The organism is Nostoc sp. DedQUE05, from assembly GCF_034530955.1.
Taxonomy (GTDB): domain Bacteria; phylum Cyanobacteriota; class Cyanobacteriia; order Cyanobacteriales; family Nostocaceae; genus Nostoc.
In genome coordinates this window covers 94,253-209,595 of the sequence record NZ_JAVRCB010000001.1, presented here as the reverse complement: position 1 = coordinate 209,595, position 115,343 = coordinate 94,253, and the positions used below count along the sequence as shown (strand labels likewise).

Here is a 115,343-nt window from a genome sequence, read left to right as displayed (position 1 = left end):
GAAAATTTTTGTTATGCTTGTCCTTAGTCATTTGTCATTACAAAGGACAAATGACCAAGGACAAATGACTAATAACTGAACTTGATATGAGATAATTAAACCAAATTATTAAATATCGAAAAATGTCATTAACTATATCTTCTACACCTCAAGGTTTTAGTGCATTCATCACGAATTTGGGAATACGAGATACAACTGATGATTTTGTATTTATTAAATCATCAGTCCCTTGTGTTGCAGATGGAGTTTTCACTCAAAGTCTTTTTGCTGGGCCAAGTGTTACTATTAGCCGCGATAATTTAAAAGATTCACAAGCACAAGCAATTGTCGTTATATCTAAGAATGCAAATGTAGCTAATGGTTCGGTTGGCATCGCTGATGCTCAAGAAGTTCTGCAATTAGTTGCAACTGAAACTGGAATTGCTGCACATAATATCGCGATCGCTTCTACAGGTGTAATTGGCAGACGTTACCCGATTGAAAAAATCCGGGCTGGTTTATTAGGATTGGGCAAAAAATTGACTGATGCTGATTTTCATGCCGCCGCTCGTGGTATTATGACCACCGATACAGTAGCGAAACTAGCTACACGACAAATAGGAAATGCCAAGTTAGTAGGAATTGCCAAAGGCGTTGGCATGATTGAGCCGAATATGGCTACTCTTCTAACTTTCTTTTTTACTGACGCTGCAATTTCTGCAAATAGCCTTCGTTCTATTTTTCGCTCTACTATAGATAAAACTTTTAATTGCTTGAGTGTAGACACTGACACTTCTACTAGTGACTCTGCTGTGATTTTAGCTAATGGAATAGCTGGTGAAGTTTCAGAACCAGATTTTGCTAGGGCATTGCAAGAAGTTGCACAGGAATTAGTGTTGAAAATTGCACGAGATGCAGAAGGTGCTACTAAAATAATTGAGGTAACTGTAGATTCAGCGATTAACTATACACAAGCTAAAACAGTAGCGAAAGCAATTGTAAATTCCCCATTAGTAAAAACTGCTGTTTATGGAGCAGATCCGAATTGGGGAAGAGTTGCTATGGCGATAGGCAAATGTGAAAACGAACAGCAAATAAATCAAGATAAAGTTGTTATTAGTTTTGATAATGTGAAAGTTTATCCTAGTAGCTTAACTAATGAAAATCTAGAACAGTTACGGCAAATTATGTCTCAAGATAAAGTAGATATTCATGTTAGCCTTAATATTGGTGATGCCTCTGCAACTGTATGGGGTTGCGATCTTTCAGAGGGTTATATAGAAATTAATGGTAAATACTCAACTTGATTAGACTTGTTGCACAAATGCAAAATTTGCCCTCATCCCCCAACCCCTTCTCCCAATTTTGAGAGAAGGGGAGCGAATTTAAAAGTCACTCTTGAGTTGAGGAGTAGGTTGCCACTGGTTCATCAAATTTTTCCTTTGAATCTGTAGTATTTTAAACGAGATACTGTATGTAAAAAATTATTATAAAACGGTGGTTAAACAAAAATATTTTTTATAAACCTAATATTAATAATAATAAATATTGGAATGTTCATCAGAAACATTGCGACATTCCTGACAAACATTGCAATATTCATGGCAAACATCACGATATTAATACGAAATATTGCAACATAACTAATTAGGCGGACATTATGTAATATAATTTCCGCCTAATTACCCATAATAAAAGAACCCCACCCCCAACCCCTCCCCGCCTGCGGGGAGGGGAGACAAAGCACAGCTTTGGCGGGGTGGGGTTCTTCGGGTTTAATAAGCAATCAAGCGGACATGATATTACAGCTATTTTCAGCTAAATAGACCGCGTGGTAGGGGCGCAAGGGCTTGCGTCCCTACAACAGATGTGGTTCAAATAGATGATTTCTGCTGTAATTACAAACCGATTCGCTCACAACAACTTATCTGGTGTAATTGGCAGATCGCGAATCCGCTTACCTGTGGCATGATAAACTGCATTAGAGATGGCAGCCGCTACCCCCACAATCGGCAGTTCCCCTAAGCTTTTGGTTCCTAGTGCATTCACATAAGGATCGGGTTCTTCAATGAATTGCACTTCCATATTGGGGATATCTGCATGAACGGGAATTAGGTAATCGGAAAGGTTAGCACCAACTATTCTGCCTTGATTAGGATCTATGACAGTTTTCTCCATCAGCGCCATACCAATTCCCCAGGTAATTCCGCCGATAACTTGACTCCGCGCTGTCTTGAAGTTGAGAATTCGCCCAGCATCATAAACGCCTACGCAACGTCTAACTTTGATTTCTCCTAACAACTCATCAACTGCAACTTCGACAAATATCGCACCAAAAGAATGTTTGGCATATTGTTGGCTCTCTGGATTGAGTGAGGATTCTTCTGTAACTTCTAAACTTTCTAATCCATGACGGCGCAGAATATCGGTGTAGCTGTCTCGCTTTGATGAGTCTTGTTTTAAAAATATTTGCCCTGACTCAACGGCAATATCTTCTGCTTGCAAGCCGTAAAGCAAAGAATTAGAATCTTCGATCGCCATTTTAATTATCTTATCCCGTGCGGCGATCGCAGTTTGATGCACCGCCGGCGAAACACTCCCAACGGTAATTGAGTTCCCTGTAATCGGGGCTTTGGGAAGATTAGTATCACCTAATTCAAACTGCACTGGTAATCCCAATACTTCAGCAGCTACCTGCGTCATCACTGTATAAGTACCTGTACCGATATCTTGAGTACCGCTTTGTACTTTCACTTCTCCAGTGGCAAAAATTTCTACCTTGACTGATGCAGTTCTGGCATTGGTAGGAAATGTCGCACTTGCCATTCCCCAGCCAATCAGGAAATGATTGTCTCGCATGGAACGGGGAACTGGATTGCGTTGTGTCCATCCAAAAATTTCTGCCCCTTTTTGATAACATTCTTTCAGGGATTTACTTGACCAAGGTAATCCTTTGTGCGGATCGATATCTGCATGATTTCTTAATCTTAGTTCAATTGGATCGATATTTAAGGTGTATGCCAATTCATCCATTGCCGATTCTAAGGCAAACATTCCCGGCGCTTCTCCTGGCCCCCGCATAAAGGTTGGTGTGCCGGCGTTGATCCGTCCCAAACGGTATTTAATTTCCAAATTGGCACAGGCGTACATCATGATTGTTGCTGCACCCACTGGTTCGGCAAAGTCATCAAATACGGAAGTTAAAGATGTCCCAATTTGCTCAATGATAGTTAGTTTACCTTCTTTGGTTGCACCTAGTGTTAGCTGCTGCTGAGTTTCAGAACGGTGGCCGCAAGCAGTGTACATTTGCGATCGCGTTAGCACTACTTTTACAGGGCGTTTTACCTGACGAGATGCGATCGCTGCTAAAATCGTATGCGATCGCAGCAGTGCTTTACAACCAAATCCACCGCCTAAGTATTTGGAGATGACGCGGACATTTTCTTCGGGAATATTCAGAATAGATGCAATTCGGCTTTGGGTTGCAAAAACGCCTTGAGTGGTTTCATAGAGCGTCAAGTTATCTCCCTCCCACATAGCGATGGTTGCAGAAGGCTCTAGGGGATTATGATGTTCTACTGGCGTGCTATAAACTTGCTCTACCAAGACATCTGCCTGTACTTTCCCCGATTCAACATCCCCTCTAGTGATTTTAACTGGCATCATCCCAAAAAATATTGATTCGGGTTCAAATAGCTCTGTATGTGCCATTGTGACTGTCGGAATGGCTTCTTCGTAGATAATTTTTATCTTACAGGCGGCAGTTTCGGCTTCTTCTAAAGTTTGGGCAATTACAACCCCCAGATGTTGACCATCGTAGTAGATATTATGGTCTTTTTCAGTTGACTGAGGTTGTGGAGGCCCAAAGAAAGGTATTTTTACCAGAGATGGGGTTTGCTGGTAAGTAACGACATCTAGCACACCAGGGGAGACTGCGGCTGCGGATGCGTCTATTTGGATAACTTTACCGCAGGCGATCGCGCTTTGAAAAATCACTCCATAAGTTAAATTCTCGATTGGCACATCGGCTGTGTAAGGTGCTTCTCCCGTTACTTTCAGCTTACCATCAACGCGATCGAGTGGTTTCCCAATAATTTTATTCATATCAATTAATTATTACTCCTCTTCCTTGTCCCCTTGTCCCCTTATCCCCTTGTCCCCTTGTCCCCTTCTGCCACAACTGAGAGTGCGCGTACCAAAGCGCGTTTGACTAACTCAATTTTGAATTCATTATGCGTTTGCGGTTTTGCTTCTTTGACGGCTGCTGCTGCTGCGGCTGTAAAGATATCTTCGTTAATTTCTTTCCCTTTAAGAAATTCCTCAGCATCCCTTGCACGCCAAGGTTTGGGTGCTACTCCCCCAAAAGCGATACGTGCTGATTTTATCGTGTCTTGTTCTATATCTAAAGCAACAGCTACGGAAACGAGAGCAAATTCGTAAGAAGCTCGATCCCTTACTTTTAAATAATGTGATTTATATGCAAAATCTGCAACTTCAATAGCAACAATTAATTCTCCAGGCTGTAATAGAGTTTCTTTTGCTGGTGTCTCACCTGGTAAGAGATAAAAATCATCAATTGAAATTCGCCGTGATTGTTCTATTCCTTGGATGCAAAGCACTGCATCTAATGCCGTCAAAGCTACAGCTAAATCGGAAGGATGAACGGCAATGCAATGTTCGCTAGCTCCGAAAATGGAATGCATTCGATTGTTACCTGTAATTGCCGAACAACCTATACCGGGAGTGCGTTTATTACAAGGAAAAACCGGATCGCGAAAGTAACCACAGCGGACTCGTTGCAGTAAATTTCCGCCCACTGTTGCCATATTTCGCAGTTGCGGTGAAGCGCTTTGTAATAAAGCTTGGCTAATTACCGGATAACATTCCTGAATTTTGGGATGAAAAGCTACATCGCTCATTCGAGAAATCGCACCAATGCGGATTCCTTGAGGTTGAAATTCAATATTTGCTAAGGGCAAACTATTAATATCAATTAATATATTCGCTGTTTGGACTCCATCTTTCATTAATCCCAGTAAATCTGTGCCCCCAGCAATAAATACAGCAGTTTTCTCTTGCTCAACTATTGCGATCGCCACTTCTTCTGAGGTAACTTTAGCATAACTAAATGGCTGCATCTTGCTTTTCCTCTAGCACATCTCGAATCGCCGCAATAATATTTGGATATGCTCCACAACGGCAAAGGTTTCCACTCATGTTTTCTCGAATTTCTGCTTCAGATTTTGGTAATTCTTCTAATATCATCCCTACGGCTGAGATAATTTGACCTGATGTACAGTAGCCACATTGAAAAGCATCATGGGTAATAAAGGCTGTTTGCATAGGATGGAGTTTCCCATCTTGTGCTAATCCCTCAATTGTGGTAATTTCAGCACCGATGTGCATGATTGCTAGAGTCATACAAGAGTTAATTCGCCGATTATTAACTAATACAGTACATGCACCACATTCACCGCGATCGCAAGCTTTTTTAGTCCCCATCAAACCCAGCTTTTCTCGCAGTGCATCTAGTAATGTCACACGAGGTTCTATCTTCAAGGAGTAAGATGTATTATTAACATTCAGCGATAATTCTACTTCTTCTGAAGCGAATATTTTCACTTCCTGAGTCAGTGAGTCTGAAGTTCTTGAAGCTAAGGAATTTTCTGCCATGTCTCATGTAGATAATAATTACATCATTTACTATACTAGCGATAAAAGTCTGCGGTTGTTATAGCGTTACTTCCTGACATTTAGAATCGAAGGTAACGGCAATAACGGATGGTAAAAGGCATAAATAGCTAACCTCTCAAGCAATCACTTGTGGGTAATTTACAATCAGCGGCAATGAACTCACTTAAACCAATACATACAGAAGCTGCTTTAAATTTCATCCAAACTCTTTTTCACAATTTTTTTGAATATGAAAATAATACAGTAAGCTTAGTGACCTTACAGGAAGTTTATGAAAATTAAAAGTCAAATTTAATGAATTTATCGCTCAAATAGGCGTAACGGTATTTATTTGCGTTTGTCGAATTAGGAAAAAATGCTGAAGCGTGCAGTTTTTGTTACTCCCAGCAACCGCAAAACAAATTCAGGGTTGATTCTTAAGGAAGATTGACTAAAAAACTATTTAGGAGTCAAAGTAATAACTGTGGATCTAGCTAAAAGATAAAGTTGCCTTCAGACATGGAATAAGTGTATATATTCATGGGAATATTCGGCATTCTGACTTAATAATATGAACACAAACACTCAGAAATTCTCTCAACCCATAGTAGAGAAAGTTGCTATTGTCGGTGCTGGCCCAGGCGGTTTGGCTGCTGCGATCGCACTGAGAAGCCAAGGGATAGAGGTGCAAGTATACGAAAAAGCCCAAGAATTTCGTCCGGCGGGAACTGGACTAGGGCTAGCCCCTAATGGCTTGAATTCTCTAGATGCGATCGCGCCGGGAATTGTCGAAACCCTCAAAAGTTCGGGATGCGAGGTTCACCACACGGTTTTAAAGAGTATTCAGGGAGAAACAATCCGAACTAACGCCACTAAATATTTAGAGCAATACGGACAACCGTTATTAACTATTTGGTGGTATCGTCTACAACAAGTCTTAGCATCGAGATTGCCGTCTGATATTATTCACCTCAATCATCGCTGCATCGGCTTTGAGCAAGATGCAAAGGGTGTGAAAATTCATTTTGATGGCAAAAAATCGGTAGATGCAGATTTGCTGATTGGGGCTGATGGCGTTAACTCTGTCATTAGAGAAACTTTATTTGGCGAGGGTAAGCCTAATTATATCGGTAGTATGTGTTGGCGTGCCGTCATTGAGTATCGCCACGAGCTATTTAATGACTATGACCTAGTTTTTGCCAAAGGCAATCAACAGTTTATGTACCTTTTGAATGTGGGTGGCGGCTATACCAGTTGGATTAGTCGCAAGTTCTCGCCTGAGTACTCCCTTTCGCACAGCGCTAATGAAGTGAAGTCTCGTATTCTCAATGAATTAGCCGACTGGGATAAATCCTTTCGGGAGGTGGTAGAAGCGACACCAGCCGAAGAAATTTGGGAAGGGCCGATTTGCGATCGCCCACCGTTAACTCAATGGAGTCAAGGCAGAGTCACTCTCTTAGGCGATGCCGCTCATCCAATGGCGCCTGCAATGGGACAAGGAGCCAATACCACTTTTGAAGATGCATACCAACTACGAGAGTGTTTTTCTGATTCAGCTAATCTGCAAGAAGCTCTGACTAGCTACGAACAGTGTCGCATCGAGCGGACAAAACTCATTCAAGCTCGTAGTGCCTTGGGTGAAATGCGGTACTACGACATTAACACCGTGGCATCTACTGGGCAGACGCAAGAGCGGCAAATGAGTATGAATGATGATTTTCACAAATGGGTGTACGACTTTAAGCCATCTGTAAAAAGTTAAATTCTAGTCTGGTATTAGTAAAGTTACTGCGATCGCAACTACTGCATAAACTTAGAGCAAGCGCTAATCTTATCGAGTAATTTGAGACTAGCAGAAGTAACTGTTTTTAGTCAAGCCCTCAAACACAATAAATTCGTTGAATAATTGAGAATTCGTCGCACAAAATCAATATAACTTAATCAAAGTGTTAATTTTTATGAAAAGCTAATAGCTATCCAATACAGTTCAGAATGAGCAACAAAATCCAGATGTAGAGACGCGATTTATCGCGTCTTGAAAAACCATTATCTACACGAATGACCTTTAACTCAAGCGTATTGGATCGCTATTAGCTTTTTGGGATAAATTGAAGTATTAAATCTCGCTTTGGAGTTGCTAATTTACCCCTATTTCCGGTCGAGATGAAGCGCAAGTAATCAGTTTAACGTCTAGTTTTCACTTCCTGAAAATTCTCGATTGTCAAAAAGATTTCTTCATCAGCTATTTGACTATTGTAATCGATATTAATTTTAGTTGGATAGCCAAGTTTAGCATTGTATTCTACATCCAGGTTGAATGCCTTACGGTTGATAGCATCTTGAATCACATTAAAGAGTTCGGGAATTGTGTCATATTTTTGAAAGAATTCTGGATTAACTGGTTGACCTGTAGCTACAGAAGTGACTGAAATTGGTTGACCATTACGTACTTGAATAACTACTGGCCCTCTAGCATCTGGTATGCAGAAGCAACTGTTGCTAACCGTAATGCGATAGTTAGAAATATTTGCCTGCTCCCACAAACGCTTATTAAATTTCAATCGTCTTGAATTCAAGCTATTATTCGTTTGCGTTTGATATTGTGCTTTCTCTGCACTAGTTTCGGATATAGCTGGTAGGTTCATACTTAGAGAAAGCAATAGTGTTGCACTGATAATGATAGGTAAACGCATATTAATCGATTTATTAGGTTACAAAATCTTTCTATTATTAGAGTACAACAAAATTTAAGTCATTTACAATATTGTGTTTAAATATATTTTATTTTTCATTAAAGTTCATCCATAATCTGACTTTCAAGACATAAATTAGGAACTTTTTCGGAATATTTTTGATCGCCTAAAATTGCCTCTTTTTCCAAAGCAATGTCTACGGCTGACTACGCCTTTGCAGCCTCGTACTTCATGCAAAAGAAAACTGCTGTATAATCCTCCCCATATTTAAAGTATGAGGAGGATTCAATTATCTTTAATTAGCAACATTGATGATTGCTAATTAGAATTTCACTGTCAGCTTGCAGACATGCCTTAGCTTCTATGGATTTTGAGAGATGTTTACGCAACGATCTCAAAGTTTGTCGCTGATAATAATGGTGGGGCTGTGAATTGATTGTTATCGTTATCAATGTTGGCAAACAAACTACCTGTCCCATAGCCTGGTGATGTCAAGTTTTGGTTGAAGAACAAGTTGCCAGTTCCAAGACTGTAAGTAATGAGTCCAGAGCTAGTTGCAGCGGCTGCATCATTAGCTACTATCTTAATTTGGGACAGATTATTGAGTCCGGCAAAAGTTGTCTTATCGAGGACAATTTTATCGCTGAAGTAGCTGAAGTCAGTAATTTTATCTACACCGAGATCGGCACCATTGTACCCAGCACCGGAGTTGAATACAAAGCGATCGCCACCAGCACCACCAGTCAGAATGTCATTACCTTTACCACCTCGTAAAATATCGTTACCAGCATCTCCATAGAGTAAGTCATTGCCAGCACCACCATAGAGAACGTCATTACCCTCACCACCGAAGGCTCTCAACGTTGTCGCTGTGCCACTACCATCCAGGAAGTCATTGCCAGCCCCGCCTGTGAACCATACCGCATTTACAGAAGTTCCTGACAGGTTGTTGACATCAAGGGTGTCATCACCGCCACCACCATTGATTTCAAACCTTTCTGCACTGTCTACAGTCAGAGTAAAGGGAACCAAGTTCAGGCGATCGAAGATTGCCCTGCCTTGAGCATCTTGTTGCAGGCGGAAGTTGTCTCCTACACCCGCGCCGTTGACCTCAACCACGTCATAGCCTGCATTACCACTGATTCTGTCGCTACCATCACCATTGTTCCAAATCAGGCGATCGTTGCCGTATCCACCAGTGAAGGTGTCATTGCCGCGATTTCCAACTATGGTATCGTTCCCGTCCCCACCAGATAGAAAGTCGATACCATCGCCACCTCGTAACAGGTCATTATCGGCATCACCATAAAGGTTATCATTGCCAGTACCACCTGTGAGACTGTCATTACCCTCACCACCGAAGGCTCTCAACGGTGTTGTTGTGCCACTACCATCCAGCACATCATTGCCAGCCCCGCCTGTGAACCAGACTGCATTTACAGAAGTTCCTGACAGGTTGTTGACAGCGAGGGTGTCATCACCACCACCACCATTGATTTCAAACCTTTCTGCACTGTCTACAGTCAGAGTAAAGGGAACCAAGTTCAGGCGATCGAAGATTGCCCTGCCTTGAGCATCTTGTTGCAGGCGGAAGTTGTCTCCTACACCCGCGCCGTTGACCTCAACCACGTCATAGCCAGCGTTACCGCTCATTCTATCGCTACCGTCACCATTGTTCCAGATCAGGCGATCGTTGCCGTTTCCGCCGATGAAAGTGTCGTTACCACGATCTCCGATTAGGGTATCCTGTCCGTTCCCACCGGATAGAAAGTCGATACCATCGCCACCTCGTAACAGGTCATTACCAGCATTTCCAAAAAGGCTGTCATTTCCATCCAAACCATTGAAGTTATCAGAAGCGGCATTACTAATACCTACATCTGCTCCATTAGTCGGGCCTGGGCCTGGAATCCAAGTTACTGCCATGATTAATACTCCTAATTCTTAATTTATCTCAGCGAACAATGAGTTACTAATACTTCATTTTTAAGAAATGTTTGGAAGTACTAGTTTCTCTCTATGAACTAGAAAACTTATAGTTTTTAGCTGCTAAGTATTAATCAGAGATATTTTCTTGTTTTATGCAAAAGATTGGTTTTGTAAACTTTCTTCACTAGGAATTTTAGAGACATACCTGACTGTATCCTGACTTTTCACGTCATTTGAAAAAGAAAGAGTAACTCGTGAATGCCTTTAGCAGAGTAGCTTTCAACTGATTGAACGATTTTCGCTAAAGTTCAAACAAATGTAAGTAACGTTGAAGAAATGACGACATTAAATACTAATCCGTATTCGTATTGTGACTTTGCTGACAACTGCTTAATTCGTTGAATAGCATTAATAAGTGGGTGTTAATATGTAAAATATGGTAAGTTTTTGTTCAAATATTTATAAGTAGCAGTGATTTCAAAGCACTTAATAAAAATCGATTTATTCAATCATTAACCTAGAATTTTGTTTAAGTTTGAGCATTTGTTATTACATTTACTCTCAAACAACTATTTATCCAATGAGTAAAATGTAATACTTTAATCTGATTCAATATTTTGGTTCTAGAGTTACGTATAGCAAGGGACTGGGGACTGGTGACACTTCGACAAGCTCAGTGCATCGCTGGGGATTGGGTGAAAAGTCTTGTTGTGTCTAAGTTTTATCATCTGTTAATGTCCTAACCACCAAGGCTTGTGCTATAAATTCGGCGGCTTATATCGTGTCCGCTGAATTGCCCATAATAAAAGAACCTCACCCTGGTTTTGCTAGGTAAAGCCAGGGTGAGGTTTAGAAGGACTTTTGGGTAATCAGATTACTTGTGTATACACCGTAAGCCTAGTAGGGGAGAGTCCACGCAATACGATTTGGTTAAAGACCGACCATTATTGTAGAGACGGCGATTCATCGCGTCTCCTGGCTTAACCGAACAGTATTTAAAGACCACGAAGGAATTACAAGTAATTTACCGAAGATGATATCATTCCCTGGCTGTCAGGCAGGGAATGAGAGAATACTAACTCGCGGCTAAATTGCTCCAACCGACGTAAGGTAATTTTGTCGCTGTTGCCCGAACTTGGTCAGCATTCGCCACCAACTGACCGCAAGCATCCCAAGTTCCAGAAATAAATGTGCTTCTTGTACCTTCACCGATCGCAACTGAAGCAATATAATCACCAATTTGCACTTGCAAACTTTCCAAATCCACTGTCACGGCGGCTTGGGGATTAGCAGTGACTAAATCTTGCAGTTGTTTAACAGTTACAGCATCGGCTGTCAAACAAGGTATACCCATTGCCACACAGTTACCGAAAAAGATTTCGGCGAAGCTTTCACCAATTAAAGCTTGGATTCCCCATTTTGCGATCGCTTGAGGTGCATGTTCCCGTGATGAACCACAGCCAAAGTTACGGTTGACTATTAAAATATTCGCGCCTTTGTATTGGGGTTGGTCAAAGGGATGTTCGCCTTTAAGTGCTGTTCGGTCATCGATAAATGCGCCTTCACCTAAGCCATCAAAGGTAACGGCTTTCAAATATCGCGCCGGAATGATGCGATCGGTATCTATATCATTACCCACTAAAGGTATACCGCGCCCTGAAACTGTTTTAACTTCACTCACCATATAACTTGACAAAGGGATTGGGGACTGGGGACTGGGGACTGGGGACTGGGGACTGGGGCAAAGGAGAATAATTCATAACCAATGCCCCATGCCCAATGCCCCATGCCCAAAATTACAGCAACTCACGTACATCAGAAACTTCGCCTTTAATCGCAGCCGTGGCGACCATCGCCGGACTCATTAATAATGTCCGACCAGAGGAGGAACCCTGTCTTCCTTTAAAGTTGCGGTTGGAGGAAGAAGCGCTGATTTGTCTTCCTTGCAGCTTATCGGGGTTCATGGCCAGACACATGGAACATCCTGGTTCGCGCCACTCAAATCCGGCTTCCTGAAAGATTTTATCTAGTCCTTCAGCTTCCGCCTCTTCCTTCACCCGTTCCGAACCGGGGACAACAAAAGCTTTGATTCCTTCGGCAACGTGGCGACCTTTGGCGATTTTTGCCGCTTCTCGCAAATCGCTAATTCTACCGTTGGTGCAACTACCAATGAAGCAGACATCTATTTTAGTCCCCTTGATCGGTTGACCGGGATATAAATCCATGTAGCGGTAAGCTTCTTCGGCAATGAATCGGTCTTCTTCTAGCAGTTCTTCTGGTTGAGGTACTGACTGGTTGACACCGATACCTTGACCGGGAGTAATCCCCCAGGTCACGGTAGGAGGAATTTTTGCAGCGTCGAATATCACTACATCATCATATTGGGCATCTGCATCGCTCTTGATTGAGTCCCACCAAGCTACTGCTTTATCCCAATCTGCATCAATGGGTGCAAAATCTCTGCCTTTGAGGTAATCGTAAGTGACTCGATCGGGATTGACATAGCCGCATCTAGCACCGCCTTCGATCGCCATATTGCAGACAGTCATCCTCTCTTCCATATTCATTTGCTCAAATGTCGTACCGGCAAATTCGTAGGCATAACCCACGCCACCTTTAACACCAAGTGAACGGATGATATGTAAAATTACATCTTTGGCGTAAACACCAGGGTTGAGAGTGCCGTAAACTGCGATTTTGCGGACTTTCAGTTTGGATAAGGCGAGGGTTTGAGAAGCGAGAACATCCCGGACTTGGCTAGTACCAATACCAAATGCGATCGCACCAAATGCTCCATGACTGGAAGTGTGACTATCTCCACAAGCGATCGTCATTCCTGGCTGAGTCAGTCCGAGTTCGGGAGCGATGACGTGAACTATACCCTGGCTACCAGAACCAATATTGTAAAAAGTTATGTTATTTTCTTGACAGTTATTTTCCAGCGCCTGAATCATTTCCTCTGCCAAGTTATCGGCAAAGGGACGCACCTGGTTTTCTGTGGGCACAATATGATCGACTGTGGCGACGGTACGCTGTGGAAAGAGTACTTTTAGACCTCTTTCGCGTAACATAGCAAAAGCCTGGGGACTGGTTACTTCATGAATTAGGTGAAGCCCGATAAATAGTTGCGTCAGCCCTGAGGGAAGTGTACCAACGGTGTGTAAGTCCCAAACTTTATCAAACAGGGTACCTTTGCTCATACGTCAATCAATATTTAAAGAGTCCGGTCTTAAATAGTATCAAAAAAAAGTCTTGGTTTTTACAGATTGCTTCATATTACTTACAGCTTTGGGTAAGGTCGTGGGGAATTGAGGGGTGAAGTTTAAACGCAGAGGCACGCTGAGGTAAGCGCAGAGGTACGCAGAGAATTCGCGATGTCATTCGATCGCCTTTGAGGCAGAAAAAGCGAAAATTCTCCGAAATATTCAGATGCCAAGATGTAAATAACTTTATCCTTTTCCACAAGGATATGTTAAGACAATACCAGATTATTGCACTACCAGGTTATGTCCATAGATTTACGGGAATTTTATCAGGCTAGCGATCCCAGCAGAACTCTGTTTGTCAACAATAGCTCTGATGGCAAGTATTATATAGATTTTTCCTCGGTACGAGGTGGTGATATTCTGGGCAAGCTGAAGCAGAAAATCACTTTTTTTAAGCCGAATGAACCCACTTGCACTTTATTTACTGGGCATATTGGTTGTGGGAAATCTACGGAACTATTACGGTTACAGGCAGAACTGGAAAAGTTAGGTTTTCATGTGGTCTATTTTGAATCCAGTGACGATTTGGAAATGACCGATGTCGATATTGCTGATGTGCTGCTAGCGATCGCTCGGCGGGTGAGTCAAAGTCTGGATAAAATTACTTTGGAGTCACCTAACAAGTTTAATGAGTTGCTGCAAGGTGCTTGGAAAGTTTTAAACTCCGAGGTGACGGCGGGAAAAGTTAAGCTTCCGGTGGTGGGGGATGTCGGTTTATCCGCAGATAAAGATAAGTTTTCTCTGTCTGTGGGCATTGGGGAAATCACCGCGAAGATGAAAAATGACCCAGCGCTGCGAGAAAAACTCAATCAGTATTTAGCACCGCAGAAAACTAAACTGCTGGAAGCGATTAATCAAGAATTATTGGAACCTGCGATCGCAAAACTCAAACAGCAGGGTAAAAATGGTCTGGTGGTAATTGTCGATAATCTTGACCGCATAGATAATCGTGCCAAACCTTGGGGTCGTCCGCAGCAAGAATATTTATTTGTCGATCAGGGTGAGTTTTTGACGAAGCTGAATTGTCATCTCATCTACACCATGCCCTTATCTTTGAAGTTTTCCAATGATTACGGAATGCTGACTCAGCGTTTCCCAGAAGACCCCAAGGTGTTACCAATGGTTCCTATACAATGGGCTGATGGCAACGTTCATACACAGGGAATGTCACTCATGCAGCAGATGGTGCTTGCTAGAGCTTTTCCTGACATGAAACCAGAGGAGCGTTTAAGTAAAGTTACCGAGATTTTTGATAGTGCTGCTAGCTTAGAGCGTTTATGTCAAATGAGCGGTGGTCATGTGCGAGATGTGTTGAGGCTGCTGAATACCTGGATTATGGAAGAGATGAGTCTTCCTCTAACCCGTGAAACCCTAGAGCAAGTTATTCGTTCTCGGCGGAATGAAATCATGTTGCCGATTTCTGAGGATGAGTGGCAATTGTTACGCCATGTCAAGGAAAGGAAAAAGGTAAGTGATGACCACGGATATCAAAAACTGATTCGCAGTCGATTTGTGTTTGAATATCGCGATGGTGGCGAGTCTTGGTTTGATGTTAATCCGGTTTTGGCTGAGGCAAGAGAGTTGAACGTTTCTTAAGGGTAGGGTGTGTTAAGGCTTCCGTAAAGCACCATCTTCGGTTTCGGCTGCGTTATGCTTCGCGGTACACACCCGATATCTGCTATTCGCCCTAGCTATTTAATCCAAAATCCAAAATTCCAAATTGGTATGACAGATTTACAGCAACCTGAAAATGAAAAGGGACTGCAACAATTAGCTTGGGCGATCGAATCCTCCGTGGGACAGTTTAAGCTGATATTGGCCCGGTGTAATTATGCCAGCTTGCGCGATCGCTTAATTTCCAGACTGCAAGAAATTTGTCAAGTCGAAATTCGTGTCTTGACGGTGCAGCAATCGAACAAGACTCTTTATACTGCGATTCAAGAAGAATTCGGCGCAGAAATGCCAGCCTGTGTGATGGTTGTCGGTTTGGAATCCGTGCAGAATTTGCCTGTGATGTTAACTTCTGCAAATCAGGTGCGGGAGGAGTTTCGCAAGAATTTTGCTTTTCCCTTAGTGTTGTGGATTGACGATGAAATCTACAAGCATCTAATACAGCTGGCGCCAGATTTGGAAAGTTGGGCAACTACGAGAAATTTTGCCATATCAACACAGCAATTAGTAGATTTTATCATCGAAACGGCTAATCAATGGTTTAATAATAACTTAAAATTTAGCTTCGATGTATATCTTAAGCTGGAAAATGAGTTAGAAGCAGCGCAAAGAGATTTAATTAAAAAGCCAGATATTTATAATTTAGATATTCAAGCTAATTTAGAATCTCTATTAGGTTTTGTTAAACAGATAAATAATCAAAAAGATTCGGCGTTAGAGCATTATCACAAAGCTTATAAGCTTTGGCAGCAAAGTCATAATTTAGAAAGGCAGGCAAAAGTCATCGGTGAGATTAGCTTTTGCTATTATCTCAAAGCTTTGAAGCATCAAGATATCAATTGTCAAGATGGGCAGACAACTTGGCATTATCTTCAAGAGTATATACATTTTATTAGCCAATTTAAAAGTCCAGATTTAATTGCTGACGCTGTAGTGAAGTTCGGTGATATTTTGCGAGACCTGAAAAAGTGGGAAATATTGCAGAGTCTTTCGGAACAAGCTTTAGTAATCCATCAAAATAACAAGCAGCCAAGGGAATTAGCCAAAGATTACGGTTTTTTAGCTGAGGTGGCTTTGGCTCAAAAAAACTGGATGAAAGCAAATCAGTTAGTCAAGCAAGCATTAGAAGTTTTTACAGCGATTCCAAATCAGGAATCAGCTAATATCTCAGGGATTTTATCTGATATTCCTGAAAAGATTTTAAAATCAAAAGACTTGAGTTTATATCAATTTATTTTAGGTCGTTCTCAATACCATTTAAGTCAAATTAAAGAGGCAACACTCAGCTTAGAAACTGCTAGGGATGTGGGTAATCCCTTAGAAGATGTCAGGCTTTACTTGGATATTATCAGGTTTTTGCAGCAGCTTTATTTTGAGCAGAAAGAATATCTCAAAGCATACAAAATCAAACAGCAACGGCGTTCCGTTGAACAGCAATTTGGCTTGCGGGCTTTTATTGGTGCGGGTAAGTTAGAAGCTACAAAACAGGCATTTGTCGAGACATTGCGCTTAAATTATCCCCAAGGAAATATTGCCCCAGAAATTGCTGCATCTGGTCGTCTGTTGGATATAGAACGTTTAATCGAACGCATGGGTCGCCCTGATTATAAGTTGATAGTAATTCATGGGCAATCGGGTGTAGGCAAAAGTTCCCTGGTGAATGCGGGACTGGTGCCGGCTTTAAAGAATAAAGCGATCGGTACTCAAGATTATTTGCCGGTGGTAATGCGCGTTTACACCAACTGGGTGGAAGAGTTGGGGAGGCTTTTGGGGAATGAGGGGGATGAGGGGGACAAGGGGACAAGGGGACAAGGGGACAAGGGGGATGGGGGAGAGTTAAAACTTCAAGTTTCGACCTCTGAACTCGGAACTTCGACCTCAGAAGGTCAACTTTCACCCTCAGAAGGTCAACTTTCACCCTCAGAAGGTCAACGTCGAGCCTCAGAAGGTCAACGTTCACCCTCAGAAGGTCAACGTTCACCCTCAGAAGGTCAACTTCCACCCTCAGAAGGTCAACTTCCACCCTCAGAAGGTCAACTTCCACCCTCAGAACTCAGAACTCCGCAATATTTGATATCCAGACTCAAAGAAAACGAACAGCGTAACCTCCGCACAGTGTTAATTTTCGATCAATTTGAGGAATTTTTCTTTGTTTACACCGAACCTGCACAAAGGAAGCAATTCTTTGAGTTTCTGGGAGAGTGTCTGAATGTTCTATCGGTGAAAATTATCTTATCGCTGCGGGTAGATTACATCCATTACTTGCTAGAGTGCAATGATTTGTCGAGTCTCAAGATTATTGGCAATGACATTCTCAGTAATAATGTACTTTACAAGTTGGGGAATTTCTCACTTGCTGATGCCAAGTCAATTATTCAGCGTTTAACTGAAAATACTAGTTTTCACTTAGAACCTGCTTTAGTTGAACAACTGGTACAAGATTTAGCCGGAGAATTGGGTGAAGTTCGTCCCATTGAGTTGCAGGTTGTGGGGGCGCAACTGCAAACAGAGAATATTACAACTCTGGCAGAATATCGGCAACGCGGCACAAAAGACGAATTGGTTAAGCGTTATTTGCATGAGGTTGTTAATGATTGCGGTGAAGAAAATCAGCAAGCAGCAGACATATTACTGTATTTGCTGACGGATGAAAAAGGAACTCGCCCCCTGAAGACTCGCGCTGAGTTGGAACGCGATTTGTTCGCATACTTCTCGGAGATTTCCCCAATTTCCCTTAAAAAGAGGGGCTTCATTCTTTCTACCCCCTTTTTAAGGCGATCGCCACAGGCGGGGGGATCGAAAACTAGGGCAAAACAAGCTTCTGAAATCAGCAAATTAGATTTAGTGTTAGAGATTTTTGTTCAATCCGGCTTAGTGGTTTTGCTACCAGAAAACCCCGCCGATCGTTATCAACTGGTACATGACTACATCGCTACCTTTATCCGCCAGCAACAAGAACCGAAGTTAAAGCAGGTGATGGCGGAACTGGAAAAGGAACGAAAAGAAAGAAAACTGAGTGAGGCGAAACTAAATAACTTTCTCAAACGCACCCTTTTTAGTTCCATCGCCGCAGGTTTAGGATTTACTGGATTGGTAGCGACAACATTTCAGTGGGCAGTAGAGGCAAATGTTAATCAAATTAGCGCCATCAATAATTCTTCTCAAGCTTTTTTTGCCTCTGGACAATATTCAGATGCTTTAATAACAGCCTTAAGGGCAGGTAGCAAACTCAAGCATACAATTTGGGCACAGCACAGAAGCGATCTCTTAATGCAAATCGTGTTAACTTTACAGCAAGCGGTTTACTTACAGCCAAATGAGCCAAAAGAAAATCGTGCGATCGAGGTAAATACTTTAGAAGGGCATAGCAGTGCGGTCAATAGCATTGCCTACAGCCCTAATGGACAACAGTTAGCCTCTGCTAGTGATGACAAGACGATCAAAATCTGGGATGTCAGTAGTGGTAAACTCCTCAAATCCCTTACTGGTCATAGCGATGTGGTGAATAGCATCGCTTACAATCCCAATAAACAACAATTAGCTTCTGCTAGTGCTGACAAGACAATCAAAATCTGGGATGTCAGCAGTGGTAAACTCCTCAAAACCCTTACTGGTCATAGCGATGTGGTGAATAGCATCGCCTACAGCCCGAATGGACAACAATTAGCTTCTGCTAGTCGGGATAAGACGATCAAAATCTGGGATGTCAGCAGTGGCCAACTTCTCAAAACCCTTACTGGTCATAGCAAAGAAGTCATTAGCATCGCCTACAATCCCAATAAACAACAATTAGCTTCTGCTAGTGCTGACAAGACAATCAAAATCTGGGATGTCAGCAGTGGTAAACTCCTCAAATCCCTTACTGGTCATAGCGATGTGGTGAATAGCATCGCTTACAATCCCAATAAACAACAATTAGCTTCTGCTAGTGCTGACAAGACAATCAAAATCTGGGATGTCAGCAGTGGTAAACTCCTCAAATCCCTTACTGGTCATATCAGTGGAGTCTTTGGCGTGGACTACAGCCGTAATGGGAAACAGTTAGCTTCTGCTAGTGGTGATAACACCATCAAAATCTGGGATATCAACAGTGGTAAACCCACTAAAACCCTTACTGGACATAGCGGTCTGGTCTATAGCGTTGCCTACAGCCCCAATAAACAACAGTTAGTTTCTGCTAGTTGGGACAAGACCATCAAAATCTGGGATGTCAGTAGTGGTAAACCCCCTAAAACCCTAACTGGTCATAGTAAAGAGGTCAATAGCATCGCCTACAGTCCCAATGGACAGCAGTTAGCCTCTGCTAGTGATGACAAGACCATCAAAATCTGGGATGTCAGTAGTGGTCAACTCCTGAAATCCCTGGCTGGTCATAGCGATAGGATCATTGGCATCGCCTATAGCCCCAATGGACAACAGTTAGCTTCTGCTAGTGATGACAACACCATCAAAATCTGGGATGTCAGTAGTGGTCAACTCCTGAAATCCCTGGCTGGTCATAGCAGTTCGGTCTTTAGTGTGGCTTACAGCCCCAATGGACAACAGTTAGCTTCTGCTAGTCGGGATAAGACCATCAAAATTTGGGATGTCAGCAGTGGTCAACTCCTCAAAACCCTTTCTGATCATAGCCATTGGGTCATTAGCGTCGCCTACAGTCCCAATGGACAACAGTTAGCTTCCGCTAGTGCTGACAACACAATCAAAATCTGGAATGTTAGCAGTGGTCAACTCCTCAAAACCCTTTCTGGTCATGGCAGTTGGGTCATTAGTGTCGCCTACAGCCTTGATGGACAACAGTTAGCTTCTGCTAGTGCTGACAACACCATCAAAATTTGGGATGTCAGCAGTGGTCAACTCCTCAAAACTTTTACTGGTCATACTGATGCGGTCAGAAGTGTTGCCTACAGCCTTGATGGACAACAGTTAGCTTCTGCTAGTCGGGATAAGACTATCAAAATCTGGGATATCAACAGTGGTCAACTCCTCAAATCCCTGACTGGTCATACTGATAGGGTCAATAGCATCGCTTTCAGCCCCAATGGACAACAGTTAGCTTCTTCTAGTGATGACAACACAATAATTTTATGGGATTTGGATTTTGATAATTTATTAGACAGTGGTTGCAATTTGCTGAATAATTACCTCATTGCCCATCCAGAAGTGTTAGAAGAGTTGCAATCATGCCAAACGCGATCGCGGTTGGCGCAAGGCGCTACAGTATTAGTTATCCAAGGTGAGAAGTTAGCGCGAAATGATGATATTAGTGGCGCTGTGGAAAAGTTTCGCAAAGCGCAACAGTGGGATAATAAATTAAAGTTTGATTCCCAGGCGAGAGCGAAAGAGTTGGCGCAAGGCAAGACAGACCTAACCCCCAGCCCCTTCCCTCGCAGGGAAGGGGAGTAAGAAGGGGAGTATAGCCTCAAAGCCTCTCTCCTAAGAGGAGAGAGGTTTGGAGAGAGGTCAAAGGTGCTATAAATAATCACAAGGTGGAAGGATGGCATACAGCGATTTCAGTCTTGCCAAGGTGAAAAAGTGTTTTGATTTAACACTCGATGAAACTCGGAATTTATTTGTTAATACAAAACCTGTCACACCATCAGAAACTCTCAGAACGATTTTAATAGATTACATCCCTTTAGCAACTGCAATTTCAACCGAAAAAGCCAGGTCAGAGTTTTTAATTGCACCAATCCTCGCAGAGGTCAGACGATTATTAAATAATAAAATCTCGCTGTTCTCTGGAAATGAATTTAATGTTGATGCAACTCAAGGCTTACAAGGTTTTTGCGATTACATCATCAGCAATTCCCAGGAGCAATTATTTATTTCTGCTCCGGTAATGTTTATTTTTGAAGCGAAAAAGGAAGATATTATCGGCGGTCTGGGTCAATGTGTAGCGGCAATGATTGCAGCACAACTGTTCAATCAAAATCAAGGCAATGAAGTTGGGCGGATTTATGGATCGGTTACTAGTGGAACTAACTGGAAGTTCTTATTTTTAGAAGATACGACTGTTTATATAGATTTGACTGAGTACTATATTAAAGAAGTTGATAAAATTTTGGCTATTTTATTGCAACCTTTTCAGCCTGTTTTAACTCCTGTTTGAATATATAGTAGGTACTGATGTAACTTACCTGGTTAAGATTAAAAATTTGCTAAAAAATAAGAGAAGTTAAACAACTCATCCACCATTATCATTATTCAATTGATATGAGTCTATATTGTTTAGTTCACGGTGCTTTCCAAGCCACCTGGTGTTGGGATTTGCTAATTCCCTACTTAGAAACACAGGGTCACAAAACTGTAGCAATGGATTTGCCAATTGAAAATGCATCTACTACTTTGTCCCAACTTGCGGATGCAGTAATTCAAGCACTGCCAAAAACTGATGATGATATTGTGTTAGTCGGTCACTCAATGGCTGGTACTATAATTCCCTTGGTTGCAGAAGCGGTAAAAGTGCGTCAACTAGTGTTTGTGGCGGCGCTACTTCCATATCCTGGAGTTAGTACACTCGACCAATTTTCTCATCGTCTTGATTCTGATACGCTCAAATCATTCAATTACCAGCCAAAAGAGCCAAGTAAACTCCAACAGTTCTACGATGAGCCTGATATGTATGAACCAGCTTCCGTAGGCAAAGATTATTCAGACGAAGCAGTATTAAAGGAGTTTTTCTTTCATGATTGTCAACCAGATGTAACACAGTGGGCAATCTCGAAAAGTCGTTCGCAACAATCTATGGCATATATATTTGAAACGAATCCTCTAAAAGCTTTGCCGCATGTTGAACGTAAATATATTGTTTGTACCAATGACCGGATAATATCTCCTACATGGTCGCGCTACGCTGCACGAAAGCGCTTAGGAGTCGATGCCATTGAGCTTGCTTCTGGACATTGCCCACATCTGTCTCGCCCTGAACTTCTCGCCTCAATATTAACTAGTGATTAATTTTTTGAGCAATCCAAAATCTTTTGTCCAAGTGGACTATCTTAATGGTGCGTTGGCGCAGCTCAACCTAGGCATCGCTCATAATAAATAAAGCCCCATAGATATAAGAGAGGTTAAAGATGCTAAATGCAGTTGAGTTTAAAGCAAAGATTCAAAATGGTTTAATTCAGATTCCTGATGAGTACAAACAAGAACTTGGTGAAGGAGATGATATTAAAGTAATCGTTTTGGTGACGAAAAAATCATCTAAAAAAAGAGACATAATTGATGAATTAACAGAAAATCCTGTTCAAGTGGATGGTGTATTCAGCCGTGAGGAAATTTATAACCGATAATGATGAGTTCTGGTACATCTTTTATTGATACAAATGTTTGGCTTTATCGTTTATTTGACGATAACAAGATGGAAGTTACAGAAAGAACAAGAAAGCGTAATATTGCTATTGCAATTACAGAAGCTGAAGGAATCATCATTAGTACACAGGTTGTGAATGAGGTTGCTGCCAATTTGCTCAAAAAAGCAGCCTTTAACGAAGGGCAAATTAAAGCTGTGATTCAGTCGCTTTATAGTCGTTGCACTGTAGTAGAGTTCAATCTGACTATTTTTGAATCTGCATCAGATATCCGCAGTCGATATAATTTTTATTTTTGGGATAGTCTAATTATTTCTTGTGCGCGATCGCAAGAGCAAGTATTCTCTATTCTGAAGATATGCAAGATGGGTTAGTAGTCGCTGGTCAATTAGAGATTGTGAATCCATTTAAAAAAGGCTAAAAACCGCATCTAAGCTGTCTCTAGCCTTTTTTTACTTAATGGGCAGTACCAGACTCGAACTGATGACATCCTGCTTGTAAGGCAGGCGCTCTACCAACTGAGCTAACCGCCCGTTTGACTAATCCTTAACTAATATAGCAAAACATTTCGCATTGCGCTAGTAGTTTCAAGAAAATCTTTTTTTCTCTTATACTGACTCAGTATTCAGTCACTCAGGATTTAGGATGCCCTCTGGTCGGACGCACGATCGCATTACTATGTATGCTCTGCCGTTGGTGGCGAGCGTTACTTTCTGGCAGACTCGCAGTAGCAATGCAACTTTGTTGGTTGCAGGCGGGTTTCTCTTTGGCGGACTGATGTTTGGCCCCGATTTGGATATTTACTCTGTGCAATTCCAACGCTGGGGTTTCTTGCGCTGGATTTGGCTACCTTATCAAAAAAGTCTCCGACATCGTTCTTTTTTATCCCACGGGCCGATTATTGGCACGATTCTACGGATACTTTATCTGGGATGTTTGCTGGCAATTTTGGCAATTTTCGTTTTGGCGATCGCTCAAAGGTTATGGAATCTCAGTTTTAGTTGGCAGGATTTGGGACAAACTGTGGGGCGATCGCTCGTGCAATACAATACTGAATATATCGCTTTGTTTTTGGGGTTGGAACTCGGTGCGATGAGTCATTCTCTCAGCGATTGGGGGGGATCGGCTTATAAACGGTTTAAAAAGCAGGGGGTTCGGGGGCTGCTTCCTAGTGGCAAAATTAAGAAGCGGAAAGTGAGGGGTGGTAGTCATCGGGCGAGAGTGAAGAAATAATTTTTTTAAACGCAAAGGAACGCTAAGGGAAGCGCAGAGGTACGCAGAGGTATGGAAAAGCAAGAAGAGATTTTGGGGGCGTTGCAGGAGTTGATTGAGGTGGTGGCGAAGTTGCGTGAGCCTGATGGTGGTTGTCCTTGGGATTTGGCTCAAACTGCGGAAACGCTCACGCCTTATGTGATTGAGGAGGCTTATGAGGTGGTGGATGCGATTAAGAGTGGGGATAAGGGTGCGATCGCAGAGGAGTTAGGCGATTTATTATTACAGGTGGTATTGCAAGCCCAAATCGCTAGTGAATCTGGGCAATTTTCTCTCAAGGAAATCGCTCAGGGGATTTCCCAAAAGTTGATTCGCCGTCATCCTCATGTGTTTGGTGATGTGTCGGTGGCCAGTGTGGATGAGGTGCGGCAAAATTGGGAACAAATCAAAGCTGCGGAAAAGGGCGAAGCATCTCCAGACGCGCAAAAATTTAGTGCTAAACTCGCTCGTTATGGACGTACTCTTCCCCCACTGACGGCGGCGATGAAAATTTCTCAAAAGGCTGCTGCGATCGGGTTTGAATGGGAAAATATTCAGGGTGTTTGGGATAAGTTTCATGAGGAGTTGGGAGAGTTTCAACAAGCTTTAGCTGAGGAAACACCCGAACGACAAGAAGCAGAATTAGGCGATTTACTATTTGCCGTGATTCAGTTAGCGCGTTGGCATAATCTTGACCCAAGCACCGCTTTGCAAGGCACAAATCAGCGCTTTGTCCAGCGATTAGAAAAAATGGAGGCGGTTGTTGACCGTCCCCTTTCTGATTACAGTTTGAATGAATTAGAAAACTTGTGGCAACAGGCAAAAGCTCAACTGGCGAAAGAAGGGAATAGGGAATAGGGGATTGGGGATTGGGGATTGGGGATTGGGGATTGGGGATTGGGGATTGGGGATTGGGGATTGGGCATGGGGCACTTGTACTGAGCGAAGTCGAAGTATTGGGTATTGGGCATTGGGTATGCAGAAGAGATAAAGGTAGACAAGGAAGAGGGAGAAGACTTGGGAGAGACTTGTTCAATAATTCCTCCTTGTCCCCCTGCTCCAACTCCTAACTCCTAACTCCTAACTCCTAACTCCTAACTCCTAACTCCCCTGCTCCCCACTTCAAGATTTTTCAGCATCAAACCACTTATCATATAGCGATTGATAAGTGCCATTTTCTTTGAGACTTAGCAAAGCCTGATTAATTGGTTTGCGGTAGGGACTGTTGTTGGGCAGAATGATACCGTAGCTTTCTTCACGCAAGATACTGCCAACAATTTGTACCTTTCCTTTGCCTTCATTGGCAGCATAGAAGAGGAGTACAGGCGCATCAAACACTACGGCATCAGCTTTTTTTGTTTGCAGAGCATTGTAAGCTTGCTCAATCTTGGTAACTTCTAAAACTGAAATCTTATGTTCTCGTAGGTATGTAGCGGCTGTGCTACCCGCAGTTGTAGCCACTACCTTGCCGGGTAAATCGTCTATGCTCCTGATATCACCCTGAAGCTGTTGCACTGTCAAGGAGGTAGTAGCACTGGCTGTAAAGTAGGCAGCAAAAAGTACTCCGATGAACATCCAGATAATACCTACTAGGCGTCCCAGTACTCCCTTGGGCATTTCATCAGCTTGGGTTGCTAGGGTGGCAGCTGACCACCAACAGGCTTTGAAAATGCCAGGAAAGTATGATTTGGGAATCATCCCATCTTTGTGATGACGCTCAGATAACCAAATAATGTGGGCTGCTACGATAATTAACACCAAGGCAACGCCTATTACTTGCAAAAGGCTACCGGAGAAAAACAATTGCAAAATATTTGGGAAGGCACTGTTGTTGCTTTCTGGGTTTCTCACCATAATTTGCAGCCCCCCAGCAAAAATAGGTAATGAAAAATCAAAGTTCTGCTCGCGTTCGGCTGTAATCGAGATGGCTGAAATTCCCAAGTTGGCTTTGCTTTCCTTAATAGCCGAAAGCAGTTGCGGCACTGTGGAATATTCTATAAATTTAGACTCTACACCTATTTGGTTAGCGATTTTGCGCCAGAGGTCGATACTGAATCCTGATAGCTCACCTTTGTTTGATAGCACAAAGGGCGGTATAACTCGTGTCGCTACTAATAACGGTTGTTGGAGTTGTGGTTTTTGGGCCACTCCTGAGGACGCCATTAATAACAATGCCAGGATTCCACCTATTAATCCTATGCAGGTATACAGTGCTAAGGAACGCTTGATTTTGTTTTTCGGGTCATATCTGCCAATTAGGCGGTTTTTCCCAGCCATAAATTGGCGAAATCTACTAGCGATCGCATTTATCATCAAAATTCTCTCGGGGTTGTGTGCATAATCTATTTATCATGCCCACCCTATATCAAAGATCGCGTTCATCATCTCCCTAATACCAATTTTTTTCAGATTTACGGCTGGTAATGTTGCTGTAAGCATCAGTCCCCCTTAAGCTATAAAAACATTTGCTGAAATCTACCTAATATGTTTCTTGCTGTACAACACTGTAGGTAGATTTCTTGATGAATTGTTTATTTTAGAATTGCAGGTGGAGGTTGTAGACAACTTTGTGTCTAACTCAATTTGTAGAACTCGCGTTGTCAAGACAAACCTCTATCTTTTGAGTAATAGTTTTGAGATCGGCTTTTAGCGTACATTTGGGTTTATAATTGCCAGATATTTTATCTAACATGCGCTTCTTAGTCTTTGCAAAGTGAGCAATTATGGATGTGGACGATTTTAGTCAACAATTAGAGACATTGCGCTCACGGGTAATCGGATTAGTGCAAAGGACTGGTAGTGAGCCATATTCACAGCAAGAGCTAACACTAGAAGCTTTTGAGGAACTGCAAATCACTTTGGAAGAACTAAAAATCGCTTCCGAGGAACTACAAGTAACACGAATCGTAATAGAGAAAGAGCGTCAGCGCTACCAAGAATTATTTGATTTTGCGCCTGATGGTTACTTGGTAACTGATACATTCGGCACTATCCTGGAAGCTAATCGTGCTGCTAGCATACACCTCAATGTTTTACAGCGATTTTTGATTGGCAAACCGCTACTTACTTTCATCGCCCAGCCAGATCATCAAGCTTTTTTTAATTACCTGACTCAGTTGCAGCAGCTCGACCGAGGTGGAGAATGGGAAGTGTGTTTACAACCACGAGAAAAAATCTGTTTTGATGTAGCTTTGACAGTAGTTACCGTTCGCAACGAAAAAGGTCAGGCAGTTGCTCTGCGCTGGCTAATGCGTGACATTAGCCAGCGTAAGCATTTAGAGTTGCAGCGCCAGCAATTATTTGCTAATGAGCAAGCCGCCCGAATTGCAGCCCAAGCCGCAGAAAAACGCTCTAATTTTTTAGCTGAAGCAAGTAGTGTATTGGCATCTTCCTTGGATTATCGCATTACCCTAACCAGCGTCGCGCAATTAGCAGTGCCTACTCTTGCCGATTGGTGTATTGTGGATGTCATCGAAGATAATTTGCCAGTCTTCACTAACCCAGTCATCGTTGCATCAGAACCAGCCAAGGAAGGATTGATCCGAGAACTTCAACAACGCTATCCAATTTCTATTGACGCTGATTACGGCCCACCGAAAGTTTTACGGACTGGTAAGCCGGAACTGGTTACAAAGATTCTTGAGTCTTCATTACAGAGAAAGTCCTCGAACGAAGAACATTTCAGTTTGCTGTGCCAACTCCAACTTAAGTCTCAGATGGTAGTACCATTGTTAGTACGCGATCGCAAGCTGGGGACAATTCTATTTGCGTCTGCACAACCAGGACGCCATTACACTACTGTAGACCTAGAAATGGCTGAAGAACTTGCTCAACGAGCAGCATTCGCCATTGAAAATGCCCAGCTTTATCAGCAAGCCCAAGAAGCTAACCGCATTAAGGAAGAGTTTTTAGCGATCGTTTCCCATGAACTTCGTACACCCCTCAATTCTATGCTGGGTTGGGTTCAACTAATACGTACTCGCAAATGGGATGAAGCAACTACCTCTAAGGCATTGGAGATAATTGAGCGGAATGCCAAACTTCAAAGAAAACTGATTGAAGATATCCTGGATATCTCACGCATTGTACAAGGACAAATTCGCCTAAATATCCGTAAAATTGACCTTGTGCCGATAATTCAAGCGGCAATTGAAGCTGTACTTCCCACATCTGAAATTAAGGATATTCAAGTTGAATTTAATCTTGATTCTTCAGTTGGTCAAGTTATGGGCGATGCCGAACGCCTGCAACAAGTTGTCTGGAATTTGCTCTCTAATGCCGTCAAGTTTACACCTAACGGGGGGCAAGTTGAAGTACATCTGGAACAGGTAAACTCAAATGTCCAGATAACTGTCTCTGACACAGGTAAGGGAATTAGTACTGACTTTCTACCTTATATCTTTGAGCGTTTCCGTCAAGCTGATAGCACAACTACTAGAGCAGACAATGGTTTGGGGTTGGGGCTAGCAATTGTACACCATTTAGTAGAAATGCACTCAGGCAGAGTCTGCGCAGTTAGTGAAGGGGAAGGAAGGGGAGCAAAATTTACAGTGTTCTTGCCTCTGGTAGAACCGCAACCAGAACAGTTAATTAAAGAAAGTCAAGAAAATGTCGAGAATCTCTCAATACTCAACGGCTTGCAAATACTTGTTGTCGATGACAATGCCGATACGCAAGAGTTAATTGCCTTCATTCTTGAAAAGTCTGGAGGGCAGGTGACGGCAGTTAGCTCAGTAGGTGAAGCTCTAGAAGCACTAGAACGATTAAAACCAGATGTTCTAGTCAGTGATATCGGAATGCCAGATGAGGATGGTTATTCCCTGATTCGGAAAGTGCGGGCGCAGGAAACAGAGCAAGGGGAGAAGATTCTAGCTGTAGCACTAACGGCATTTGCTAGAGAAGAAGAACACAGGCTAGCTCTGGAAGCCGGATTCCAGGTTCATGTATCCAAGCCAATTGAGCCAGAAGAGTTGGTGAAAGTGGTAGCGAACCTGACCAAAAATAGCAAACAAGTTTAATGCACAATTAAGCTTTTGGTAACAAATGAGTACGCCGAAATAACAAATGGGTACGCCGAAATAACAAATGAGTACGCCGAAATAACAAATGAGTACTCCGAAATAACAAATGAGTACGCCGAAATAATAAATGAGTACGCCGAAATAATAAATGAGTACTCCGAAATAACAAATGAGTACTCCGAAATAACAAATGAGTACTCCGAAATAGCAAATGCGATCGCATCTGTAGTAGAAGTAGATGCAGACAGGCTTGCTCAAATGCTTCCACCTTTTGACGTAGAAATGCAGCATGAGCCAATTCGCCTATGTGGGGCTTGCTATGGTAAAGCACCTCGTCACCGAAAATGAAACACCACATGAAATTGGAGTGTAAAGCTATTAAACTTAAAAGGGTAGAGTAAGTTGGCTTCTTTCTCTACACCTGCAAAATTAGAAGCATAAGCTTGCCATAGCGGCAAACTTTTGAGTAAAGTCACAGACGACAAATAATTAGTCAGTGTACAAATAATGGACGTAACTGGATTCGAACCAGTGACCTCTACGATGTCAACGTAGCGCTCTAACCAACTGAGCTATACGTCCTTAACCACTTTGGACTGTCCCAAGTATACCATCTGAGACGTATTTGGGACAATGCGAAATATTAAACCAATAAATCATAGTGGCTCCATACAGCTTAAGTTTTCCTTTGGCGGTAAAAGGTACACTTTCAACCCTATACCCGGTGGGCAATATGGCGATAAAAGGGATATGGCCACTTCTCAGGCGATCGCCACCAGGATACAGAATGATATTCTGGCGGGACATTTTGACTTAACCCTAGACCGCTACAGGTTAGCGCCTAAGAACACCAAAGAAACCCCTAAACCAAATAAGCTACTGGAGTTATGGGATCTTTGGGTGGCTACTTTAGAGTTATCAGAGGCAACTAAGGCTAATCATTATCGCTGGATACGCACAATGATCGCCAAGGCTAACCCAGGATTAACCGACATTGATTGGTTAACTAAGTCTAAGTTATCACCCAGGACTTATAAGGATCGCCTGAGTTTTGTTAGGTCTTGTTGTAAGTGGGGATTAGCTAAAGGGCTGATAGAGATTAACCCCTATGAGAACCTAAAACTACGGAAAGCCGCGTCTAGGGAGATTAAGCCCTTTAGCTCCCTAGAGATTAGACAAATAATCCAAGGGTTTAACGACTTATTTCCTCATTACACAACCTTTGTAATATTCTTACTGGCTACAGGGGTACGGACTTCAGAGGCGATCGGTTTACGCTGGTGTCATTTGGATTTCTCAAAGGGAGAAATAATCATCAAAGAGTCACTACCTAAAGACCTGTGCGGTAATGGGTATACCAGAATCAGAAAAGAAACTAAGACAGGAAACATAAGATACTTATCAATGCCTGATGATCTTCAGTATCTACTTAGCTCTCTTAAACCACAAAAAGTAGATCCCGACAGCTTGGTTTTTAAAACCCCTGAAGGTTGCATTATCGATGCTGATAACTTCCGATCGCGGCATTGGAAGGCAGTACTTAAACACTGCCAGATACCATATAGGAAACCCTACACCACTAGGCATACAATGGGTAGCCACGCAATCGAGCAAGGCATCCCTGTAACAGGTGTGGCGTACCTTTTAGGGCATAAGAATAGTCGTATGGTAATAGAAACCTACGGACACATGGTTAACCGTCCCGACCTACCTAATATTCCTATTAAGTAAATACAACCATCGATGGCTTAATCTCTCAGGAATCCTGGGAGATTTTTCTATGACTACCAAAATACTACTTAGATTGTTTAGTGTTTAAGACATATCTAAAATACAGTGATATTACTGGTGTAGTCATAAACTAGATAGACTACTATGAATGTATAGAGTTCAGGAAGGGAAATGAAACACATAACGGTACGGCTGACAGATGAGGAGTATCAAAAGTTACTAGAAGCCCAATTAGCATATAGTAATACTCAGGGGCAAACTATATCACTTAATGCATATATCAAAGCAAAGATTCTCCCACCTGCCGATTTGACCTAACTGTTACTTTCCCAAAGCAAATACCAGAGAAAGTTAACGGCTTCCTCTGGCAATCAAACAATATTTGAATCTTAGGAACATAATATCATGTCTACTTCAGTATTACAAGCTCCCTCAGCATCCATCCCAGCTACTTGTAAGGCCCATATCCCTGTAGTTGAAAAAGTTCTCGATAGAATCTTAGAAGCTATGGAAGCGGCTGGCTGGGACTGGGACGGTACGATCAACAAGGTGGATGATTTCTACAGGTCAAACCCCAATGAGATTGGGGGTGATTGGGGTAACTTGACCCCTAAGAAGAGGTCTAGAGTAATCTACGTTATGTACATTTATGCCATCTAGCCGCCCACGGTAGCCCTTAGTCCTGAGCGATCGCATTATGCTCAGGACTTATAAGTATGATGGTTTGTCAACTTGACTATGTTTGTATATCACTGTGACATACAAACAATGACAAAAGCTAAGACCAAGGCTTCGCCTTCTAACCCTACAGACCTAGATACCAACCTTACAGATACAGAAGGCGCTAACCTTGACCCCAGGTTAACCCAAATCATCCATCTGTATACCTTGGGGCAACACGAATATGATGGTATCCGCGATTATCCTAAGCTGGATAAGTTGGACTTTGCAAGTGAACTGGAGTACTGGATCTATCTGCAAGGATTTGAGGGTGCTATTTATGACCAATCCTTCAAGCCAGAACTAGATGACCCTGAACTATTGGAGTACTCCGAGGGTAGCTATTATCGCGGCTGGAAACTCAGAGGTAAAGAGTACATTCAAGAGGGCTACTGGATCATCAGATGGACTAATAGCCTCGGTCAGACCGGAAGAACCAAAGTAAACGCATAAGGCGATCGCAGCTATGAAAACCAAAAGATTGCTTATCACCCTGAATGATGAACTCTACCAGCAACTACAGAACTTGGCTAACCACAATGGACTCTCTATGGCCGCCCAAGTTCGGTACTTTATCAGCCAAAGTAGACTTCCAGAAGTCACTAGTGCTGACTCAAATATTTTAGGTCAGCATTAGTACCAGAATAACTGTAAAAGGGTTAACCCTACGTGCCATTTATGTAATAAATGTGCCAGTTACTAATGACATCAGGATACTAACTATGGTATCATTAATACATTACCAGCTAAGAAATACGACATACATCACGATGGCTAATATGACCCTGAGATTGCCTGATGACCTAGATTCACAGCTTAAGGCGCAGTTACAGGAAAAGGGCATTAGTAAGCATCAGTTAATACTGAATATACTTAGGGAAAGTTCAGGGATGTCCTTGGAAGACACCGAGCTAACCCAGAATGCGATAAAAGAGCTTCAGGATCAAGTCTACCAGTTACAGAAACAGGTAAAGGTATTAGCTGAACACGCTGGATATCCGTTCGGGACTTTCTAAGTTAACCCAGCTAGACTTTTTAATCCAACTATCCCGCCTATCTCTGCAAAAGTAGTTATAGGCGAACTTGGCTATTATTAGCCACCCATAGACTCATACGGATGTTTCATTATCTTTAGATTTTCTTAAGGTTTCACAGGGTAACTCAGGACTACCCAGAGGCTAGAACCCTGATTCTGCTGTTAATATCCAGACCTGACAGTTTTATTAGTAGTAAGGTCAATGGGGATTACAGAAATGACTAGGACACTAAAGGTTAACTTCCGTGCTAATGAGCAGGAAGTGGTAAGGATTAAACAGCTTGCGGCGATCGCTGGATACTCGCAGTCAGAATATATCAGGTTAGTGGCTTTAGGGTTCCCAGTACAACCCATAGAAACCAAATAGGGCAACCAGTTCGCAGCTAGTTGCCCAAAGTTCGATATTCACAATAAACAAAACCGGGCTAAGTGCCCAAGGATTAAAATAATGGGATTCCGTAAAGCATCTTTAGGTGGATACTCTAGTTCCTCTAATGAGGATTATAGCTCAGACACGTATACTCAGTCAAGCTTTGATGATGATAGCGCCAATGGTGATGAGCTATTAGCTCGGTTGAGTCCCATAGACTTTTTTGCACATACTCAAAGCTTAGGGGGGGACAAATCCCACTGGGTTGATCCTAAAGATCGTAATGTTGGTGAAAGAGTTAGAAAAGAAGCCAGAGCATTTATATTGAAAGCTGATGATAGAGCCTATGCTTTCTGGCAAGTATTTAAGGCAGTTTATGCAGATGATTTAGAACAAGATGCCTGGGCGGGTACTGTTTACTATGATGGGGAATCTACCACAGTTGGAATGCTGGTAGCCAAACTAGAGCAAGCATTGGAGATGGCTAGACCCAGAACATCTGAGGGTTTTTATGATCGCCAACTAGATTTATTACTGGAATACAAAAAGTTCCAGCCAGTTAAGAAATATTTGGATCGGGTTTATAAAGAGTTTTCTGAAAAACAAGTTTACTTTAGACATCTTAGCTTTGAAGAACAGGATCGGATTGTCGAAGAAAGGCGCTTACACAGAGCCGCACAACACTACACAGAGAAACAGATTAGACTTTTGCCAGAATGGGATAACTTAGGCGAGATTTTGTTTGGGACTAAAGACCCACTGACTCAAGAAATGATCACTACTTGGCTCTGTGGTGCGGTCAAGAGAGCATTAAACCCCGGTTGTTATATGAAAAGGGCCTTGATTATCAAAGGTGATCAAGACGCGGGTAAGTCAGCCTTTGTTAGTAGGTTGGCTAAGTTCTGGGGCACTGAGTTACCCTCTGGCACTTCTGATATGGATTTCGTTAGATTCTGTACCCGAACATGGATCATGGAGTTGGCAGAGTGCGATCGCCTATTCAAAGGTAAAGAAGCCAGCATCCTTAAGCAGCAGTTATCAACCACTGTAGATAAGTACACTCCAAAGTACAAAGAAGCTGATGAAATGTCAGTTACCCCAAGGGTTACAGTATTCATTGGCACAACTAATAAATCTCAGTTCCTAGTCGATGACACGGGTAACAAAAGGTACTGGGTTATAGATATGGCTGATAACTGGAAGTTACCCTTAGCTTGGTTAGATAAAAATGTAGACCAACTGTGGGCTACTGCTTACCATAAGTTACTCAATGGGCATCCTACAGACTTGTCAGAGGATAGCCAAGTTGCCTCCGAGGTCAGGAACCGTGAGTATATGGTTGAGGGTAGCTGGAATGAACAGCTAGAAACTACTTTAGCTAAGGCTACCTTTGAGGGTAAACAACATATTGCTTTCAAAGCAGTAGATATCATGTATGCTATGGGGCTTAAAGGGGAGGCCCATAGTAAGAATAAGACCGCAGTAGTAAACAGCCTTAAACAGCTAGGTTATGAACAGAAGCCCATTAAGGTGCTAGGCAAAACTGAGAAGCTTTGGAAGTTAACTAAAGTATCTAACTCTGATGTCAGCCCCGCCAGAATAGACATAGAGCGCGGTGTGTGGACATATCTTGATAAGGATAACCCAGACAAAGGTTACAGATAAATACTAGTAGTTAACTAACCCTAGCAATGCCCCTACCATTAGGGGTATTTATTTATCCTATCCGCATCAAAGCGCTTAAACAGGAGTGCTTTTACTCTATTGACCTCCTAGTTAACCCTCCAGTTACCTCTGGTTACTCCAAAGTTACCTTACTAGTAACCGCTAGGATTGATATAGGGTAAGCATCACAGCCTATGAGTTACCTAGTTACCTCTATTTCTCTAAAACAGGGTGTACAGATTACTATAGGGATTTTTGTTCACTAATATGAGGTAACTAGGTAACTCATAGGCTACAACCTAAGCTAAATAAAGGTTCTAGCGGTTACTAGGAGAGGTAACTGGGGGTAACTAGGGAGGTAACTGAGAAACATCAAGGGATTCAACCAGTAACCACCCAGCGATCGCCTAATAATCCTTAGCCCCCTCTGGTATCCCTTAGATAACCACTGGGGTATTTTATGCTGACTTACGGCACACTAGAGGTAACTAGTAACTAATATGGCTGTCTTAAGTAACAGTGTTATCATAATAACTGCAAGTACTTAAAACTATTTATGATAACCAAGATAATCTCTGGGCTGCTAGGGGTGTCCATAGTGCTGTCCAGCAACCTAGCGGATGCTAGAACTATTTGGCTACCCGGAAAGACTAATGGAGGCTCTAGACTAGCTATTGAGACATCACCACAGCCTACTTATAACCCTTCCACAGGTTTAACCTATTTCTCATATAGTATTCAGAATGGTCGAAGGTATAAGACACATCAGGCTAGTACTTGGTATTGCTACAAGGGGATTGTACAAAAGAACCCTAACTTTAGATATACAAATGGGATTGAGTCTAAAAACCCAGAATGGTCTGTGGATAGTTTAGAGGTTGGCGGTGAAGCTCCAATAGTTACTGCTGACTCAGAGGCATCCCTAAACCTGCTTAAGGCTATCTGTGCTGTGGTCTACCCATGACTGTAGCCGCATACTAAAACCCGGAGGTTTTTTTTGTATTATCTCCGGTTTAACCAAGCAGTAAGGCTTTTTTGATTTGGTGGTTATACTACCTGGAAAGTCGGGTATTTAGCGCTATTCAATCACTCGATATCCCTTGGGCACTTAGAGATAACTTGACTTATTTATCTGTAGAACTTATTTCTACAACTAATATGTCTAATCTGATTCAAATGGCCAGAGACGTTGGCAGTCGCACCAAGGGTAAATGTAGACCCGCAACTAACATCATCAGTATCATCAATGACCAACCAAGGTTACAGAAGGACAAGCGCCTAATGGTTCCTATTAGCCATGAGGAACTAGAAGCCGCCCATAGCTTTGCCAGTTCCCTCGGTGTCTCTACCAGCTATCTGGTTAGACAGTTACTCAAGACCGCGATCGAGTCTCAGATGTAAGCTTTGATTATTCTAAAAAAACCACAACTATTTACCTAAAACTTTAATATTTTTATGGCAGAAAATCGTATTCAAGTCACTCTAACAGCCCGTGATTTACTATCACCTCAGCTAGGCCAGATCAGAAGCAACATAGAAGCCCTGGGGGCCAGGGCTAACATACGTGTAGGTATTAGTGACATCCGTAACCTCGGTCAGTCTGACCTGGCGCGACTTAGGTCACAAATGGACTCCTTCAGAGACATAGGGGCTAATCTAGGTCAGCTAGGAGGATCTCAGGGGTTCCTTGGGGCTGCACTGTTTGGTCAACTAGGGGCATCTGCGATCGCCCAAGGTGTCCAGATGGTTGGTAGTGGTATCCGGGCAGCGATCGGAAGTATCCAGACTGCTGCTAGAACCCAGATAAACGACTTAGCGCTAGCAGGTAACTTGGCTACTCAACTTGGCGTTAACTTTGGGAAAGCCAAGGGGTTAGTTGCTGATACCTCTATTGAGATATCCAAAATGGCTGAGGCATTACCAGGGGAAAATGCTGATTACAATGCTATCTTTTCTCAGATATCTGCTACGGTCGCAGGAAACGCTAGGGGTGATTTAGGTAAGTTCAAAGAAGATGCTATGGAGCTAACCAAACGCTTTGGGGTTCTATCATCCATCCGTGGGCTTGATGCTAACCAATCGGGGTCAGCAGTCAATAGGGCGTTAGCCGGAACTATGGGGTTATCCGAGGTATTTCAGATCGATATTTTCCAGAAATACCCAATGCTTCAAAGTAGCGTCAGAGATCAGCTTAAAGCCATTGGTAAAAGTACTGAAGACTGGAAAAGTTTGTCTAATGATATGAGATCCAAGATATTACTAAAGGGCGCTAGGGGTGCGGTTTCTGATGATACAGTAGCATCATTTAGTGGCACTGTGGACTCAATGATTGCCGAGGCCAAGTCAAGTCTTTTTGATGAGCGTAGAGGGCTTTTTGGGTTCCTAAGAGGTCTGGAGTCTATGGGCGGTCGGTCAGCGATGGATAGTGTTCAAGGTTCCATGATGTCCTTTAAAGGTTTACTGGAGTCCTTGGGAGCGATCGCCAAGTCCCAAGGGCTAACCTTCGATCCTATGGAAGGTATCATCCGCGTAGTGGATTGGTTCAGCGACCTATCGGGGACTGTTAACGGTGTCCTAAACGGTGAAAATAGTAGTACCTTAACTTCATTTTTAACTAATACGACTACAGGTTTTTTTGAGGGTTTCAACAACTTAATAAACCTCGGACTTAAAGGCATTTCTAATATCAACTGGGGTAGCTTGGGTAAACTAGTAGGGGTTTATATAGGCGATGGGTTCACTAAGATTTTCACCAGAACTGATTGGGGCGCTATATCCCAGATACTTATCCGAAGTTTACAAGGACTAGGGGATTTTACCCTAAACTTTATTATGGGAGCCGTCGAAGGTAACTTCCGAGAACTAGGTAATGCTTTCAACAGGGTTAAAGAGTCCATTATGGCTTGGGGTGATGGCATCTTAAACGCAGTTAAGAAACCAGGGGATTCTGTTAACAGCTTTGTCCAACAAGTACAAAAAGATCCTCTAAGCGCTACTACTAACGCTTTAGGGGGTCTTGCAGGTCGTTTAAATCCCTTGGGAGACAATGGGGTTTTAGGAGCATTAAAAAATGGTGGTGGTGTAATCGGCGGCATATTAAATAAGCCATCGGAGACTACAGCAACCCCTTTTAGTACCCCTGTGACCCCCGGAATACCTAGTAATACCCTTGGGGTTCCTCTGAATATTCCCAAGACTTCTGATGCTAATAAACAAGCATTTGTAGCACCCAACGTAATCATAAATGGCACACAGATGCAAAGTCCCCAAGAAATCGCTAATGCTGTCATGGGAGCGATCAACGAGGCTTACGGGAAGTTTAAGGAGGGAAGTTTAGCCTAACCAAGATACCCCCAATATTGCTGTTTGACTTTGGTTGACTTAATAAGTCAAAAGACAGAGGCATTACCAATGGAAAGGATTAAGAAAACCAAGCAAACAGCAGTTAGATTTGACCAGTCTACCTGGGAATGGTTAGAGCAAGAATCCCTAATAACTGGTAAGACACCCTCGGCGTTACTTAGAGAAGGTGTTGAGTTACTCAAGGCTGAGGTAAGGTTACTGTCTGACCTGAAGGCACAGTTTGAAGCTTCGGGGGTTGCCTACCCCTCTATGAAGACCCAGACAGCCACAGGGGTTAGACAAATCCCACTTAGGGGTATTGAAGTTAACCAGACAGCCAACAGATGAAGCTAGGGGCACATGGGTAATACATCCTAAAAGTCAACTAATGTTTGACTGAATCTAGGAAACTCAATGTTTCCCTAGATGGCTAAGATTATCAAATCAGGTCGAGTTAAAAGCTTCAGTCCCTATAAGCATCCAAGGGGGTCTAAGGGGCGATTTGTAGAAACCCCAGACGCACCCAAGGCTACCCGTGGGGATGCTCGGAGGCAATCAAGGGTACTCAAGTCATCTAAAAAGGCTGTTGAAGTTCATCAAGAACGCCTTAAGGTTCATCAGGGCTTATCAGATGAACAAAGGAAGCGATTAGCGCTTTACCGAGGTCTTAATCCTGAGCAACGGGAAAGGCTTCTAGAAGTTTTAAGGGCTAGGAAAGCACAGTCAGAGTCCACTGTAACCCCCGAAGCACCTCCAAGAAAGCCTAAGAAATCCCTGACGCAGACTGAGATCATTAAGCAGTCTAGGGTACTTCAGTCGTCCAGAAAAGCCTCAGAGGTTTATAGAGCCAGACTAGAACTTTATCAAGGACTTAACTTAGACCAACGTAGGCGACTACAAGAGGTCTTACAGGCACGGAAGGAAGCTAAGGGACTCCAGCGATCGCACACTAATACTGCTGGGAAGTATTTAGCAGCTAGTCCCGATCACTTAAGCGTCAAAGGTAATAGATTAACCATTTGGGATGGTAAGCCAGAGCTAGCCAAAGCCCAAGGCGGGTTTAAGACTAAGAAAGTTAAGGGCTATGAGTACTCAGTAGAGGTAGATGGTAAACAGGTAGTTCTCAACCGAAACACCAATATGCATGAGTACATGGGCGATCGCATCTACGGAATGCCGTCATTAACCCCTAGACTCGCTGCCATGACTCCTGTACAGCTAGCTGACGGATTAGCTAAATACATGACCAAAGTAGAGACTAATGATAGTACTGTACCGGACTGGCTACCCACGTATCACGGTAAGGTGGACAAGGCCCTGGTGACTAAGGGTTATGGTAAAATGCAGCAGCACCATATTCATCAGTGGGCTAAAGTGCCTTTGGATACCATTGTTAAAGACTACGAGTCAGGTAAGATAACCCTGGATGAGGCTAAGGCGCGGACACAGGCTATTCTCAGCCGGGAAACCATTAAGAAGAAATCAGGTAAAGAAAAGGTGGATTGGGTGTTAACCCCGGCTGATAAGGATCATAGGGCGTTTGTGGTATTGCCAGGTGGATTACACGATGTCACTAATAAACCCATGTATTTGGCTAATCACCCTATGGGTATTGATCTTGATGCCTCAGACTACAAGTTAAGACCGTACAGACTACCGAAGTATGGGGACTCCGGTAGAGACTGGCATTCTGATACATTCAGACCTGGTTCATGGGTGGAAATATACCGAAGAGAATCCTATGTACTTTTAGGTGAACTAAACCGCAGAGTAGCCAAGGGAGAAGTGACCCATCAGGAAGCCCAAAAGCTATTCAGGGACGGATTAGACAAGGTGGACAAGGCTAATCAGTTCAGGATACAATATAGTAAGCAGCAAGGGGGCCAAGGTTAATATTATGACTACGACTAACGACTATATACTGAACTTGGTACTGACCAATGGAGATGAGGTCAAAGTCCCCTTAAATGATTTATTAGAAGTACGCCCAGTTGATGATGAGGATCATTGGATAGCCGAGATATTTGAAGTCACCACTAAATCGGGTGAGACTTATGAAGTTGATATGTCAGCCGTAAATGGTGGTACTGAGACAATATTATTCCAAGCTATTGATCCAGACTAGACGCTATCACCTATGAGCGGTTGTTAGATATCATCCAGCCAACCTAAGCACCCTGGCAATATCAACTACTCAAAGACCTTAGATAAAATCTTGGGTCTTTTGTCTTGTAAGTGCCAAAACCAAATATTGAAGTAGAGTATAAAACTTGGTATTACTAAATACAGTTGAATACTGTAGTATTTGCCCTGTCTCATCAGATATTCTTGGGACAAAACTGGGACAGTCAAGACAAGTTCTGGGCAGATTAGTAAGGTAAAGGGGTACGGAGTGGGTTAATGGTGACTATAGTCACACGATGTCAACGTAGCGCTCTAACCAACTGAGCTATACGTCCTTAACCACACAATTATCAATAGTAGCATATACTTCTTTGATAATGCAAGATAAAAGACCAAATCAGGCGAACTCTATCACTCCCTAAGTAATCAAGTGCAGATGATGTGAAGTACTTATTTGATTTGTAAAAAAGGTTGCACCACTTGCTACTAATCAAACAAATAAGTCTAATATCAAGTCGGGGTAATTAGTTATGATACCCACAGTCATTGCACCCCACCCCCACCCCCTCCCCGCTCTTCGGGCTACGGTGTATACACAAGTCTTAAAAACCTAGCCTTAATAAGACTTTCCTCGTTCCCAGTCTCCGACTGGGAATGCATTCATTGAGTCTCTGACTCAATGTCTGGCTGGAGGCAGAGCCTCTAATAAGCCATTCCCAGTCGGAGACTGGGAACGAGAAGTGAGAGAACAATGGGAAAATCGAGCTTTTTCCGACTTGTGTATACACCGTAGGCTCTTCGGGAGGGGAGACAAAGCTACGCTTTGGCGGGGTGGGGTTCTTGGGGTTTAGTAAGTAATCAAGCGGACATGATATAAGTCAAATTCTCTTTCCTTTTGCTTCCAGCAAGACAGCCTGATTTCCTGCAAAGGTCTTTAAGTTTATCGAATCCAAAACGCCAATCCTCCCCCACGACCGCGAGCTGCAATGAAATCTTCTGTTACCAAAAAGAAGCCAAAGAACGGTAGTTTACCTATCGGTTGGTTGTAGAAATCTTCTGTTTGAACTTTACCACCACGGATTGCTCTGTTGTAAATAACACGACCAAACAAACTGAGAATCATCTGGTTAAAGTCAAAGGCCAATAAATTTTTCTTCCCGAAATATTGCACTGGCCCCGTGAGTTTCAGTGAAACTGGGTTAAGCTCAACCTGATTAGTAATTTCGCCTCTGTCTGAATTTTGTTCCAAAGTGGCATTAAAGGAAACATGGATTGCCATGAACTTGGGTACATAGAAACCGTTGCCTAATACAATTCCCCCGCTACCTCTGTTTTTTTTAGTGCCAGTGACAAAGCAAAGTTGCCATTTACCGAGCAGAAACTCAAACGGATAAGTCAACTTTTGTTGCTTGGCAGTTTTTTCTGCTTGTAGCAACGCCTTTACTAATATTTCAGCACTAGGGCGTATACTTTTTGGTTCTCTATACTTAGCCGCAGCCTGGGATAGCACGTTAATAAAGTCAAATGTCGCTTTAGGTGTTAAATTAGGCGTCATGAAGCCACTCTGGATTTAACTACTTCTTGATTTTCTGATAGATTGTAGCGTTCATCTTCAAGAAGACATATCTTTCAACCGTAGTATTCGCTAGAAGAACGTCGCTCGATTTATGACCGAGAAGGGTGTGGGGTGTGGGGTGTAGGTATTAGATAAAGAACGTTCTCTCGCACCCAACGGGTACAAGCCCCTGTTTTTAAATATGGAAAAAATCAAAAGATGTATGTAGTGACACGTATGTGCAAGATATACAGCGTCCGTTTTGAAACTCCTGCTTTTAAGTATGGGGTTCCCCACACCCCACACCCTATCCCCTATACCCTTTTCATTATTCCCTACCTTCACCAAGGATTACCAACCATTGTGAATCCAGCCCAATAATAAGGATGCATAAGTGATTCATCAGCACTGTCAGCAGGTAAAGGCAAATTCCCAACTCCTCCTAAACCTTGCACTTGTCCATCCTTGACATAAATTTGCCCTTTGAGCATAGCTACCTGAGCCTGTCTGAGAGCTTCTGCCTTAATTGGAGTTGTCTTTAAATTCTCATAAAATTTTGTCATCAACGCCGCTGTGCCAGCATCATTAACCGACCAAAGACTAGCAACACTAGTTTTCACACCTGCCAGCACTGCTAAACCCGCAAATCCCAGTTCGGATTCTTTATCCCCTAAAGCTGTTCTACAAGCACTCAGCACGAGCATTTCAACTTCAGGTTCATTCAAGCGCAACTGTCGTAATTGATTCAAGCGTAACTTGTCTTCCCACAGTTGAATATAGGAATTATTCAAAGCACCCGTAGCAAAATTGGCATGGGTTGCCATGTGAATAATTCCAAAAGGTTGTTGGCGGCGGATCGTTTTAAGATTTTCTAAAGTGGCTTGCTTATCTAACAATAATTTGCCCTGCCAGAGTTTAGATACTAGTGTTGATAACTCCAGGGGGACTGCTGGTAAAGGCTCTTGTCCCTGAGTACTCTGAGAAACCCCCAGCGCTAAAATTTGAGATTTTTTGATGTCTTTATAGAGGGTATTAGTCAAACTAAGACTAGGCATTAAGCCAATACTATATTTTTCTGCTAGAAATCCCTTACCATCGTGAAGTGCTGCCATTGGGGTTGAACGTAACCCAATATCTGGTAAAAAGACCAGATTGTTGATTTCTCTCGCCTGTAAATCTGCCTCTAGTGGTGCAACCATCCAGCGATAAAGTTGTTGAGATGAACGCAAATAACCGGTGCGACGACGGTTTTGTGGACTAACGATTTGGTCACGAAATTCTTGAGCTACTTGGAGAACTTTGGCTTTAGTTGTTTCTGGGATGCGCTTGCGGATCGGATCGCCTTTTCCGGTTACTACTACAACTTCTAGTTGGTCGCTATCTTTTTCTGCTACGGTATTTAACTGTTTCGTAAATTTTTGAGCTTTGCCTAAATTCCCCTCTGGTAAAATTTCCACAGGGACAAAACTGATGTAGATAAATGCAGGTTTAATACCAGTAGCTTCTTCAATTTTACGAGCAATTTTTTTGGCATCATCTAGGGTTTTGATTTTAGGGCTAGGTATGCCTAAATGGTCGGCAAAATCATCTGTGAAATTGTCTTCGGGAGTAGGGTCGGGATTAAGAACGGGGTTATCAATCTGAGGATTATTGAGGACAGGGTTATTCGGTTTACTTGGTAGATTGCATTGGAATGTGCAGGGGTTAGTATTTGGAGTTTCAGGATTTGGAGTTTCAGGATTCGGAGTTTCAGGATTGGGTGTTTCAGGATTGGGTGTTTCAGGATTTGGTGTTTCAGGATTGGGAGTTTCAGGATTAGGTGTCTCAGGATTTGGTGTTTCAGGATTGGGAGTAGGAGTTTGACTGACGTTGATTCCTATCTGTACAGGTGCAGAAGAGGAAACGCCGTCATTTGCACTAATTACAAAAGCATTTAGCGACCCATTTGTATCTGCTGGAGGTGTGTATACCAAAGTATCGCCGCTAGATAAGGTTGTAACACCAGGGATGACGGGAACGCCATTGACAGTGATGTTTCCCGTATTCACGACATCGATCTTGATGGAGGTGATGTCATTATTAACATCGCTGACCAGTGGAGCCAAACTAGAGAACGTTAAGGTAACAGGTTGATTGGTCTGGGTATCGGGTAGCGATGAGTTTGCTGTTAATGTCGGCGGTGTGTTGACAGATGTAATGGTGATGCCGATTGGTGTACCGCTAGCATCTCCACCATTTGGCAAAACTGGAAAGCTATTAGCGATGATTGAATTGTCACCTGTATTAATTGACCCTGCTGTACCATTGACACTTGCATCACCGACAATAAAATCTACATTGTTTGGGCCACCATCATGGCGAATGTTAACAGTACCTCCTGCTAAAGGTTGAACGTTAGTACCTCCTTCGCCAGTAAAAAATCCACCAGTTGCGATCGCTTCACCGGTTCCGATTCCTTGAATAAGTCCATTGGTTAGCACTTGCACATTGCCACCTTGAACTGTGTTTCCATCAACAAAATCGTCTGCGATCGCCTGGGTGTTGATGTTGGTAAAACGAATATTGCTACCAGATGTATTGGTAGTCTGTAAAGTAACGTTGCCACTTGTAAGATTTCCTGTTCCATCGACTCCGATCGCACTTGCTGAGGCGTTAATGGCATCATTTACAGTGATATTATCTCTGCTAGTTAAACTAATCGCGCCAGCTGTGCCGATAAAATCGCCACCTCCTTCCTTAACTACAGACGAGTTAATTGCCTCTGTGGTAATACTGCCGCCTGTGGTTGTTGCTACTACATCGCCAGCCTGACCTGAGCCATCAGCATTATTTGAAAAAGCATCAATCCTACCTGTGAGAATATTGCTTGTGGCACTCAAACTGACTGTTCCAGCAGTATTAATAGTATTAAACCCTTCAGTGTTGCTAGTATCGAGATTATTTAGAGTAATCCCACCACTGCTGCTTGTGACTGTAATATTACCTGCCAAGTAGCCTTGGCCGCTGGCGATAATGTTGCCCGCAACGATGTCGCCAGTCGCAGACAAGTTAACATTGCCACTATTGTCAGAAAAATCAGTAGTTGTATCGAGATTGCCCAGTGATAAACTAGCTCCAGAAATGTTAATCGCTCCCCCAGTTGTCTGGATTGTGTTGGTGGGATTGACAAAGTTTACAGAACCAGTTTGTGAGGAGAGGCTGAAGCTACCGCCAGCACCCAAGTTTAATGTTGCGACACCAGGAGTAGTCACCAAGGGCGTAGCTCCGGTGATGTCATCGATGGTAATGTTGCCTGTAGCTTGTAAGTTGATATTTGCACCTGAAGCTGCGATCGCACCCCAAGAAACAGTGTTAGCCCCAATATCTGCATCGCCAAAGGCAATATTGCCTGCTGTAGCATCAAAATCACCTGTGCCTGCTGCACCATCGATAATTGTCAATGTGCTGGGGTCTAGTAATAAAGTGCCAAAGTTGCCATTGACGGCTGAAGTATCTACCAAACCGTTGAAGGTCAAGAAATTTTTGCCTGATACTTCTACAAAACCACCATTCCCCGCATTTGCTCCTCCACGAGCCGAAATTTTTCCAAAAAACTGGGTTGTGTCGTTACCCCAAATAATTACCCGTCCGCCATTTCCATTCAAGTTACTATCTGCATTAATGACGGATTTTGAGTCTACATAAGTCCGATCTGCGTTGGGTAAAGTCCCCTTACCTTGATAATCGCCACCAATTAGCACAGTACCGCCGCCATTATTTCCAGAGGCGTTAATATTGGCATCAATCACCGCGACTTTTTGACCCAAAGCAGTTACAGTACCGCCTGTTTGACTCGCTGTATTCACTTTCCCAGAAACAATCGTTGTACCTGGAGTTGTGGGAATTGTCACATTGGAATTTGTCAATTTTACAGTTCCATCAGGATTGGCAGTTAAGCCTGTGTTACCAACTGTCAGCAGTTCGGGTATTGAGGCAATGGGAATTGTCCAGTTGTTGGGTTGAGTGCTACTAGAGGCGAGGGGCTGAATTTCTAGACTTAGCAGATTTCCTGGCTGACTGAGACGCACCCAATTTTGTCCTGGTACTGATGTAACGTTAATTTGCCCTCCCGGTGCTGAAAGTTGCCCGGTGTTGACTATAGTACCGCCGAATAAATTCAAATTTTGCCCAGCACCTACTACCAAATTTCCAGCATTGGCGATCGCTCCTGGCTGGTTCATACTAAAGGCAAATCCGTTGGGGTTTCCAACTAAATTTATGTAGTCATTAACACCGATAGCGTTAAACCAACTGCTGCCAAAACCAATACCATTGGCTGTTGTCACCGTAAAAGCACCAGGCACATTTAAACTAGCGTTTGCTCCAAAAATAAATCCGGCTGGATTCATCAAGAAAAGGTTAGCATTGCCACCTGTCACCTGAATTAAACCATTGATAACCGAGGCATTCCCGCCTGTAATTCGACCAAGGATATTTTGCAGCGCCGGACTAGCTTGAAAGTTGGCAATTTGTTCTGGTGAAATCCCAAACTGTTGAAAGCTGTGAAAGAGGTTTGCACCATCTCTTGAAGTTGTGCCGCCAGTGATATCAAGTCGATTGCCGTTGGGAGTCACAATTGTGTTTGTGCCATCGGCAGCAGGAACTATTTGTTGTGCTTGGGCTAATCTCGGACTTACCAGCGAGGCAATAACTAAGCCTGAAGCGGCGATATTAGACAATAGACCTCTTGCACAAGTCCCTAACACCCCACCCCCAACCCCTCCCCGCAAGCAGGGAGGGGAGACAAAGCGTAGCTTTGGCGGGGTGGGGTTCTTTCTTATTTTTGATTTATGCAAGAGGTCTAATAAAGATTTTTTGCAGCGTAATATGAAGCGACTTGTGGGCAATTCTACATCGATTTGTAACTTGTCTGCTAATCCGCGCCGCCAAAGTGCTTGAGCGATCGCCTTCTGCGACCAGAGTATTTGTTCTTTTTTTCTGGTAACAGAGATGCTTTGAGAATGATTTCGGTAGAAATAAAGTGGCTCTTGGACTCGGCGCACTTGGGCTACTTCTGAAAGTCGCAGACATAGATCATAATCATAGGCACAGCAAGAGAACAATTCGTTAACACCTCCCACTTGGTCATAAACCGATCGCCGCATCAAGCGGAAGTGGAAAGTCATGAAATCTACCAACAAACCCGATCGAGAGTAAGGAATGTCACAGCGATCGCCATAACCGATAACTTTGCCGTTTGGATCGATATTTAAGTAGTCAGTGTAAACAAATCCCGTTTCTGGGTAGCGATTGAGGACTGTAGCGGTTTGAGCAAGAGCTGTGGGGGCAAGGATATCATCATTGTCTAATATACCGATGTAAGTGCCGCTAGTTTGGGCGATCGCTGCCTTACAAGCCGCAGCAACTCCTTGATTGTCTGCCTCCACCACCCGCACTCGCCCATCTTGTTGAGCATAAGCGCGAGCGATCGCCACCGATCCATCTGTAGAGCCATTATCCCAAATTAGTAACTCAAAGTTTTGCCATGTCTGCGCTAAGACGCTAGCGATCGCTTCTTGAAGGTAAGACTCCCGATTGTAATTGACGATGACAATGGAAATCAGTGGTGACATCGAAGTTTTCCCAAGTTTTCTACCTATTACCACAATATAATGCTAGGGACTATCACTTAGAAGAAATCGCTGTTAATTATAGTTTTAGTTACAAATCTTTTGAAATTTGAATATCAAAAATATGATATTGAAATACTCATACAGCCATACCATACTCCAAAATCAAAATCAGCCCAGTCGTTAAATAAGGCACTCCACTGAAGAGAAATGAGAAAAGAAACAGAAACTGGTGTTCAGCCTAGAGCAACGACTCAGCAAAGAATTGTCTATTTATCTCATCAGTTAGACAACTGGCAAAGTTTGGCAATTACTAAATGCAGTAAGCACAGTTTCAGCTTTCGGTGCGGCTTGCTAATTCTGCCTGCGGTCTGGATTGTAACTGCAAATGGACTGAGAGCTAGAGCTAATATTTTTACACCGGACTCGGTTCAAAATAGCAGTCAGTCAGAGTTACAAATAGTACAGTCAACAGAACCTACTCCAGTAACTAACCCACAACCAGAAACACCACAACGCATTCGGGTTCGGAAAATTCAGGTTGTAGGTAGCACAGTTTTTCAGGAAAATGATTTTAATCCAGTAGTGAAACCGTTTGAAGGACGGGACTTGACTTTAGAAGAAATCAGACAAGCCGCCGATGCCGTTACCCAGCTTTACCTAAATAAAGGGTATATAAATTCCAGAGCAATTCCAGATACTCAACAATCTAGTACCGCAGATGGTGTTGTGGTAATTCAGGTATTGGAAGGGCGTTTGACAGAGATTGACATCCAAGGGACGCGGCGATTAAACCCATCTTATATTCGTAGTCGCATCCAACTAGGTGCTGGTATCCCTCTGAATACTGGTAAGCTCGAAGAACAACTAAGGCTACTGCGGCTAGATCCTCTGTTCAAAAATGTGGAAGCGAGTTTGCGTCCAACGGGTAAGGTTGGTCAAAGTATTCTCGTTGTCAGAGTTGAAGAGGCAAAAACTATAATTGGTAGTTTGGGTGTAGATAATTATTCGCCTCCCAGTATTGGCGCCCAAAGATTGGGTGTTGAATTGCGATCGCGCAATTTAACCGGTATGGGAGATGAGTTAGCTGGCTCCTATTACCATACACTCTCTGGTGGTTCCGATGTTTTTGATTTTAGTTATCAGGTTCCCGTGAACGCCATGAATGGGAAAGTGCAGATTCGAGCGGCATTTAATCGCAACGAAATTACTGAGCCACCCTTTGACGCCTTTGGGATTCGGGCCAACCAGGATCTTTATGAAATCAATTATCGTCAACCATTGATCCGATCGCCTAGAGAAGAATTTGCCTTATCTTTAGGATTTACCTATCAAGATGGTCAAACTTTTATTTTTAATAACCGTGCACAACCCTTTGGCATTGGGCCTGATGCCAATGGCGTTAGTCGTACAAGTGTAATTAAATTTGCTCAAGATTATATCAAGCGCGAACCTCAAGGAGCTTGGTTTTTGCGATCGCAATTTAATTTTGGCGTTGATGTATTAGATGCAACTATCAACAATGACCCCATACCCGATGGTCGCTTTTTCAGTTGGCTAGGTCAAATACAGCGCGTGCAGCAACTCAGTAACGATCATTTATTGCTCATCCAAGCAGACTTGCAGCTTACACCAGATAGCCTTTTACCTTCCCAGCAATTTGTGATTGGTGGCGGACAATCTGTAAGGGGATATCGCCAAAATAGCCGTTCTGGGGATAATGGATTTCGGGTAGCGATCGAAGATCGGTTTACAGTACAGCGCAATGAATCTGGATTATCCACAATTCAACTTGCGCCATTTGTGGACATGGGAGCCGTCTGGAATCAGTCTAATAATCCGAATCTGCTACCTAGTCAAACTTTTTTAGTGGGCGCGGGCTTAGGATTAATATGGAATCAGGCAATGGGAATTGATAATCTCTTTTTGCGCCTAGATTATGGATTTCCATTTATCGATCTGAGCGATCGTGGTAATAACGCTCAAGATGATGGCTTTTACTTTAGCCTTCGCTATCAACCCTAGCTAAAGGCTATGGTAATCATAACTAATTCTGCGGGCATGATATTATTTGAGCCGTATTTGAGGAAGTCGAGTTTAATTAGCAAAATGCTATTTCACTTACTCATTTTGGTAGAGGAGGTACTGATTTCAGTATTTTCCACAGTTAATTACCTGTTCTTCTGCTTTATCCTAATATTGAACTAAAAAATTAACTTCTTTCTTCAGGAATTTGAATTTTATCCTGTGTATATACACAAAGGGGAAAGTTTTAGTTTATAAATTTAAGAAGGAAAGAATTATAAAAGAGAAGTTATGGCACAATCTAACTCGCAAGACAAAAACAGCTTTCTTTACCCTCGTAGCCGGTATTATGGTAAATTTCAGCCAGAGAATTTGGTGTTTAATGCCAACCTCCAAGAATTCTCTCAAAGAATTAGTTACATCACTTCCCTAGAAACAGGGGGTAAATTGTCTCAGGAAGAGGCTTATCAGCAAATTAAGTCACTTTGGAAAGAGTTGAAACATAGTAAAAAGCAATTGTCTATTGGCGGAAATCAAGAAATTTAAACTAAGAAGGAGGTATTAGTAATTTTTTTTAAATTTAGTGCAAAAATACTATTGCAAAAATCCTTGAGCCGCCCATAAATTGATTTTAGGGCGGTTTTTTGGCTTTTGCAAGAAGTATCTTTTTCGTTATGTTAATTCTACTTGTTACAGGTAATACCAATTCTGTTATGTCATATTAATTTTAGTTGTTACAAAGTATCTCTTAAAGAATCCGAAAAGCAACAACTTTATTTTGTAGCTTATGATGTACCTACAAAAGTGAGATTTAGCGATCGCCATAAAGTTTTTCAACAGGAGTTAAGCTATGACGCGGCGACTGACTCAAGAGCAATTATCACAAATAGTTACAGAAGTAGAAGGTCTGCAATTGCGTCGGGAAGCGGAACTAGACCAACAGCAGGTTAAAGAAATTTTACAGGAGTTGAATTTACCGCCAGAGTTACTAGATGAAGCGCTGATTCAGCTAAATCGCCGCCAAGCACTGGAAGTACAGCAACGCCGGAATCGATGGATTACCTCTGGAGTGGTGGCAATTGTAGTAATTGTCATTGCATCGACAATATTTTTCATGCAGCAGCAAAGTTCTACACTTTCTCGTGTTTCTGCTCAACAAGACCGCATTACTTTGATACAAGATAATGGCGGCGACTTAAAGACAATTTCTCGCCAAACCAATCCAGAAGTGTTGTATCGTGTCACCTTAAAGGATGCACCTTTGGGTAAAAAGCTGGCTCTCTCTTGTAATTGGATTGACCCAAGCGGTCAAATTGTCAAGCAAAACAACTATCAAACCCGCGAAATTAATACATCTGTCTGGGATACCCAGTGTCGCTACACTATTAACCCAGCTGCAACTGTTGGCAATTGGAAAGTGCAGATGTTCCTAAAAGGTCGGCAGATTAGCGATGAAACCTTTGAAGTTAAATAGTCCAGATGGTTATCCCGCATCACTTTCTTGGCTATTGGGGTTACGGCGCTCAACAGGAGTTGGAAGCGCTGTTAACTAGTGTGGTGGAAAACCTCTCTCCAAACCTCTCCCCTTGTAGGGGAGAGGCTTTGAATTTTCCCCCTTCCCTAGTAGGGAAGGGGGTTAGGGGGTTAGGTCAGAAAAGTCAGTTTTCTACACAAGAAAATAATCCTCTTCCCATCTGGAATGTTGTTTACATAGGAATTGATGGCAATCCCCCACTGCAACAAAATCAAATTGCTGCCATCTTTGCATCAGGATTATTTAATTCACCCGATGCTTGGGTAATCCAGGAAAATAACTGCTTAGTTTTGGGAAGGGAAGCTTTCGGAAGAGTTCCTTTGTATTGGACTGTGCAAGGACAAGTTATTTGGTTTGCATCTCAACTGCAATTACTTTTACCGATTTTGCCACAGTCAGAAGTTAGTATTGCTGGGTTATATGGCTATAGCTGTTTTTCTTACGTTCCCACACCCTTAACTCCTATTAATCAGGTGTTTGCAGTGACGGCGGGGACAGAATTAGTTTGGCAGAGCGATCGCCAATCAGGTAAGCTGCAAACACCTGAATCTAGAAACATCCACTCGTGGCGGGAAGCGTCAGAACAGTTAACAGATGAAGCTACAGCAATTACCCAATTGCAAACTCTCCTTAAAAACTCCATTGAGCGACAAATTGCAGATTTAAAGGATGAGCCTGTCGGGGTATTTCTCTCTGGCGGACTCGATTCTTCAGTGGTGGCGGCGCTGCTAGTACAAGCAGGGGTGAAAGTCCGCGCTTACACTTTAGATTTTGGGAACGCAGGTATTCCAGAATATCTCTATGCTGAACAAGTCGCTCAATTTCTCAAAATTCCGCTTGTTAAAGTTGCAGTAACTCCAAGTTCGATTGAGAATGCCTTAATTCCGACTGTGCAAGCATTAGATTTGCCTTTTGGAGATGGCGTGTGTGTGCCGTTGTATCTATTATCTGAGAGAGCAAGTCAAGAAACTCAGGTAATTTTTAACGGCGAAGGTGGAGATCAATTGTTTGCTGGTTGGACGAACAAACCTTTAATTGCCGCAGGTGTTTATCAAGCAGAAAATCCCGCCGGACAGGAAAGTTTTATCCAGCAATATTTCCGCACCTTTCACCGTCTTGGGGGATACGAATCTCAAGTTTATCAACCAGATATCTATGCACAGATCCAAAATTTGCATCCTGAAGATTGGCTATTGGCAGCTTTAGATTGCAATGAGTGTCCATCTTTGCTGCATCGCCTCCGCCGTGCCAATTTGATGCTCAAAGGAGCGCAGAATATCCATCCCCGTGCGACTGCATTGGGATTTGCTCATGGGTTGTGGGTGCGATCGCCTTTTTGTGATTTACCTTTAGCTGAGTGGACATTCCGTTTATCTGGAGAACTCTGTTTGCAGGGTGCTTGTGAAAAATATATCCTCAAACGGGCTGTAGAAAACTGGCTTCCGCCCGAAATTGTCTGGCGACAAAAACGGGGTATGGGGGTTCCTTTAACTTCTTGGTGTTTAAATGATTTTTGGCATCAACTCGGTATTTGGCTCAATCCAGAAAGACTTCGCGCCAACAACCATTTTTATCCTCACATCGCAGCACAAATCGTTGAAGGCAAACTAGGAGCAGCTATTCAAGGCCGTCGAATTGGTGAAACACTCTGGTTACTAATTATGTGGCAACTTTGGCGATCGCACGTTTTAAATGAAGAAATAACTAAACACTCTTGGGATCATCCCTTTTGGTTACATCGTTGGCTATGGAGAAATTACAAAATAATTCGTAATTCGTAATTCGTAATTTACTTTATTAGTATTTTTGGTAAATGGTATCAAATAATTTAACTCATAATCGTCTTAATCTCCCTTTCTCTAAAGAATTTGCTCAGGAGTTACTGAGTACTTATGGTTCTCCGCTTTATGTTTATAATGGCGATCGCTTGCGCGAAACTATTGAGCGGATTAGCAAAGCAGTCAGTTATCCGCGCACGCAATTTCGGTTTGCAAGTGTTACTAATGGCAACGTTGCGCTGTTAAAAATTTTTCGTTCCTTTGGATGGGGACTTCACGCCAATACGCCAGGAGATATTTATTTAGGATTGCAAGCTGGTTTCGATCCTAGCGAGATTGTTTATAGCGGCAGTAATTTGAATCAGGCTGAGATGCTACAAGTCCTGAATTGGGGAGTTACAACACTCAATCTCGATAGCCTTGCTCAGTTGCAATTGTGCTGTGAAGTTTTGCCCAAACACAGAGAGAAATCTATTCGCCTTGGTTTACGTCTCAATTTGCCAGAAATTACCGGAGATAGCCGTATTGGTGTACGTCCAGAAGAATTTGGTGATGCGATCGCTTTAACTGCTGAGGTGGGATTAAAGCTGAGTGGTTTACACTTCTATCGAGGAACGGGAACTAATGCCACAGCCGCTTTTACCCAAGTAATTGATACGGTAATCGCCACAGCACAAAAGTTACCTGATTGGGAATATTTAGATTTTGGTGGTGGTTTTGGCTATCCTTATCACCACAACAAAACAGCCTTTGACTGGGAAATATTTGGGGCTGAGTTAACCGAGAGAATTACTCGTTTAGGGCGGAAAATTGATTTGGTGATTGAACCGGGACGAAGTGCGATCGCTGGATGTGCAACATTGCTTGCTCAAGTTGTTTCTGTAAAATGGCAAGGAGAAAAACAGATTGTTGGAGTTGATACCACCGTTGCTAATCTTTCAGTACCCTCAGTACACGGCGGCTACCGAGAAATAATCACCTGGAAGCAAGCAAACAAATCCTCAATTCCCCACTCTTGTACAGACGCGATTAATCGCGTCTCCCTATTTACAACTGATATATGTGGTAACACTACATATTCACGAGATTATCTAGGGAAAAATTGCCAACTTCCAGTTTTAGAAATTGGCGATATCGTTGCCATTCTAGATGTAGGTGCTTATGGTTATGCAATGTCGTCTCACTTTTTACACCGTCCCAAGCCGGCGGAAGTCTTGCTAGAAAATGACACACATCGCTTGATTCGTCGGCGCGAAGATTACAGTGTTTTATTAACAAATCAGGTATTAGATAACTAATATCAAATAACCATTATGAAGTGTATTAACTGCGGAACTGACAATAAACTAAAAGACCGGACAGCTAATCAAGGTCGGTGTGTAAAATGCAATCATTTCTTTGCATTTGAACCGACTAGTATGAGTAATATTCAGATTACCGATCCTTTTTTTGCAAAGGCGATCGCTGACATTTCTGTAAACAACACCTTATTTTTTACACCCAAGCAATTGTTGTACTTGTTAGATAATCGTCTTAGGGCTAAATCATTTTCAGGATTTATCTGGTTAGTTGAATTTTTAATAATTAGCTTTTTTACAGCCATTTATAGTTATTTGATAGTTACATTACTTTTAAGTCTTTTTATTATTATAAGACTTTTAAAATCTAGTACGTCTAGTAAACTCAATAATCAAGCTCGTCAGGCAAATGCCAAGGCTTTAAAAATTATAGGGGGAATCATTATTGTTGGAGGAATTTTATTTAGTATCAAGATGAATTCATTTGCTATATTTGTTATTTTCGTTAGTATGGGAATGCTGTCGATATACTTAGGAACTCGACAGTTAAGTAGAATCGGATTAGTAACACAGGAATTGTTGTTTTCTCAATCTCAGGTTAAAGATTGGCTAGATCGCTGGCAGCAAATAAATGGTTCGATTCTCAAAATTCTTCCCTCGCCAAAGCAGGAAAATACACCAGCCACGATTAATCCTGACGTAACAGCTTACAGTTTTGATAGATTAGTCGTTTGTGACACTGCTAGTATTGCTCAACTATTAATCGCTAATAATTTCCACTTTGAAAACAACTGTGCAATTCTTAGTATTACTGGATATCCCCAAAGCATTTTTGACACCACAATGCAAATGCTGCGGCGCAATCCCGATTTAAAAGTCTATGCACTGCATGATTGCAATCCACAAGGAATTGCTTTAGTTCATAATTTGAGAACCAACGCTAATTGGTTTCTCAATAGCGAGATTGCAATTATTGATATCGGATTAACGCCACGTCAAATTATCGCTACGAAGCGCGGAATGTTCATTCAAACCTCTCCAGAGTCGGCGCAAGCAGCTAAACAATTGCCTGAAGAAATACGTCAAAGTTTATCTGCTGAAGAATTAGCATGGTTAGAATCGGGAAAGTTTGTAGAATTGGAATCTTTCACTCCCCAAAGAATAATTAAAGTTCTACAAAAGGGTATTGCTGGCAGCCAAAATTTAGAAAGCGATGACAGTAGCTTGCTTTTAGTCGGTGATACAGGAAATGATATGTACGTTGTTCAAAGTTTTGGTTAGTATTCTCCTTTCAATTGTAGGGGCAATTCATGACTTGCTCCTACATGAATAAAGTGCAGTCTCACATAAAATTTGTTTAATTGATTTACAGATGATATTTATTCAATTTGTTGGTTTAACCAAGCTTCTAAATCAGAAATAGCTGAAAAATCTAACAAAGCCTCTCCTAACGCCTCCAATTGTTCAATAGATAATCCTTGAACTCGCTCAATAGTAGATGAATCAATCTCACCAAAACGGCGATTTAGTAGACGTATAATTAAACGTTGTTCGCCTTGTTTATTTCCTTCTTGTACAGCTTGTTCCCGATCTTGTTGATAAAGTGGTTTTAATCGCATAATTAACTCCCAATCGTCTTCTTCTGAATTTTGATTAACTTGCAAGTTTTGCCGCAAGTTATAAAGTAATTCTAGCGTTGCTCTGCGAAATGGATGATTTGATGATAGTGCTTCTAATTCATCTATTGCTTGTTTTTGTACTGTTCCTCGACCGAGAATTCTTAACCACAGAGTTTCTTGGGTGCGCGGTAACTGGTGAATCGCAACGATCGCAGTCCGCAAATACTCTGCGATAAAATGTACTCCAGGTAGCCAATCTAACTTTTGAGTAGCACCGAATCCTGACAACAGCGTTGTAGATGCTGTTGGGGTGAGTATCCATAATTTGGGAAGTTCTAATTCTGAAATGGAAGTTTTATTGCGATTTGCTTGACGTTGTAATCCACCCCTTACTTCTAATAATTTTAACAGACAATCACAAATTTCTTCTTTTGATGCAGGGTTACGGAAGGGTTCAATAATGGCTGTTGTAGCGGCAAATCTTCCTAATAATTCTAGTGTTTCTAAATTCGTGCTTTGTTTTGTTAAAGGAGAAAATAAAACATCGATTTCTCGAACTTCTCCCGCCACACGGCTAGAACCTTGCACTTCTCCATAAGGTTTTAGTAATTCTTCCAAATAATCTTTTGCAAATTGGTCATGGATAAATCTAGTCATTCAACCAAAAAAGTTTATTTAGTTAACGAATTGACGATCGCTCCAGTTACTTTTACCACAGGTCTAATTTGTAATTTATCTCAAACCCCTTTCCATAAGCATTTGAGGTTCAACATTCTCAACATTAGCGATCGCTTCTAACTGAGAAATTCCAGCGATCGCATCAACAATCCTACCTGATTTGGCACGCAACCAAGCGGTATGAGGCGCATAAGAAAGGCTTTGTGCAACTTCATAACCCGCTTGATTAATTACCTCGTGCTGCGATTCCACATCAACGCTTTCAGCAAAGCGGATAAAAACCAGTCCAGTTGGTACTGCTAAAGAACCATTAGATTCTAGTGTATAAATCGGACTCAATATACCCTGTTCTGATTGATTGGGTTCGCCTGAAAAAACTGCGATTGCACCGTCGTTAAGTCGTAAAATTGCTCCTGTTGCCACAGTGCTGGGTTGATTGTAATGTACTGCATAGTACCCAGGTTTACGACTGTAAGATACAGTTGTGCGTAGGCGTAACCCGTCGTAGCCATCGCTACCAACGCGAATTTGTTCAGGATACTCAGAAAAGTAGTCTTTTTGAAATCTCACTTCACCAATCAGGGGTAGAGAGTACACCTGTAGAAAATACTCAACCGGAAAATAAAACATCTTTCTCAAGTTCTAATGATCTTATAGCGTTTTTCAGTGGCATGAAATACATTATTTTCATCGTGATTCACAGTTATACGCCCTTACTGATAGTGAAGATTCTTAAAACAACCGATTTTGAATCCTCTCTTTTCTGGAAAGACTAATCGAAGATTTGTATGAACTGAGATAGATTAAATTCTGTATTGTAATACACATATAGCACATGAAATCAGAAGCATCCATAAACTAAACGTAAGCCTACGATGGGTGTAGCAAGCTTTAAAAGTAAGGCATAATACGGACTTCCCAATTGCCAATTTTCAATTTTCAAAACATTTAGGAGATTAAACAATGGTTCAGGTTCGCTATGGTGGACAGAACGGACAACAGTATGAATTTGCTATCAGTAACGAACACGTTGTAGTGCGTACCGAAAGCCGCAGCACTCTTGTCGGTGCAAGATCCTTTGAAGTCGCACCTGTGTCACCTACAGCTCGTAGTATCCTCAATCAATTTGAGTTAACAACACGGTTTCGGCAAGCGGGTGTAGAAATTTTACAAGCGAAAGTTCCGAATCAGGGTGCTGCTTTGCGCGATCGCGCCCGTAAAATTCTCAACAATGAGTCCGAAGTCCAATTTGCCGGACGTGTCCTAATCGATCCACTATCCCAACAACCTGTAGTTTACACTGAAAACATTTTTGTTAAATTTGATAGCGAAGAAGAGCCAAGGGTGTGCCAAGAGGTTTTAAGACGTTACAACTTAACAATTAAACGCCAACTTGAATACGCGCGAAATGCTTATTTTGTCAGTGCCCCTACAAATACTGGTATAGCCGTCTTTGACATCGCCGAGAGACTTCTAAATGAGAAATCAGTTGAACTGTGTCATCCCGAACTAGCGCGTGAGTCACGCCAACGTCAGGTTTTCCCGCAGCAGTGGCACTTAAAGCAAACAACAATTAACGGTAAGACAATTAACGCTCATGCCAACGTTGAAGCCGCTTGGAAGTTGAGTAATGGCACTGGGACAATTATTGCAATTATCGACGATGGAGTGGATCTCGATCATGAAGAGTTCCGTTCCTCTGGCAAGATTGTTGCCCCGCGTGATGTCACACGTAAAACGAACAATCCCAGACCGGGAAACGATAATAATCACGGTACATCTTGTGCGGGAGTCGCTTGTGCAAACGGTAACTTTGGAGCATCTGGTGTAGCACCGGGTGCAAAACTCATGCCGATTCGTTTAGCTTCAGCATTGGGGTCGCAAGATGAAGCAGATGCTTTTGTTTGGGCGGCTCAAAATGGTGCTGATGTTATTTCTTGCAGCTGGGGCCCAGCAGACGGGACTTGGTTTGAGCCAGACGATCCCGCACACAACCAAAAAGTACCTTTGCCTGATTCCACACGACTTGCTATAGATTTTGCAACCAATAAAGGACGCAATGGCAAGGGCTGTGTAATTTTATTTGCAGCTGGCAATGGTAACGAAAGCGTTGATAACGACGGCTACGCCAGCTACCAAAAGATAATTGCAGTGGCAGCTTGTAACGACTACGGCACGAGAAGCGCTTACAGTGATTTTGGTCAGGCGGTTTGGTGTGCCTTCCCCAGCAACAATGGTGATATTTCTCAAACCACTGGAATTTGGACAACCGATCGCTCTGGTGTACTTGGCTATAATTCCGGTAATCGAAATCTGGGTGAGGCCGCAGGCAACTATACGAACGAATTTGGCGGAACTTCTAGTTCCTGTCCAGGTGCAGCAGGTGTAGCAGCCTTAATTCTTGCCAGAAACCCAAATCTGCGTTGGGATGAAGTGCGAGACATTATAAAACGCTCCTGCGATCGCATCGATTCAGCTGGAGGTAAATATGATGCCAATGGCCGCAGCCCCTTTTACGGTTACGGTCGAATCAATGCTCTCAAAGCTGTAGAATTGGCCAAGCCACCGCAAACATCACCCATCAGCAGATTCCAAGCAGTGCAAGATATCCCAATTAACGATCTACAAACATCAACATTATCGGTGGCGATCGCTAATACTACCCTCCTAAAATCCATCAAAGTTAATATAGATATCGAGCATACTTATATTGGGGATCTTATAGTTACTCTTCTTCCCCCAGTGCAAACAGGCATACTTCCCATAAATCTGCACGATCGCCAGGGCGGAGCTACAGATAATATTAAAACAACTTATGACGAAGTAAATACCCCAAAACTTGCTGCCTTTAAAGGTAAAAGTCCCCAAGGAACCTGGACTCTGGAAGTTGCAGATAAATCTGAAGGAGATACAGGAAAAATTCGTAGCTTGACCATTGAAATGGGATTTTAAATAGGGGGCGCACAGCTAGCTGTGTATTGGTGTTAACTTAAGGTAAAAGTTATACCAAATTGAAAAAAGAATGCGACAAATAGACCATTTGTAGAGACGCGATTCATCGCGTCTTTACCGAAGGATGTGTTGCAATCATTAATTGAATTGGTATTAGGTTAGAAAAAGCGTTCTAGAGTTGCCCTCATCCCGCGGGGTATTTATTAATGTTCTGTTAAATAACCACATATTACTGAGCAAAAATCAAAATATTCTTCGCTGTAGGAACTTCTGCCTTCACGTTTGGGTGTTACGCGCAGTCTGTAGCAGCTTCTGCCTTCTCTGTAGGAACTTCCGCCTTGACGTTTGGGTGTTACGCGCAGTCTGTAGCAGCTTTTGCCTTCACGTTATCAGAAACAAGTAAGTAGGCGCGATTAAACGCGATCGCATAGATTACCAACCAGAATTACTGATTTAGCTTTAATTGGGGAGCGATAGCAATTAGATTACTCTTGTAGGAAGTAAAAGTGCGATCGCAAAACCTAACCTTATATTTTGAGAGAAGCAAAACCATTTTGTCTCATTCCCAGTTTCCGACTGGGAACGAGGTTTTGAAAGAGTTTGAACTTATAGTTGATACCAGTTACAGAGGTTTTTCGACTTTTGCAAGAGGTCTAATCTGTTAACTTTGAGTCACAGCCTCTTTCGCCAGGAACTTCTCTAATTCTGTCAGCGCATCAGCATCAACCTTAGTTTGCATTGGGCAGAACTTAGGCCCACACATCGAACAAAACTCAGCAGTTTTATAAATATCTGCTGGCAGAGTTTCATCGTGATATTCCTTAGCTCTTTCTGGATCGAGTGATAATTCAAACTGACGGTTCCAATCGAAGTTGTAACGCGCCTTGGAAAGTTCATCATCTCTATCCCTTGCACCAGGGCGATGTCTAGCAATATCAGCCGCATGAGCTGCTATTTTATAAGCAATCAACCCATTCCGCACATCTTCGGCATTTGGTAGACCTAAATGTTCTTTAGGTGTTACATAACACAGCATTGCCGTACCGTACCATCCAGCCATTGCCGCTCCAATAGCTGAAGTGATATGATCATAGCCGGGAGCAATGTCTGTCACCAATGGCCCCAAAACATAGAAAGGTGCTTCCGAACACTCTTCCATTTGCTTACGGACGTTGAACTCAATTTGATCCATTGGCACGTGTCCAGGCCCTTCCACCATCACCTGTACATCATCTTTCCAGGCTTTGCGAGTTAGCTGTCCGAGGGTTTTTAATTCAGCTAATTGTGCTTCATCTGAGGCATCATGGGTGCAGCCGGGACGCAGGGAATCTCCCAAACTGAAGGAGACATCGTACCTTTTGAAAATCTCAATAATATCTTGGAAGTGGGTATAAAGCGGGTTTTGTTTGTGGTGATGTAGCATCCACCGCGCCAAAATCCCGCCGCCGCGAGAGACAATACCAGTGAGCCGATTTCTCACCAAAGGCAAATGCTCAAGCAAAATCCCAGCATGGATAGTTTGATAGTCTACTCCTTGCTGGGCGTGCTTTTCAATGATATGGAGGAAATCATCAGCAGTCAGATTCTCAATTGTGCCGTGGACGCTTTCTAAAGCTTGGTAAACTGGCACTGTACCAATGGGAACAGGTGAAGCCTTGATGATTGCGGTGCGAATTTCATCTAAGTTACCGCCACCTGTGGACAAATCCATCACGGTATCAGCGCCGTACTTCACAGACAGATTTAGCTTATCAACTTCTTCCTGAAGATTAGAAGAGTTGGGGGAAGCGCCGATATTAGCATTTACCTTACATCTAGAGGCGATGCCAATAGCCATCGGCTCTAGATTCGTGTGATTAATATTAGCGGGGATAATCATTCGTCCCCGCGCTACTTCCTCACGAATGAGATCCGCCGGGAGATTTTCCCGTTTGGCGACGTAGTGCATTTCTTCGGTGATAACACCTTGGCGGGCGTAGTGCATTTGAGATACATTACTTTGCCCACGTCGTTTAGCAACCCATTCAGTCCGCATATTGTGATTCCTCAATAAACAGCTTCCCTCCGCTGGTATTACCCAGACTCAGGTGTTAAGGGTGTGATCTCAGCCTGGTTATATAGGCACCCCTAGCATGGATGTAGTGTAGCACCTTGGTTATATCTGGGAACAAAGATGTTAATAATTTATAAGGTAAGCTAATACGCCTTATATATCCTTGGACTCCATAAACCTGTCAGTTCACAGATAAGGGCACTCTACTGCCGAGGCAAGGTCGGATCAAGTTATCCGGAAACTTCTCAACGTCTCCCCTCTATCAGGTTTCTGCGATGCGATCTGCTTTGCAGCAACGCTTCGTGATCGCTTTCAGCCCCGAATCATCCCTACTCAATCTTCCAATTAGGCGTATAACCAGAAGTAACTTGGCTATACATTTGCAAGACCGATGCAGAAATACGTCCTAAGAGTTTTGCGATCGCCCATAGCGCTCTTGTAAAATCATTTTCAATTGTTAAGAATTCGCAAGAGAAAAAAGTTTATGGCAGATAAGTCCGGTCAAGACCCCTCGGAAATCACAGTGGCAACGGTTGATGAAGAACGAAAAGGCACAACTTTCAGCGGTACGGTCATCCTTGGTATAGATCCTGAGGGTGGGGCAGTCGTTTTCTTTAGAGACTTTTTAATTGAAGATTATAAAGGAGAACTTACCGCAAATCTTGCAACAGATGGCAATATAACGAAAAGCATTGATTTAGGCGAACTCGATCATAAAAGCCCCAGTTTTAAGCTGCCAATTCCGCTGGGAACGGATACATTACCCTACAATACAGTCGTGTTGAGCGACAAAAAAAGCAAGAAAAAAATCCTGACGATCAATTTATAAAATTTGTAACTTAGCTCGTAGTTCAGCCAAATTCGATTGCCCTCCTGTATAGATATCAAATGGGTTCTATATATTGCACAAACTCCGTATAGACCGTGATTAGTCATTAGTCATTAGTCATTTGTGTTTCTAAGGACAAATGACTAATGACAACCCTTACTAGTTGATGTGCAATTTTAATGCGTGACAGCTTAACACAATTTGGGATTTGAGATTGCTAAAGATTTAGGCGCGAATTTCATTCGCACAAGGACGACCCTGTTCAACATCGGTAATATTAGCAAAAGTTGTTTCGGCAATATTGTAGAGAGCTTCTGCTGTAAAAAAAGCTTGATGTCCGGTAATTAGTACATTGGGGAACGTTGTTAGACGCTGGAAAATATCATCTTGAATAATTTCCCCAGACAAATCCTCAAAGAACAACTCCGATTCTTGTTCGTAGACATCTACAGCCAGATAACCAATTTTACCAGACTTCAATCCCTCAATCACTGCTTGGGTATCAATCAGCGCTCCTCGGCTAGTATTAATTAGCATCACACCTGGCTTAATCTTTTTTATAGCCTCAGTGTTAATTAAGTGATGGGTTTCAATAGTCAAGGGGCAATGCAGGGAAATAATATCGGAATTGGCAAATAGCTCAGGTAGTTCTACATACTTTCCACCCAGCGCCTCCAATTCGGGATTGCGATAAACGTCATAGGCGAGTATGTGACAGCCAAACCCTTTCATAATCTGTCCTAAAATCAGACCGATTTTGCCAGTGCCGACAATTCCTACTGTGCGCTGATGCAAATTAAATCCCAACAGTCCATCTAAAGAAAAGTTGCCTTCTCGGACACGGTTATAGGCACGATGAATTTTGCGATTTAAGCTCAAAATCAATCCGACGGCGTGTTCTGCAACCCCATAAGGTGAATAAGCGGGAACACGCACAACGGTAATTCCTAAATCTGCTGCGGCTTGTAAGTCTACATTGTTAAACCCTGCACAGCGAAGGACAACCAGACGAGTTCCCCCTGAGGCGAGAAGTTCTAAAGTTGGGGCATCAACCTGATCGTGAACAAATACACAAACCGCCGGAAATCCAGCAGCCAGAATAGCCGTATCTCGATTTAAACGGGGTTCAAAAAACACTAACTCGTGTTGAATGGGAGAATTTGCAGCTGACAAGAACTGGCGATCGTAGGCTTTTGTACTGAAAACTGCTACTTTCATGCAAAACCTCAGACTTTATGTATGCTGCACGGTGTTCGAGTAGATAATACCTCGATCTTTAGAAAAGCGATGTCTACAACGAGCGTAGTTGCGGCATTTTTAAATATTTTTTAATCGTTTACTCTGGCAGGATAAGTTATACCAATTCAAAATTCACGCATTCAAAATTCAAAATTAGGAAACCTAGACAAAACAAAGGTATGTCCGTATGTATCAGTCGCATTATTTTTTAAAATTGGTATTAAATAAGCGATGTCTACGACGGGCTACGCCTACGCACTTCGGTTGAATGGAACTGCTCAAAATTACGATATTTGCCGAATTATTGCAAATATGCAATATATTTCCATCACATTTATTTCTCATAGTTTTGCCGATCGGCTAATAGTCAATTTTGACAGAAACAAAATGATAGCAACATCTGAAAAAATTATCCAGCTAGGTGAATGATACAATCTACCGATATCGAAGGTGTAATTTATTTGAGGACATCAGTTAACTTGTGCTGTAGTTGTGTGAGGTTTTTACAATTTTCAAGCTTGGAGTTTATCCCATTCTGTATTAAGATGCACATAACAAGACTGCCCTCTAGTCCGCCCAAGTAACGGTAGGACTACAGGGGTTAAATACAACAGGTTTCAAGAAAGGGAAAGTACACAACGGTTCGTCTCAAAACCTGATATGAAGCGTGTTCTACTCCTGAATTCTGCTGTATATGCAGCTTCACAAAGAAAAAGTATAAGTCAGGAATATATTTATGAGTAGCTTAGTCTTATTATTAATTGGTTTGGGAACATTATTCTTGGTTTTCAATACTAGAGATGAAATTAATCGCATTACTGCTATGATTAGCGGGACAATTCTTTTGATTTGGGGTTTGGCTCTAGCTCCCTTGTCATTTCAATTACTAATTGAGATTGTTTCAGTTTTAGCAGCTTTCTCTGTTTGTATGCGTTGTTTAGGTTGTGGTTTTAACCGCGATTGATTTTTCACTTGATAACTTATAAGTTTAAAGTAAGATTTATAAATTCTGCTTCTAAGTAGAACAGGCGGGAAAAATCAAACTATGTTAATAAAAGTAAAGTGGACTAAAACCCTCTTTCCTTCTCCCTTCTGCCTCCTGCCTCCTACCTGAACCTGATGATAAATATTCACAGCGACTTACTTATTTTTAAAAGAGAATTCAGAAGTCAAGTGTCCCATGCCCAATCATTACCGATATATTATTTTTTACAAACCATACGGCGTTCTCAGCCAGTTTACAAAAGATACTCCCACACATAGCACCCTAAAAGATTATATTGATGTGTCTGATGTGTATCCTGTGGGCCGCTTAGATTGGGATAGTGAAGGATTGCTGCTGTTAACAAACGATGGACAATTGCAACATCGCCTTGCCCATCCGCGTTTTGGTCATAAACGTACTTACTGGGTACAGGTAGAGCGAATTCCAGATGCAGATGCTATCAAAAGGTTGCAAACAGGTGTGGAAATTCAAGATTACCGCACTCAACCAGCAGAAGTTAAGCTTCTATCAGAAGAACCACAGCTACCTGAACGCACCCCACCAATTAGATTTCGTAAAAATGTACCGACAGCTTGGCTGGAAATGACTTTGACAGAGGGAAAAAACCGTCAAGTTCGGCGCATGACTGCGGCTGTTGGCTTTCCGACTTTGCGACTGGTCAGGGTCAGCATTGCTCACCTACAATTAGATGACCTACAATTGGGTCAATGGCGCGACCTCACCGCTTCTGAACTCCAATTTCTGCATAATTTTAATAAATTGAAAAGTTTTCCCTCAAAAACCGTCTCATAATATTAAATCTATCGCGTTCAATTTCTTTATACCGCAAATTAGCAGCCAAGCTCCTCCAGAGGAGATTAACAACAACGGTGTTAACCAATCACCCCAACGCACATATAAAGTCTTTGTCTGTCGCCGATAAATTGTTTCAGCATGAGTTTCGTAGGTATTATATCCAGACATCCACAAAGTTCTGCCATGAGGATCTATAAAGGCTGAATATCCGGTATTAGTTGCTCGTGCTGACCAGCGATCGCTTTCAATTGCCCGCATGATATCCTGTGCATGATGCTGGAATGGCATGGATGCAGTGTAATGGGCATCGTTAGAAGAACTGACAATAAATTGTCCACCCGCCGCCGCTTGACGGCGAAATTGTTCGGGAAAAGCAGATTCATAACATATACTAGCGATCGCCCGCCCAAAAGGAGTGTCAAATATCTGATTTGCTGAACCGGGAACTTGGTGTGCCTCCAAAGGCGATAAGCGTTGAATTAACCCGCCTAAAATTCCTTCAAAGGGAATATATTCTCCCAAGGGTACTAGCTTGGACTTCTCGTAGCGGCTGACAATTTCACCCTTACTGTTGAAAGTAAACAAGCTAATTGTATAACTGTCTCCCCGTTCGCCAAAAGCTCCAATCCAAGCAACTACGCCTTTTTCCTTCACGGCTGCGACTAAGGCCGTTTCCAGCAAGTTACGCTGGAAAATAGGTAAGGCTCCTTCTGGAGTGAGGACTGCATCTACACCTTGGTCTGCTAAAGTTAGATATCCATTGGTATAGTTTTCTTGGGCGCGACGAAACCCTTCAGAACTTCGTAAAAGTCGGTTTGGAATATTACCCTGAACAATCCCCACTTTCAAGGCTGCTTCTGGGGGTTGGGCAATGGGACGGCTATATAAGATAAAACCAATAAGGTGTAGGGTAATTAATAGTCCTGTGGCGATCGCCAAATATTTATTAACGAACTGCAGAGGCGCAAAGGACATCTTGGTATCTTGTCGGTTTATATACGCTTCAGCAATTAAGCCATTAACAGCAACGATCGCAGCTGTCACAGTATTAGGCCCAGACAGTTGCCCTAGATGTACAATTACGAGATTGTGCGGGCTTTGTGTGTAAGCAAGAGAACTCCACCATAAAGGGCCTGCACTCCACAGACTCTCTAAGCCGCACCAGACGGCTGTACCAATCAGTAACCGTAACCACGGTTTTTGTCCGGCTAGGCGAACCATAACAGCTGCCCAAATAGCAAGAAATACCCCTCCCAAGACACTGATAAATCCCCAACAAAAAAGGGTGATTGCCAGACTTGGCAACCACGGAACGCCCAACCAAGTCATGGGATGAATTCCGGTAATCCAAGATAGGGCGACACCGTGATAACCGATACCCCAGAGGAAAGCAGGGGGGAATTTGTTTTTACCTTTGGCTGAAGTGACAACTAGCACCCATAAGGGAACTATGGCAATCCAAGCCAACAACCATGCACCTACTGGGGCTACAGTTAGCCCCATTAAAATGCCGCTAGCTAAGGCGATTAAATAAGGGAGTAAGGCGGTTAACCTCTCCCCCTGCTTTTTACTCTGCTTCTTCTGCATCGGCAGCATCAGGTGGAATTATTGCTACTCCGGTAATAGCATCGTCTTCATCTAAACGCTGCACTCTGACTCCAGTTGCCGATCGCGATTGGATAGAAATTGCATTCACCGCTTGACGGATGATAATACCGCGATTTGTCACCATCATGATTTCATCATCATCGTTGTTAACAATGCGTAGGGTTGCTAGCTTGTCTTTAGTTTTGCGGTTTTTGAACTTGGTTGCCATTAAACCCTGACCAGCACGATTTTGCAGCCGGAATTGGGCAACTGGGACGCGCTTACCATATCCACCCATTGTAATTACCAACACCCAAGGGCCAACAATGCCACTGCTAGACACTTCTGCGGACTCTTCAGTAATTTCGGTAATTTCGATATCTTCTGTTTCGATTGTTTCGATATCTTCAATTTCTGCTTCTGCAACATCCAAACTTTCCAGAATTGCTGCGGGGAGAATATCCATACCCACAAGTTCATCTTTATTTTTGAGTTTCATGGCTTTCACTCCACGAGTCGCCCTACTTAAAGGACGCAGTTGTTCGTGGTTGCATCGGAAGTGAATCGCCATCCCGTTACGAGAACCAATGATTACACTATCCTCGACTCTAGCGCGTCTCACCCAGCGGAGTTGGTCGCCTTCTTCTAAGGAAATGGCTATCAAACCATTGGCGCGAATGTGACTAAAGGCTGCCAATTCGGTTTTTTTGATATTGCCACCTTTGGTGAGCATAACCAGATATTCTTCGCTGCTAAACTCGTCAACCGGTACAATCGAGGTGATTTTTTCCTCTTTGGGAATCGGTAACATCTGGACGATTGGTGTCCCACGACTGGTACGCGAACTCGCTGGAATTTGATAAGCTCTCAGGCAATAAACAACACCACGCTCGCTAAAGAATAAAATACTGTCGTGATCGCAACAAGTTAAGAAATGCTCAATGGTATCATCATCTTTCACCTTGGCTGCGGCTTTGCCTCTGGTAGCACGGCTTTGGGCTTCAAAGGTGTTAACTGGCATCCGTTTGATGTACCCTTGCTCTGTCACCAGAATTATCGCTTTTTCATTGGCAATGAGGTCGCGATCGTCTAATTCCCCTTCCCCTGGTAAAATCACCGTGCGGCGGGGTGTGGCGAAGCTAGTTTTCAGTTGTGTGACTTCGGTTTCAATGATTTCTAGCACTCTCTCCCGGCGTGCCAAAATATCTTGTAAATCAGTGATTTTCGCTTGTAATTCTTCGTGTTCCAGACGAATTTTGTCTGCTTCTAAGGCAGTCAACCGCCGCAATTGCATTTGCAAAATTGCATCTGCTTGCACTTCTGAGAGTCCGTAAGTTGTGATTAATTCGCCTTTAGCTGTGGGTGCATCGGGAGCATGACGAATTAAGACAATAATTGGATCTAAATGAGACAGGGCTATTAATAACCCTTGTAGAAGATGGTCGCGTTCCTCGGCTTTCCGCAGTTCGTAGCGGGTGCGTCTGGCAATGGATTCGATGCGGAAATCCAAGAAGACGGTTAAGAACTGCTTGAGGGTGAGTACTTGCGGTTCGCTATTTACCAACGCTAGCATATTCGCGCCGAAGTTGGCTTGCAGTGGTGTTTGCTTGTAGAGATTGTTCAACACAACGCGGGGATAAGCATCACGCTTGAGTTCGATGACAACTCGCATCCCATCGCGATCGCTTTCATCCCGGATATCTGCAATGCCCTCTAGACGCTTCTCGTTGACCATTTCGGCGATTTTTTCAATCAGCGCCGCTTTGTTGGTTTGATAGGGCAATTCGGTGATGATAATTGCTTCTCTATCTGGTCGCCCCCGTTGTTCAACGGTTTCAATGTTAGCTACACCACGCATGGTAATAGAACCACGCCCGGTAGTGTAAGCTTCACGAATGGCAGATGTTCCCAAAATTTGCGCCCCAGTCGGAAAGTCTGGGCCGTGGACATACTGCATTAATTCGATGTCGGTGATTTCGGGATTGTGGATGACAGCCACCAAAGCATCAATCAATTCGCCCAAGTTGTGGGGCGGAATATTGGTGGCCATGCCTACGGCAATCCCAGAGGAACCATTGAGCAATAACTGCGGAATTCGTGCTGGTAAAACTGTCGGTTCTTGTTGGGAACCGTCGAAGTTATCGGCGAAATCTACGGTTTCATACTCGATGTCGTGGAGTAAACCAGCACTAGTTAAAGCTTGCAAGCGGCATTCTGTGTACCGCATGGCGGCTGGCGGATCGTTGTCTACCGAACCAAAGTTACCATGTCCGTTAACTAGGGGCGATCGCATGGAAAAATCCTGCGCCATCCGCACCAAAGCATCATACACAGCTGTGTCACCGTGGGGGTGATATTTACCCAATACTTCACCCACTACACGGGCGCATTTCTTAAAGGGGCGATCGTGGAGCAGACCTAGCTCGTGCATTGCGTAAAGAATGCGACGATGCACAGGTTTTAGACCATCCCTGGCATCTGGCAGCGCCCGACCCACTATCACGCTCATGGCGTATTCCAGATAAGACTGCGACATTTCGTTTCGCAAGTCTGTCGGGATAATCCTCTCCTGTGAGGTTGTCATAACCTAAAAATCTCCAAAAATCGTAGATTTTAGCTCTTTTACTCAACAAAGCGCAAAATTATTCTAAATTGCTCTTGAATAATTGCTATAATTTGATACAATCTTAACATATATTGCTTTTTATTGCCTGGGCAGCTAACTCAGCCGCTTATTTGATCCGTAGCTTCTCTCTGGGATTTGAGTTGAGATGCGATCAGGGGAACTTTCGGGGCAAGAAAAAATCCCATCAAACTGGCAAAAAGGATCGGCGTCAAAGGACTCAAGTTAGTCAGTTTTGATAGTAGCAAAGTCGTACTTATAGGTGTGCGGGTTACGGCTGCGTTGACAGCCGCCATTGTACAAATCATCGCCAGGGCAGGATCGAGTCCTGGAATTAAGACTGCTACTGCTTTACCAATGCAAGCACCAGTGAAAAATAGGGGAATGATGAATCCACCGCGCCACCCACCTGTTACTGTAATGCTAATGGCAGCCATTTTCCCAAGAGCTAGAGTTAAGAGAAAAACAGCACCAAAGTTAGCTCTCAGGACTGAATCTAACTCTTCATGTCCAAAATAACGGGTAAGGGGTAATAAAACTGCTAAAATGCCAAGTCCCACTCCTGCTAGTGTTGTGCGTACATAAATGGGAACAGGAGTTGATGCAGAGACGCCCAGACGTGAAACAGCTTGCCAAAAAGCATCGCAGCCGCGAAAAATACCTATAAAAATCCATCCCGCCACTGCCCCGATAATTCCAAACACGATCGCGATCGCAAAATCATCAATCCTTTCTAAGTGATACTGAGGAAAATGCCAAGTAGGGGCTATACCCATATGTGTAATTGCTGCAAACACCAGATAGCTAGCGCAACTCGAAACAATGGCTGGCATTAAAGCTTCGTAATATTCCACAATATGCTCGTGGTGCAAAATCTCTAAAGCGAACATCGCACCACCAAGAGGTGAGCCAAACAAGGCAGTAAAGCCAGCCGCCATTGCTGCTAAACTCATGGTTCTGAGGTCTTCACCTTGGAGTTTTAAGCGATCGGCAATCCAAGTACCAAAAGAACCTGTTACCTGTACGAGTGGTGCTTCTGGGCCAGCACTACCACCTGCTGAGATGCTGACTAGAGAAGCAAGAATCATTGAAGGATTTTTGCGAACATCTAGGCGGCCGCCACGAAAATGAATATTATCAACAATCACAGCGATTTCACCGGGATTTCCCAAATAATGAATCACCAGACCGATAATTAAGCCGCTAAGTGGCATCACTATCAGCAGGCTAAAACCCTCAAATCGCTGGAGTCTGTGAGTTAAAAACTCTAGAATATTCCAGTACAACGCCGCAAATAGACCACCAGCAGTCCCCACGGCTATCCAGCGGATAACCCACTGCGAAATCATTAGGGGATTACGCTTTACCAGTCCAAAAAGTTGAGCAAATGTCCAGCGTTGAGTTTGATTACTAGCGGGGGGCTTGTTTGGTAACACTGCTTATTTCCTATTTGTGAAACCTAGAGTACTGAATATTTACGCTTTTTATGGTAAGGGGTATTTAGTTTAGTAAATCATTTTTGGTCTACAAATAGCGATATTTTTGACGGACTATAAAAAAGGGCGTACATCTGTACGCCCTTAAAATATTTATCTGCGTAGGCATAGCCCAACCTAGACATTGCACCCTCTTTAACGAGAATAAGGATTATTGAAGGTTTCCCAAGCAGCAATGGCCGCCTTTTGCACGCGAAAGCTGAAGCCTACTAAGTCTTTCATCAATAAGTGCCAGTTTCTCTCAGCTTCATCCTGAATTACCGCCCAAGAGTTTTCTAAGCGATCGCGTTGTATCAGTTTCCTTCCTTCAATTAATTCCCGTGCTTGACGCACAACTTTCAAATAGGTTTCACGGGTGAGAGTACCTGCGGAATCAGCCTCAGCTTGAGCGCGTCTTTTTAGCGCCTCAATTAACGCTTTGGTTTCGCGTTTTACCTCATCAGTTTCACCAGCCATTTCGGTTTCCACTAATTTGTCGGTTTCAGAACTTATTTTTACAATTACTATGGATTCAGTAGATTCGATATTGTTAGAATTCATACTTAAAACATCCTTAATTGCAAAGTTTACTCTCCAATAAAAATTGCACTCTATCTTAATAGTCATTAGCCATTTTTTTATTTGACAAAGGACAAATGACTAATGACAAATTAATAAGCTTTTGTTGGCAGTTGTTGCTCTAGTTTCAGCAATGCTGCAACTCGCATTTCTGTAGCTGGATGACTAGAGAACAAGTTACCTAAAAACTGTCCAGAAATGGAATTGATAATTAATAACGGCTCATAAGCTGGATTAGCATTTAAAGGCATTTGCTTTGCTGAAGCTTCTAAGCGTTGCAATGCCCTAGCTAAAGCGCGGGGATTACCAGTTAATCTCGCAGAACCGGCATCAGCAGAAAATTCTCGCGTGCGCGAAATTGCTAGCTGAATAATTGTCGCAGCCAGTGGAGCAAGCATGACTGTTAATAAAACTCCTATTGGATTTCCACCTCTGTTGTCATCTCGCGAACCACCGCCAAACCATAAGCTGTAACTAACCATTTGGGCTAAGAATGAAATCGCACCAGCTACAGTAGCAGCAACAGCTTGAGTGAGAGTGTCACGATTAATAATATGGGTTAGCTCGTGGGCGATAACGCCTTCGAGTTCATCCTCTGGCAATATATTTAAAATACCTTCAGTGACAGCTACAGCAGCATGTTCTGGATCGCGCCCTGTAGCGAAGGCATTAGCACCCTGGCTTGGAACGATATAAACTTTAGGCATAGGAATGTTAGCGCGATCGCTCAATTTCTGCACCATCCGATAAAGTCCTGGTGCTTCCCTTTCACTTACAGGTTGCGCTTGGTATACTGCTAGGGCAATTTTATCTGATTGATACCAAGAAAACAGGTTGGTTGCTGCTGCCAAGCCAATCCCGATAATCAAACCACTAGAACCGCCAATTACCCAGTAACTAATTGCAATCAAAAGAGCACTTAGTGCAGCAAGCAAAGTAGCCGTTTTCAATTGATTTGTCATGTTTTTGCTCTCCTGCTAATGCTGTGTAAATTTTTTCGAGAACAGCATTACTTCAGCTATATTTTGATTTTATCCAGCTAAACTTAAAAATATGGTATAGAAAACCTATCAGATAAGTACGGTTTTCCTACTTAAGTTTTAATAATACTAATTTAATTATAGAATCAACATTAATAAATAGTAAAAACAACATCTATCTATAGGCAGAAATTACAATGGTGATGCTTAAATTAGGCTATGTATACACCATTAGTTAAGATCGATTTACTTATAAAGATTCTGAGTCTATTCCTTCTGCTTGATATATTTGTTGGGAAAATAGCTGAAAATCTAATTCGCACGCCTTCAAAGCTTCAGTGGCTTGTGAGTATTTTGGGGCATCAAACAAATCGCGATCGCGGATTTTAGGCAACCAAGAACGCAGTTTATTTAATTCCGCCTCGTTCTCTTCTAATTCTGCAAAGGTGAGATTACCTATTTTCCGTTCCTCGCTCAATTCGCGATGCAAATCCCGACATTGCCCCAAAAACTCTTGATATTCTCGATCTGCCTGCTGTTGAAAACGATTTACCAACATAGCATTTTGATCGGGTTCATCAATCCAAATAGTCAATAAATCTGCTTCACCACCACCTGCTGTAATGTCTGCTTTCAATTCTGCTAAATATTGTTGCAAGTCTTCTCTATGCGGTAGCACGCACACCGACTGCTGTAGATAAAGTGCGCCCCAACCCTTGAGTTTACGCCAAACATACACCCGTTGCGTTGAAGGCTGTGCGGGTACTTTGTACACCAATAAGTTCCAACACTTTCTGTCCATAGATAGATTGTAACAGGTGTTGCATTAAATCGATTTTATTGTTAGTCTACTTATGAAACACCTGTTGCATTATAGAAAAATTATGAGTCTGAATCATAAAGTCAGAAGCTCACTTATTGGTTCTCAAGAATTACAGAGTTGATGTAGTAAAAGCCAGTCAGGTAAACAGGAAATATGCAACTACAAAATAAATTTTTCCAGACAATTCCCCGCACTGTTTGGGTATTGGGATTTGTCAGTTTGCTGACAGATATTAGCTCTGAGATGATTAATTCTGTATTGCCCTTATTTTTGGTATCAGTTTTAGGGGCGAATGTTTTGACTGTGGGCATCATCGAAGGCATTGCAGAAGCAACAGCTTCAGTTTTAAAAATCTTTTCGGGAGCGTTGAGTGATTATCTAGGACATCGTAAAGGATTAGCGGTGTTTGGGTACGGCTTATCCACCTTTGTTAAACCACTATTTGCTGTAGCTAGCAGTCCAACTGGGGTGTTAATAGCTCGATTTGGCGATCGCATTGGTAAAGGTATTCGGGTAGCGCCCCGCGATGCCTTAGTCGCCGATTCCACCGATCCAGAGGTACGCGGTGCAGCTTATGGATTGCGTCAATCCCTTGATACTATCGGAGCATTTTTGGGGCCTTTGGCAGCATTCACCCTGATGACTGCTTCCAAAAACAACTTCCGCCTGGTTTTTTGGCTAGCACTCATCCCTGGATTTTTCGCAGTCGCTTTATTAACAGTAGGAGTACGCGAACCACAAACAAGTGAAACTCAAGGAAACCGAAGCAATCCTCTGCAATGGCAAGCTTTACGCAGCTTGAGTCAAGGATACTGGGTACTTGTAGCAGTGGCATTGTTATTCAATTTAGGCAACTCCAGCAATGCTTTTTTGTTGCTGCGAGCAGAACAAACAGGCATTTCTGCCTCACTTATACCATTGACATTAATGGTGATGAACATTGCCTACTCATTCAGCGCCTACCCATTAGGAATACTTTCCGATCGCGTGGGTAAATTTGGGTTACTGGTAGGCGGATTTCTCCTATACGCTTTAGTCTATCTGGGTTTCGCTTTTGTGCAGACACCTTGGCAAGCGTGGGGATTGTTTGCCCTTTATGGTCTACATCTGGGCATGAGTAAAGGATTGCTATTGGCGCTAGTGGCAAATAGTATACCTGCAAATCTGCGTGGCACTGCTTTTGGATTCCTCAACTTAGCTGTGGGATTAGCGCTTTTACCTGCCAGTTTGCTAGCTGGTGGGTTATGGCAAACACTGGGAGCAGAGGCGACATTTATTACTGGAAGCTTGTTTGCGTTGGCAGCTGTATTATTGTTAGTTTCTCAAAAAAACAAATATTGAAAAGCAAAAATGGTATCCTTGATTTGAAATCAAATCAATGGCGATGGAGCTCGCCGAAACCGCCTTTCCAGTCCGAAAATTCATCACTGGAAGGCTGATGGCTCCTACTTTCCTTGCTAACTGCGGGAGAGTAGGGCTTGGCTAAATGCATTACCTGACTCCCCTGTAGAAAGTATCTCTCTACAAATCGCACCTCAAGGAGTCATGGTATGAAACACTTTCGTCAGTTTGAACCATTTATTGCCTTACCTCATTTAATCAAGTGGTTGCCTATCTCCTTTGTGGTTGGCATTGTTGCTGGAACAGCTTCTGCGGCTCTTTTAGCATCATTAGAATGGGCAACTGATTGGCGAGAATCACATCGCTGGATTATCGCTTTGCTTCCCTTTGGCGGCTTCTTGAGTGGTTGGATTTATCATCAATTTGGTCGGACTGTAGAAGCTGGAAATAACCTTTTACTCGAAGAAATTCATAACCCCAAAAAGATTATTCCCTTCCGTATGGCTCCTCTTGTTTTATTAGGAACAGACCTTACCCATTTTTTTGGTGGTTCAGCCGGTCGTGAAGGTACAGCATTACAAATGGGTGCTTCTTTGGCAGACCAGTTAACTAAAATATTGCATTTTCAAGGGGCTAATCGGCGAATTTTGTTAACAGCAGGTATCAGTGGGGGATTCGCTTCAGTTTTCGGTACTCCCTTAGCTGGAACCGTATTTGGTCTAGAAGTTTTAGCAATTGGTAAAATTCATTACGACGCTCTTTTTCCTTCTTTAATTGCTGCGATCGTCGGAAATCAAGTAACTTTACTATTAGGTTTACATCATACAGCATACCGACACGCTCCCTCTATACCGCCGCTCACAATTTGGAGATTGATTGCTGCGATTATTGCAGGTGCAATTTTTGGAATTGTCGCGAGATTCTTTGCTAAAGTAACTCACCAAATTAGCCACTTATTTAAAGCAAAAATATCTTATCCTCCACTGCGTCCTTTGATAGGCGGTGCGATGATAGCAGTAATTGTTGGGTTAAGTGGTACAACTAAATACATTGGGCTTGGTATCCCTACTATTGTTGATTCCTTTTTCACTCAGCTACCTCCTTGGGATTTTGCAGCAAAATTGGGTTTGACTGCTCTAACTTTAGGAGCAGGTTTTAAAGGAGGAGAAGTGACACCTTTGTTTTTTATTGGTGCAACTTTAGGTAATGCTTTGTCGTTGCTTTTAGCATTACCTGCACCACTGCTAGCAGGAATGGGATTTGTGGGTGTATTTGCGGGTGCAGCAAATACACCTTTGGCATCCACCTTAATGGGAATTGAATTATTTGGTCTGGAATCGGGGGTATTTATTGGTATTGGTTGTGTAGTTAGCTACTTATTTTCAGGTCATTCTGGAATTTACTCAGCACAGCGTATTGGGTTGAGTAAATACTCTGCTGTATATTTAGAAGAAGGGGTGACTTTGGCTAATTATGGACGAGAAAAAGTTGAGCCAAAAATTGGTTTACCTGATGATGGCAAAGAAGGAGGAAATAATTCTTAAGAATAATTTTTTGATGCAATGAATGAATAATTGGGAAAGTGCGTATTTTACTACCGTAGGCATCGCATAGTCAGAAATCGCTATTGTATAAAGGAAATTAGCCACTCAATCAAAAAGAGAGGGGAAAATCGCACATAAATTTACTGGGCAAAAGGTGTCTGAAATCCTGAAATACAAGAAGGGTAGTATAAGACAAGCTCCACTCCCGGAAGAATCGCCCAGTTGGGATGAGTTTTGTGAAATGTTATGGGAAGAGATTGAAGCGGGTGCTGAGGTAAATCAACCGGGTTTTAAAGTTGTTCGCAAGTTATTAAGTGATAAGAGGTTTGACAAATGAAGAATCATGGATTTGGCAAACTAGTTACTTTTCTAAATCAATTGGAACAAGAGAGAATTAGTTACACCTTAGCCCATCATCGAAATGAAACTATTATGGTGAATGTGGCTGTGCCTGGTGAACGATGGGAAGTGGAATTTTTTGAGGATGGTTCGGTTGAGGTAGAACGATTTGTTAGTAGTGGAGAGATTAATGGGGAAGAAGTTTTTAGTGAGTTATTTACTATGTATTCAGAGCCAGAAAGTCATTCTGCAAAACTTGCTCAAAACCCTAACTTAGCAAGCACAACATGAAGGCGATCGCACTTTATCTACCAGTGTTTCTGAATTTTTCTTCGTTTCGGATGTTGAAGTTATCTTCAGCCGATTCAATCAGTTCGACTGCATCATTAATAATCTGCATTGCCTGAGTGAGTTTTTTTAAAGCTTCAGCATATTCTGGATAAATCCGGATCAGTTGCGCCGCAGGGATAGATAGCCTGGTGATAGTTTTACCAAGAGGGTTCTGAATCTTGCTGAGGTTCGATACGCATAAACTAGCTAATTGTTTCATGTTGTCAAATCTATCTGTATCGCAGAAGAAATTCTCGATTGCTTCCAACTCATCAAGGAATAGCTGGTTTTCATCGTTTATACGTTGATAGCGTTGGAATAATTCAAACGACGTTTCGTCTTTGGGGTAGTCACTCATCTTTTATGGTAGCTTTGAGATATTTTTCCTTAGTTTATCAAATTAAGGGAAATATCAGGCTTCAATTGCTTAAACTCTCTTCAGACATTGCAGTATATAGCACAATACGCTTGGGTTAAGGCTAAAACTCTTTGTCAAAATCATAATTAAACAAAATGAGCGATGCTTGTTTGATCATTTCCTAAATAATCGTTTCCAATTCTTCCAAAGCTTGAAAACTTCCTACTTGCCAGCTACGTTCCACAGCAGCAGGGATAATCTCAGTAATAGCTATATCTTCAAAATTAGGACTGGTGTCAGATTTTATGTATTTCCCCTCTTTCAACAAATAAATAGAAAGGCTCCCGCTATCGTAAACCCATAGTTCTGGAACTCCAATGGCTTCATAAGCATCAAGAGTAGTTTTTGATGTGACATCAGTTTCAATCGCTAAATCAGGCGGCGAGTCATCAGGCTGCAAGCGGCGACGACCAATCATTTGTTGATAATTCTGAATATAAAAGCAAGCATCAGGTTCAACTCCTGCTAAACCTTGCTTTTTAAAGGTAGTGGAACCAAAAGGTTGATATCTGATATCTTTAGCCTTCAGCAATATTTTGACAATATCAGAAATTAAATCTTTGGGTATTTCATGTTCTGGTAAAGGAGCCATAATTTCTAAAGTACCCTGGCTGTAGGCAATTCGGGTAGTTCTTTTTTCTCCTAATTCTTGTAAAATAGATTCAAATTCTTCCCAGCTAACATCTGGAATTGTCACTGTGCTACCAGGCGCTAACTGCATCTGGCTAACAGGTTTGAAAACGGGGATGGCAGGAGTCACGTCGCTTCGCTCCAATTCAAGATTCAAAATTCAATATCTGTCAGGTTGCGGTGGATAATACAGCCCACCGTAACCTTTAGATTAATAAAATGAGTTTAACAAAAGCGACTAAAAGCGATCGCTCTACACTTTAAACTTCTCAGCAATCCGCTTCATCGCCTCTTCGACATTCTCCCGGCTGTTAAACGCCGATATGCGGAAGTAACCTTCACCCGCAGCACCAAAGCCTGAACCGGGTGTCCCCACAACGTTGACAGTTTGCAGCAACTTATCAAAGAATTCCCAACTGGATAAACCATTAGGCGTTTTTACCCAAACGTAAGGTGCATTCACCCCGCCATACACCGCCAATCCGGCGGCTGTGAGTTTCTCACGGATAATTTTAGCGTTCTCTAGATAGAAACTCACCAATCCCTTGATTTGTGCTTGTCCTTCTTCGGAGTAAACCGCTTCCGCTCCCCGTTGGACAATGTAAGAAACGCCGTTGAATTTGGTAGATTGGCGACGATTCCACAGTTTCCACAGTTCGACATCGGAACCATCGGCGGCTTTTGCTGTGAGTGTCTTCGGTACTACAGTTAACGCGCAACGAGTTCCTGTAAAACCTGCATTTTTGGAGAAAGACCGAAATTCGATCGCAACTTCTCTTGCACCTGCAATTTCATAAATTGAGTGAGGAAGCGACGGATCGGTAATATAAGCTTCGTAGGCTGCATCAAAGAAAATAATCGAGTTATTAGCTTTGGCATAGTCTACCCATGTTTTGAGATATTCCTTAGTAGCAGTTGCGCCAGTGGGGTTATTGGGAAAGCAGAGATAAATTAAATCGACTTTCTTTGAGGGAATCTCGGCAGTGAAGTTGTTATCAGCTGTAATTGGTAGATAAACTAAACCCTCAAATTCGCCTTTATCGTTAGCATCCCCAGTATTTCCCACCATAACGTTAGTGTCTACATACACAGGGTAAACTGGGTCAGTCACGGCAATTAGATTGTCATGACCAAAGATTTCTAGAATATTGCCGGTGTCGCACTTGGAACCGTCAGAGATAAAGATTTCCGAAGCATCTATATTGGCTCCCCGTGCTTGGAAATCTTGAGTAGCAATTTTCTCCCGCAACCATGCGTAGCCTTGCTCTGGCCCGTAGCCTTTAAAAGTATTGCGATCGCCCATTTCTTCCACAGCTTTAATCATCGCTGTGCGGCAAGCCTCCGGTAGAGGTTCGGTAACATCGCCAATCCCCAGCCGAATAATTTTAGTATTACTGTTTGCTTCGGCAAAGGCATTCACCCGCCGAGCAATTTCTGGAAACAGATAACCCGCTTTCAGCTTCAGGTAGTTGTCGTTAATAGTTGCCATTATGTAGATTATGAAAAACGCCCTCAAATAGCTTACTGCTAATTTATGAGGGCGATAACTTTGTTATGGGGAGTGGGAAGTGAGGAGTGGGGAGTGGGGGGACAAGGGGACAAGGGGACAAGGGGACAAGGGGGACAAGGGGGAATTATTGAACAAGTCTCCCCCCTCTTCCTTGTCTACCTTGTCTCTTCTCCATGCCCAATGCCCAATGCCCCATGCCCAATTAGACATTTACTGGTTGTTTATTATCGGCTGAATAACTGTTGCGATCGCCAATTTTGAACTGCGTGATTGATTCTTGTCCTGTAATCAATCTTGCTCCACGATTACGGGTGAAATAGCTCCATGCCCACTGAATCATTACTACTAATTTGTTGTTAAATTCAATTAAGAAGTAGATGTGAATAAATAGCCAAAACAGCCATGCAACGAAACCTTTCAGCTTGGTAAAGCCCAAATCGACTACAGCAGAATTATGCCCAATCATTGCTAAACTACCATAATCGGTATAAGCAAAGGGTGGCAAATTGTTTCCTACAAGCCGCTTTTGGACTAGTGCTGCTACATATTCACCTTCTTGCTTCGCTACAGGTGCAACACCAGGTAGCGGTTTACCATTTTGATGAGAAAAATTTGCTAAGTCGCCAATTACAAAAATATTGGGATGTCCCTTAATACTCAAGTCAGGTTCAACGATAATCCGTCCAGCGCGATCGCATTCGGCATCTGTGCGTTCTGCTAGCACTTTTCCCATTGCGGAAGCTTTTACACCTGCTGCCCATAATACCGTTTTTGAGGCAATTTCTTTAACTTCATCGCCTTGTTTGAGGGTAACAATATCATTTTCAATATTTGTTACCAATGTTTTTGTCTGCACAACCACCCCCAACCGCGTTAGAGATGCTTCTGCTTCTTGTGATAACTCTGGTGCAAAGGGTGGCAAAATCCGATCCAAACCTTCTAATAGCAAAATCTTGGCTTCTGAAGTGTCGATGCTGCGGAAATCTTCTTTGAGAGTTTGATTTGCTAATTCTGCGATCGCACCAGCTAACTCTACACCTGTTGGGCCACCACCCACAATTACAAAAGTTAACCAAGCACGGCGTTTTTCTGGATCGGTTTCTTTTTCTGCGGCTTCAAAGGCTGAAAAGATCCGGCTACGCATTTCTATCGCATCTTCTACAGTTTTCAAGCCTGGGGCGAATTCTTCCCAGTTATCTTTGCCAAAATAGGAATGCTTCGCACCTGTGGCGACAATTAAAGTGTCGTAAGGTACTGCTTCGTCGCCTACCATCACTTGTTTTGATTCTGGATCGATATTATTCACCTCTCCCAGCAGCACTTTCGTATTCTTGCTCTTGCTGAGAACAGAACGCAACGGTGAAGAAATATCAGCCGGAGATAGCGCACCTGTGGCGACTTGATATAAAAGGGGTTGAAATAGATGAAAGTTACGTTTATCAATCAGAGTAACGTTTACTGCCGCTTTGGCAAGTGTTTTTGCTGCATAAAGTCCACCAAAACCACCGCCAACAATTACTACTTTATGGGGTGGATTATTGTCAAGTGAATTTACCATAAGAAATATTATCGTGTATGCCGACTATTGTAACTATTCTTAACAGATTTGTATCAAAATTGTCATCATATATTTTGTATTGCTCTTTACATTTGAAAAAGTATTAAAGTAATCGAAACTACAAGATAAACAAAATTTTTAGGCGAAAGGTAAAGACAATAAGAGTTTGGGATATTTCAATCCCTGTTTATCTGTGTAGATTTATCAAAGGTAGATGTTGAATTTATGCAAGTTTAGTCAGAAATAGTTGACTCTGGTGTTTGTGGCAAACGTGGTGAATGAGTTCGCCGCCAACGCCTGAAGCTATAGACAACAGCAACAAAAATTAACAAATAGGGGCTGTAAACAATTAACCAAATACCCAGTTTAAGTAAGCCAACGGAAAATGCCCTCAAAGAATGGGTAGAGTTATTCCAAGTTTCCTTAACTTGCAAACCCAAGGCAGGTTGAGGGCTGGTACTAGAAACTGCTGCTTCTAGGTTCAGCGTAATAGTGGAATAAGCAACTTGATTTTTGAGGTTTTTCAGTTGGGCATCAATTTGTTCTATGGTTTGTCGGACATTACTCAGTTCTTGGGCAACACTAAGCACATCTCTGACTGAACCAGCCCGATCCATAATTTTTTGCAAATTGGCTTCAGTTTTTTGCAAATTAGTTAATCTGGCTTGGAAATCTACCAGGCGATCGCCTACATCTTCGGCAGTGATATTACGACTATTAACAGTGCCCAATTTAGCTAGTTGTTCTAGAGTAGGTTCTAGCCGATCCTCTGGTATCCGCAATTGGATTGTTGCTGTGTAACGCGGGTTGTCGTTTTTGGGTTGTTGTTGTTTCAACCCGATTAAATCCCCTTGCTGTTGATTGATAATTTGCGAAACAGCATCGACAGTCTTATCTACAGAGTTAACAGTCAAAGAGATTGCTGCCTTTTTGATCAGTTGGGGACGAGAACGCGCTATTGGTGCAGCTTCTGCCTTTTGGGAAATATTGTTTTCACGGGCACTTAATTGATTTACCCCGCCATTGGCTGCAATTTGAGGTACAGATTGAGGTGCAGACTTACTTGCTGTCTGTTGGGAAGAGGCGCAACTAGTGAAAATCACCCCTCCCAATAACGCACTTATAAATAAAGCAGATGTGCGCGGTAATTTAGGCGAAGTATACATAATCTACCCCCAGATAGATGAAGTTAACCCCAGTATTACTGAAGAAAAACTCAAAGCCTGTATTGTTGCGATTTATGTAACAGGGTTAGTCATTTTTATTTACAGAGCTTGATGAGATATCTCAAAAAGATTATTAGCAAGTCATTTGACGATTATTTCAAAAAATATTTGTAACAAGTCTGTTTGCCAGTAGGGTTGTAAAATTGCTTTCTGGTAGTTGATATTTTTGAAATTGTTTGATTTTGAAAACAAGTTACATCTGCGATCGCTGCTTGCAAATCTGCCTTTATACCAATTCAAAATAGCCTACGGTATCTTGTCGGTCAAAATTCTCTGGCACTTTCAGCAGCCTGTCTCAATGCTAAAAAAGCTTCTTTTAGAGGTTGGCTAACAGCACTGTCTGGTTCTGTTAGCACTAGCTGTTGGTAGGCTGATAAAAATTGCGATCGCAGCCGATGGAACAAATGCAGAAAATGACGTACAAAGCTGATACAATCCAAAACCACAATTTCTATACCATCTGTACGGTCGTACATACTTGAGGCATATTCCTGAATACCTTCTTCGATCGCATCCGTCGTGATAAAAATATAGTTGTCAACCCGCTTGCTTGTGCTGTTGATTTTTTGCAAAGCACGGTCAATATCTGCTAACGTGACGCGTCGGGTCTTCATTTCATAGCTGGTAATCACCTTTTCATCATCAACTAAAGTAATTTCCAAATCTCCCAAAGCTCCAGTCTGCTCGTCTGCTGCATTGTGGGATTCTAGAGGTAAAAAACGCTCTCCAATATATTGTTCTGCTACTTGATAGGCAGCAGCAACAATTAGTACAGGAAGGCGGCTTGAACCTCGGCAAGCCAAATGCTGTTTCAGGAGTGTGATAATTTCCTCTGCTGACAAAGGTATTGCGTCTTCCGACTTCTTCAGGTCGGCTAGTAGTGTTTCCATACGCTGCCGCTTCTCGTTGCGAGCGATAATTAGACAGCGAATAGTTTGGGCTAGCAGTTCCTCAGCAGTTATTCTGCCTTCATGAACATCATCAAGTAATTCCAGGGCGGCTTCGTAGAGTTTGGGCGGTCGTCCCACCAGATTGACTGCTGGGGTCAAGGTGATGTTGCGGTTACGTAATGCAGGGGTGAGGAACGCGGTAGTGGGATTACAAGGCAACTCGTGCTTGCTAATGAATGCTGTGATATAGCTTTCATCGTAGTAGCGTCCAGAGTAAGCATCTGGTGTGCCTATTTCAGTGTAGGGCTTGCGGATATCAACATTCCCACGGTGAATTGCTGCCAAAGAGCAGGCCAGCAACAAACGAACTACAGCACGATTGCCTACATAGCGCGATACATAGTCAATTTTTTCGGCAATGCTGGGGTTGGTGACAATCGGTTGGACTATCGATGAAGAGGCTTTTTGTAAGGCTACATCAAGGATAGCTGCTGGGGTTGTGGACATGGAGCGATTTCTTCAACAGTAAGTGTGGAAGCTTGAGGGTCATAATTGAGCCAAAGTACTTCTTGCCGTAACTGCTTGATGGAATGGCAGTGCTTCAGGGGCGCTTTAATGCAGTTCCAGTCACCATATAGTTCCTGCATCAACGAACAATCATAGCCTGAAAGGGCAACTTTACCTTTAACTGAACGCAAAACACCCGCTAGTTGCCGATGCTGGTCGTCGGTCATTTCATAAGCGTAAGCCTTGCTATCCCCACGGGAATCGTGCGGGTAGGGAGGGTCACAGTAAAATAATGTTTCTGGACTATCGTAGCGTCGAATAATATCAATTGCTCGGTCGTTCTCAATTTGCACGCGCAGCAGCCGTTGCACGATTTCGGGCAGATCCTCAACACTACCAAGCCACCGGGAAACTGCACCAGCCATTCCAGCGCGGCTAGTAAGTTTGCAGTGCGCCCATCGTCCAACACTAGCGGTTTGTGCCAAGCCTGTTCTCACTTGTCGCGCCCGGACAAAAAATCGTCTAGCCCTTTCCAGGTCTGACAAACTTTCTTCTTCTTTGGTAATAGCAATCCGAAATTCTTCACGCGAAAATGGGGTTAACCCAATCGCCTCGATGAGTTGGTCTTTTTGGTCGCGTAGTACGCGAAAAAAGTTGACTACCTGGCCATCAATATCATTGTAGGTTTCCACAGGCGAAGGCTCCCGGTTCAACAACACGGCTGCTGAACCGCCAAAGGGTTCGCAGTAGTGGGTCGTTTTTGGCAACAAGGGTAAAAGCCAGTCTAAATGACTGTACTTGCCGCCATACCAACCAAATGCAATTTTCTTTGCCATGAAAGCCAACCTCAAAGGGATTGCTTTACCCGAAACCGAGGATAAGGGTAAAACGCAATTTATTATATAGTGTTGAGAAATAAAGTATAAACAAACAAAAATACTTACATTATTTTTTCAGAGAATAATCTATCATTCTTTTTCGGTAAGGCGATCGCCAACAGTATTAGATACATGTAATTTCCGGCAAAATAGTCTGTAAAAGCGTATCCTGTCTGAGTTTTATACCAGCCGGAGTAGAACGGAACATCTCTAGAAGTTAATAAACTTATTCCAGATAATTGCAGTGAGTTCCATATTCTTGACTTCGGAGGTGGTACGCTCACATTCTCAAGCTACCAAGTAGTCAAGCAACCAAAAGCCATTGAACAAAGTCCAGGTAGCAGTAACGGGATGAAAGCAATTATGAGCGCTTGAGTATTGCCCTAGTGTGTATAGATACAGGTGGCATTCAGTTCAAAAAAGAGGGAATACTAAACGTAAGTGAAAGGTTACTACTTAACAATTGGATTTTTTGAAATGGATTGGTTATTAAAGGATATAGCTAAAAGCTTAGTGAAAGGTATATCTGTGGAGTTCCTCCTAAATCGTGCTGGTACTAAGAGCCAACAACATGATTATAAAGGAGCGATTGAAGATTGCAACCAGATTTTAAGTATCAATCCGAATAATGCTGATGCTTACTGTTTACGTGGTCTAATCCTAGCTAATTTAAGGCAGGATCAATCTGCAATTCAGGACTATACACAGGCTTTACGTATTAACCCAAATTTGGCAGCCGCCTATTTTAACAGAGGAATTTCTCGCACAGAAATAAGAGATTATCAAGGAGCTATCGAAGACTATAATCAATCAATAAATATTAATCCAAATACAGCATTTATATATTCCAAAAGGGGATTGAGTTTCCTAAATATGGGAAATTACAAAAATGCTATTCAAGATTTTCAGCAAGCAATTTTGCTAGAGCCAAAACTCCCTTCAGCTTATTACGGAAAAGCTTTATTTTATTTATACACTAAAATATATTCAGAAGCAATTGTAAATTTTAATCTTGCTATTGAATTATACCCTAACTATATAGATACTTTTTTAGTACATTAGTTCTAAAAAACGTAAAAGCAAGGAACCACAACCGAACAAGGAAGTTACTCAGCATTGGCTGCTGAAAACTTTTACTACATTAGGGTGTCGAAGGTGGGTTATAAATTATCAAAAACGATCAACTTTTTTAGACTTGAAGAAAAGTGTATCACAGGCTACTATTCTTTGGCGATCGCTACGCCCCCCGAACGCGAGTGCGTCTCGTAGAGAAGGCATCGCAAAACTTTTCGGTCTACTGAAACTGAGTAACTTTACTTGCTTGAGATAAAGAAGTTAGGCAATTATTGCCGTCGTAAACACTCCCCCTAAGTCCAAAGAGATAAATTGAATGATTGATAATTCATTTGTGTTACTCAATTTGGGGTACAATCGTAAGCCTGCCAATAAATGACGACGCTTGCTGACAGGAGATGCTTCTATGGCCCGGATGTATTATGACGAAGATGCCAATTTAGACCTTTTGGCTGGAAAAACTATTGCTATCATCGGCTATGGTTCTCAAGGTCATGCCCACGCTCTCAATCTTAAAGATAGTGGTTTGAATGTGATTGTGGGACTATATCCGGGTAGTAAGTCAGTCGCAAAAGCTGAAGCAGCTGGGTTAACTGTGAAAAACGTTGCAGATGCTGCTAATGCTGCTGACTTCATCATGATTTTGTTACCTGATGAAGTTCAAAAAACAATTTACAAAAACGAGATTGAACCCAATCTAGAAGAAGGGAATGTGTTAGCTTTTGCCCACGGGTTCAATATTCACTTTGGGCAAGTTGTACCACCAGATAACGTCGATGTGGTGATGGTAGCACCCAAAGGGCCGGGGCATTTGGTACGACGGACTTATGAAGGTGGTGAAGGTGTACCAGCGTTGTTTGCAGTTTATCAAGATGCCAGTGGTCAAGCACGCGATCGCGCCATGTCTTATGCTAAAGGTATCGGTGGTACTCGCGCCGGTGTTCTGGAAACTACTTTCCGCGAAGAAACTGAAACCGATTTATTTGGCGAACAAGCGGTATTGTGCGGTGGTTTGAGCGCTTTAATCAAAGCCGGATTTGAAACTTTGGTAGAAGCTGGTTATCAACCAGAATTGGCTTATTTTGAATGTCTGCATGAAGTCAAGCTGATTGTTGACTTGGTTGTAGAAGGTGGTTTAGCCAAAATGCGCGACAGCATTTCTAACACGGCCGAATATGGCGATTATACCCGTGGCCCGCGGATTGTCACCGAACAAACCAAAGCTGAAATGCAGAAGATTCTCAGCGAAATTCAATCTGGGCAATTTGCACGAGAATTTGTTCTGGAAAACCAATCTGGTAAACCAGGATTTACCGCCATGCGTCGTAAAGAAGCTGAACACAAAATTGAGGAAGTCGGTAAAGATTTACGCGCTATGTTTAGCTGGTTGAAAAAAGCTTAAGCAAAAAAATAACATCAAACATCTCCAAAAAAAGAATGTAGAGACATAGCAGTGCTACGTCTCTACAAGAGTTTTGGTTACAGCATATTTAATTTCTGGAGATGTCTAAATATCATTTGCTTTGAATTTTGAGATAATCTGCAATGTACTCTCCGTAGCGATCGCGCAATATTTGTTCCCGAAATTTGAACCCTAATATTTTTCCTCGACAGGATAGAGATTCGCACAAGCACCCGAAGACAATAATTAATTCATATTCAGTGGTTTCGTAGTCCCAGGTAATTTCCTCACCTGCTTCGATATCGCACAAAGCAACGTAGTCATATCCTCCAAACTGATTGTTCCTTACCCCAGTATTTGGATTACAAGAATGGTTAACGATCCAAGAAGGCTCATCTAGATGGACATGTAAATTAAAATCCATCTGAAATGTATACATTGTTCGTTCGGGAACTTCTTCAATTAGTATACCCACCACGACAGTTTCCCCTTGGACAAATTTTTTTGTAGCAAACACTCCTCGTCCTTTTGCTGCTTGTTGAATCGTGACATGAGAATTGAGTTTTCCATCTGAAATCGACTCTATTCTGTTCATAGATAAAGACCCACTATGTTTAAATTTCTTGCGGCTTCCAAGTTTTAAACTTGGCTTATAGCGTTTCCTAATGATATGAGGTACATCTCTTTAGTTAATGTAAAAGTTGTAGCGCTAATTACATTAACAAGGATAAGTAGCATTATTCCTTTTAAATGTAAGGTATTTTTAATTTCCATTAAAATAATTGATTGAATTATATTTTTTCAGTGTCATTACTAATAGATGAATTAATAGTTATATACTCGATAAAACTCATAGGAAATGTTATTCCTGGCTTCTTGGTAGGAGGATTTAGTGTGTTGAATATTCTGTCCCAGAATGCCTGAATGCCATAGTTTCCATTAAAGCAAGTGTGATGAAGATCGTGGAAATCTGATGGAATGAAAAATATTGACAAAGAACTATGACCTTCTAGGTTGTAAGCATTGCCTATAACACTCCATGCACATAGTTGAGTGATGTCATATCCAAATATAAAAATAGGCAAAACGTCAGCGATCGCAACAATAATATATTCAACCAAACTCTTATGTCCAGCAACAAAACTTGATGAGTCACGAAACTCATGATGTTTAAGATGGATTTTCTGCAATAATCTTGTGTGTAAGAGTCGATGAGCAACATAAAAACAGAAATCAGCAGCAACTATTCTCATCAAAAACCATCCAAGGTTTAGGAGTAAACTATTTCCTCTATGAACCTCTGGAGCTAGATATAGCATTATTAATGCTGATAGAAAAGCTTTAATTTCTCCTGTAATGATGCCTTTGACAGTAAAAGAAGGAAATTCTTTATTTTTAACTTTCTTGACCCTTGCCGTTAGCTTATCTCTTAAAACATCGTTACTTTTGATTCCTTTTTCAATGAAAATGCCAATACTATAAAATGAGATAGAACCAATTAACCAGTATAACAGCACCTGCGTTATAAAGTCGATCTCGATATTGTTTAAAAGCAAATAAAATATCTGCTGAACAAGCGTGCAACTAATAGCAATCTTGAGATAAAATTCGATATCAGAACAGAAATTCAAAATCTTTGGCATCTCTGTAACCTTATAGTATGTGACTGAGGCATATTCTGTTAATCTTTAATATCTTGAACAATCCGAAAACCAGCGTGCTGATAAAAATTTGGACGGAACCAGTTGCGGTAATATTTTAAAGCTTCTGTACCATTAGTTATCCAACATCCTCCTAACATCATTTGATGTTGATCGTCAAAAAATATCGCAGAATTATCTTCATAAAGAAAATGAGGCTGATATCCTGGAAGAGGATTTAAGTTATTACTCAACCATTCCCAAACATTCCCACGCAAATCATACAATCCCGAAGAACTTTTAGCTGTTTCTAACATCCCAACGGGACTAGGGGAGCCAAATTTTAAATTGAGATTATAATTTTCTACATCATCTAATAAACTATTACCATAAGTTGCTAAATGGTATTCTGCTTCACTCATTAAACGAGTATTTTTGCCTTGCCAACGACAATAAGCTATTGCTTCATAATGATTGACTTCCACAGGCCAATCTAGAGGTAAGTCAATTTCATCAAACATAGCTCGATATTTATAGCTACCATTTTCATGTAACCAAAATTTGGGGCATTGAATACCGTATCGAGTTTTCCAATTCCAAGATTCTTCATCCCAATATTCTTGATTTTCGTAGCCACCAGCTTTTACAAAATAAATAAAATCGGCATTGGTAATCAGATATTTGCTGGCAAAAAAGGGTGCAACTTCAACAGTGCGATCGCCATAATCAATATCCCATCCATAAGTTGAATCATCTAAGGCTTTACCAAGTTTTACTACCCCACCAGCAACTTTTATCATTTCGTTCTGAGGAGTGTAACCATTAAAAGGAGCATATTGCCAATTTTGAGGACGTTTCACTTTCTCAATTGGTAGTTGGCGAATTAACATCGAAGAAGTTTCAATGTGAATACGCTGGTGTTCCATCCCCATCATTAAAGCCCAAAGGGGATGATTTGGATGAATTGGCAGAGTAATTGGGATGGTTTTAATTACTTCAGAAATTACAGAATATGCTTGTTCTCGGTACTCCCAAGTTTGTGCAACTTGCGGCCATTCCAAATGAGCGATCGCTGCATTCAACTCCTCTGGTTTTTCTGGATCTACTCCAATTTCAAACAAAATTTCATACTCTGGATTGAGGCGTTTTTCTAATAACCCTACCTGAATTAATTTATTGATGTAGAAAACAGCCGAATGTCCCAGATAAAAAATTAGAGGATTTCTCAAAGGGTCAGGATTGAGATAAAATGTCTCTTCCCCAACTAGACTTTTCAATAATATATCTTCCAATTGCCAAGCATTCTCAAAGTAATCGAGGAGCGCTTGGTTATTACAACTATCAAGTTTTGGAGGTTTAGCAGATTGTAGACTATTCATGGTCTAATTCCTATTAGTGAACAATGAAACAAATTAATTATCTATAATTTCGATTTGATTCCTGAATTTACTTGCATAAGTAAAAAATACGGAAAAAAACAATAGATATGTACTGAGTTTTTTGAAAAAACAAATATTAATCTTATCGGATGTATTAAACACAATAGGATTTAAGGAGAGATCAAATAAGATTCTTAAATATGACAGATTTATTATTTAATAGCAATACTTATTATTTAATATTAGTTATTTAAATAATACTAAAACTGCATCGATTTAGTGTGGTAAGTCCGTAGATTTGAATAATTTCATACTTGTTGAATTAATCAAACTCTCAGTCAAGAAATAATTCAGTGGTAATCAATATAACTATATGATTGAATGTAAAGACTTTTGATACTATTACCAATGAAAAATTACAACTCTCTAAAGAGGGTTTTATTTGTCTTAAATTATTTAAAATTAAGTGAAAAATAATTGTAGGTTGAATAGCAAAGCCCTTACTACAAACCTTTAATTGTTTACGTTGTCCTACTTAGGTGGGTAAAATAATGACTACAACTTTGCAAGACGCATCTCCAATTATCATTGCCCATCGAGGTGCTAGCGGCTATCGTCCAGAACATACTTTAGCTGCTTATGAATTAGCGATCGCACTTGGGGCTGATTATATTGAACCTGATTTAGTTTCCACTAAAGATGGTATTTTAATTGCTCGTCACGAAAATGAGATTTCCGAAACCACCGATATTGCAATCCATACAGAGTTTGCTCATCTTCAAACCACCAAAATAATTGATGGCGAATCAAAAACTGGATGGTTTACTGAAGACTTTACCCTAACAGAACTGAAAACACTACTAGCCAAAGAGCGAATTCCCCAACTGCGATCGCAAAATACCACTTATGATGGACTTTTAGAAATCCCCACACTGCAAGAAATCATCAATTTAGTCAGGGTTAAAAGTGGCGAAATTAATCGGACGATTGGCATTTACCCAGAAACTAAGCACCCAACTTACTTTCAATCTATTGGGTTAGCCCTAGAACCACCCCTACTTGCAACTTTAACAGCCAACGGTTATCAGGGAGCTAACGCACCTGTTTTTATTCAGTCTTTTGAAGTCGGTAATTTACAAGATTTATCCACAAAGACTGATTTACCTTTGGTGCAATTGCTGAATAACAGTGGTAAACCTTATGATTTTGTCGTTAGCGGCAATGAACAAACTTATGCAGATTTAGTCACAGCATCAGGTTTAGCAGAAATTGCCAAATATGCACAAGCGATTGGAATTCATAAAAATTTATTGGTTCCTAGAGACAGCAATGGTAAATTGCGTTCGCCTACATCATTAGTGATAGATGCTCATGCGGCTGGTTTGCTGGTTCATGCCTGGACTTTCCGCAATGAAGACTGTTTTTTGCCACTGGATTTTCAAGGAAATCCTCAAGGTGAATATGAACTATTTTTCAGCTTAGGTGTTGATGGCGTATTTAGCGATTATCCAGATACGGCAGCTTGCCACCGTACTCTTCAGTGGTAATTTGGTAGGGGAATAGAAAATCACGGCAAGGTAACATGGTTTTACTTAAGTGGAAATCCTGTATAACAGCAATAACTTTCACCGCAATCAGTCTGACTGCATCCAAGTCGGCATTGGCGGTATCTTTATACTCAGTTACTGACTTAGGCGCTCTTACGGGAGAAGCCTACAGTTATGCTACAGACATTAATGACTCAGGTAAAGTAGCGATTAATTCTTTGGACAGTTCTTTTTTTTACAGTAATGGTTCTGTCAAAAAAATTAGTCCATTGCCTGGCGATAATGTACTTGCAGTCAGTGGTATCAATAACTTGGGGCAAGTAGTTGGTAATTCCATCGGTAAGACCGACGGTGATAATAACGTCTTTATTTACAGTGATGGAACAACGCAAAATACCGGTCTTAAAGGCATTCCTTATGCTATCAATAACTCAGGTGAAGTGGTTGGCGGTACAACTGGTGGCGGTATATTCCCAAAACTTGCCTTTCCCAACGGAGCCGCTTTCCTATACAGCAATGGTACGACGACTATTATTAACAATAATTTAAAAGAAAATTATGTTGCCTATGGCATAAATAATCTAAGTCAGGTAGTTGGCATTTTCGGTTCTTCCGGCCGAGCCTTTTTATCCGACAAGGGTGTAATCAATAATCTCGGTACCCTCCCTGGTGACAGGTACAGTCAAGCAAATGATATTAATGACTCAGGACAAGTAGTTGGTAGTTCGGGACTGACTGGCGTAAATGATAGTCGTGCTTTTCTGTACAGTCCCAACACAGGACTCCAAGACCTCGGTAGGTTACGTCCTACAGATTTGTTTAGTACTGGTTTAGGGATCAATAATTTGGGTCAAGTAGTCGGGTTTTCTGGCACTAACAATAACTTTTTTGCCGCAGATGGCAATGGTTTACGGGCTTTTCTTTATAGTGATAAGACTCTGTACGACTTAAATAACCTGATTGCTCCTGGTTCAGAGGGTGGCTTTACCTTAACAGCGGCATCTGCCATTAATAATAATGGACAAATTGTCGGTCGTGGTGCAGTTAATAATGAATTACACGCCTTCCTCTTGACACCAATCTCATCTGTCTCTGTAGCTGAACCGACTTCAGGCTTTCCTATCTTGTCGTTCGGTGCTGGTGTAATTTTATTTCCAGCACTTAAGCGCAAACGTCACTCAAAAAGTGCAGCCATACAATAAAGAAGTTAATGCAATAACTTCAGGCAGACAAAATGATTACTTGGGAATATGGATTTATAAAAATGCTCGTTGAAAATTATTGAGGATATGTCTCTAAGCCATGCTTCGAGACACATCTCTACTTTAGGCAAGGGATGACATCACTTAAGTTGTTCTTGATTTTCACAAACTAGTCATCACCTGAGCTAATTGATTAGATAAATCAACTACAGAACCCTGGCATTTTTTAAATAAAACTCCAGCTAAAAAATAATAATCGCCAGAATAAAATGCCATCTGATTTTTTTGGAGTTTTTCGATGTGCTTCTTTACCTTGGGGTCAGAGCTATAGTAGCCGAACTTTAAAGGTAACACCATGAAGTTTTGAACATAATAACCATTTTGTTTTGCTATGTTCAAGGTATTGATTGGGTTAGAAAAGCTAGATATTAAAACCAATACATTTTCATAATCTAACGATAAAAGTTCATTGGTAACTGTAGCTCCATCTACACCCCCAAATAAAAGTGGCATATAAATATCGTTATCTGGTGCGGGTAGATAGGGCGGATTAGCTACAAGATACTCGGCATCGGGTTGAGAAGAATTAAACAAAGACGAATTGTGGATGATGTATTTATTAGTGAGATTGTATTCATCAATGGTTGAATTTGCAACTTTCCATGCAGAAGTATTTAATTCAAATCCCTGGATGACACCATCAAAATTGTTTCTTAATAAAGAATTAATTACAGGGCTACCATCTCCTGAACCAAACTCCACAATAGATTCGGAATTTTTACAATTTCTGATAACAAAGCTTTCTAAGCAGTTTGAGTAGAAATTAGATTCTTCTGGGCAAAAAAAGATATCTTTCATTTGATTGCACTTCCAGGTGTAAGGTATAATCAATGTAATAGGTGGTTGTCTATTACCTTGTATTCAGGCAATAAAAAGTTTTCCTTTAGCAAAGGATTGCTAAAGAAATCTGAGCGCAAGTGAATTAGCAATAAAATGATTTAAAGATGTCAAATTAAAAGGCTAATAATAACTTGCTATTTTGATTTTTTAGATTGCTCATAGGAATAAGGCGGCTTATTCTGCTTCGCGTATCGATCGCACAACAGCCGTCCCGGCGCGATCGCTCATGAGTTTCTGCTGATCGTACCCAAGCAGCAATTCCCATGCATCATTGGGATATCGTTCTGCTAATGGCAAAGCCACATCATCTAACATCCAACGGCCGTGGCGTTCATCTTCCCTGATGTGTAGTTCCCAATAACCCACTGCTACTTCTGAGAGTAAGAGCCGTTGCGCCGCCACCATATAATTTTTGTAAACCGCAGGGCCAGCCACCTCAAAATAGGTCAAACCGCCGCTATAACGCAGGAAATAGCGTTTGCGCTCAGTCATCAAAAAATTATGATTGGTAGAAGCCAAAACTTCCCAAGGTACTAAATCGAAATATGCCTCTGGTTCAGTGTTCATTCCAAACTCAGCAAGCATTTGGGCAAAAAAAGTAGAGTGCTTGCGAGATAAACGACCATTGCCGTATTCTTCTATTAATACTCGCATCAGCGTACATTGCACTTCATTAGCAACACCACCCAAAATGCGGGAAAGATGGCTAGCTTCAACCAAGCCATCAAAGGAGCCGATCGCTAGCAGGTGACGATAGCCAGATTCAGTCATTTCCTCACGAATGTAGCGGCTACTCTGTGACAAAAGCGGATCTAAATCGGCAGATGTGCGCTCAATTAGAGCTTGTTTTACATCTAATTGTTGCAGTGCAGCCACATCGAATTGTGCCAGTTCCCACTGTTGCCAAGCAGCTTCAATTTGGTCGCGACATGAGGACAAGTAAAGCGATCGCTCATTGTTATAATGCCGCAAATCGTCGTACCAAAACAGCTTTAGCCGATTAATTCGATAAAGTATCCGTTGAAGAAAACGGTGAGCCTGTTCATCAGAGCGATCGTTTCCATAAGCAGCCTCAATTGCCATAGAGAGCGCCTGTTCAAACTCACTGGCTATTGAAGGTTTTGCATCCAGTTGACGATCCAAATCCTCCATTGCTAGCAGTTCTATAAATTGCTCCTGGGCACGGTCGTACTTGGTAATTGTTTTTTCTTCAGTTGGGGTGCTATTTTTCGTAGTCCCAGCATTAGGAAATATAAGTAAATTGCTTTGCATGAAATCTTCGGTAGCTTTAGAAAAGTGATAAATTACTTTCACCTCTAATATCTAGGTTTCCACACCAGTAGCTTTCTGTACCTCTTTCCCTGGTTATAGAGAAAGATTAAGTTTTGGGGCATTGGGCATTGGAAAGAGGACTTGGAGACAAGGAGAATTGGGGACAAGGGGAAAGACTTGTTGTAAGTTCTAAACTTTTGTCACCTTGTCACCTTGTCCCCTTGTCCCCTTGCTCCCCTGCCCCTCTGCTCCCCTGCCCCCCTGCCTCCTTGCACCCCAACCCTACGGTACTTGCGTCCGTTGCTCGATTGCCTTACTGGGCGGAATCTGCTCAAGAGGAATCAGTGCTTCGATTACCGACTTCACAATTGGCGCGGCGACAGTAGAACCATAAGCACTTTCTCCTTTTGGCTCATCTACCAGTGCAAACACTACATAGCGAGGAGATTCCACGGGTAAAATAGCCACGAAACTCGTCATTCTCGCACCCTTGATGTATCCGCCATTGGGACTAGCTTTTTGGGCTGTACCAGTTTTACCAGCAATGCGATATCCCGGAATTTGTGCCGGCTTACCGCTGCCTTGAGTAACAACAGTTTCCATCATTTCCACAACCTTTTGAGTTGTTGCGGTTGAGAAAATTTGCCGGGGGATAGTGTGAGTGGGTGAATCATGCATCTGCCCTTTGCTATCAATCAACCCGCGAACTACATGGGGTGTAACTAACTTACCGCCATTAGCTAAAGCACCGTGCATTTGCACTAGCTGTAAGGGTGTCATAGAAAAGCCTTGTCCAAAGGAAGTAGTAGCTGGTTCAATTGGCGAAGCGATAAATTCTTCTTGACTTTTGAGCCTTCCGCCGACTTCAAAAGGCAAATCTGTATCAACTTTTTGTCCTAGCCCTAAGCGTTCTAACCAGTTGTAGTAAATTGAAGGCTTTAAACGTTGGATAATTTGCACCATGCCAATATTGCTAGAATATTGCAAAATCTGAGCGATGCTGATTCGCCCATTACCATTATTCATCGCATTTTTGATGGTGTAATTAGCGACTCGAATCGAACCGGAGTCATTAAACATATCATCTGGTTTGATGATGCCATTTTCCAGAGCGATCGCCACATTCAAAGGCTTAAAAGTCGATCCCGGTTCATAAAGATCCGCTACTGTCCAATTTTTAAATAGTGAAATATCAGATTTAGCATATTCATTAGGATTATAAGTAGGCTGAGAAACCAGGGCGAGTAAGGAACCATCCAATGCATCCATGACAATTACCGCTCCACGTTTGGCGGCAAATTTCTGCATCTGTTGTTTGAGCGCAATCCGAGCAATTCGTTGCAGACGGCTATCGATAGTCAGTTGTAATCGCAAATCGTCAAAATGCAAAAAACCTTCGGGCGCCCGGTCTGGCATCAAGGTTCCATTTCCCGACCGACTGAGCCGCACCGTTTGCACAGGACGTTCTAGCAACTTCTCTTGAGAGTATTCCACACCAGCTTGACCGCGACGGTCAATGTCCACGTAGCCCACCACATCAGCAACCAAATCGTCTGGCGGATAATATCGGGAGTATTTTTGAGCCCACTCCAAGCCATTTAAGCGCAAAGAAATGACGCGATCGATAATTTCTTCTGGTAAGGCTGGCGCAAGTATAATTCCGCTTCTTTTGCTTTGAAAAGTTTTCACCAATTCAGCAGTGTCTTTTGCCAAAATTGGGGCAAGTCGCTCTGCCATATCTTCATTAGACTTATCAAACAGCTTGGGATGAGCATACAAAGTATATACAGGGCGGTCAATAGCCAACAGATCGCTATTGCGATCTACCACTGGGCGACGGGGCATAAAAGGTCGCACATTCACCATTTGCTGATTGCGTGCATACTCAGTTAACTTTGGCCCCTTGACAATTTGTAGATTATACAAGTTAATAGCCAACCCCAACCCTGATGCCATTAATACGCCCCAGACGATGAACAGTCGCGACTTAGTGTTGGATGTTTGGTCTTGCATATTAGAGGCTAATTTTCCCAAAAGCCCTCGTTTATCACCCTTGTGTCGCCCTGTAAATTTTGGATTCCGAAACTTTCTGAATTTTGTTTTGCTTGGTGACTTCTGCATTGGGTTCGTCCTTTGTCTTTGTCTGTTGCCTTTTGTGATTAACCAGAAGTCTCAGTCCTAATGACTAATGACAAATGACAAATGACTCTTAGAGATTAGTATCCCAGTGGCGAGAGTGTTTGCGGTTGGGTTTCAGAATTTGGCGTTGTGTTAGGCGATGCTGATTTAGGACTCCCAGATGCAGGAGGCAAGAAAATCATCCCTTCAGGAGTTGGCGATACCAGCCCTGCTGTTGGTTGTTCTGCTTCATTAGCCATTTTATTTTTCAGCGTCGCGTTGGTTGTCGTTAGCAGCCGTTCATGACGTTGGAGGCTTTGCAGTCTGCGATATGACTGACCCCAAAGCTCTTGAGAATAGACTGTCCAACCATAAACAGCAAGTGTCGATGCTACTAACAAGAACGCCACAACTGACGAATAACGATGAAAGGTATACAAGCGCAGCAACCACAAAGGTGCAGCTCCAGAATTAGGCATTGTGGGAAGCCCAAGAAAACCTTCCTCCGAACTCTTTTGCTTCGCATTCAACTGTTCATTGAGATTTGGTAATTGTTGTCTACCCAATTCTTTCACCGATTTAGCTATAACTGCCTTATTTGTGGCAGAAACCGCTAAATTTTTCGAGGAACGCTGTTGTCTTGAAGACGATACTGGTATAGAAGCACTCCCTGCTGCTGACTCCATAGACGCAGAACGTCGCCTTCCTAAAGAAAGGATAGAATCTCGCCGGAACCAATTACCCCTTGTAGAAACAGTAGATTTACGAGCAACTACCATAAATTTTTAAATTTTTTAGATGGAAAATACTGCACTTTTAGATTGATTGTCTGTTTTGCTAAGGTTTAAATTACCTTCTGTACAACCAGCACACATCACAGACTATACCCTTTTAACTTTTCTGATAGGTAGCTGTATCAATGTTTGCATCCCCTAGATATGCAATGTTTGCAATTAGCGATTAGAAACTGGACAGCTTACCTTTTAGGTATCGCACCTAAAGTATGGCAACCTCAGGTAGCCAGATGCAATACTCTGTGAAAAAAATAAAATTTTTTGCTATCATAGCTCCGTTTGCTAAATAAGTTGGTATTTTTCGTTTTGCTCCTGAGTTAAGAGAAACTAATCAGGATACGTAATTCCAAAAACAATACCCCAAAGGATTGTTTTTTTTAAGTATGTAATCTCGCAGAATTTAAAAAAAGCAATAAATACGGTATCGTATTCAACAGGCGAAAAATTATTCTAGCCACAATTGGTGAAAGAGGAGTTATGAAAACAAAAATCTTTGGTTTTGCTTTAATGTTAAGTCTGGCTGCAATTCTTGGGGCCTGTGAAGGTGGTGGTGGTGATGGTGCTGGTACTGCTACTCCAGCCGCTACAGGTGAACCAACTGATGCACCTGCTGTTAAGACTACTCCTGCCGCTACCCCCGCAGCGACTCCCGCAGCGACTCCCGCAGCGACTCCTGGAGCGACTACTCCCGCTAAACCTAAATAAGGCATCTTAAACTTTAGTTTAAATCGCGCCCAGAACTACTTAGTGACAGCATTCCTCACTATATAGCTCGAAGTATTACTCGAATTAATTGGGTTCACGAAAAAACCTCATTTTTATGCTGGTTTATCAGAGCCGAGAGTTTGCTCAAATATCAACTAAGTAGGGCAGGAAATAAAGGACACTGAGTGCTGAGTGCTGAGTTCCTAGTTCCGAGTGCTGAGTTAAAAGACCGCCCACGTTCGCGCAGCGTCTCGCAGAGAGGGGCGGGGCTTTTGCTAGACTGCGAAAGTACTGAGTACTCAACTTCAAAACTCAGCACTCAGCACTTAAGTATGGTAAAGAGGGTTATGTCCTCTACCAAGTGTCCTTGTGAAAGTCCCGCCCGCTCAAACCTTGTTCTCAGTCCAAGGGAGTTGAGTTAATCTAAGCTATTCATTTGGCATTTTAAATTACTTATACTACTGAGTTGTGAGAGGGTAAAATAATTTATCGCGATCGCTGGCAATTGCTCTTGAGCATTCCTGTAGTCTATTCCGGATCAGAAAGACTTGGAAATCTCCCTTGATATTGCCAGATTTTTATTGGGAAAATTTGGGTATGAAAAAAACAGATTTTCATCCTGCGTTGCGAACGTAGTTCAGGAGATGAGGAGAGTTAAAACGAGAAAATCTATAAAATTACTGAGCTTAATAGTAATTAGTGCTACTTTGATTTTTTTAAGTAACTATTGGAGATCGGCAGTAATAGCATTACCGCCACCAGAGGATACCCCAGAAGAAATATTACGGACAAAGATTATTATAGAAGCGCGATCGCCTATTGATGGAAAATCTCTAACAGCTGCCGAATATATTCAATTACAAGCGCAGCTCCAACTTGCCCCGCCCCCAAAATTAGACCCCAAAATTCGGGAACAGATTTTCTTGCTTCGTATACGTAAAACGTTACTCCAGTTTTTCCCATTTTTAAATTTTTGATAAATTCGTCATTAGTCATTAGTCATTTATCCAATGCCCCATGCCCAATGCCCCATGCCCAATGCCCTATTATGATGTAGGATAACGGTGGCGACAAAATTGCAAATAAATGTAAAGAATATATATAGATATTAAAAAAGTAGATTTAGTCAATCACGTTATTTCACTTAGGTAGCTTCATGTCCATGACCACGATCGCCCCTGAACAGGTTAACAGCATCGTTTGGAATCAGCATAACGATCCCTTTGAAATACTAGGTTCTCATCCTATAGAGCAAGACGGCAAAACTGTCTGGGCTGTACGGGCCTACCTACCAAATGCAAGTGCAGCATGGGTCGTTCTTCCTGAACAACGTAAAGAATACCCAATGCAAACAGTGCATCATCCCCACTTTTTTGAATGCACGATTGACACTCCAGAACTGGCAAACTACCAGTTACGGATTAAAGAAGGAGAACATGAGCGTGTCATCTATGACCCTTACGCTTTCCGTTCTCCCAACTTGACAGACTTTGACTTGCATTTGTTTAGTGAAGGCAACCATCACCGGATATACGAAAAACTGGGAGCGCACCCTACGGAAATAGATGGCGTTAAAGGTGTTTATTTTGCTGTTTGGGCACCTAACGCTCGTAATGTTTCATTATTAGGAGATTTCAACCTCTGGGATGGGCGTAAACATCAGATGCGTAAAGGCCGCACTGGAATTTGGGAATTATTTATTCCTGAAATCGGTGTGGGAGAGCATTACAAATATGAAATCAAAAATTTTGAAGGACACATTTACGAAAAATCCGATCCCTACGGTTTCCAGCAAGAAGTTCGCCCGAAAACGGCATCCATTGTCACTGATTTAGATGCTTACAGTTGGGATGACGAAGGCTGGATGCAAAAGCGGCGTCACACTGACCCCCTAACTCAACCAGTTTCAGTTTACGAAGTGCATTTAGGCTCTTGGTTACACGCTTCGAGTGCAGAACCAGCTAAACTTCCCAATGGTGAAACTCAACCTGTAGTTGTCGTTTCTGGACTAAAGCCGGGCGCACGTTTCCTTACCTACCGAGAACTTGCTGACCGACTCATTCCCTATGTCAAAGAATTAGGATACACCCACATAGAAATGCTGCCCATTGCAGAGCATCCCTTTGATGGTTCTTGGGGTTATCAAGTAACTGGTTACTATGCCCCTACCTCGCGTTTTGGCAGACCCGAAGATTTGATGTACTTTATTGACAAATGTCACGAAAATGATATAGGGGTAATTGTAGATTGGGTTCCTGGTCACTTCCCCAAAGATGGACATGGTTTAGCTTTCTTTGATGGTAGCCATTTGTACGAACACGCTGACCCCCGTAAAGGCGAACATAAAGGATGGGGTACTTTGGTGTTCAATTACGGTCGCCATGAAGTTAGTAATTTCTTAGCAGCAAATGCTCTCTTCTGGTTTGACAAGTACCACATTGACGGGGTTCGTGTCGATGCTGTTGCCTCGATGCTCTATAACGACTATTGCCGCGAACCAGGAGAATGGCTGCCCAATCAGTACGGTGGCAGAGAAAACCTAGAAGCAGCAGATTTTCTACGTCAGGTAAATAACATTATCTTTAGCTATTTCCCCGGTGTTCTCTCAATTGCTGAAGAATCCACTTCTTGGCCAATGGTATCTTGGCCTACCTATACAGGCGGACTGGGTTTTAACTTGAAGTGGGATATGGGCTGGATGCACGATATGCTGGATTACTTCAGCATGGACCCCTGGTTCCGCCAGTTCCACCAAAACAATATCACCTTTAGTATGTGGTACAACCACAGCGAAAACTTTATGCTAGCCCTGTCTCACGATGAAGTCGTGCATGGCAAGAGCAATATCATCGGTAAAATACCGGGAGATACATGGCAAAAGTTAGCTAGTGTGCGTTGTTTATTTACCTATATGTTTGCTCACCCAGGCAAGAAAACCATGTTTATGAGCATGGAGTTTGGGCAGTGGAGTGAGTGGAATGATTGGACAGATTTGGAGTGGCATTTATTGCAGCATGAAGCCCACCAACAGTTAAAAACGTTTTTCCACGATTTGAATTATCTTTACCGTTCTGAACCAGTTTTGTACACCCAGGATTTTGCCCAACCGGGGTTTGAGTGGATTGACTGTAGCGATAACCGCCATAGTGTAGTTGCCTTCATGCGTCGTGACAAGGATTCTGATGATTTTGCGATCGTGGTTTGCAATTTTACACCACAACCCCATTCTCACTACCGCATCGGTGTACCGCAAAAGGGATTTTATACTGAGTTGTTCAATAGTGATGCACGTCAGTATGGCGGCAGCAATATGGGCAACTTGGGTGGCAAATGGACGGATGAGTGGTCTTTGCACAGTCATCCTTATTCACTGGATTTATGTTTGCCACCTTTGGGTGTGTTGATTCTCAAGTTGGATAAGAAGAAGACTGCTGAGGTAATTGGATAACAATTTGGGGTGGGGCGATGCCCCATCCTAAAGATAATTTCGCTTATTCACAGCTACTCAACTCAGTTCTCTAAGAGGATGTCTGAGAAGTATTAAATATTTCGTCCGATCCCCCCTAGCCCCCCTTGAAAAGTGGGGAAAACTTCTAAAAGTCCCCCAATTTATCGGGGGATTTAGGGGGATCTACAAGTCTCGAATACAACACTAAAAAGTTTTCAGACATCCTCTAATAGACTCTGGTGAAATTAAATATGCGTTATTACCTTTGTAGAGCCGTAGCATTGCTCATAAGTGTCAACTTAACGTGAAAGCCTGCCTAAAACCAGCTTTTATGTATTGTCTCGTTGTCTCGTTCCCCTGCTCAGACTGGGAATGCTGTCTTATATCATGTCCGGTGAAAGACTTATCATTAAGAACGCAGGGGGCAGGGGGCAGGGGGAAAGAGGGTTTTCCGGTTTCTGCATAGATGACGGAAATTATAACTAATTAACCGGACATGATATTAGAGGCAGAGCCGCAATTGAAGTGCATTTTCAGCCCAGAGGCTGGAAACGAGATTTGAAAAGGCTTTCAGCTTAAGTTGACACCTGTGAGCAATACTACGGCTCTACATTCTTTTATATAGCGATTTATTAACTCGCGATCGCTCTCAATTATTTACCTGTGGAATTATACTTAGTACTCAGGGGAAGCTTCCTACTGAAGTTTGCGATGCGATCGCCCTATGCAAGTATTAGGTAGCGGGGGATATGGCTCAAAAGCCAAAATTTTGTATAGTACAAATGTATGATTTGTTAGCCTTGTCTTAGATATTTTATAATTTTATGACACAGATTAAGCCTGAAGTAAAGCGCACAGAAGAATTGCGCCAGTTATTGCAACAAGCCAGCTATGCTTATTACGTCCTAGATGCTCCAATCATGGAGGATGCAGTCTATGACCAGCTATATCGAGAATTGCAACAACTCGAAACTCAATATCCAGAATTGACAGCACCCGATAGTCCGACTCAGCGCGTGGGTGAGAGACCGGCAACACAGTTTACCTCGGTGCGGCACAATATCCCCTTGTATAGTCTGGAGAATGCATTCAATATTGATGAGTTGCAAGCATGGGATCAGCGTTGGCGGCGACAAGTACCGAAAATAGATGCAGTGGAATATGTCACTGAACTTAAAATTGATGGTTCTGCTTTGGCTCTTACTTACCAAAATGGCATTCTAGTTAGAGGGACAACTAGGGGTGATGGGGTAACGGGTGAAGATATTACCCAAAATGTGCGAACAATTCGCTCAATTCCCTTACGTTTGAATTTTGAAGGGTTAGAAATTCTCGAAAGGGTGGAAGTGCGAGGCGAGGCGTTTTTGCCGTTGGAAGTATTTAAACAAATCAACGAGGAAAGGCAAAAAGCCAGCGAGCAATTATTTGCCAATCCCCGCAATGCCGCAGCTGGTACACTCAGGCAACTAGATCCCCGCATTGTGGCTAAACGGCGCTTAGATTTCTTTGGCTACACCTTGCACATTCCTGGTAGGGATGACACCAGTATTGCTAATACCCAATGGGAAGCGTTGGAGTTGTTGGAAAAGATGGGTTTTCGAGTCAACCCCAAACACAAACTCTGTGCTTCGATCGCAGAAGTGGCAAAATATTACGAATACTGGGATACGGAACGGCTGAATTTACCTTACATGACTGATGGGGTAGTAGTAAAGCTGAATTCTTTTAAACTTCAAGAACAGCTAGGATTTACGCAGAAATTCCCCCGGTGGGCAGTAGCCTTAAAGTATCCAGCCGAAGAAGCACCTACGCGTGTGGAAAATATTGCTGTAAATGTAGGGAGAACGGGGGCGTTAACGCCATTAGCAGAGATGCGCCCTGTGCAGCTGGCGGGAACAACAGTTTCCCGCGCCACTTTACATAATAGCGATCGCATTGCTCAATTAGATATCCGCATTGGCGATACTGTGATTGTCCGCAAAGCTGGGGAAATCATTCCAGAAGTGCTGAGGGTAATCAAAGAACTCCGTCCCGCTGACACCGAACCCTTCCTTATGCCCACCCATTGTCCAGTCTGCGGCCAATTGGTGGTGCGAGAATTGGGTGAGGCGGTGACTCGATGCGTCAATGCTTCCTGTGCGGCGATTCTCAAAGGTTCCATTGAACATTGGGTAAGTCGTGATGCCTTGGATATTAAAGGTATGGGCGAAAAGCTAGTGTATCAACTCGTTGATAAAGGTTTGGTGGATTGTGTTGCCGATTTATATGAGTTGACAGCAGAGAAATTATGTGAATTAGAAAGGATGGGGAAAAAGTCGGCAGAGAAATTAGTGGATGCGATCGCCCAGTCAAAAAATCAACCTTGGTCAAGGGTATTGTATGGTTTAGGCATCCGTCATGTTGGCAGTGTCAATGCTCAATTGTTGACTCAGAAATATTTTACTGTAGAGCAGTTAGCGGCAGCAAAGCAATCAGATATTGAAGGCATTTATGGTATTGGTGCTGAAATTGCCCAATCTGTGTATCAGTGGTTTCGGATTGATGCTAACCAAAGGTTGATAGAACGCTTGCAAGCAGAAGGATTGCAATTAACTGCTACTGAGGAAACAAAAATATTTGGGGATGGTAATCAAAAATTTGCAGGTAAAACTTTTGTAATTACAGGTACATTGCCAACCTTAAAGCGAGATGAAGCAAAGGCTTTGATTCAAAAAGCTGGGGGAAAAGTAACTGATTCAGTGAGTAAAAAAACCGATTATTTAGTTTTAGGAGAAGATGCCGGTTCCAAGTTAGACAAAGCAATTTCCTTGGGAATTACGCAGTTAAGCGAGACGCAATTGTTGGAAATGCTTGAAGATTAAAATCAGGTAAATAGCCTGGAAAGCTATATATTTCGCGAACGAATCCAGGCAATTAACCCACATTTATCAATTAGCTCAAAAGTATAACCGCTCCAACTTGGATTATTTACTTGGGTGATAAAATCTACTTATTTTTTATATTTTTTAGACTCTGGTATCAATAGATATTTAGTACTTCTTAATACTTAACTAATATAAATTCGTAATTAAGAAAGTCAGCTAGGATCTGGGTTTCGGGGTTTGAATCTGTTGCCAGATTTTAGAGGATTGGTATAAATATAACTTCATAATCACTTTTGCGGAATTTTGATATCTTCTTGTGTATCAAACTTTATTGGCTTATATAGCAACAGTCAAGGTGGTTAGGACATCGACAGACGATAAAACTTAGACACAAAAAGGCTTTTCACCCAGTCCCCAGTCCCCAGTCCCCAGTCCCTTGCTATATCTTGCTTTTAGAGCGAGTCCACAAGCGTCTTCATTCTCACCGGAATGAGCAAAGGTGGAGCGTCTCCGGCTCCACTCCTAAATTGTGACTCCTGAATTATTCTTCAATCTTCATTTATCTGAAAGCTGAGTACAAGATATAAGCCAATATGAACAAAAAAAATTAAATTTTTGTATATTTACAGAGATTTGTTATGAACAAAAAACAACAGGTTTTTAACGGCATTGTCTTGTGGTTGGGACTAGCATTATTGAGTTTAATGCTACAAAATTTCTACAGTGTATTGCAATATATTTTCTTTTTGCGAGTACCTATAATTGTTGGTTTATTGCTATTATTCTTGCCAACAATTTCAGTGAATTCTGGTTTATCAGCAATTTTAAAAAACTTATTTGTACTTCGCGCTAATAATCAATTGGTTTTAGTTATTGGAGGTGCAGTTTTAGCAGGACTGGCTACGATACAAGTTTTCGATATCATCTTGTATAATTCCCATCTTCGTTTTGATGTACCTCAGCAGCAAATAATTCCAGTATTTCTCCAATATTTAATTGCTATTATCTTAAGTCTTCCAATTGGCATCAAGGCGACTCAGCTTTCTAAAAAAGAAATACAAGAAGCAGATCGTAGCTGGGAAGGTTGGGGAATTATATTTGGCATTATTGCGGGAGCTTTATTGCTAATAACTAATTACTTTAACAAGTATTTTTTTGAACATAACCAGTTTTTAAAACAGGCTTTATTAAAAATAATTTATTTTTTACCAGAAAGAATACAAAGGGGTTATGTAGATGCCAATGGTGATTTATCTTATGGAATTGCTGCAATAACAGTATTTTCAATTTTTCTATTAATTGTTTATGGCTTAGGTTATTTTATCTTGAAACCTCGCCAAAAAAAAGGGAGATTTGAAGCTCCTGCTCTTTTTTTACCATAAACTATTTCCCTAATGTATCTAATTTCTGATTTCTGATTTCTGATTGCTAAATGTTCTCTCAAATTTACACCACTTCGATCGCAACTGTTGGGTGAGCGTCTCTCGCCAAATGCTTGAGGATTTGTAATTCTACATCCATTGCCCTACTTATCTTTCAGGGTTTTCTTTTTTTATTCTTTTATTCAGAATACCCGGAAAGTGACACAAGAGGGATAGAACTTTTGACAGACAAGTATAAATGCGGCTACAAGCATGATGAGCCGGAAAAAGTGCAGCAATTTTTAAAAGATAAATCTTGCCAAAAAGGAATAGAAATTATGCATATTCCTATTAAATTTCCTCGTGGTAAAATTAATCCTCCACTTTCTTGGCAGTTAACTCAAGAACAAAAAGAAGCTATTCAAAATGCATGGGAAGATTGGAAAATAACCAACTTCAATTATATTTCTCAACTCAAAAAGATATTCCCAGAGTGATGAGTATCCATTCAGATAATAAAATAGGATTTCTATAGCAATCCTATTTTATTTTTGAAAACTGCAATTCATAGATCCCCGACTTCGGAAAATTTTTCGGGGATATTGTTTTTTAGGAATGATTCAGGATTGTTATCGCAAACTAGTTAGTTTTACACAATCAGATAATGATTGTAAGAACAATTCATGAATTGCCTCTACTCAAGCGGGGGCAAGTTATTCGGATCAATTCCCTGAGATTGCAAATAAGTAATCAGTCGTTCTTTTTGCTGACGTTCTTGTTCGGCGCGTTGGCGTTCTTGTTCGGCGCGTTGGCGTTCTTGTTCAATTTGTTCTACAGCCCACGGTAATAAATTACCATCTCGATCCCACCAGCGCAACCAATAACCAGTGCGACCTTCTTTTGTTCCTTGCCAAGTTCCTAAAAATAAGCCCATTACATCAATCCAATGACGACCATTTTCGTCAGGTTGCTTTAACTCATAGCGCTTATTTTCCAGTTGATAATATTCTAATAAACCGCCATAAGGTTCAAAAATCACGTAGATGGGAATCTGCAAAATTTGCTCGTAGAAAAACCATTTTCCTGGTGGATAAGTTCGCTTGACTGAATATTCTCCACCTTCAGTATCGGATAAAAATTCAATAGCGATCGCCGGAATATCTCCTTCTAAATTGGGTGTATAACTTTTGCGGTTAGCCACCACTTCATTAACCGACGGCACATAAACCCAATCTGGTGCTTTGGCAATAAATTGCTCGTTGACTGTCGCACAAAGACCAAAGTTTGAAGCTATCAACATCTGGGGTTGGATGAATCCACTGATTTCTAGGCTTTCACGCAAAGCACCAGCTAAAAGTGGCTGACCGGTATTCTCCACTGGTTCATCCTCTAGTTGAAAATCTTTGGGCAAGGCTTCCCAAGAGATTACCAGTTCTGTTGGTGATTTGGCTTGGCTGAGTTGGGTTGCCATAAACACAGCATGAATTTATTCTCGATCTTATCGCAAGCGATACTAATATCATGTCCGCATAATTAGTTATACTAACCACAGTCATTACACCCCACCCCCAACCCCTCCTCGCTTGCGGGGCTACGGTGTACACACAAGTCGAATTACCCCCCTTAGTCCCCCCTTGTAAAGGGGGGAAACAAGAAAAATCCGGTTCCCTCCCCTTTACAAGGGGAGGGTTAGGGTGGGGTAATTCGAGAACTGGTAGTAATTCGATAACTTGTGTGTACACCGTAGGCTTGCGGGGAGGGGAGACAAAGTGCAGCTTTGGCGGGGTGGGGTTCTTCGGGTTTAATAAGCAATCAAGCGGACATGATATAAGAGCAAAAAAAGGGGCAGAAAACCCGCCCCCTATTTAACCAGGAAAGTAAAAATGCTCTAAAGCAGTACTTTAGCTAAAATCGGTTCCACACTCTTAGAAATCTCTGGGACATACACCTGTGAAACGTAGTCGGCAATCATCCTGTCGGTGTTGAATAACGGCGCATTCGTCTTAATGGACGTTTTCATCATTTGCACCCAACGGTGGGGAATGCCTTGGGCATCTTGGTCATAGTATAGAGGAACGATTTCTTCTTCTAACAGCTGATAAAGCGATCGCGAATCAATCCCATCTTGCAATTCTTGATCGCTAGTATTAGCATCTTCACCAATTGCCCAACCGTTAATTCCTTTACCATCTGGCCCTGTTTGGTAGCCTTCGCACCACCAGCCATCCAAAACGCTGCAATTCAGACCGCCGTTAAAACAGACTTTTTGCCCACTCGTACCAGACGCTTCCAAGGGACGACGGGGATTATTTAACCAAACATCCACGCCTTGCACCAATTTTTGACCAGTGTAAATGTCGTAATCTTCAATAAAGGCAACTCGGTTGATAATCCCGGAATTGTGACACCACTCCATTAAGCGTTGGATAATCCGCTTACCTTCTTCATCGGCTGGGTGGGCTTTACCTGCAAAGATAATTTGTACTGGACGTTGAGCATTACCAAAAATCTTCAGTGCGCGTTGGGCATCGCGCAAAATCAAATCCCCGCGTTTATAAGGGCTGAAGCGTCTGGCAAATCCAATGGTCAAGACATTGGGATCGAGTAATTTTTCTGTTGCTTGAATGAGTTGATGATTTTCGCCACGCAACTCCCGTGATTTTTTCACCTTATAACGGGTGAAGGCAATCAATCTTTCTTTGAGAATGAGATGCCGCGACCATAATTCCTCATCGGGAATCTCGTCAACTTTAGCCCACATCTTGGGATCGACGGCGCGATTTTTCCAGTCTTCTCCCAAATATTCCTCGTATAAGTCACCTAACAAGGGTGCAGTCCAAGTGGGTGCATGAACGCCATTGGTAATGTAACCAATTGGTACTTTATCTTCGGATCGCTGTGGATAGAGAACTGTCCACATTTTACGGGAAACTTGACCGTGCAATTCACTCACGCCATTGCAAGCACGAGACATCCGCAATGCTAAAACGGTCATGCCAAAGGGTTCCCAAGGATCGCCCAATCGTCTTGCACCCAGCGACAAAAATTGTTCGCGCGAAAGTCGCAATTGCGGCCAATAGCTGGCAAAGAAGGAGTCGATTAAATCGGGTGAGAAGACATCATGACCGGCGGGAACGGGGGTATGGGTGGTAAATACGCAACTGTTGCGCACCTTGGCTTCGATGTCGTAGAAAGATTTACCAGTCCGTTCAATTTCTACCCGCGCAACTTCTAAGGTGCAGAATGCAGCGTGTCCTTCATTGAGGTGATAGACAGAAGGTTCAATACCCAAGGCGTGTAGGGCGCGAACACCACCAATTCCCAAAACGACTTCTTGGGCGATGCGGGTTTCCAAGTTACCGCCGTATAAGTGTCCCGTCAACCAACGGTCAATGGGATCGTTATCGTGGCGATCGCTATCTAATAAATATAAGGTGACTCGCCCAACTTGCACTCGCCAGATTTGCACTTTCACAACCCGCTGGCGAACTTGTAACTCGATAGTCACCGATTCCCCTTGCTCATTTTTAATTAACTCCAAGGGCATGTGGTCAAAGGGGTTGTCAATATAATAATCTTCTTGCCAACCTTGGCGGTTCAAGCGTTGCCGAAAATAACCTTGGCGGTACAACAAGCCAACACCAACCAACGGCACACCCAAATCTGATGATGATTTTAAGTGATCCCCGGCGAGAATTCCCAAGCCACCAGAGTAGACGGGTAGAGATTCATGGATGCCAAATTCGGCGCAAAAGTAAGCAATAGGATGCTCTCTGGATACTTGCGGTGCAACTCGACTAACCCAAGTATCTTGCTGGTTGATGTATTGGTCAAACTCACGTGCGAGGGCGGATATCTGCTTTAGATAAAATGGGTCTTCTGCTAATTGCGTCAAACGCTCATAAGTTGCCGACTCTAAAATTGCGACTGGATTATGCCCACAGCGTTCCCATTCTTGGGGATCGATGCTTTGGAATAGGGAGATGCGATCGCCACTCCAACTCCACCAGTAGTTATAAGCCAAATCTGCTAAACGTTTGAGCGGTGAAGGTAACTTTTCACTCAAGTGTCGTGCTGCGGTGATTGCACTGCTATTAGCCATACTAAATCTACGTCCTCGCGCTTAACTTTTTCTCTATGTATCGGGAACTGGGGAAGAAGCAAGGGAGCAAGGGGGAATTTTCCCTTTTGCACCCTGCCCCGATGCCTCTTTTCCATGCCCAGTCCCTTTTATTTACTCTTCAGGTTTATAACACCGGAGCCTTCACTTGCTGAATTCTCCCCTGAAGTTGGAACAGTTTCTCGACATCAAACCTTATCCAAGTAAATGGTTTGTATTGTTTTCGTCTTCTAAAAATTATCTCTACTTTTGGACAGATTTAATATATTTTTTCTATCAAATTCGTTGACATTATTTTACTTTTTTTATTTTATTGTAAATATTTGTTTATATTTTTACAATCAGCAACTAAAGTTATTTATATGTCTTGATAATAGTCAATTTTTAACTACAGCTACTTACATCCCAATAATGCTTTTTATCTGAATTTCTTTTATTCCTTGGTAGCAAACCATTGTAGTGGCAAAAATTTCATAATATTTGTTACAGTTTTTAAAGTTTTTAATTCTGGTATATCTGGTTTTAATTGTTCTGCGATCGCTAATTTTGGTTCAGCTTGTGTAGGTTGAAAATTATATAAATAAACAAAAGCTAAATAAACCCATGCGTAAGGATTTTGAGCATCATATTTAGTTAATTCTTTTAAATTTTGGATTAATTCTGGGACTTGGCGCTGTAAGAGTTGTGATAAAACTAAAGTGTAACGCCAATTTAAATTATTTGGCTCTGTTTGCAGATAATAATTAGCCGCTAAATCAATTTGTTTTAAATAATCCTGAGTGGGATCGTATTGATTGAAATGACCTATCTGCACAAATATATTATTTAATTTACCCTGTTGTAACTCTTGTGCTAGCTGTGAAGTTCGGGTAATTAAATCTAAAGCTGGCGATTTTTCTACTGTTCCTACATCTGTCACATTTACAGTAATATCTGGAAAATTTAAAGATGTAGTTTTGTTGTTTCTTCTATCTAAATATAGTGCCGATAACTGATATTTTCCTAGTGGTAGTGTTTTCGGAATAAATGTAGCTAAAGCTTCTTTCACCCGGAAAGTTCCTTCAGGATGACATTTGATCCCACAGTATAAATTACCTAAGCCAATGGCATGATCGTGATACCAGGATGATTGGCCATTTTGCCATTTTAGCAGTAATATACCATTTTGCAAATCATTCCATGAACCTGTTATCTCATAGTTTACAGGGTTGTTTTTATCTAAAATTAATTGCTGAGAAATCGCAACTTTTTCTAGACTAATTGCAGACTCGCTATTATTAATTTTTTCAACAGTTACAGGAGGATTTTTGCAGTTATATAAACGCATTTTATCTCCATGAGGTAATATCCAATCGCCCTGTAATTCCAAATCAGGAGAAGATTCGACTGAAGATTTTAATTTCTTTTTAGTCTCTCCACTTTCTCCAGGTCTATATGGTTCATTATCTCTAGTAATATACCAACAAAAATATTGTAAATCTTGCTCTATCTGAGATAATTTGGTTGTTAATTTTCTGCCAGATACGCGAAAATCTGCTAATGCCCCAAAATAATTTAAAGTATACTCATTTATCTGCGGTGTAGAAACAGGAATTACCCCTAAATTCGACCTTAAATATAAATTGGTTTCGGTGATTTTATGTATAAGTTTCTCTAGAGGATATTCTTGAGCATCATTATTAGGTAAATGTCTACCACCCCATGCTTGAATTAGGGGCAATGGAAACAAATTATTTAATAAAACTATACAACTTAATACTAAAGTGGCTAATCTCAGTCTATCAAAATATATATTGTCAACTAAATTGAATAAATCCGCCAATATTAAACTAATTATCGGAAAGCATGGCAGAATAAATCTAATGTCTTTATTTGTGCCTAAAGAACAAATTATATAGCTACTAATTAAGGTAACTAATAACCAAATTCGAGCCGATTTATGGAGATTCGCTGAAATTAAATTAGTAATAAATTTATATTTAATCAGATAAACCAATAAAATGCCAATACTCGCACATAATATTGGTAAACCAACGCTTTCTGGGATAATTTGTGGATAGTATAGCCATCCAGCAATAGTTGTGGGAGAAGGATCGCCCTCCCTTTTTCCAACTTGGTTAGCATTTAATGCCGATGTAATAATTGTTAACCAATTTAAGCCATACCAAAAACTACAAATTAACCAAGCTATTATCAAAGATAAGCAAGCTTGAATTAGTTTGACAAATCTACGTTTTCTAATAAAACTAATTAATACCCAAAGACTAGGAACTAAAATAAAAATAAAACCTGTAGGTTTAGCCAACAAAATTAAACCTATTCCAACGCCCAAAAGGATAGTTAACATCCATGACCAAAACCTAATATAACTATCTTTCCAAATTGTCAAGACTGTAAAAGTTACTGTAACAATTGCTGTCAAACCATAATCTAATAAATAATCTGTTCGAACAATTCCTAAAATAGGAAATAACACACAAAATATGCTGGCAGTTATGCTAATTTTTCGATTGTCAAATAAAACATTACCTAAATGATATACTGAAAATATAATCATCGCAGTATACAATAAGTTGACCAAACTTGCTTGGTCATATCCACGGCCAAACAACATCAAAAATGGGACAGTGCAAATATATACAAAAGGAGCGCGATAACTGGGAGTTAATTGCCACAGAGATAACCACCAATCTCCTGAGAAGATATTGAAGTTTTGAAAAACTTTATAATGATGTAATGCTGTAGCTAAATGTGCGCTTTGATCGAAGGCTGGAATTGAGTCATCTAATAAAAACCAAGCTCTATCTATAGCTAGCGCTATCACCCAAATTACTAATAAAATCAGATAATCTTTTCGATGCTGAGAATGGTCAAAATTACTCATATTTATTTGCTCAAAAACAAAGTTTAATCAATTATATATCTGTCATGTATCGACGTTTTATTAATACCAAAATAAATATGTATAGTGAACTATACTGCTTCCAAAGGTGAAGAGATTCTAGTAGCGGAAGATTCGCTGATTCCGACGCTGGCCGACCTAAAGAGCAAAAAGCTCGCTTTTGACAAAGGCTCAAACGCCCATTATGTGCTTGTGCGATCGCAAGCAAAAGTCGGACTTGATTTTAGTGGCATTGAACCAATTTATTTGACACAATCGAAGGCGCTGCCCCGATTTTGCCGAGGTGAAATCGATGCTTGGGTGCATTTGGGTTCCCTACACAGCTACTCTCGCCCATTGCAGATTTAGAGAGCATAGGTGATAAAGCTTACTGGCGTGTCAAGACTAAAATAGTGTATAAATATAACTCTTGTGGTGTGGGCATCTTGCCTGCACCGGACGGGCTAGAAGCCCATCCCACAAGAAAGTGATAATACAACATTTTAGCCTTGCCACGCCACTACAGTTTACAGACTAAGCAAAACTGGATTTATTAATCTGACACTGATAATTTATACAGCTTTGCCTAAAATAGTTACGTTTTTAAACGCAAAGCGACGCTAAGGAAAGCGCAGAGGTACACAGAGTTTTTTTTAGTGAGATTGTACATTCACTCGCGTGTTCAAGATATCGTCTGGCTATCTGAGCCGAATGCTTGCTCTGTAAGCCTAAATTTAAAGTTCTTGACGTGTCGGACGGATGATGATTTCATTCACATCAACATCACTGGGTTGCTCTATGGCGTATGCGATCGCACGGGCAATGGCATCTGCATCAATGGCGATTTCATAAAGGTGGTTAATTCCCGCTGCTGCGTCTTTATCGGTAATCGTGTTACCCAGTTCAGTGGCAACGGCTCCTGGTGAGATATTAGTCGAACGGATTTCACCATTTGACTCTAGCCGCAGCCCCTCAGAAATCGCCCGCACTGCGTACTTGGTGGCACAGTAGACGGCCGCTCCCGGAAACACTTTATGTCCGGCCACTGATGATAGGTTAATGACGTGACCAGACTTTTGCTGACGCATAATCGGCAACACGGCAGCAATTCCATAAAGAACGCCCTTAATGTTGATATCGATCATCCGCTCCCACTCGTCTACCTTTACTTGGTCGAGGGCAGAAAGCGGCATCAATCCGGCATTATTGATTAGCACGTCGATCCGGCCGTATGTACTCAAAGTTTCCTTGGCTAAAGCTTCCACTTGGGCGCTATCTGCGACATCCGTTACTTGATAGGTTGCAGTTCCTCCTGATTTAGCGATCGCTCCAACCAAATCTTTTAGCCGATCTTCGCGTCTGGCAGCCAGCATCAGTTTAGCTCCACTAGCAGCAAGTCGCTTCGCAGTTGCCTCACCTAACCCACTGCTGGCTCCGGTGATGATTACCACTTTGTTTTGAATCTCAGACATATTTATTCCTGGGGATTATTGAGTATGGCTCGTGAAACATCGGGTGCTGTTTCAGATGAACTCAGCATTATTTAACCATATCAACTAGTTTGTATACTCGATCGACGTTTTTGTATCGGCAACATCACTAATCCGAACCGCTATCATCACGCCATTTGATTTCTGTCCCGTTAAAACTTCAATTCGGGAGTTGAGACTATCTCATAAACTTAATCTTTCTCTACATACCAAGAGGTATTGCTTCACCGTTCTTTGCCGCTTTTGCGAGTAAGTCGCGGACTTCTTCATCAGTCGTTTGAGGAAAGCTTTCGTACCAAAGGCCAACGCTCTGGAAAGGGTTGGGTCTGGAGATGCAAACAATTTCGTCAACTTCAGTTTCTAACTCTTGGCAAGTTTCAGGTGCAGCCACAGGCACAGCGATCGCAATCTGAGCAGGTTGCTGTTTTCGTACAGTTACAACAGCAGCCCACATCGTTGCACCCGTTGCTAAACCATCATCTACCAAAATGACTGTGCGTCCTTTCAAATCTCTTAAGGGGCGATTTTGGCGATAAAGCCGTTCCCGCCGCTCTAACTCCCGTTCTTCTTGTAGCGCCACCTTGGCAATTACTTCATCGGATATCTTCACCAAGTTGATAATATGTTTATTGACTATCCGCACACCACCAGAAGCGATCGCTCCCATCGCTAGTTCTTCTCGATCGGGCACACCCAATTTACGTACCACTAAAACATCTAAGGGAGCATTTAAGGTTTTGGCAACTTCAAAAGCAATGGGTACACCACCCCTTGGTAGCCCTAATACCACAACATCTGGGTCATTAGCATAAGCGGTTAACTCTTGAGCCAAAACTTGACCTGCAAACCTCCGATTTTTAAATAGCATGATGTAATATTCCTAAATATTCCTAATTGGTTTCCAAAAAATTAAATAAATATTTACAGTACGTTTGTTATTGGCTATCAACTTCAAAAAATGTAGCAATTGAGCAAATTCCAAACTTGTTGTTATAGTTCAGATGTTCTAAATCGATCTTAGAAAGCTAAATATTCCCTGTCCTCCACTAACGGAGCGACATCTTCAATCTACAGTTCTATCAAACGGATGAGTTAGCTTTAATGCAACAAGATTTCTGCATCTTGTGTTGAGACTATTTTACTACTCCCGACTCAAT

At 42.1% G+C, this 115,343-nt stretch carries 89 protein-coding genes, 2 tRNA genes and 2 riboswitches; of the genes, 50 read left to right on the top strand and 41 right to left on the bottom strand.

Annotated elements, in window-relative coordinates:
* Nucleotides 1-122: 122 nt before the first annotated feature.
* Entirely contained in the window at nt 123-1,286 is a 1,164-nt protein-coding gene (gene argJ, locus RMZ42_RS00845) for a bifunctional glutamate N-acetyltransferase/amino-acid acetyltransferase ArgJ (protein WP_322669616.1), read from the top strand.
* A gap of 607 nt (nt 1,287-1,893) precedes the next feature.
* Here argJ and RMZ42_RS00840 read toward each other — a convergent pair.
* From RMZ42_RS00840 to RMZ42_RS00830, 3 genes are read right to left on the bottom strand one after another with little or no spacing between them, the layout of a single operon-like run.
* Complete coding sequence (locus tag RMZ42_RS00840) at nt 1,894-4,083, bottom strand: xanthine dehydrogenase family protein molybdopterin-binding subunit (protein ID WP_322669615.1); 2,190 nt, start codon at nt 4,081-4,083, stop codon at nt 1,894-1,896.
* 41 nt (nt 4,084-4,124) lie between these two features.
* The gene (locus RMZ42_RS00835) at nt 4,125-5,117 is read right to left on the bottom strand and encodes a xanthine dehydrogenase family protein subunit M (protein WP_322669614.1); all 993 of its coding nucleotides are present in this window, start codon (nt 5,115-5,117) and stop codon (nt 4,125-4,127) included.
* A complete protein-coding gene (locus tag RMZ42_RS00830) occupies nt 5,104-5,652 on the bottom strand; it encodes a (2Fe-2S)-binding protein (protein WP_322669613.1) in 549 nt (182 codons plus the stop codon). The genes RMZ42_RS00835 and RMZ42_RS00830 overlap by 14 nt, the downstream gene beginning before the upstream one ends.
* Nucleotides 5,653-6,223: 571 nt before the next feature.
* On the opposite strand from RMZ42_RS00830, the gene RMZ42_RS00825 reads away from it, so the two are divergent.
* Complete coding sequence (locus RMZ42_RS00825) at nt 6,224-7,414, top strand: FAD-dependent oxidoreductase (RefSeq protein WP_322669612.1); 1,191 nt, start codon at nt 6,224-6,226, stop codon at nt 7,412-7,414.
* A gap of 421 nt (nt 7,415-7,835) precedes the next feature.
* Here the strand turns inward: RMZ42_RS00825 and RMZ42_RS00820 are convergent, their stop codons facing one another.
* The 4 genes from RMZ42_RS00820 to leuC all read right to left on the bottom strand — a co-directional run bounded on the left by RMZ42_RS00820 (nt 7,836) and on the right by leuC (nt 13,474).
* Nucleotides 7,836-8,345 carry a DUF6174 domain-containing protein gene (locus RMZ42_RS00820; protein ID WP_322669611.1) on the bottom strand — a complete coding sequence of 170 codons (510 nt, stop codon included), beginning with the start codon at nt 8,343-8,345 and terminating at the stop codon, nt 7,836-7,838.
* 381 nt (nt 8,346-8,726) lie between these two features.
* Nucleotides 8,727-10,271: a calcium-binding protein gene (locus RMZ42_RS00815; RefSeq protein WP_322669610.1), complete on the bottom strand. Its 1,545-nt coding sequence runs from the start codon at nt 10,269-10,271 to the stop codon at nt 8,727-8,729.
* Nucleotides 10,272-11,349: 1,078 nt separating this feature from the next.
* On the bottom strand, nt 11,350-11,958 hold the full coding sequence (leuD, locus tag RMZ42_RS00810; RefSeq protein ID WP_322669609.1) for a 3-isopropylmalate dehydratase small subunit: 609 nt from the start codon (nt 11,956-11,958) through the stop codon (nt 11,350-11,352).
* Nucleotides 11,959-12,070: 112 nt separating this feature from the next.
* Nucleotides 12,071-13,474 (bottom strand): 3-isopropylmalate dehydratase large subunit, encoded by a 1,404-nt coding sequence (gene leuC / locus RMZ42_RS00805; protein ID WP_322669608.1) that lies wholly within the window; start codon nt 13,472-13,474, stop codon nt 12,071-12,073.
* A gap of 306 nt (nt 13,475-13,780) precedes the next feature.
* On the opposite strand from leuC, the gene RMZ42_RS00800 reads away from it, so the two are divergent.
* The 6 genes from RMZ42_RS00800 (at nt 13,781) to RMZ42_RS00775 (ending at nt 22,895) form a co-directional block, all read left to right on the top strand.
* Nucleotides 13,781-15,136, top strand: coding sequence for a P-loop NTPase fold protein (locus RMZ42_RS00800; RefSeq protein WP_322669607.1), 1,356 nt, complete (start codon nt 13,781-13,783; stop codon nt 15,134-15,136).
* A gap of 54 nt (nt 15,137-15,190) precedes the next feature.
* On the top strand, nt 15,191-20,614 hold the full coding sequence (locus tag RMZ42_RS00795; protein ID WP_322669606.1) for a ribosome assembly protein 4: 5,424 nt from the start codon (nt 15,191-15,193) through the stop codon (nt 20,612-20,614).
* Nucleotides 20,615-20,705: 91 nt separating this feature from the next.
* The gene (locus tag RMZ42_RS00790; RefSeq protein WP_322669605.1) at nt 20,706-21,320 is read left to right on the top strand and encodes a hypothetical protein; all 615 of its coding nucleotides are present in this window, start codon (nt 20,706-20,708) and stop codon (nt 21,318-21,320) included.
* Nucleotides 21,321-21,424: 104 nt separating this feature from the next.
* Complete coding sequence (locus RMZ42_RS00785) at nt 21,425-22,168, top strand: alpha/beta hydrolase (RefSeq protein ID WP_322669604.1); 744 nt, start codon at nt 21,425-21,427, stop codon at nt 22,166-22,168.
* Nucleotides 22,169-22,287: 119 nt separating this feature from the next.
* Nucleotides 22,288-22,503: a hypothetical protein gene (locus RMZ42_RS00780; protein ID WP_322669603.1), complete on the top strand. Its 216-nt coding sequence runs from the start codon at nt 22,288-22,290 to the stop codon at nt 22,501-22,503.
* Nucleotides 22,503-22,895, top strand: a complete 393-nt coding sequence (locus RMZ42_RS00775) for a PIN domain-containing protein (RefSeq protein ID WP_322669602.1) — start codon at nt 22,503-22,505, stop codon at nt 22,893-22,895. The genes RMZ42_RS00780 and RMZ42_RS00775 overlap by 1 nt, the downstream gene beginning before the upstream one ends.
* Before the next feature lie 86 nt (nt 22,896-22,981).
* Here RMZ42_RS00775 and RMZ42_RS00770 read toward each other — a convergent pair.
* Nucleotides 22,982-23,054 (bottom strand) — tRNA-Val (locus tag RMZ42_RS00770).
* A 112-nt stretch (nt 23,055-23,166) separates the two neighbouring features.
* On the opposite strand from RMZ42_RS00770, the gene RMZ42_RS00765 reads away from it, so the two are divergent.
* Entirely contained in the window at nt 23,167-23,754 is a 588-nt protein-coding gene (locus tag RMZ42_RS00765) for a metal-binding protein (RefSeq protein ID WP_322669601.1), read from the top strand.
* 51 nt (nt 23,755-23,805) lie between these two features.
* On the top strand, nt 23,806-24,630 hold the full coding sequence (gene mazG / locus RMZ42_RS00760; RefSeq protein WP_322669600.1) for a nucleoside triphosphate pyrophosphohydrolase: 825 nt from the start codon (nt 23,806-23,808) through the stop codon (nt 24,628-24,630).
* Nucleotides 24,631-24,894: 264 nt separating this feature from the next.
* Here the strand turns inward: mazG and RMZ42_RS00755 are convergent, their stop codons facing one another.
* The gene (locus RMZ42_RS00755; RefSeq protein WP_322669599.1) at nt 24,895-26,085 is read right to left on the bottom strand and encodes a transporter substrate-binding domain-containing protein; all 1,191 of its coding nucleotides are present in this window, start codon (nt 26,083-26,085) and stop codon (nt 24,895-24,897) included.
* 410 nt (nt 26,086-26,495) lie between these two features.
* Between RMZ42_RS00755 and RMZ42_RS00750 the strand changes: the two genes are divergently transcribed.
* Together RMZ42_RS00750 and RMZ42_RS00745 are read left to right on the top strand one after the other, a co-directional pair.
* Nucleotides 26,496-28,790, top strand: a complete 2,295-nt coding sequence (locus RMZ42_RS00750; protein WP_322669598.1) for an ATP-binding protein — start codon at nt 26,496-26,498, stop codon at nt 28,788-28,790.
* Nucleotides 28,791-28,805: 15 nt separating this feature from the next.
* Nucleotides 28,806-29,141, top strand: coding sequence for a hypothetical protein (locus RMZ42_RS00745; RefSeq protein ID WP_322669597.1), 336 nt, complete (start codon nt 28,806-28,808; stop codon nt 29,139-29,141).
* A gap of 160 nt (nt 29,142-29,301) precedes the next feature.
* On the opposite strand, the gene RMZ42_RS00740 is transcribed toward RMZ42_RS00745, so the two are convergent.
* Nucleotides 29,302-29,375: transfer RNA gene (locus tag RMZ42_RS00740), tRNA-Val, on the bottom strand.
* A gap of 51 nt (nt 29,376-29,426) precedes the next feature.
* Here RMZ42_RS00740 and RMZ42_RS00735 point away from each other — a divergent pair.
* The 13 genes from RMZ42_RS00735 to RMZ42_RS00675 all read left to right on the top strand — a co-directional run bounded on the left by RMZ42_RS00735 (nt 29,427) and on the right by RMZ42_RS00675 (nt 39,782).
* Nucleotides 29,427-30,524, top strand: coding sequence for a site-specific integrase (locus RMZ42_RS00735; RefSeq protein WP_322669596.1), 1,098 nt, complete (start codon nt 29,427-29,429; stop codon nt 30,522-30,524).
* A gap of 171 nt (nt 30,525-30,695) precedes the next feature.
* Nucleotides 30,696-30,842, top strand: coding sequence for a hypothetical protein (locus RMZ42_RS00730; RefSeq protein WP_322669595.1), 147 nt, complete (start codon nt 30,696-30,698; stop codon nt 30,840-30,842).
* Between the two features lie 450 nt (nt 30,843-31,292).
* Nucleotides 31,293-31,697: a hypothetical protein gene (locus tag RMZ42_RS00725; protein WP_322669594.1), complete on the top strand. Its 405-nt coding sequence runs from the start codon at nt 31,293-31,295 to the stop codon at nt 31,695-31,697.
* 13 nt (nt 31,698-31,710) lie between these two features.
* On the top strand, nt 31,711-31,881 hold the full coding sequence (locus RMZ42_RS00720) for a ribbon-helix-helix domain-containing protein (RefSeq protein ID WP_322669593.1): 171 nt from the start codon (nt 31,711-31,713) through the stop codon (nt 31,879-31,881).
* Nucleotides 31,882-31,966: 85 nt separating this feature from the next.
* Nucleotides 31,967-32,260, top strand: coding sequence for a CopG family transcriptional regulator (locus RMZ42_RS00715; RefSeq protein ID WP_322669592.1), 294 nt, complete (start codon nt 31,967-31,969; stop codon nt 32,258-32,260).
* 237 nt (nt 32,261-32,497) lie between these two features.
* On the top strand, nt 32,498-32,647 hold the full coding sequence (locus RMZ42_RS00710; RefSeq protein ID WP_322669591.1) for a plasmid mobilization protein: 150 nt from the start codon (nt 32,498-32,500) through the stop codon (nt 32,645-32,647).
* 81 nt (nt 32,648-32,728) lie between these two features.
* Entirely contained in the window at nt 32,729-34,315 is a 1,587-nt protein-coding gene (locus RMZ42_RS00705; protein ID WP_322669590.1) for a VapE domain-containing protein, read from the top strand.
* 598 nt (nt 34,316-34,913) lie between these two features.
* Nucleotides 34,914-35,279, top strand: coding sequence for a hypothetical protein (locus RMZ42_RS00700; protein WP_322669589.1), 366 nt, complete (start codon nt 34,914-34,916; stop codon nt 35,277-35,279).
* A 71-nt stretch (nt 35,280-35,350) separates the two neighbouring features.
* A complete protein-coding gene (locus RMZ42_RS00695; protein ID WP_322669588.1) occupies nt 35,351-35,716 on the top strand; it encodes a hypothetical protein in 366 nt (121 codons plus the stop codon).
* 54 nt (nt 35,717-35,770) lie between these two features.
* A complete protein-coding gene (locus tag RMZ42_RS00690; RefSeq protein WP_322669587.1) occupies nt 35,771-37,657 on the top strand; it encodes a hypothetical protein in 1,887 nt (628 codons plus the stop codon).
* A 69-nt stretch (nt 37,658-37,726) separates the two neighbouring features.
* The gene (locus RMZ42_RS00685) at nt 37,727-38,005 is read left to right on the top strand and encodes a hypothetical protein (RefSeq protein WP_322669586.1); all 279 of its coding nucleotides are present in this window, start codon (nt 37,727-37,729) and stop codon (nt 38,003-38,005) included.
* A 78-nt stretch (nt 38,006-38,083) separates the two neighbouring features.
* Nucleotides 38,084-39,550: a hypothetical protein gene (locus tag RMZ42_RS00680; protein WP_322669585.1), complete on the top strand. Its 1,467-nt coding sequence runs from the start codon at nt 38,084-38,086 to the stop codon at nt 39,548-39,550.
* A 4-nt stretch (nt 39,551-39,554) separates the two neighbouring features.
* On the top strand, nt 39,555-39,782 hold the full coding sequence (locus RMZ42_RS00675; RefSeq protein ID WP_322669584.1) for a hypothetical protein: 228 nt from the start codon (nt 39,555-39,557) through the stop codon (nt 39,780-39,782).
* Between the two features lie 939 nt (nt 39,783-40,721).
* Here the strand turns inward: RMZ42_RS00675 and RMZ42_RS00670 are convergent.
* Both RMZ42_RS00670 and RMZ42_RS00665 read right to left on the bottom strand, forming a co-directional pair.
* Nucleotides 40,722-41,336 carry a hypothetical protein gene (locus RMZ42_RS00670; RefSeq protein ID WP_322669583.1) on the bottom strand — a complete coding sequence of 205 codons (615 nt, stop codon included), beginning with the start codon at nt 41,334-41,336 and terminating at the stop codon, nt 40,722-40,724.
* 341 nt (nt 41,337-41,677) lie between these two features.
* Nucleotides 41,678-46,948, bottom strand: a complete 5,271-nt coding sequence (locus RMZ42_RS00665; RefSeq protein WP_322669582.1) for a CHAT domain-containing protein — start codon at nt 46,946-46,948, stop codon at nt 41,678-41,680.
* 207 nt (nt 46,949-47,155) lie between these two features.
* Between RMZ42_RS00665 and RMZ42_RS00660 the strand changes: the two genes are divergently transcribed.
* From RMZ42_RS00660 to RMZ42_RS00635, 6 genes are all read left to right on the top strand, one after another.
* Entirely contained in the window at nt 47,156-48,970 is a 1,815-nt protein-coding gene (locus RMZ42_RS00660; RefSeq protein WP_322669581.1) for a ShlB/FhaC/HecB family hemolysin secretion/activation protein, read from the top strand.
* 291 nt (nt 48,971-49,261) lie between these two features.
* Nucleotides 49,262-49,516 carry a hypothetical protein gene (locus RMZ42_RS00655; RefSeq protein ID WP_322669580.1) on the top strand — a complete coding sequence of 85 codons (255 nt, stop codon included), beginning with the start codon at nt 49,262-49,264 and terminating at the stop codon, nt 49,514-49,516.
* A gap of 304 nt (nt 49,517-49,820) precedes the next feature.
* Complete coding sequence (locus RMZ42_RS00650) at nt 49,821-50,444, top strand: DUF3859 domain-containing protein (protein WP_322669579.1); 624 nt, start codon at nt 49,821-49,823, stop codon at nt 50,442-50,444.
* Between the two features lie 5 nt (nt 50,445-50,449).
* Complete coding sequence (locus tag RMZ42_RS00645) at nt 50,450-52,285, top strand: asparagine synthetase B family protein (RefSeq protein WP_322669578.1); 1,836 nt, start codon at nt 50,450-50,452, stop codon at nt 52,283-52,285.
* Nucleotides 52,286-52,317: 32 nt separating this feature from the next.
* On the top strand, nt 52,318-53,580 hold the full coding sequence (locus RMZ42_RS00640; RefSeq protein WP_322669577.1) for a decarboxylase: 1,263 nt from the start codon (nt 52,318-52,320) through the stop codon (nt 53,578-53,580).
* A gap of 15 nt (nt 53,581-53,595) precedes the next feature.
* Complete coding sequence (locus RMZ42_RS00635; RefSeq protein ID WP_416211779.1) at nt 53,596-54,861, top strand: hypothetical protein; 1,266 nt, start codon at nt 53,596-53,598, stop codon at nt 54,859-54,861.
* A 98-nt stretch (nt 54,862-54,959) separates the two neighbouring features.
* Here the strand turns inward: RMZ42_RS00635 and RMZ42_RS00630 are convergent, their stop codons facing one another.
* Both RMZ42_RS00630 and RMZ42_RS00625 read right to left on the bottom strand, forming a co-directional pair.
* Nucleotides 54,960-55,856 carry a DUF4351 domain-containing protein gene (locus RMZ42_RS00630; RefSeq protein ID WP_322669575.1) on the bottom strand — a complete coding sequence of 299 codons (897 nt, stop codon included), beginning with the start codon at nt 55,854-55,856 and terminating at the stop codon, nt 54,960-54,962.
* A gap of 75 nt (nt 55,857-55,931) precedes the next feature.
* Nucleotides 55,932-56,507: a hypothetical protein gene (locus RMZ42_RS00625; RefSeq protein WP_322669574.1), complete on the bottom strand. Its 576-nt coding sequence runs from the start codon at nt 56,505-56,507 to the stop codon at nt 55,932-55,934.
* 333 nt (nt 56,508-56,840) lie between these two features.
* Here RMZ42_RS00625 and RMZ42_RS00620 point away from each other — a divergent pair, with 333 nt between their 5' ends.
* Nucleotides 56,841-58,829 (top strand): S8 family serine peptidase, encoded by a 1,989-nt coding sequence (locus RMZ42_RS00620; RefSeq protein WP_322669573.1) that lies wholly within the window; start codon nt 56,841-56,843, stop codon nt 58,827-58,829.
* A 661-nt stretch (nt 58,830-59,490) separates the two neighbouring features.
* Here the strand turns inward: RMZ42_RS00620 and thiC are convergent.
* Nucleotides 59,491-60,864, bottom strand: a complete 1,374-nt coding sequence (thiC, locus tag RMZ42_RS00615; RefSeq protein ID WP_322669572.1) for a phosphomethylpyrimidine synthase — start codon at nt 60,862-60,864, stop codon at nt 59,491-59,493.
* Nucleotides 60,865-60,871: 7 nt separating this feature from the next.
* Nucleotides 60,872-60,968, bottom strand: a riboswitch (TPP riboswitch).
* A 398-nt stretch (nt 60,969-61,366) separates the two neighbouring features.
* Between thiC and RMZ42_RS00610 the strand changes: the two genes are divergently transcribed.
* On the top strand, nt 61,367-61,711 hold the full coding sequence (locus RMZ42_RS00610) for a hypothetical protein (protein WP_322669571.1): 345 nt from the start codon (nt 61,367-61,369) through the stop codon (nt 61,709-61,711).
* Between the two features lie 225 nt (nt 61,712-61,936).
* Here RMZ42_RS00610 and RMZ42_RS00605 read toward each other — a convergent pair whose 3' ends face one another.
* Nucleotides 61,937-62,929: a 2-hydroxyacid dehydrogenase gene (locus RMZ42_RS00605; protein ID WP_322669570.1), complete on the bottom strand. Its 993-nt coding sequence runs from the start codon at nt 62,927-62,929 to the stop codon at nt 61,937-61,939.
* Nucleotides 62,930-63,181: 252 nt separating this feature from the next.
* Here RMZ42_RS00605 and RMZ42_RS00600 point away from each other — a divergent pair, with 252 nt between their 5' ends.
* The 3 genes from RMZ42_RS00600 (at nt 63,182) to RMZ42_RS00590 (ending at nt 64,748) form a co-directional block, all read left to right on the top strand.
* Nucleotides 63,182-63,379: a hypothetical protein gene (locus RMZ42_RS00600; RefSeq protein ID WP_322669569.1), complete on the top strand. Its 198-nt coding sequence runs from the start codon at nt 63,182-63,184 to the stop codon at nt 63,377-63,379.
* Between the two features lie 307 nt (nt 63,380-63,686).
* A complete protein-coding gene (locus RMZ42_RS00595; RefSeq protein WP_322669568.1) occupies nt 63,687-63,914 on the top strand; it encodes a hypothetical protein in 228 nt (75 codons plus the stop codon).
* A gap of 216 nt (nt 63,915-64,130) precedes the next feature.
* Nucleotides 64,131-64,748, top strand: a complete 618-nt coding sequence (locus RMZ42_RS00590) for an rRNA large subunit pseudouridine synthase E (RefSeq protein ID WP_322669567.1) — start codon at nt 64,131-64,133, stop codon at nt 64,746-64,748.
* Here the strand turns inward: RMZ42_RS00590 and lnt are convergent.
* The 6 genes from lnt to RMZ42_RS00560 all read right to left on the bottom strand — a co-directional run bounded on the left by lnt (nt 64,743) and on the right by RMZ42_RS00560 (nt 72,770).
* Nucleotides 64,743-66,338 (bottom strand): apolipoprotein N-acyltransferase, encoded by a 1,596-nt coding sequence (gene lnt, locus RMZ42_RS00585; RefSeq protein ID WP_322669566.1) that lies wholly within the window; start codon nt 66,336-66,338, stop codon nt 64,743-64,745. The two genes, RMZ42_RS00590 and lnt, sit on opposite strands and share 6 nt — an antisense overlap.
* A complete protein-coding gene (gyrA, locus tag RMZ42_RS00580) occupies nt 66,319-68,922 on the bottom strand; it encodes a DNA topoisomerase (ATP-hydrolyzing) subunit A (RefSeq protein ID WP_322669565.1) in 2,604 nt (867 codons plus the stop codon). Before gyrA ends, lnt begins: the two co-directional genes overlap by 20 nt.
* Before the next feature lie 140 nt (nt 68,923-69,062).
* Nucleotides 69,063-70,397, bottom strand: a complete 1,335-nt coding sequence (locus RMZ42_RS00575) for a chloride channel protein (protein ID WP_322669564.1) — start codon at nt 70,395-70,397, stop codon at nt 69,063-69,065.
* Between the two features lie 195 nt (nt 70,398-70,592).
* Nucleotides 70,593-70,997 carry a hypothetical protein gene (locus RMZ42_RS00570; protein ID WP_322669563.1) on the bottom strand — a complete coding sequence of 135 codons (405 nt, stop codon included), beginning with the start codon at nt 70,995-70,997 and terminating at the stop codon, nt 70,593-70,595.
* 110 nt (nt 70,998-71,107) lie between these two features.
* On the bottom strand, nt 71,108-71,977 hold the full coding sequence (locus RMZ42_RS00565; protein WP_322669562.1) for a zinc metalloprotease HtpX: 870 nt from the start codon (nt 71,975-71,977) through the stop codon (nt 71,108-71,110).
* Between the two features lie 268 nt (nt 71,978-72,245).
* Nucleotides 72,246-72,770 carry a Chromate resistance protein ChrB gene (locus RMZ42_RS00560; RefSeq protein WP_322669561.1) on the bottom strand — a complete coding sequence of 175 codons (525 nt, stop codon included), beginning with the start codon at nt 72,768-72,770 and terminating at the stop codon, nt 72,246-72,248.
* Between the two features lie 201 nt (nt 72,771-72,971).
* Here RMZ42_RS00560 and RMZ42_RS00555 point away from each other — a divergent pair, with 201 nt between their 5' ends.
* The 3 genes from RMZ42_RS00555 (at nt 72,972) to RMZ42_RS00545 (ending at nt 76,333) form a co-directional block, all read left to right on the top strand.
* Nucleotides 72,972-74,159: an MFS transporter gene (locus tag RMZ42_RS00555; RefSeq protein WP_322669560.1), complete on the top strand. Its 1,188-nt coding sequence runs from the start codon at nt 72,972-72,974 to the stop codon at nt 74,157-74,159.
* Nucleotides 74,160-74,189: 30 nt separating this feature from the next.
* Nucleotides 74,190-74,273: riboswitch (Fluoride riboswitch) on the top strand.
* A gap of 95 nt (nt 74,274-74,368) precedes the next feature.
* Entirely contained in the window at nt 74,369-75,703 is a 1,335-nt protein-coding gene (locus tag RMZ42_RS00550) for a voltage-gated chloride channel family protein (protein WP_322669559.1), read from the top strand.
* A gap of 333 nt (nt 75,704-76,036) precedes the next feature.
* On the top strand, nt 76,037-76,333 hold the full coding sequence (locus RMZ42_RS00545; protein WP_322669558.1) for a hypothetical protein: 297 nt from the start codon (nt 76,037-76,039) through the stop codon (nt 76,331-76,333).
* Nucleotides 76,334-76,346: 13 nt separating this feature from the next.
* Here the strand turns inward: RMZ42_RS00545 and RMZ42_RS00540 are convergent, their stop codons facing one another.
* The 7 genes from RMZ42_RS00540 to RMZ42_RS00510 all read right to left on the bottom strand — a co-directional run bounded on the left by RMZ42_RS00540 (nt 76,347) and on the right by RMZ42_RS00510 (nt 83,947).
* Nucleotides 76,347-76,730, bottom strand: a complete 384-nt coding sequence (locus tag RMZ42_RS00540) for a hypothetical protein (RefSeq protein ID WP_322669557.1) — start codon at nt 76,728-76,730, stop codon at nt 76,347-76,349.
* Nucleotides 76,731-76,911: 181 nt separating this feature from the next.
* Nucleotides 76,912-77,550, bottom strand: coding sequence for a Uma2 family endonuclease (locus tag RMZ42_RS00535; RefSeq protein WP_322669556.1), 639 nt, complete (start codon nt 77,548-77,550; stop codon nt 76,912-76,914).
* A 123-nt stretch (nt 77,551-77,673) separates the two neighbouring features.
* Nucleotides 77,674-78,909 (bottom strand): LL-diaminopimelate aminotransferase, encoded by a 1,236-nt coding sequence (locus tag RMZ42_RS00530; RefSeq protein ID WP_322669555.1) that lies wholly within the window; start codon nt 78,907-78,909, stop codon nt 77,674-77,676.
* 223 nt (nt 78,910-79,132) lie between these two features.
* On the bottom strand, nt 79,133-80,488 hold the full coding sequence (locus RMZ42_RS00525; RefSeq protein WP_322669554.1) for an NAD(P)/FAD-dependent oxidoreductase: 1,356 nt from the start codon (nt 80,486-80,488) through the stop codon (nt 79,133-79,135).
* 233 nt (nt 80,489-80,721) lie between these two features.
* On the bottom strand, nt 80,722-81,654 hold the full coding sequence (locus RMZ42_RS00520) for a DUF4349 domain-containing protein (protein ID WP_322669553.1): 933 nt from the start codon (nt 81,652-81,654) through the stop codon (nt 80,722-80,724).
* A gap of 323 nt (nt 81,655-81,977) precedes the next feature.
* The gene (locus tag RMZ42_RS00515; RefSeq protein WP_322669552.1) at nt 81,978-83,111 is read right to left on the bottom strand and encodes a restriction endonuclease, SacI family; all 1,134 of its coding nucleotides are present in this window, start codon (nt 83,109-83,111) and stop codon (nt 81,978-81,980) included.
* Nucleotides 83,078-83,947: a DNA adenine methylase gene (locus tag RMZ42_RS00510; RefSeq protein ID WP_322669551.1), complete on the bottom strand. Its 870-nt coding sequence runs from the start codon at nt 83,945-83,947 to the stop codon at nt 83,078-83,080. Before RMZ42_RS00510 ends, RMZ42_RS00515 begins: the two co-directional genes overlap by 34 nt.
* A gap of 483 nt (nt 83,948-84,430) precedes the next feature.
* On the opposite strand from RMZ42_RS00510, the gene RMZ42_RS00505 reads away from it, so the two are divergent.
* Together RMZ42_RS00505 and ilvC are read left to right on the top strand one after the other, a co-directional pair.
* Nucleotides 84,431-85,051 carry a tetratricopeptide repeat protein gene (locus tag RMZ42_RS00505; protein WP_322669550.1) on the top strand — a complete coding sequence of 207 codons (621 nt, stop codon included), beginning with the start codon at nt 84,431-84,433 and terminating at the stop codon, nt 85,049-85,051.
* 400 nt (nt 85,052-85,451) lie between these two features.
* The gene (ilvC, locus tag RMZ42_RS00500) at nt 85,452-86,465 is read left to right on the top strand and encodes a ketol-acid reductoisomerase (protein WP_416211781.1); all 1,014 of its coding nucleotides are present in this window, start codon (nt 85,452-85,454) and stop codon (nt 86,463-86,465) included.
* Between the two features lie 112 nt (nt 86,466-86,577).
* Here the strand turns inward: ilvC and RMZ42_RS00495 are convergent, their stop codons facing one another.
* The 3 genes from RMZ42_RS00495 to ovoA all read right to left on the bottom strand — a co-directional run bounded on the left by RMZ42_RS00495 (nt 86,578) and on the right by ovoA (nt 89,484).
* Nucleotides 86,578-87,060, bottom strand: coding sequence for an SET domain-containing protein (locus RMZ42_RS00495; RefSeq protein WP_322669548.1), 483 nt, complete (start codon nt 87,058-87,060; stop codon nt 86,578-86,580).
* A gap of 196 nt (nt 87,061-87,256) precedes the next feature.
* Complete coding sequence (locus RMZ42_RS00490) at nt 87,257-88,108, bottom strand: sterol desaturase family protein (protein ID WP_322669547.1); 852 nt, start codon at nt 88,106-88,108, stop codon at nt 87,257-87,259.
* Nucleotides 88,109-88,146: 38 nt separating this feature from the next.
* Entirely contained in the window at nt 88,147-89,484 is a 1,338-nt protein-coding gene (ovoA, locus tag RMZ42_RS00485; RefSeq protein WP_322669546.1) for a 5-histidylcysteine sulfoxide synthase, read from the bottom strand.
* 551 nt (nt 89,485-90,035) lie between these two features.
* Here ovoA and RMZ42_RS00480 point away from each other — a divergent pair.
* Together RMZ42_RS00480 and RMZ42_RS00475 are read left to right on the top strand one after the other, a co-directional pair.
* Nucleotides 90,036-91,031, top strand: a complete 996-nt coding sequence (locus tag RMZ42_RS00480) for a glycerophosphodiester phosphodiesterase (RefSeq protein ID WP_322669545.1) — start codon at nt 90,036-90,038, stop codon at nt 91,029-91,031.
* A gap of 35 nt (nt 91,032-91,066) precedes the next feature.
* Nucleotides 91,067-92,233 carry a DUF3466 family protein gene (locus tag RMZ42_RS00475; RefSeq protein WP_322669544.1) on the top strand — a complete coding sequence of 389 codons (1,167 nt, stop codon included), beginning with the start codon at nt 91,067-91,069 and terminating at the stop codon, nt 92,231-92,233.
* A gap of 162 nt (nt 92,234-92,395) precedes the next feature.
* Here the strand turns inward: RMZ42_RS00475 and RMZ42_RS00470 are convergent, their stop codons facing one another.
* From RMZ42_RS00470 to RMZ42_RS00455, 4 genes are all read right to left on the bottom strand, one after another.
* Entirely contained in the window at nt 92,396-93,091 is a 696-nt protein-coding gene (locus RMZ42_RS00470; RefSeq protein ID WP_322669543.1) for an SAM-dependent methyltransferase, read from the bottom strand.
* Nucleotides 93,092-93,307: 216 nt separating this feature from the next.
* Nucleotides 93,308-94,405, bottom strand: coding sequence for an iron-containing redox enzyme family protein (locus tag RMZ42_RS00465; protein ID WP_322669542.1), 1,098 nt, complete (start codon nt 94,403-94,405; stop codon nt 93,308-93,310).
* A gap of 282 nt (nt 94,406-94,687) precedes the next feature.
* Nucleotides 94,688-96,526, bottom strand: coding sequence for a penicillin-binding protein 2 (locus RMZ42_RS00460; RefSeq protein WP_322669541.1), 1,839 nt, complete (start codon nt 96,524-96,526; stop codon nt 94,688-94,690).
* Between the two features lie 95 nt (nt 96,527-96,621).
* The gene (locus RMZ42_RS00455) at nt 96,622-97,302 is read right to left on the bottom strand and encodes a hypothetical protein (RefSeq protein ID WP_322669540.1); all 681 of its coding nucleotides are present in this window, start codon (nt 97,300-97,302) and stop codon (nt 96,622-96,624) included.
* A gap of 492 nt (nt 97,303-97,794) precedes the next feature.
* Between RMZ42_RS00455 and RMZ42_RS00450 the strand changes: the two genes are divergently transcribed.
* The 6 genes from RMZ42_RS00450 (at nt 97,795) to RMZ42_RS00425 (ending at nt 106,192) form a co-directional block, all read left to right on the top strand.
* On the top strand, nt 97,795-98,022 hold the full coding sequence (locus RMZ42_RS00450; RefSeq protein ID WP_322669539.1) for a hypothetical protein: 228 nt from the start codon (nt 97,795-97,797) through the stop codon (nt 98,020-98,022).
* Between the two features lie 644 nt (nt 98,023-98,666).
* Entirely contained in the window at nt 98,667-98,999 is a 333-nt protein-coding gene (locus RMZ42_RS00445; protein WP_322669538.1) for a hypothetical protein, read from the top strand.
* A 179-nt stretch (nt 99,000-99,178) separates the two neighbouring features.
* Nucleotides 99,179-101,470, top strand: a complete 2,292-nt coding sequence (gene glgB, locus RMZ42_RS00440; protein WP_322669537.1) for a 1,4-alpha-glucan branching enzyme — start codon at nt 99,179-99,181, stop codon at nt 101,468-101,470.
* Between the two features lie 824 nt (nt 101,471-102,294).
* A complete protein-coding gene (gene ligA, locus RMZ42_RS00435; RefSeq protein WP_322669536.1) occupies nt 102,295-104,331 on the top strand; it encodes an NAD-dependent DNA ligase LigA in 2,037 nt (678 codons plus the stop codon).
* Nucleotides 104,332-104,972: 641 nt separating this feature from the next.
* Nucleotides 104,973-105,716, top strand: a complete 744-nt coding sequence (locus RMZ42_RS00430) for a hypothetical protein (RefSeq protein ID WP_322669535.1) — start codon at nt 104,973-104,975, stop codon at nt 105,714-105,716.
* Nucleotides 105,717-105,937: 221 nt separating this feature from the next.
* Complete coding sequence (locus RMZ42_RS00425) at nt 105,938-106,192, top strand: hypothetical protein (RefSeq protein WP_322669534.1); 255 nt, start codon at nt 105,938-105,940, stop codon at nt 106,190-106,192.
* Between the two features lie 197 nt (nt 106,193-106,389).
* Here the strand turns inward: RMZ42_RS00425 and RMZ42_RS00420 are convergent, their stop codons facing one another.
* The 3 genes from RMZ42_RS00420 to RMZ42_RS00410 form a co-directional block, all read right to left on the bottom strand.
* Entirely contained in the window at nt 106,390-107,166 is a 777-nt protein-coding gene (locus RMZ42_RS00420) for a Uma2 family endonuclease (protein WP_322669533.1), read from the bottom strand.
* 417 nt (nt 107,167-107,583) lie between these two features.
* On the bottom strand, nt 107,584-109,797 hold the full coding sequence (glgP, locus tag RMZ42_RS00415; RefSeq protein WP_322669532.1) for an alpha-glucan family phosphorylase: 2,214 nt from the start codon (nt 109,795-109,797) through the stop codon (nt 107,584-107,586).
* A gap of 451 nt (nt 109,798-110,248) precedes the next feature.
* Entirely contained in the window at nt 110,249-112,699 is a 2,451-nt protein-coding gene (locus RMZ42_RS00410) for a hypothetical protein (RefSeq protein ID WP_322669531.1), read from the bottom strand.
* A gap of 84 nt (nt 112,700-112,783) precedes the next feature.
* Here RMZ42_RS00410 and RMZ42_RS00405 point away from each other — a divergent pair, with 84 nt between their 5' ends.
* Nucleotides 112,784-113,065: an ABC transporter substrate-binding protein gene (locus RMZ42_RS00405; protein ID WP_322669530.1), complete on the top strand. Its 282-nt coding sequence runs from the start codon at nt 112,784-112,786 to the stop codon at nt 113,063-113,065.
* A 365-nt stretch (nt 113,066-113,430) separates the two neighbouring features.
* Here the strand turns inward: RMZ42_RS00405 and RMZ42_RS00400 are convergent, their stop codons facing one another.
* Both RMZ42_RS00400 and RMZ42_RS00395 read right to left on the bottom strand, forming a co-directional pair.
* Nucleotides 113,431-114,168: an SDR family oxidoreductase gene (locus RMZ42_RS00400; RefSeq protein ID WP_322669529.1), complete on the bottom strand. Its 738-nt coding sequence runs from the start codon at nt 114,166-114,168 to the stop codon at nt 113,431-113,433.
* A 220-nt stretch (nt 114,169-114,388) separates the two neighbouring features.
* On the bottom strand, nt 114,389-115,054 hold the full coding sequence (locus tag RMZ42_RS00395) for a phosphoribosyltransferase (protein WP_322669528.1): 666 nt from the start codon (nt 115,052-115,054) through the stop codon (nt 114,389-114,391).
* Nucleotides 115,055-115,343 lie beyond the last annotated feature (289 nt).

What these genes read in the sequence shown, in the direction of transcription:
- lnt (WP_322669566.1), bottom strand. Translation starts at nt 66,338, where the DNA reads ATGCAGAAGAAGCAGAGTAAAAAGCAGGGGGAGAGGTTAACCGCCTTA.
- RMZ42_RS00735 (WP_322669596.1), top strand. Translation starts at nt 29,427, where the DNA reads ATGCGAAATATTAAACCAATAAATCATAGTGGCTCCATACAGCTTAAG.
- RMZ42_RS00545 (WP_322669558.1), top strand. Translation starts at nt 76,037, where the DNA reads ATGAAGAATCATGGATTTGGCAAACTAGTTACTTTTCTAAATCAATTG.
- RMZ42_RS00715 (WP_322669592.1), top strand. Translation starts at nt 31,967, where the DNA reads ATGGTATCATTAATACATTACCAGCTAAGAAATACGACATACATCACG.
- RMZ42_RS00475 (WP_322669544.1), top strand. Translation starts at nt 91,067, where the DNA reads ATGGTTTTACTTAAGTGGAAATCCTGTATAACAGCAATAACTTTCACC.
- RMZ42_RS00665 (WP_322669582.1), bottom strand. Translation starts at nt 46,948, where the DNA reads ATGTCACCACTGATTTCCATTGTCATCGTCAATTACAATCGGGAGTCT.
- RMZ42_RS00790 (WP_322669605.1), top strand. Translation starts at nt 20,706, where the DNA reads ATGGCATACAGCGATTTCAGTCTTGCCAAGGTGAAAAAGTGTTTTGAT.
- leuC (WP_322669608.1), bottom strand. Translation starts at nt 13,474, where the DNA reads ATGAGCAAAGGTACCCTGTTTGATAAAGTTTGGGACTTACACACCGTT.
- RMZ42_RS00765 (WP_322669601.1), top strand. Translation starts at nt 23,167, where the DNA reads ATGCCCTCTGGTCGGACGCACGATCGCATTACTATGTATGCTCTGCCG.
- RMZ42_RS00600 (WP_322669569.1), top strand. Translation starts at nt 63,182, where the DNA reads ATGTCTACGACGGGCTACGCCTACGCACTTCGGTTGAATGGAACTGCT.
- RMZ42_RS00800 (WP_322669607.1), top strand. Translation starts at nt 13,781, where the DNA reads ATGTCCATAGATTTACGGGAATTTTATCAGGCTAGCGATCCCAGCAGA.
- RMZ42_RS00410 (WP_322669531.1), bottom strand. Translation starts at nt 112,699, where the DNA reads ATGAGTAATTTTGACCATTCTCAGCATCGAAAAGATTATCTGATTTTA.
- RMZ42_RS00550 (WP_322669559.1), top strand. Translation starts at nt 74,369, where the DNA reads ATGAAACACTTTCGTCAGTTTGAACCATTTATTGCCTTACCTCATTTA.
- RMZ42_RS00420 (WP_322669533.1), bottom strand. Translation starts at nt 107,166, where the DNA reads ATGGCAACCCAACTCAGCCAAGCCAAATCACCAACAGAACTGGTAATC.
- RMZ42_RS00690 (WP_322669587.1), top strand. Translation starts at nt 35,771, where the DNA reads ATGGCAGAAAATCGTATTCAAGTCACTCTAACAGCCCGTGATTTACTA.
- RMZ42_RS00840 (WP_322669615.1), bottom strand. Translation starts at nt 4,083, where the DNA reads ATGAATAAAATTATTGGGAAACCACTCGATCGCGTTGATGGTAAGCTG.
- RMZ42_RS00820 (WP_322669611.1), bottom strand. Translation starts at nt 8,345, where the DNA reads ATGCGTTTACCTATCATTATCAGTGCAACACTATTGCTTTCTCTAAGT.
- RMZ42_RS00670 (WP_322669583.1), bottom strand. Translation starts at nt 41,336, where the DNA reads ATGACGCCTAATTTAACACCTAAAGCGACATTTGACTTTATTAACGTG.
- RMZ42_RS00685 (WP_322669586.1), top strand. Translation starts at nt 37,727, where the DNA reads ATGGAAAGGATTAAGAAAACCAAGCAAACAGCAGTTAGATTTGACCAG.
- RMZ42_RS00710 (WP_322669591.1), top strand. Translation starts at nt 32,498, where the DNA reads ATGACTAGGACACTAAAGGTTAACTTCCGTGCTAATGAGCAGGAAGTG.
- RMZ42_RS00655 (WP_322669580.1), top strand. Translation starts at nt 49,262, where the DNA reads ATGGCACAATCTAACTCGCAAGACAAAAACAGCTTTCTTTACCCTCGT.
- RMZ42_RS00465 (WP_322669542.1), bottom strand. Translation starts at nt 94,405, where the DNA reads ATGCAAAGCAATTTACTTATATTTCCTAATGCTGGGACTACGAAAAAT.
- RMZ42_RS00460 (WP_322669541.1), bottom strand. Translation starts at nt 96,526, where the DNA reads ATGCAGAAGTCACCAAGCAAAACAAAATTCAGAAAGTTTCGGAATCCA.
- RMZ42_RS00520 (WP_322669553.1), bottom strand. Translation starts at nt 81,654, where the DNA reads ATGTATACTTCGCCTAAATTACCGCGCACATCTGCTTTATTTATAAGT.
- glgB (WP_322669537.1), top strand. Translation starts at nt 99,179, where the DNA reads ATGTCCATGACCACGATCGCCCCTGAACAGGTTAACAGCATCGTTTGG.
- RMZ42_RS00645 (WP_322669578.1), top strand. Translation starts at nt 50,450, where the DNA reads ATGGTTATCCCGCATCACTTTCTTGGCTATTGGGGTTACGGCGCTCAA.
- RMZ42_RS00625 (WP_322669574.1), bottom strand. Translation starts at nt 56,507, where the DNA reads ATGTTTTATTTTCCGGTTGAGTATTTTCTACAGGTGTACTCTCTACCC.
- RMZ42_RS00620 (WP_322669573.1), top strand. Translation starts at nt 56,841, where the DNA reads ATGGTTCAGGTTCGCTATGGTGGACAGAACGGACAACAGTATGAATTT.
- glgP (WP_322669532.1), bottom strand. Translation starts at nt 109,797, where the DNA reads ATGGCTAATAGCAGTGCAATCACCGCAGCACGACACTTGAGTGAAAAG.
- RMZ42_RS00650 (WP_322669579.1), top strand. Translation starts at nt 49,821, where the DNA reads ATGACGCGGCGACTGACTCAAGAGCAATTATCACAAATAGTTACAGAA.
- RMZ42_RS00540 (WP_322669557.1), bottom strand. Translation starts at nt 76,730, where the DNA reads ATGAGTGACTACCCCAAAGACGAAACGTCGTTTGAATTATTCCAACGC.
- RMZ42_RS00525 (WP_322669554.1), bottom strand. Translation starts at nt 80,488, where the DNA reads ATGGTAAATTCACTTGACAATAATCCACCCCATAAAGTAGTAATTGTT.
- RMZ42_RS00470 (WP_322669543.1), bottom strand. Translation starts at nt 93,091, where the DNA reads ATGAAAGATATCTTTTTTTGCCCAGAAGAATCTAATTTCTACTCAAAC.
- RMZ42_RS00400 (WP_322669529.1), bottom strand. Translation starts at nt 114,168, where the DNA reads ATGTCTGAGATTCAAAACAAAGTGGTAATCATCACCGGAGCCAGCAGT.
- RMZ42_RS00495 (WP_322669548.1), bottom strand. Translation starts at nt 87,060, where the DNA reads ATGAACAGAATAGAGTCGATTTCAGATGGAAAACTCAATTCTCATGTC.
- RMZ42_RS00675 (WP_322669584.1), top strand. Translation starts at nt 39,555, where the DNA reads ATGACTACGACTAACGACTATATACTGAACTTGGTACTGACCAATGGA.
- argJ (WP_322669616.1), top strand. Translation starts at nt 123, where the DNA reads ATGTCATTAACTATATCTTCTACACCTCAAGGTTTTAGTGCATTCATC.
- RMZ42_RS00720 (WP_322669593.1), top strand. Translation starts at nt 31,711, where the DNA reads ATGAAAACCAAAAGATTGCTTATCACCCTGAATGATGAACTCTACCAG.
- RMZ42_RS00635 (WP_416211779.1), top strand. Translation starts at nt 53,596, where the DNA reads ATGAAGTGTATTAACTGCGGAACTGACAATAAACTAAAAGACCGGACA.
- RMZ42_RS00755 (WP_322669599.1), bottom strand. Translation starts at nt 26,085, where the DNA reads ATGATAAATGCGATCGCTAGTAGATTTCGCCAATTTATGGCTGGGAAA.
- RMZ42_RS00530 (WP_322669555.1), bottom strand. Translation starts at nt 78,909, where the DNA reads ATGGCAACTATTAACGACAACTACCTGAAGCTGAAAGCGGGTTATCTG.
- RMZ42_RS00565 (WP_322669562.1), bottom strand. Translation starts at nt 71,977, where the DNA reads ATGACAAATCAATTGAAAACGGCTACTTTGCTTGCTGCACTAAGTGCT.
- RMZ42_RS00450 (WP_322669539.1), top strand. Translation starts at nt 97,795, where the DNA reads ATGAAAACAAAAATCTTTGGTTTTGCTTTAATGTTAAGTCTGGCTGCA.
- RMZ42_RS00775 (WP_322669602.1), top strand. Translation starts at nt 22,503, where the DNA reads ATGATGAGTTCTGGTACATCTTTTATTGATACAAATGTTTGGCTTTAT.
- RMZ42_RS00730 (WP_322669595.1), top strand. Translation starts at nt 30,696, where the DNA reads ATGAAACACATAACGGTACGGCTGACAGATGAGGAGTATCAAAAGTTA.
- RMZ42_RS00610 (WP_322669571.1), top strand. Translation starts at nt 61,367, where the DNA reads ATGGCAGATAAGTCCGGTCAAGACCCCTCGGAAATCACAGTGGCAACG.
- ovoA (WP_322669546.1), bottom strand. Translation starts at nt 89,484, where the DNA reads ATGAATAGTCTACAATCTGCTAAACCTCCAAAACTTGATAGTTGTAAT.
- RMZ42_RS00430 (WP_322669535.1), top strand. Translation starts at nt 104,973, where the DNA reads ATGAACAAAAAACAACAGGTTTTTAACGGCATTGTCTTGTGGTTGGGA.
- RMZ42_RS00640 (WP_322669577.1), top strand. Translation starts at nt 52,318, where the DNA reads ATGGTATCAAATAATTTAACTCATAATCGTCTTAATCTCCCTTTCTCT.
- RMZ42_RS00395 (WP_322669528.1), bottom strand. Translation starts at nt 115,054, where the DNA reads ATGCTATTTAAAAATCGGAGGTTTGCAGGTCAAGTTTTGGCTCAAGAG.
- RMZ42_RS00830 (WP_322669613.1), bottom strand. Translation starts at nt 5,652, where the DNA reads ATGGCAGAAAATTCCTTAGCTTCAAGAACTTCAGACTCACTGACTCAG.
- RMZ42_RS00680 (WP_322669585.1), top strand. Translation starts at nt 38,084, where the DNA reads ATGGCTAAGATTATCAAATCAGGTCGAGTTAAAAGCTTCAGTCCCTAT.
- RMZ42_RS00725 (WP_322669594.1), top strand. Translation starts at nt 31,293, where the DNA reads ATGACAAAAGCTAAGACCAAGGCTTCGCCTTCTAACCCTACAGACCTA.
- RMZ42_RS00445 (WP_322669538.1), top strand. Translation starts at nt 98,667, where the DNA reads ATGAGGAGAGTTAAAACGAGAAAATCTATAAAATTACTGAGCTTAATA.
- RMZ42_RS00815 (WP_322669610.1), bottom strand. Translation starts at nt 10,271, where the DNA reads ATGGCAGTAACTTGGATTCCAGGCCCAGGCCCGACTAATGGAGCAGAT.
- thiC (WP_322669572.1), bottom strand. Translation starts at nt 60,864, where the DNA reads ATGCGGACTGAATGGGTTGCTAAACGACGTGGGCAAAGTAATGTATCT.
- RMZ42_RS00835 (WP_322669614.1), bottom strand. Translation starts at nt 5,117, where the DNA reads ATGCAGCCATTTAGTTATGCTAAAGTTACCTCAGAAGAAGTGGCGATC.
- RMZ42_RS00630 (WP_322669575.1), bottom strand. Translation starts at nt 55,856, where the DNA reads ATGACTAGATTTATCCATGACCAATTTGCAAAAGATTATTTGGAAGAA.
- RMZ42_RS00750 (WP_322669598.1), top strand. Translation starts at nt 26,496, where the DNA reads ATGGATGTGGACGATTTTAGTCAACAATTAGAGACATTGCGCTCACGG.
- RMZ42_RS00570 (WP_322669563.1), bottom strand. Translation starts at nt 70,997, where the DNA reads ATGAATTCTAACAATATCGAATCTACTGAATCCATAGTAATTGTAAAA.
- RMZ42_RS00455 (WP_322669540.1), bottom strand. Translation starts at nt 97,302, where the DNA reads ATGGTAGTTGCTCGTAAATCTACTGTTTCTACAAGGGGTAATTGGTTC.
- RMZ42_RS00595 (WP_322669568.1), top strand. Translation starts at nt 63,687, where the DNA reads ATGAGTAGCTTAGTCTTATTATTAATTGGTTTGGGAACATTATTCTTG.
- RMZ42_RS00490 (WP_322669547.1), bottom strand. Translation starts at nt 88,108, where the DNA reads ATGCCAAAGATTTTGAATTTCTGTTCTGATATCGAATTTTATCTCAAG.
- RMZ42_RS00555 (WP_322669560.1), top strand. Translation starts at nt 72,972, where the DNA reads ATGCAACTACAAAATAAATTTTTCCAGACAATTCCCCGCACTGTTTGG.
- RMZ42_RS00515 (WP_322669552.1), bottom strand. Translation starts at nt 83,111, where the DNA reads ATGTCCACAACCCCAGCAGCTATCCTTGATGTAGCCTTACAAAAAGCC.
- RMZ42_RS00795 (WP_322669606.1), top strand. Translation starts at nt 15,191, where the DNA reads ATGCTTCGCGGTACACACCCGATATCTGCTATTCGCCCTAGCTATTTA.
- ligA (WP_322669536.1), top strand. Translation starts at nt 102,295, where the DNA reads ATGACACAGATTAAGCCTGAAGTAAAGCGCACAGAAGAATTGCGCCAG.
- RMZ42_RS00480 (WP_322669545.1), top strand. Translation starts at nt 90,036, where the DNA reads ATGACTACAACTTTGCAAGACGCATCTCCAATTATCATTGCCCATCGA.
- leuD (WP_322669609.1), bottom strand. Translation starts at nt 11,958, where the DNA reads ATGGTGAGTGAAGTTAAAACAGTTTCAGGGCGCGGTATACCTTTAGTG.
- RMZ42_RS00605 (WP_322669570.1), bottom strand. Translation starts at nt 62,929, where the DNA reads ATGAAAGTAGCAGTTTTCAGTACAAAAGCCTACGATCGCCAGTTCTTG.
- gyrA (WP_322669565.1), bottom strand. Translation starts at nt 68,922, where the DNA reads ATGACAACCTCACAGGAGAGGATTATCCCGACAGACTTGCGAAACGAA.
- RMZ42_RS00660 (WP_322669581.1), top strand. Translation starts at nt 47,156, where the DNA reads ATGAGAAAAGAAACAGAAACTGGTGTTCAGCCTAGAGCAACGACTCAG.
- RMZ42_RS00825 (WP_322669612.1), top strand. Translation starts at nt 6,224, where the DNA reads ATGAACACAAACACTCAGAAATTCTCTCAACCCATAGTAGAGAAAGTT.
- RMZ42_RS00510 (WP_322669551.1), bottom strand. Translation starts at nt 83,947, where the DNA reads ATGGCAAAGAAAATTGCATTTGGTTGGTATGGCGGCAAGTACAGTCAT.
- RMZ42_RS00590 (WP_322669567.1), top strand. Translation starts at nt 64,131, where the DNA reads ATGCCCAATCATTACCGATATATTATTTTTTACAAACCATACGGCGTT.
- RMZ42_RS00780 (WP_322669603.1), top strand. Translation starts at nt 22,288, where the DNA reads ATGCTAAATGCAGTTGAGTTTAAAGCAAAGATTCAAAATGGTTTAATT.
- mazG (WP_322669600.1), top strand. Translation starts at nt 23,806, where the DNA reads ATGGAAAAGCAAGAAGAGATTTTGGGGGCGTTGCAGGAGTTGATTGAG.
- RMZ42_RS00785 (WP_322669604.1), top strand. Translation starts at nt 21,425, where the DNA reads ATGAGTCTATATTGTTTAGTTCACGGTGCTTTCCAAGCCACCTGGTGT.
- RMZ42_RS00705 (WP_322669590.1), top strand. Translation starts at nt 32,729, where the DNA reads ATGGGATTCCGTAAAGCATCTTTAGGTGGATACTCTAGTTCCTCTAAT.